Origin of the sequence: Raoultella sp. (assembly GCF_039594335.1) — a bacterium.
Lineage (GTDB): Bacteria > Pseudomonadota > Gammaproteobacteria > Enterobacterales > Enterobacteriaceae > Klebsiella.
Genome location: NZ_JBCNNS010000002.1, coordinates 1 through 86,242, shown reverse-complemented (window position 1 = coordinate 86,242; position 86,242 = coordinate 1). Strand labels below are relative to the sequence as shown.

74 protein-coding genes and 2 pseudogenes are annotated in these 86,242 nt (G+C 55.0%); 41 read left to right on the top strand and 35 right to left on the bottom strand.

What is annotated here, in order from left to right:
- On the top strand, window positions 1-496 hold a 496-nt coding region (locus ACZAHD_RS00920; protein ID WP_462455118.1), incomplete at its 5' end, for an ABC transporter permease subunit.
- A gap of 114 nt (window positions 497-610) precedes the next feature.
- On the opposite strand, the gene rimO is transcribed toward ACZAHD_RS00920, so the two are convergent.
- Window positions 611-1,936: a 30S ribosomal protein S12 methylthiotransferase RimO gene (rimO, locus tag ACZAHD_RS00915; RefSeq protein WP_462455117.1), complete on the bottom strand. Its 1,326-nt coding sequence runs from the start codon at window positions 1,934-1,936 to the stop codon at window positions 611-613.
- Between the two features lie 127 nt (window positions 1,937-2,063).
- Window positions 2,064-2,209, bottom strand: a pseudogene (locus ACZAHD_RS00910) (MFS transporter); the annotation flags it as partial.
- A gap of 270 nt (window positions 2,210-2,479) precedes the next feature.
- Here ACZAHD_RS00910 and bssR point away from each other — a divergent pair.
- Window positions 2,480-2,863 carry a biofilm formation regulator BssR gene (gene bssR, locus ACZAHD_RS00905; RefSeq protein WP_462455120.1) on the top strand — a complete coding sequence of 128 codons (384 nt, stop codon included), beginning with the start codon at window positions 2,480-2,482 and terminating at the stop codon, window positions 2,861-2,863.
- Window positions 2,864-2,979: 116 nt separating this feature from the next.
- Window positions 2,980-4,092 (top strand): PQQ-dependent sugar dehydrogenase, encoded by a 1,113-nt coding sequence (locus ACZAHD_RS00900; RefSeq protein ID WP_462455116.1) that lies wholly within the window; start codon window positions 2,980-2,982, stop codon window positions 4,090-4,092.
- A gap of 2 nt (window positions 4,093-4,094) precedes the next feature.
- Here ACZAHD_RS00900 and ACZAHD_RS00895 read toward each other — a convergent pair whose 3' ends face one another.
- Window positions 4,095-4,721 carry a glutathione S-transferase family protein gene (locus ACZAHD_RS00895; protein ID WP_462455115.1) on the bottom strand — a complete coding sequence of 209 codons (627 nt, stop codon included), beginning with the start codon at window positions 4,719-4,721 and terminating at the stop codon, window positions 4,095-4,097.
- 256 nt (window positions 4,722-4,977) lie between these two features.
- On the opposite strand from ACZAHD_RS00895, the gene dacC reads away from it, so the two are divergent.
- Entirely contained in the window at window positions 4,978-6,180 is a 1,203-nt protein-coding gene (gene dacC / locus ACZAHD_RS00890) for a serine-type D-Ala-D-Ala carboxypeptidase (RefSeq protein WP_462455119.1), read from the top strand.
- A gap of 28 nt (window positions 6,181-6,208) precedes the next feature.
- Here dacC and deoR read toward each other — a convergent pair whose 3' ends face one another.
- Window positions 6,209-6,967, bottom strand: coding sequence for a DNA-binding transcriptional repressor DeoR (gene deoR, locus ACZAHD_RS00885; protein ID WP_462455114.1), 759 nt, complete (start codon window positions 6,965-6,967; stop codon window positions 6,209-6,211).
- 70 nt (window positions 6,968-7,037) lie between these two features.
- Window positions 7,038-7,631: an undecaprenyl-diphosphate phosphatase gene (gene ybjG / locus ACZAHD_RS00880; RefSeq protein ID WP_462455113.1), complete on the bottom strand. Its 594-nt coding sequence runs from the start codon at window positions 7,629-7,631 to the stop codon at window positions 7,038-7,040.
- Window positions 7,632-7,949: 318 nt separating this feature from the next.
- Between ybjG and ACZAHD_RS00875 the strand changes: the two genes are divergently transcribed.
- Window positions 7,950-9,188 (top strand): MdfA family multidrug efflux MFS transporter, encoded by a 1,239-nt coding sequence (locus ACZAHD_RS00875; protein WP_462455112.1) that lies wholly within the window; start codon window positions 7,950-7,952, stop codon window positions 9,186-9,188.
- 46 nt (window positions 9,189-9,234) lie between these two features.
- Here the strand turns inward: ACZAHD_RS00875 and ACZAHD_RS00870 are convergent, their stop codons facing one another.
- Together ACZAHD_RS00870 and ACZAHD_RS00865 are read right to left on the bottom strand one after the other, a co-directional pair.
- Window positions 9,235-10,047 (bottom strand): Cof-type HAD-IIB family hydrolase, encoded by an 813-nt coding sequence (locus ACZAHD_RS00870; protein WP_462455111.1) that lies wholly within the window; start codon window positions 10,045-10,047, stop codon window positions 9,235-9,237.
- A complete protein-coding gene (locus tag ACZAHD_RS00865) occupies window positions 10,047-11,249 on the bottom strand; it encodes an MFS transporter (RefSeq protein ID WP_462455110.1) in 1,203 nt (400 codons plus the stop codon). Before ACZAHD_RS00865 ends, ACZAHD_RS00870 begins: the two co-directional genes overlap by 1 nt.
- A gap of 158 nt (window positions 11,250-11,407) precedes the next feature.
- On the opposite strand from ACZAHD_RS00865, the gene ACZAHD_RS00860 reads away from it, so the two are divergent.
- Window positions 11,408-11,956: a TetR/AcrR family transcriptional regulator gene (locus ACZAHD_RS00860; RefSeq protein ID WP_462455109.1), complete on the top strand. Its 549-nt coding sequence runs from the start codon at window positions 11,408-11,410 to the stop codon at window positions 11,954-11,956.
- Window positions 11,957-11,997: 41 nt separating this feature from the next.
- Here ACZAHD_RS00860 and ACZAHD_RS00855 read toward each other — a convergent pair.
- The 3 genes and pseudogenes from ACZAHD_RS00855 to ACZAHD_RS00845 all read right to left on the bottom strand — a co-directional run bounded on the left by ACZAHD_RS00855 (window position 11,998) and on the right by ACZAHD_RS00845 (window position 15,826).
- A pseudogene (locus ACZAHD_RS00855) lies at window positions 11,998-12,797 on the bottom strand (SDR family NAD(P)-dependent oxidoreductase).
- 79 nt (window positions 12,798-12,876) lie between these two features.
- Window positions 12,877-13,986, bottom strand: coding sequence for a DUF6216 family protein (locus ACZAHD_RS00850; RefSeq protein ID WP_462455108.1), 1,110 nt, complete (start codon window positions 13,984-13,986; stop codon window positions 12,877-12,879).
- Window positions 13,987-14,140: 154 nt separating this feature from the next.
- Window positions 14,141-15,826, bottom strand: coding sequence for an aspartate:alanine antiporter (locus ACZAHD_RS00845; protein ID WP_462455107.1), 1,686 nt, complete (start codon window positions 15,824-15,826; stop codon window positions 14,141-14,143).
- Between the two features lie 268 nt (window positions 15,827-16,094).
- On the opposite strand from ACZAHD_RS00845, the gene ybjM reads away from it, so the two are divergent.
- The gene (gene ybjM / locus ACZAHD_RS00840) at window positions 16,095-16,478 is read left to right on the top strand and encodes an inner membrane protein YbjM (protein WP_462455106.1); all 384 of its coding nucleotides are present in this window, start codon (window positions 16,095-16,097) and stop codon (window positions 16,476-16,478) included.
- Between the two features lie 6 nt (window positions 16,479-16,484).
- Here the strand turns inward: ybjM and ACZAHD_RS00835 are convergent, their stop codons facing one another.
- On the bottom strand, window positions 16,485-16,748 hold the full coding sequence (locus ACZAHD_RS00835) for a GrxA family glutaredoxin (RefSeq protein WP_462455105.1): 264 nt from the start codon (window positions 16,746-16,748) through the stop codon (window positions 16,485-16,487).
- Between the two features lie 204 nt (window positions 16,749-16,952).
- Here ACZAHD_RS00835 and ACZAHD_RS00830 point away from each other — a divergent pair, with 204 nt between their 5' ends.
- From ACZAHD_RS00830 to ACZAHD_RS00775, 12 genes are all read left to right on the top strand, one after another.
- Complete coding sequence (locus ACZAHD_RS00830) at window positions 16,953-17,240, top strand: YbjC family protein (protein WP_462455104.1); 288 nt, start codon at window positions 16,953-16,955, stop codon at window positions 17,238-17,240.
- On the top strand, window positions 17,224-17,946 hold the full coding sequence (gene nfsA, locus ACZAHD_RS00825; protein WP_462455103.1) for an oxygen-insensitive NADPH nitroreductase: 723 nt from the start codon (window positions 17,224-17,226) through the stop codon (window positions 17,944-17,946). The genes ACZAHD_RS00830 and nfsA overlap by 17 nt, the downstream gene beginning before the upstream one ends.
- 106 nt (window positions 17,947-18,052) lie before the next feature.
- Window positions 18,053-18,955 (top strand): 30S ribosomal protein S6--L-glutamate ligase, encoded by a 903-nt coding sequence (rimK, locus tag ACZAHD_RS00820; RefSeq protein ID WP_462455102.1) that lies wholly within the window; start codon window positions 18,053-18,055, stop codon window positions 18,953-18,955.
- A gap of 88 nt (window positions 18,956-19,043) precedes the next feature.
- On the top strand, window positions 19,044-19,523 hold the full coding sequence (locus ACZAHD_RS00815; RefSeq protein WP_462455101.1) for a type III secretion system chaperone family protein: 480 nt from the start codon (window positions 19,044-19,046) through the stop codon (window positions 19,521-19,523).
- 349 nt (window positions 19,524-19,872) lie between these two features.
- The gene (potF, locus tag ACZAHD_RS00810; RefSeq protein ID WP_462455100.1) at window positions 19,873-20,985 is read left to right on the top strand and encodes a spermidine/putrescine ABC transporter substrate-binding protein PotF; all 1,113 of its coding nucleotides are present in this window, start codon (window positions 19,873-19,875) and stop codon (window positions 20,983-20,985) included.
- Window positions 20,986-21,172: 187 nt separating this feature from the next.
- Window positions 21,173-22,306 (top strand): putrescine ABC transporter ATP-binding subunit PotG, encoded by a 1,134-nt coding sequence (potG, locus tag ACZAHD_RS00805; RefSeq protein WP_462455099.1) that lies wholly within the window; start codon window positions 21,173-21,175, stop codon window positions 22,304-22,306.
- 10 nt (window positions 22,307-22,316) lie between these two features.
- Window positions 22,317-23,270, top strand: coding sequence for a putrescine ABC transporter permease PotH (gene potH, locus ACZAHD_RS00800; protein WP_462455098.1), 954 nt, complete (start codon window positions 22,317-22,319; stop codon window positions 23,268-23,270).
- Complete coding sequence (potI, locus tag ACZAHD_RS00795; RefSeq protein WP_462455097.1) at window positions 23,267-24,112, top strand: putrescine ABC transporter permease PotI; 846 nt, start codon at window positions 23,267-23,269, stop codon at window positions 24,110-24,112. The genes potH and potI overlap by 4 nt, the downstream gene beginning before the upstream one ends.
- Before the next feature lie 75 nt (window positions 24,113-24,187).
- A complete protein-coding gene (locus ACZAHD_RS00790; protein ID WP_462455096.1) occupies window positions 24,188-24,661 on the top strand; it encodes a YbjO family protein in 474 nt (157 codons plus the stop codon).
- 42 nt (window positions 24,662-24,703) lie between these two features.
- A complete protein-coding gene (gene rlmC / locus ACZAHD_RS00785) occupies window positions 24,704-25,834 on the top strand; it encodes a 23S rRNA (uracil(747)-C(5))-methyltransferase RlmC (RefSeq protein WP_462455095.1) in 1,131 nt (376 codons plus the stop codon).
- Between the two features lie 78 nt (window positions 25,835-25,912).
- Window positions 25,913-26,629, top strand: a complete 717-nt coding sequence (locus tag ACZAHD_RS00780) for a response regulator transcription factor (protein WP_462455094.1) — start codon at window positions 25,913-25,915, stop codon at window positions 26,627-26,629.
- Window positions 26,626-28,104, top strand: coding sequence for a sensor histidine kinase (locus ACZAHD_RS00775; protein WP_462455093.1), 1,479 nt, complete (start codon window positions 26,626-26,628; stop codon window positions 28,102-28,104). Before ACZAHD_RS00780 ends, ACZAHD_RS00775 begins: the two co-directional genes overlap by 4 nt.
- Before the next feature lie 67 nt (window positions 28,105-28,171).
- Here ACZAHD_RS00775 and artJ read toward each other — a convergent pair whose 3' ends face one another.
- The 6 genes from artJ to ACZAHD_RS00745 form a co-directional block, all read right to left on the bottom strand.
- Complete coding sequence (gene artJ, locus ACZAHD_RS00770; RefSeq protein ID WP_462455092.1) at window positions 28,172-28,903, bottom strand: arginine ABC transporter substrate-binding protein ArtJ; 732 nt, start codon at window positions 28,901-28,903, stop codon at window positions 28,172-28,174.
- A 219-nt stretch (window positions 28,904-29,122) separates the two neighbouring features.
- A complete protein-coding gene (artM, locus tag ACZAHD_RS00765) occupies window positions 29,123-29,791 on the bottom strand; it encodes an arginine ABC transporter permease ArtM (RefSeq protein ID WP_462455091.1) in 669 nt (222 codons plus the stop codon).
- Complete coding sequence (gene artQ, locus ACZAHD_RS00760) at window positions 29,791-30,507, bottom strand: arginine ABC transporter permease ArtQ (RefSeq protein WP_462455090.1); 717 nt, start codon at window positions 30,505-30,507, stop codon at window positions 29,791-29,793. Before artQ ends, artM begins: the two co-directional genes overlap by 1 nt.
- A gap of 6 nt (window positions 30,508-30,513) precedes the next feature.
- A complete protein-coding gene (gene artI, locus ACZAHD_RS00755; RefSeq protein WP_462455089.1) occupies window positions 30,514-31,245 on the bottom strand; it encodes an arginine ABC transporter substrate-binding protein ArtI in 732 nt (243 codons plus the stop codon).
- Window positions 31,246-31,264: 19 nt separating this feature from the next.
- A complete protein-coding gene (gene artP / locus ACZAHD_RS00750) occupies window positions 31,265-31,993 on the bottom strand; it encodes an arginine ABC transporter ATP-binding protein ArtP (RefSeq protein ID WP_462455088.1) in 729 nt (242 codons plus the stop codon).
- Window positions 31,994-32,216: 223 nt separating this feature from the next.
- Window positions 32,217-32,735: a lipoprotein gene (locus tag ACZAHD_RS00745; RefSeq protein ID WP_462455087.1), complete on the bottom strand. Its 519-nt coding sequence runs from the start codon at window positions 32,733-32,735 to the stop codon at window positions 32,217-32,219.
- A gap of 116 nt (window positions 32,736-32,851) precedes the next feature.
- Between ACZAHD_RS00745 and ACZAHD_RS00740 the strand changes: the two genes are divergently transcribed.
- On the top strand, window positions 32,852-33,172 hold the full coding sequence (locus ACZAHD_RS00740) for a heavy metal-binding domain-containing protein (RefSeq protein WP_095098017.1): 321 nt from the start codon (window positions 32,852-32,854) through the stop codon (window positions 33,170-33,172).
- Window positions 33,173-33,174: 2 nt separating this feature from the next.
- A complete protein-coding gene (locus ACZAHD_RS00735; protein WP_462455086.1) occupies window positions 33,175-34,005 on the top strand; it encodes an N-acetylmuramoyl-L-alanine amidase in 831 nt (276 codons plus the stop codon).
- Between the two features lie 7 nt (window positions 34,006-34,012).
- Here the strand turns inward: ACZAHD_RS00735 and ACZAHD_RS00730 are convergent, their stop codons facing one another.
- From ACZAHD_RS00730 to poxB, 4 genes are all read right to left on the bottom strand, one after another.
- Window positions 34,013-35,026: an NAD-dependent epimerase/dehydratase family protein gene (locus ACZAHD_RS00730; RefSeq protein WP_462455085.1), complete on the bottom strand. Its 1,014-nt coding sequence runs from the start codon at window positions 35,024-35,026 to the stop codon at window positions 34,013-34,015.
- A gap of 96 nt (window positions 35,027-35,122) precedes the next feature.
- Window positions 35,123-36,556 (bottom strand): DUF2867 domain-containing protein, encoded by a 1,434-nt coding sequence (locus ACZAHD_RS00725; RefSeq protein WP_462455084.1) that lies wholly within the window; start codon window positions 36,554-36,556, stop codon window positions 35,123-35,125.
- Window positions 36,557-36,566: 10 nt separating this feature from the next.
- Window positions 36,567-37,568: a low-specificity L-threonine aldolase gene (gene ltaE / locus ACZAHD_RS00720; protein ID WP_462455083.1), complete on the bottom strand. Its 1,002-nt coding sequence runs from the start codon at window positions 37,566-37,568 to the stop codon at window positions 36,567-36,569.
- A gap of 154 nt (window positions 37,569-37,722) precedes the next feature.
- Complete coding sequence (poxB, locus tag ACZAHD_RS00715; protein ID WP_462455082.1) at window positions 37,723-39,441, bottom strand: ubiquinone-dependent pyruvate dehydrogenase; 1,719 nt, start codon at window positions 39,439-39,441, stop codon at window positions 37,723-37,725.
- Window positions 39,442-39,593: 152 nt separating this feature from the next.
- Here poxB and ACZAHD_RS00710 point away from each other — a divergent pair, with 152 nt between their 5' ends.
- Entirely contained in the window at window positions 39,594-40,028 is a 435-nt protein-coding gene (locus ACZAHD_RS00710) for a DoxX family protein (protein WP_462455081.1), read from the top strand.
- Window positions 40,029-40,116: 88 nt separating this feature from the next.
- Here the strand turns inward: ACZAHD_RS00710 and hcr are convergent, their stop codons facing one another.
- The 4 genes from hcr to aqpZ all read right to left on the bottom strand — a co-directional run bounded on the left by hcr (window position 40,117) and on the right by aqpZ (window position 44,692).
- Window positions 40,117-41,085: an NADH oxidoreductase gene (hcr, locus tag ACZAHD_RS00705; protein ID WP_462455080.1), complete on the bottom strand. Its 969-nt coding sequence runs from the start codon at window positions 41,083-41,085 to the stop codon at window positions 40,117-40,119.
- A gap of 10 nt (window positions 41,086-41,095) precedes the next feature.
- On the bottom strand, window positions 41,096-42,748 hold the full coding sequence (gene hcp, locus ACZAHD_RS00700; protein ID WP_462455079.1) for a hydroxylamine reductase: 1,653 nt from the start codon (window positions 42,746-42,748) through the stop codon (window positions 41,096-41,098).
- A gap of 221 nt (window positions 42,749-42,969) precedes the next feature.
- On the bottom strand, window positions 42,970-43,869 hold the full coding sequence (locus ACZAHD_RS00695; protein ID WP_462455078.1) for a LysO family transporter: 900 nt from the start codon (window positions 43,867-43,869) through the stop codon (window positions 42,970-42,972).
- A gap of 127 nt (window positions 43,870-43,996) precedes the next feature.
- Window positions 43,997-44,692, bottom strand: a complete 696-nt coding sequence (aqpZ, locus tag ACZAHD_RS00690; RefSeq protein ID WP_462455077.1) for an aquaporin Z — start codon at window positions 44,690-44,692, stop codon at window positions 43,997-43,999.
- Window positions 44,693-45,086: 394 nt separating this feature from the next.
- On the opposite strand from aqpZ, the gene ACZAHD_RS00685 reads away from it, so the two are divergent.
- The 3 genes from ACZAHD_RS00685 (at window position 45,087) to macB (ending at window position 49,904) form a co-directional block, all read left to right on the top strand.
- Window positions 45,087-46,745, top strand: a complete 1,659-nt coding sequence (locus tag ACZAHD_RS00685) for an ATP-dependent endonuclease (protein WP_462455076.1) — start codon at window positions 45,087-45,089, stop codon at window positions 46,743-46,745.
- Between the two features lie 100 nt (window positions 46,746-46,845).
- Window positions 46,846-47,961: a macrolide transporter subunit MacA gene (gene macA, locus ACZAHD_RS00680; RefSeq protein ID WP_462455075.1), complete on the top strand. Its 1,116-nt coding sequence runs from the start codon at window positions 46,846-46,848 to the stop codon at window positions 47,959-47,961.
- Window positions 47,958-49,904, top strand: a complete 1,947-nt coding sequence (gene macB / locus ACZAHD_RS00675; protein ID WP_462455074.1) for a macrolide ABC transporter ATP-binding protein/permease MacB — start codon at window positions 47,958-47,960, stop codon at window positions 49,902-49,904. Before macA ends, macB begins: the two co-directional genes overlap by 4 nt.
- A gap of 68 nt (window positions 49,905-49,972) precedes the next feature.
- On the opposite strand, the gene cspD is transcribed toward macB, so the two are convergent.
- Window positions 49,973-50,194, bottom strand: coding sequence for a cold shock-like protein CspD (gene cspD / locus ACZAHD_RS00670; RefSeq protein ID WP_004860015.1), 222 nt, complete (start codon window positions 50,192-50,194; stop codon window positions 49,973-49,975).
- A gap of 325 nt (window positions 50,195-50,519) precedes the next feature.
- On the opposite strand from cspD, the gene clpS reads away from it, so the two are divergent.
- Together clpS and clpA are read left to right on the top strand one after the other, a co-directional pair.
- Entirely contained in the window at window positions 50,520-50,837 is a 318-nt protein-coding gene (gene clpS / locus ACZAHD_RS00665) for an ATP-dependent Clp protease adapter ClpS (RefSeq protein ID WP_004860017.1), read from the top strand.
- Window positions 50,838-50,867: 30 nt separating this feature from the next.
- The gene (gene clpA, locus ACZAHD_RS00660; protein ID WP_462455073.1) at window positions 50,868-53,147 is read left to right on the top strand and encodes an ATP-dependent Clp protease ATP-binding subunit ClpA; all 2,280 of its coding nucleotides are present in this window, start codon (window positions 50,868-50,870) and stop codon (window positions 53,145-53,147) included.
- Window positions 53,148-53,277: 130 nt separating this feature from the next.
- Here the strand turns inward: clpA and infA are convergent, their stop codons facing one another.
- From infA to trxB, 5 genes are all read right to left on the bottom strand, one after another.
- Window positions 53,278-53,496 (bottom strand): translation initiation factor IF-1, encoded by a 219-nt coding sequence (gene infA / locus ACZAHD_RS00655; RefSeq protein ID WP_002211347.1) that lies wholly within the window; start codon window positions 53,494-53,496, stop codon window positions 53,278-53,280.
- Between the two features lie 384 nt (window positions 53,497-53,880).
- Complete coding sequence (gene aat, locus ACZAHD_RS00650; RefSeq protein ID WP_462455072.1) at window positions 53,881-54,585, bottom strand: leucyl/phenylalanyl-tRNA--protein transferase; 705 nt, start codon at window positions 54,583-54,585, stop codon at window positions 53,881-53,883.
- A gap of 159 nt (window positions 54,586-54,744) precedes the next feature.
- Window positions 54,745-56,466, bottom strand: coding sequence for a heme ABC transporter ATP-binding protein/permease CydC (gene cydC / locus ACZAHD_RS00645; protein ID WP_462455071.1), 1,722 nt, complete (start codon window positions 56,464-56,466; stop codon window positions 54,745-54,747).
- On the bottom strand, window positions 56,467-58,233 hold the full coding sequence (cydD, locus tag ACZAHD_RS00640) for a heme ABC transporter permease/ATP-binding protein CydD (protein ID WP_462455070.1): 1,767 nt from the start codon (window positions 58,231-58,233) through the stop codon (window positions 56,467-56,469).
- A gap of 114 nt (window positions 58,234-58,347) precedes the next feature.
- Window positions 58,348-59,316, bottom strand: a complete 969-nt coding sequence (gene trxB / locus ACZAHD_RS00635) for a thioredoxin-disulfide reductase (RefSeq protein ID WP_462455069.1) — start codon at window positions 59,314-59,316, stop codon at window positions 58,348-58,350.
- Between the two features lie 535 nt (window positions 59,317-59,851).
- Between trxB and lrp the strand changes: the two genes are divergently transcribed.
- The 9 genes from lrp to ACZAHD_RS00590 all read left to right on the top strand — a co-directional run bounded on the left by lrp (window position 59,852) and on the right by ACZAHD_RS00590 (window position 73,569).
- The gene (gene lrp, locus ACZAHD_RS00630) at window positions 59,852-60,346 is read left to right on the top strand and encodes a leucine-responsive transcriptional regulator Lrp (RefSeq protein ID WP_000228469.1); all 495 of its coding nucleotides are present in this window, start codon (window positions 59,852-59,854) and stop codon (window positions 60,344-60,346) included.
- A 135-nt stretch (window positions 60,347-60,481) separates the two neighbouring features.
- Complete coding sequence (gene ftsK / locus ACZAHD_RS00625; RefSeq protein ID WP_462455068.1) at window positions 60,482-64,543, top strand: DNA translocase FtsK; 4,062 nt, start codon at window positions 60,482-60,484, stop codon at window positions 64,541-64,543.
- Between the two features lie 123 nt (window positions 64,544-64,666).
- Complete coding sequence (gene lolA, locus ACZAHD_RS00620; protein ID WP_462455067.1) at window positions 64,667-65,278, top strand: outer membrane lipoprotein periplasmic chaperone LolA; 612 nt, start codon at window positions 64,667-64,669, stop codon at window positions 65,276-65,278.
- A gap of 8 nt (window positions 65,279-65,286) precedes the next feature.
- Window positions 65,287-66,630: a replication-associated recombination protein RarA gene (gene rarA / locus ACZAHD_RS00615; RefSeq protein ID WP_462455066.1), complete on the top strand. Its 1,344-nt coding sequence runs from the start codon at window positions 65,287-65,289 to the stop codon at window positions 66,628-66,630.
- Between the two features lie 91 nt (window positions 66,631-66,721).
- Window positions 66,722-68,014: a serine--tRNA ligase gene (gene serS, locus ACZAHD_RS00610; RefSeq protein WP_462455065.1), complete on the top strand. Its 1,293-nt coding sequence runs from the start codon at window positions 66,722-66,724 to the stop codon at window positions 68,012-68,014.
- A 202-nt stretch (window positions 68,015-68,216) separates the two neighbouring features.
- Window positions 68,217-70,655, top strand: coding sequence for a dimethylsulfoxide reductase subunit A (gene dmsA, locus ACZAHD_RS00605; protein WP_462455064.1), 2,439 nt, complete (start codon window positions 68,217-68,219; stop codon window positions 70,653-70,655).
- A gap of 10 nt (window positions 70,656-70,665) precedes the next feature.
- Window positions 70,666-71,283, top strand: coding sequence for a DMSO/selenate family reductase complex B subunit (locus ACZAHD_RS00600; RefSeq protein WP_462455063.1), 618 nt, complete (start codon window positions 70,666-70,668; stop codon window positions 71,281-71,283).
- Between the two features lies 1 nt (window position 71,284).
- Complete coding sequence (locus tag ACZAHD_RS00595) at window positions 71,285-72,148, top strand: dimethyl sulfoxide reductase anchor subunit family protein (RefSeq protein WP_462455062.1); 864 nt, start codon at window positions 71,285-71,287, stop codon at window positions 72,146-72,148.
- 272 nt (window positions 72,149-72,420) lie between these two features.
- The gene (locus tag ACZAHD_RS00590) at window positions 72,421-73,569 is read left to right on the top strand and encodes an MFS transporter (RefSeq protein WP_462455061.1); all 1,149 of its coding nucleotides are present in this window, start codon (window positions 72,421-72,423) and stop codon (window positions 73,567-73,569) included.
- Window positions 73,570-73,691: 122 nt separating this feature from the next.
- On the opposite strand, the gene pflA is transcribed toward ACZAHD_RS00590, so the two are convergent.
- The 4 genes from pflA to ycaO form a co-directional block, all read right to left on the bottom strand.
- Window positions 73,692-74,432, bottom strand: coding sequence for a pyruvate formate lyase 1-activating protein (pflA, locus tag ACZAHD_RS00585; RefSeq protein ID WP_462455060.1), 741 nt, complete (start codon window positions 74,430-74,432; stop codon window positions 73,692-73,694).
- Window positions 74,433-74,780: 348 nt separating this feature from the next.
- Window positions 74,781-77,063 carry a formate C-acetyltransferase gene (gene pflB, locus ACZAHD_RS00580; RefSeq protein WP_462455059.1) on the bottom strand — a complete coding sequence of 761 codons (2,283 nt, stop codon included), beginning with the start codon at window positions 77,061-77,063 and terminating at the stop codon, window positions 74,781-74,783.
- 51 nt (window positions 77,064-77,114) lie between these two features.
- Window positions 77,115-77,972: a formate transporter FocA gene (gene focA, locus ACZAHD_RS00575; RefSeq protein ID WP_462455058.1), complete on the bottom strand. Its 858-nt coding sequence runs from the start codon at window positions 77,970-77,972 to the stop codon at window positions 77,115-77,117.
- A 384-nt stretch (window positions 77,973-78,356) separates the two neighbouring features.
- Window positions 78,357-80,117 carry a 30S ribosomal protein S12 methylthiotransferase accessory factor YcaO gene (ycaO, locus tag ACZAHD_RS00570; RefSeq protein ID WP_462455057.1) on the bottom strand — a complete coding sequence of 587 codons (1,761 nt, stop codon included), beginning with the start codon at window positions 80,115-80,117 and terminating at the stop codon, window positions 78,357-78,359.
- A 115-nt stretch (window positions 80,118-80,232) separates the two neighbouring features.
- On the opposite strand from ycaO, the gene ACZAHD_RS00565 reads away from it, so the two are divergent.
- From ACZAHD_RS00565 to rpsA, 5 genes are all read left to right on the top strand, one after another.
- A complete protein-coding gene (locus ACZAHD_RS00565) occupies window positions 80,233-80,925 on the top strand; it encodes a DUF421 domain-containing protein (protein WP_462455056.1) in 693 nt (230 codons plus the stop codon).
- A gap of 187 nt (window positions 80,926-81,112) precedes the next feature.
- Window positions 81,113-82,201, top strand: a complete 1,089-nt coding sequence (gene serC, locus ACZAHD_RS00560; protein ID WP_462455055.1) for a 3-phosphoserine/phosphohydroxythreonine transaminase — start codon at window positions 81,113-81,115, stop codon at window positions 82,199-82,201.
- Window positions 82,202-82,273: 72 nt separating this feature from the next.
- Window positions 82,274-83,557, top strand: coding sequence for a 3-phosphoshikimate 1-carboxyvinyltransferase (aroA, locus tag ACZAHD_RS00555; RefSeq protein ID WP_462455054.1), 1,284 nt, complete (start codon window positions 82,274-82,276; stop codon window positions 83,555-83,557).
- Between the two features lie 205 nt (window positions 83,558-83,762).
- Window positions 83,763-84,446 carry a (d)CMP kinase gene (gene cmk / locus ACZAHD_RS00550; RefSeq protein WP_462455053.1) on the top strand — a complete coding sequence of 228 codons (684 nt, stop codon included), beginning with the start codon at window positions 83,763-83,765 and terminating at the stop codon, window positions 84,444-84,446.
- 136 nt (window positions 84,447-84,582) lie between these two features.
- Window positions 84,583-86,242, top strand: a 1,660-nt coding sequence (gene rpsA, locus ACZAHD_RS00545) for a 30S ribosomal protein S1 (protein ID WP_462455052.1), incomplete at its 3' end; no start/stop codon positions are given.

Sequence of the window (86,242 nt, the reverse complement as noted above, 5' to 3'; positions counted from 1 at the left end):
CATCTGCGATGTGCTGTTTGCCTTTCCAGGGATCCTGCTGGCGATTGCCGTGGTGGCGGTGATGGGCAGCGGAATGTCGAATGTGATTATTGCGGTGGCGATCTTTTCGATCCCAGCGTTTGCGCGCCTGGTGCGCGGTAACACTCTGGTGCTCAAGCAGCAGACCTTTATTGAGTCGGCGCGCAGCATCGGCGCCAGCGATATGACGATTCTGTTCAGCCATATTTTGCCCGGTACGGTATCGTCGATTGTGGTCTATTTTACCATGCGTATCGGGGTGTCCATTATTTCCGCCGCCAGTCTCTCTTTCCTGGGGCTCGGGGCCCAGCCGCCGACCCCGGAATGGGGAGCAATGCTCAATGAAGCGCGGGCGGATATGGTGATGGCGCCGCACGTGGCGCTGTTCCCGGCGATTGCGATTTTCCTGACGGTGCTGGCGTTTAACCTGCTAGGGGATGGCCTGCGCGATGCGTTGGATCCGAAGATAAAGGGATAAGGTGCTATTCCCCGGTGACGTTGTCGCTTACCGGGGCTACAGACGGGTACGATTTTGTCGCCCGGATTGTGGCGCGTTAGCGCCGCAATCCGGGGATAAGCTCAGAGAGCGTGATTAAACCCGGCTGCCCCACAGGTCGTATTCGTCGGCGTGTTCGACTTTCACACGGACGACATCCCCTGGTTTGACCTTCGTTTCGCCGTTCAGGTAGACCGCGCCGTCGATTTCCGGAGCATCGGCCATACTGCGGCCAATGGCGCCTTCTTCATCAACTTCATCGATCAGCACGGTGATCTCGCGGCCGATTTTCTCCTGCAGGCGCTCGGCTGAGATCTGCTGCTGCAACTGCATAAAGCGATTCCAGCGCTCTTCTTTCACCTCTTCGGGCACCTGATCCGCCAGTTCGTTAGCGGTCGCACCTTCCACCGGGCTGTATTTAAAGCAGCCTACGCGGTCAAGGCGAGCCTCTTTCAGGAAGTCGAGCAGCATCTGGAAATCGTCTTCCGTTTCACCCGGGAAGCCGACGATGAAGGTTGAACGCAGAGTCAGGTCAGGGCAGATTTCACGCCACTGTTTGATACGCGCCAGCTGACGATCGGCAGAACCCGGGCGTTTCATCAGTTTCAGAATGCGCGGGCTGGCATGCTGCAGCGGAATATCCAGATACGGCAGAATTTTCCCTTCCGCCATCAGTGGAATCACGTCATCGACGTGCGGGTACGGATAGACGTAGTGCAGACGGACCCAGATACCCAGTTTCGCCAGCTCTTCGCACAGGCTGACCATGCTGGTTTTTACCGGAGCGCCGTTGTGGAAACCAGTGCGATGCTTCACATCGACACCGTAGGCGGAGGTGTCCTGAGAAATGACCAGCAGTTCTTTGACGCCGGCATCGGCCAGACGTTTGGCTTCGGACAGCACTTCACCAATCGGACGGCTGACGAGGTCGCCGCGCATCGACGGGATAATGCAGAAGGTGCAACGATGGTTACAACCTTCGGAAATTTTCAGGTAGGCGTAATGACGCGGCGTCAGCTTCACGCCCTGTTCCGGCACCAGGCTCAGAAACGGGTTGTGTTTAGGCTTTGGCGAATAGTGATGGACATGCTCCAGAACCTGTTCATAGCTGTGCGGTCCGGTTATCTCCAGCACTTTCGGATGCACTTCGCGAATCTGGTCTTCTTTCGCGCCCAGGCAGCCGGTCACAATAACTTTGCCATTTTCTTTTAACGCTTCGCCAATGGCTTCCAGAGACTCCTGAACGGCGCTGTCGATAAAGCCGCAGGTGTTGACGATAACCATATCGGCATTGTCGTAGGTGGGTACCACGTCATAACCTTCGGTACGCAGTTCGGTCAGGATGCGTTCTGAGTCCACGAGGTTTTTCGGGCAGCCCAGAGAGACAAAGCCGATCTTCGGCTGATGCGTGACATTGCTCATAGTTTAAAAAGTGTTCGATTATTGGAATGGTCAGGGCAGGAATTTTACAGATCTTTATGAAAAAGAGTATAGCCGCGGTGCGACAGATGATGAAAAAGCCCGGGAGATCCTCCCTGGTGGTGGTACGCGACGATGTCACACCTTGGACGGTGGGGTTGCGCTTATTGCGCAGGATGAAAATCGCGATCAGTGTGAAGAGTCCGGCGATGCTGCCGAGAATAAAATCGTATGTGCGAAGAGAGTGGTGTCAAACAGGTAGCCGGCCAGCCTGGATGGCGTAACCCACGATACGTCCCGACATCATCAATCCGGCAATAATCAGCGCCCACCTGGCGGTGGCGCAGTGAACAAATCACGGCATCAGGCAAAGAAGAGCGTTTCACTGCGGGCCTGAAAGAGAGGGCCCGCCGCTCGCGATTTCGAACATAGGTTTAACATTGTAAATGATGTTAATTAACCAGTAATTGTTGACCTTGCGCATCCTTTTGTACAAAAAATAGCCATATTCTGATAATGGTAATGGATGACAGAGGAGGAAACATGATGAGCGTTGACAGACTGTATCGTAACCTTCTGAATAAGCTGATTAATGCCAATATTGACCTCGACGCTTATTTGCAGTTACGCAAAGCGAAGGGCTATATGTCAGTCAGCGAAAATGAGCATCTGCGTGATAATTTGTTCGAACTGTGTGGTGAAATACGTGCATGCGGGCTGCAGTTGCAGCACGATCTTGCCCCGGAAGAAAAGGACGCTCTCCGTCTTGCAGGTGGAGCCATCGCGTCTGCGGCGGTTTGCCTGATGAGCGGGCATCATGATTGTCCGTCGTATATTGCGGTTAACGTAGAGACGCTAGAACGCTGTCTGGCAGAACTGGCGCTGAATATTCGTAAACTGAATAAACAGGCGTCAGTGACCCACGTCTGAATTCAGGGGGAGTCGAGCTCCCCCTGCTTAAGGTTATGTAAAAATCCCCTCCTGATGTTTCCCGCTGGCTACCCTTAGCGCATTGCCGAAAGTATTGCCGATGAAAGGAGAATACCATGCGCCAGGTCGCCATTTCGCTGATGCTCGCTATCCTGCTGTCTCCCACGGTGACTCTCGCCGGGAAGGTGCGTGTTGACGTATTGCAAAATCAGCTTGACCATCCGTGGGCGCTGGCCTTTCTGCCTGATGATCGCGGAATACTGATAACCCTGCGTTCTGGCGAACTGAAGCGCTGGCGGCAGGGGGAAGGTCTTTCGGCCGCGATAAGCGGTGTTCCGCCGGTATGGGCCAGCGGCCAGGGAGGCTTACTTGACGTGGCGCTGGCGCCGGATTTTGCCCAGTCCCGCCGGGTCTGGCTGAGTTTTGCTGAAGTCGGCGATGACGGTAAGGCCGGTACCGCTGTGGGTTACGGTCGTCTGAGCAACAACCTTCAACATCTGGAACATTTTCAGGTCGTCTTCCGCCAGCAGCCGAAGCTCTCCACCGGCAACCATTTCGGCGGGCGCCTGGTTTTTGATGGTAAAGGATATTTATTCATCGGGCTGGGCGAAAATAACCAACGCCCCACGGCCCAGGAGCTGGATAAACTGCAGGGAAAAGTGGTGCGTCTGACCGAGGACGGTAAAGTGCCTGCCGATAATCCTTTTGTTCATCGTGTGGGGGCGAGGCCGGAGATCTGGTCTTATGGCATCCGCAATCCGCAGGGAATGGCGATGAATCCCTGGAGCGATACGCTGTGGCTCAACGAACACGGGCCGCGCGGCGGCGACGAGATTAATATTCCGCAGAGGGGCAAAAACTACGGCTGGCCGCTGGCGACGCACGGAGTCAACTACAGCGGCCTGGCGATTCCCGAAGCGCAGGGCACGGCGGTCGCCGGAACCGAACCCCCGCTTTTCGTCTGGAAGCGCTCTCCGGCGGTAAGTGGAATGGCTTTTTACGCTGCGCAGACTTTCCCGCAGTGGCAGCATAAGCTGTTTATCGGGGCGCTGAAGGATCAGTCGCTGATTGTTCTGAAGGTGGATGGCGATAAGGTGAGCGAAGAGGAGCGTTTTCTGGGCGATCGCGGAAAGCGGATTCGCGATGTGCGTGTCGGACCCGACGGCTATCTGTATGTGTTAACCGACGAGTCCAACGGCGAACTGCTAAAGGTGAGTCCGGCCGAATAGCATCAGGTTACCGGAATCATCACCACATCGCGCCACGCCTGGCGTTCATTAAGCTGCTGGTACCAACGTTGCAGGTGCGGGCGCGGCTGCCAGTTTTCCACAATCGCCATCAGGTTATAAACGAATGGCGCCACGGCGATGTCGCCGAGGCCAAAGGCCTCTCCGGATAGCCAGGGAGAGTGGGCCAGTTCATCGTCAAGAATAGCGAAAAGCGTTTCACAGGCGGCAACACCGGCGGCGATGGCCGCCGGATCTCGCTTATCCGCCGGCGTTCTGACCAGCCCCATTAACACCGGACGGTGGGCGGGAGAAAGCGAACCGTTTGCCCAGTCCATCCATTTGTCGCTCTGTGCGCGCTTGCGCGGCGAAGTGACCCATAAACGATCCTGACCATATTCGGCGGCCAGATAGCGAATAATGGCGTTCGATTCCCACAGGACGAGGTCATTCGCATCATCTTTCAACAGCGGCACCAGGCCGTTCGGGTTCATCGCCAGATATTCCGGGTCATGATTTAAGCCAAACTCTAGCCCTGCCATAATATGCTGATATGGAAGTCCCAACTCCGCCAGCGCCCAGCGTACTTTTTTCACATTCGTCGAGTTATTTCTGCCCCATAGTGTAATCATTTCGGTTCCTGCCTGTTATTGAGCCGTCGTTGCAGCATGGTGAGCAATCATGTTGGAATAAAGATAATATTTAGGCAATTATGATCAAAAAAATTGCTCTGTTTTCAGCAGGGAGCGAGGTTATTGCGTAAACTTTAAAAACTTTACCAACTCGCTGTTTCTTTAAGGTCATTTGTACGCTTTACTCACCGGTTGCTGTAGCGCCGATAGAGTGTTGCGGCATATTTTGTTTGGAAAGGATACTTGGGTGGCTCTTATGACGCATGACGCTTTTTCCCTTCGCGGCCTCGTGGCAGGCTGCGCTCTTCTCGTTCTTGTTGCACCTGCGGTACAGGCTGCGGAACAACTCCCCGATGCCCCGTCGATCGATGCCCGCGCCTGGATCCTGATGGATTACGCCAGCGGTAAAGTGCTGAGCGAGGGCAACGCCGATGAAAAACTCGACCCGGCGAGTCTGACCAAGATCATGACCAGCTATGTCGTCGGGCAGGCGCTGAAGGCGGGCAAAATTAAGTCCACCGATATGGTCACCGTCGGTCGCGATGCCTGGGCTACCGGTAATCCGGCGCTGCGCGGGTCATCGGTGATGTTCCTTAAACCGGGGATGCAGGTTTCGGTCGAGGATCTGAATAAAGGCGTGATTATCCAGTCCGGCAACGATGCCAGCATCGCGATCGCCGACTACGTGGCAGGGAGCCAGGATGCATTCGTCAGCCTGATGAACGGCTATGCGCAAAAAATGAGGCTGACCAATACCACCTTTATGACCGTGCACGGTCTGGATGCTCCGGGCCAGTTTAGTACCGCGCGCGACATGGCGCTGCTGACCAAAGCGATGATTCATGACGTCCCTGAAGAGTACGCCATTCATAAAGAGAAAGAGTTTACCTTCAATAAGATTCGTCAGCCGAACCGCAACCGTCTGCTGTGGAGCTCAAACCTGAACGTGGATGGCGTCAAAACAGGGACCACCGACGGTGCTGGCTACAACCTGGTTTCCTCGGCAACCCAGGGAGACATGCGTCTGATCGCCGTGGTGCTCGGCACCAAGACCGATCGGATTCGTTTTAATGAATCCGAAAAGCTGCTGACCTGGGGCTTCCGTTTCTATGAAACCGTGACGCCGATTAAACCGGATGCCACCTTTATCACCCAGCGCGTCTGGTTTGGCGACAGCAGCGAAGCCAAACTCGGTGCAGGCGAAGCCGGTTCGATTACCCTGCCGCGCGGGCAGCTGAAAAACCTGAAAGCCAGCTATACCCTGACGGATTCGCAGCTGACGGCGCCTCTGAGCAAAGGACAGGTGGTCGGGACCATCGACTTTAAGCTCAATGATAAAACCATCGAGCAGCGTCCGCTGATTGTCATGGAGGCGGTCAATGAAGGCGGTTTCTTTAGCCGGATGATGGACTTCGTGCTGATGAAACTGCACGGCTGGTTCGGTAGCTGGTTCTCGTAAGCGACAAGCCGCGCCCTGCGGGGCGCGGTCAGTAGAGCAGTGAAATCTGTTTTTCTTTCGCCAGCGCAAGCATCTCCTCATCTGGACAGACATCGCTGGCAATCACATCAAAACGCGATAAATCGCCCATTCGCGCTGGTCTGACTTTGCCAAATTTACTGTGATCAACAACCAGAACGTGATAGCGCGCGCTGCTCATCGCCCAGTGCTTCACTGGCAATTCCTCGAGGTTATAGCAGGTGGCGCCCTGCGCGCAGTCGATTCCGGCCGCCGAGTAGAAGGCGATGTCCGGGCACAGATGGCTGAGCGTATCCTGCAGGCTGAGCGGTTTAAAAATGGCATTGCTGGCATGGAATTCGCCGCCGCAGAGGATGGCCCGACACTGGGGTTTTTCCTGTAGCGCCAGAAAAGTGTTCAGCGAATAGCAGACTCCGGTAAAGGGCAGGGCGTTATCAATTGCGTCAATGATCCAGGGCGTGGTTGTCCCGCAGTCGAAAAAGGCCATCTGATGGGCTTCAAGCAGCGCGGCTGCGTGGCGGGCGGCACGGCGTTTTTCATCCACCAGACGGGTTTTCTGGTCGCTGAGCAGGTAATGGGTTGCGCTGCGCGGTTCCAGAACGATATAACCGCCTAACAACACCACCGGGCCATTATGGCCGTTCAGGTCGCGACGAATGGTCATTTCTGATACGCCAAGCAGCGCGGCAGCCTCTTTTAAATGAAGCTTATCGCTGCGCTTGAGCGCCTGAATGAGCTGGCTGATGCGTTCATCACGACGTGTTTCCATATTCCCTCTACGCTGAAATCGCCCGGCATCGGCAGGGCGTCAGTGGGCGATTTTACCTGCCGGAAGAGGGTTAGTCACGCACCCAACCTTTACGAATTGGCAGGGAGAAGCAAACCCGGTACAGCTGCTGCAGGTAGTGATACAGGGCTTGACCGCCGGCCTGCCACAGTAATCCTGCGGCCAGGCAACCGCACATCCCGGTCAGCAGGCCGCCCAGCATATCCAGCGGCCAGTGAACGCCAAGATAGACGCGGGACCAGGCGATTGCCACGGCAGCCGCCAGCAGTGCAATGCCGGACCACAGGCGATGCCAGAACAAGAAAGCCAGCGCAAAGGTAAAGCTGATGGTGCCGTGATTGCTGGGGAAGGAGTTATTCGGTGCGTGATGCAGGAACTGATAGCCGACGCCTGCGGCAAACGGACGCTCATGCGGAAAGAGCAGGCCAAAAATCCATGACAGACTCAGGCTAATCGCCAGCGCCAGGAGCACTTTAAACACCAGCTGCCGCTGGTTTGGCCCCCAAAACCACAGCGCAGAGGTCAACAGAGGCACAATCAGAATGACGTCTTTGGCAATGAAGGTCGCCAGTGCGATGATCCACGAAGGCGAGGTGGGGGTGGCGTTGATTAAGGCAAACAGCGTGTCGTTGATATTTTCCAACATAGGTTCAGGCTCTTGGTATCCGATAGCAATCAGCCGGCCACCTTAAAAAATGGTGGCGATCAATTAAAGCAGCATTGTCTTAATTATCAGGTTATTAGGAAGCTGTTAGTGCAGCATGTCGTGGTGAATATACCGCGGAGTATGAGTATATCGTCTGTAACCTAATTGAAATATAAACGAAATATAGACAGAGTTATTAAAATGGCGGCGATATCGGAAGGTGCATTGCGCTATTTTTAATTGTCACTCACAATTCACTATCTCCTCCGCAAGACTTTCATTAAACTTTGCACGATTTTTGTTCAACTAAGAGATTGCATGCAGAATTATTCACTTTCAGGCAAACGCCTCGGACGGCAGGCGCTTCTGTTCCCGCTCTGTCTGGTGCTATACGAATTTTCCACTTATATCGCTAACGATATGATCCAGCCGGGAATGCTCTCGGTGGTGGAAGAGTTTCAGGTAGGTAATGAATGGGTGCCGACCTCGATGACCGCTTATCTCGCCGGCGGCATGTTTTTGCAGTGGCTGCTGGGACCGCTGTCGGATCGGATCGGTCGTCGCCCGGTGATGCTCACCGGAGTGGTGTGGTTTATTGTCACCTGTCTGGCCACCCTGCTGGCGCAGACGATTGAGCAGTTTACGCTGCTGCGCTTTTTGCAGGGGATTAGTCTGTGTTTCATCGGCGCGGTGGGGTATGCCGCCATTCAGGAGTCATTTGAAGAGGCGATGTGCATCAAAATCACCGCGCTGATGGCGAATGTTGCGCTGATTGCCCCGCTGCTGGGTCCGCTGGTGGGGGCGGCGTGGGTGCACATCCTGCCGTGGGAAATGATGTTCGTGCTGTTTGCCTTGCTGGCTGCCGTCGCCTTTTTTGGCCTGCAGCGCGCGATGCCGGAAACCGCGACGCGCATGGGTGAGAAGCTGTCGATGAAAGAGCTGGGCCGCGATTATGGCCTGGTGCTGAAGAATCTGCGTTTCGTCGCCGGCGCGTTGGCTACCGGTTTTGTCAGCCTGCCGCTGCTGACGTGGATTGCCCAGTCGCCGGTGATTATTATCAGTGGGGAAAACGCCACCAGCTATGAGTATGGCCTGCTGCAGGTGCCGATTTTCGGCGCGCTGATTGCCGGTAACCTGGTACTGGCGCGACTGACCTCGCAGCGGACGGTGCGTTCGCTGATTATTCTCGGCGGCTGGCCTATTATGTTCGGTCTGTTGCTCTCCGCGGTGGCGACGGTGGTATCGACCCATGCTTATTTGTGGATGACCGCCGGGCTGAGCATCTACTCCTTCGGGATTGGTCTGGCGAACGCCGGGTTAGTCCGCCTGACGCTGTTTGCCAGCGACATGAGTAAAGGCACGGTTTCAGCCGCAATGGGGATGCTGCAGATGCTGATTTTTACCGTCGGCATAGAGGTGAGTAAGCATGCATATGAGCTGGGTGGTAGTGGGGTATTCAGTCTGTTTAACTTGCTCAGTGGCGTGGTGTGGCTGGCGCTGATTGTCTATTTTCTCAAAGACAAGAGTGTCGGAAACACCAACGACCCGCAGGCATAACGTCGAGCGTTCCGGGTGGGGCACTGTCGCCGCACCCGGACGAAGATCAGGCGAACGGCGCTTCGCGATTCAGCACTTTGTCGATGATGTGCAGCACACCTTCTTCATTGTTATGCGGCGCATCGTAGCTGGCGACGGCTTTCACCGGCGCTGCCGCGTTGGCCATTGCAAAGCCAAACCCGGCATGTTGCAGCATTTCAATATCGTTTCCGCTGTCGCCAAAGGCGACGACTTCATGATTATCAATGCCCCAGCGCTCTTGCAAAATACGCAGGCCGTTGGCTTTGTGAACGCCGGGAATAATCAGGTCGATACTGCCGTAGCCGGTGGCCACGGCGGTCACCATATCGCCCAATGCCGCGTGTAGCTGCGGCTGGATTTGTGCAATCAGAGGGTCAGGCACGTTGAGGCCGAATTTCAGTATCACGTCATCGATATGGTTGAAATCATCCACCAACTGCAGGCGATGATAATATTTCGCGGCGACCGTCTTTAACTCATCGTTGTAGCGATTCAGGGTATACGCACTGCGTTTGCCGCAAGCGATAATTTCAATGTTGGTGTGCGTTTGCAGATAGTCGATGACAGTGTGGAAATGATCTTTCGGTAGCTGACAGTTAAAAACGTCATCGCCGGCGCTGACCACCCAGCCGCCGTTTTCGGCGACAAAGGCTATCTCGTGGGCGATGTCCGGGAAAAATGAAATCAGCTGGTAATACTGGTTGCCACTGGCGACGACAAAGCGAATATTCTGCTCGCGCATACGCTGATACTGGCGCAGGAAACGCGGGCGATTGTAGGTTTTGGCATCGTTTAAGAAGGTGCCATCCATGTCTACCGCAATCAGTTTGATGCTCATTAACTGTTCTCCATGGCAGGTTCATTTTGTGGTTTTGCTACCGCTCTGGCGACCAATGCCGCGACCATGACCAGACCCAGCACTACCATCATGGCGCTGCGCAGGCCAAAGTGTTCGCCAAGGAAGCCCAGCAGCGGCGGCCCGACCAGGAAGGCAAGGTAGCCGGTTATCGCCACCACGCTGACGCGCTTCGGGGCATCGGGGCCGGTGTCGCTGGCCGCGGAAATGGTTAGCGGAAAACCGAGCGATGCGCCAAGTCCCCACAGTAGCACCGAGACGCCGGCCACCCACGGGTTATCGACGAAGATAATCAGGCCGATGCCCAGCGCGCCCATGACGGCGCTGGCACGCACTACCGTGACCCGGCTATAGCGATCGATAAACCAGCCGCCGGTAAAGCGACCTATTGTCATCCCGAGGGTGAAGCCGGCGTAAATCAAGGAGCCAGAGGTGGGACTGAAGCCGTGGCCGTCCACCATCAATAGCGGCAGCCAGTCGTTGGCAGATCCTTCAGCAAAGGCCATCGCCAGCACCACGACGCCAATCAGCAACAGCTGAACATCACGCCATACCGGCAGACCTTTTTCCTCATGATGCGCGCTTTCAGCCGCATTTTGTCCGGTCCCATCAGGGATGGCGCGAATCGCAATGGCAATCGGAGCAATCGCCATCAGTGCAGCCAGCAGAATATGCGGCGCGGCGGGCAGACCAAAACCGGTCACCGCCATCCCCACACCAGCGCCGAACAGCGTACCGAAGCTGTAAAACCCGTGCATCATCGGCAGGACGGTCTTATTCATTTCTCGCTCGACGGCGGCGCCTTCGACGTTAATGGCCACCTCCGCCGAACCGAAGCTGGCGCCGAAAATGGCCAGCCCGAGGGCAAACAACACCGCCGAGGTGAGCCACAACGCTACGCTGAGCACTATCATGCCGACCACGGCGCACGACATGGTGGTGCGAATCACCTTACGCGTACCAAAGCGTTTGACCAGCCACGCCGAGCAGAGAATCCCGCTCATCGAACCAATCGACAGGCCAAATAAAACGATGCCCATTTCCGCCGTTGACAGCGTCAGCAGGTCGCGGATCGCCGGAGTACGGGTAGCCCATGAGGCCATCAGCAATCCAGGGATAAAGAAGAACATGAAGAGGGCCCAGAGTCGGAGCTGTAAGGCCCGGCGGGAGGTTTGCGCAGTCATCCGTAAACGCCTGTGAATGAGAAGATGAAGACAACAGTAGCAAGGTTGTGTACATTTGTACATATTCTTCAGCATGCGTATTCGAACATGGACCGGGCGCCAGGGAGAGCGACATTGCTGCCGACAGCAAGCGCATGACAGCGACTAAGAGGAAAGATATGGTCCGTCGACCGAACGATCCACAGCGCCGAGAGCGCATTTTGCAGGCGACGCTGGATACCATTGCCGCCCACGGGATTCACGCGGTAACCCATCGTAAAATTGCCAGCTGTGCGGAGGTCCCGCTAGGCTCGTTGACATATTATTTCAGCGGCATTGAAGCGCTGATAGAAGAGGCGTTTCGCATTTTTACCCGCGATATGTCCGTGCAGTACCAGCAGTTTTTTACTACGGTCAGCAGCCGTGAAGAGGCCTGCGATGCGATTGCCGAGCTGATTTTCAGCGCTCAGGTGACGACCGCGCGAAATATGGAGTTGATGTATCAGCTGTATGCGTTTTGCAGCAGCCAGCCAGCGCTGAAGACGGTGATGCAGCACTGGATGCGGAGCAGTCAGCAAACGCTGGAGCAGTGGTTTGAACCTGCTACGGCTCGCGGGCTGGATGCGTTCATAGAGGGAATGACCCTGCATTTTGTCACCGATAGCGCGCCGCTCTCAAAGCAGGAAATTCGTCTGATGGTCGCACGGCTGGCCGGAGAGGGGGAATAGCCGGATAAAGCGCTGTGCGGAGGTATTGTCAGAGCCGGGCGTTATCCGCCAGTAGTCGCACCGGTCGTCATATTAACCACCGTTGCCGTCATCGCGTCGGCACGATCGGATGCCAGAAAGGTGATGACATCGGCCACCTGCGTCAGCGCCGGCAAGCGGTTGAGCATGGCGCTGCGCGCTGCGCCACCAACCCACTGTTCGACCGTTAATCCCGTCGCCTGTGCTTTTGCAGCAAAGACTTCCGCGGTGTAAGATCCAGCCTCAACCGCGTCACTAAAGGCGTGCGAGCGCACGCCGAGGACGCGGATATTCTTCGTCCCCAGCTCGCTGGCGAGCGCTGTGATGAAGGCTTCGCTGCCCGCACAGCCGACAATATGGCCCAGGTGGCCCGGCATGGCCATTGTTGCCGCCGGAGCCACGACGGTGATAAGGGCAGCCGGGCGAGCGCCGCCCATATGGGGGATAACGGCTTTCGCCAGGCTGAACTGGGCCGCCAGGAACGGGGTGATACCCTGCATGAACTCGGCGAGGGAGAGCATTGTGATCTCCTTGCCCTGATTATGGACGAAGCCGGTAGCATTGATGACGATGTCGAGCCCGCCGCTGCGCTGCGTCAACTGCGCTATCCGCTCGCCGATCGATCGCTCATCGAGGACATCAACGATAAAGGTCTCGCCCCTGCCGCCCGCCGCATGAATTTCCCCCGCCACTCGATCCAGCTTCTTGCGATCACGCGCGCCGAGGTAAACTCGTCCCCCTCGCGGGCCATCGCATGCGCCACGGCGGAGCCTATCGCACCGCTGCCGCCGAAGATGGCGATGACTTTATCTTTCACCAGCATCGCCTTTACCTCTCACCGGACTGAACTCGTCAAAGTATGTGCAATAACCGGGAGGATGCCAATGCGAGGGAGAATGCAGTTACCGCTGGGGTCGGCGAGTGTCTTTCTCCTCTAGCTCCTGATAGATAGCGTAAATACCCGTCGTTTCGAAATTGCCCTGGACGCAATGAATCGCTTTTTGTTGTTCAAGCAAAATAAAGTGCCTGACTTTATTGGTGTAGTGAATCATTAATATCAATCCCGACAACAGCCATAGCAGCATAAATTCAATAATAAAAATGGATGAGTAAGTGACAATTTTTTCTTTTTTGAAGTTTTTAATTGCTTCTTCTAAATACTCCTTGCCTTCGGCTGTTGTTAGCAAACGGCAAACATCGTTATGGTATTCGCGGTCCGGCACGCTGGCGGTGTTTTTCGTCGGGGCCTTGTTGGCCTCACAGTCATTTATTGAGACGGTCCATCGAGGTGCCGCCAGCACCGTGGCTTCCGTTGCGGTTGTTTTAGAGACATAAAAGCGATCGCCTGACTTTTTCCAAATCAACAGTGCCGTGTCTGGCGGGGCAGTATAGGTTTGCACAAGCGGGGGGACAAAATACCACAAAGACCATGCAAAAATAGCGGAGAACAAGAGGGTGATTAATTTCTCGGGCCAGCCTGTTGAGGGCAATTTTTTTAAGGGGATGGAGAGGGCAAAGAAGTTCAAAATGAAGGGGGGTACCCCCGCATTCTTTAACACGCTGCCGTGGCCTTTTTTATATTTGAAAATCCCATTGACTGCTTTTCGCAATGGCTGGAACAGAAAAGCGAGAACGGTCAGGGCAGCGACCGTCGTGCTCAGCGGGGCGCCGGAGAACTCCGAAATAAACATCGTAAAGTCAGGGGGAAAAGCGGACATCAACATCTCCTGTGGTAAACATTCCTTATGGGGAGGATTTGATCTTCCGGGCAAGCGGGAGGCGTCGCGAACGGAGCGCCCGGTTCTTTGCTGATGACGTGTGCAACTCGGCGCTTCACCCGGCGTATCAGTGTACATCACCAGCGGGTTCAGGGGAGGGTAACGCATCCATGAGGCCTGGCACAATATGAGGAGCATGGTCCCGGGAAGATGCCCGACCGATGCGGCGCTGGTCGCTGTGTCATCGCCAATGGTACCGCCAGAGGGTGGTAACTGAATAATTTTAAAGGTCATAAAATTCAGGCAACAAAAAACCCATCAACCTTGAACCAAAATGGCGGGGTTGATGGGCTCCACAAAATGGGGACATCAAAGAAAAGCAGTGGCACTACTTATGACTGATGGCCAAGAGAAAAGTTCTGCCTCTGTCTCATTTTTTCTCAAATATTTACTGTAGCCCTGGCCAGATGATGACAATCAGCGTCCCCGCCAGGGTCAGCAGCACGTTGGCAATCGCATACGTGCCCGCGTAGCCAAGCGCCGGAATGTTGCTGCGCGCGGTGTCGCTGATAATTTCCATCGCCGGGGCACAGGTACGCGCCCCCATCATGGCGCCAAACAACATCGCGCGGTTCATGCGTAGCACATAGGCGCCAAATAAGAAGCAAATCACCACCGGCACCAGGCTGACGATAAGACCCGCCGCCAGCATCTGGCCGCCGATGGTGCCCAGGCCGTGACCAATTCCGGCGCCGGCGCTCAGACCGACCCCGGCCATGAAGACCATCAGGCCGAACTCTTTCACCATATTCAGCGCGCCCTGTGGAATGTAGCCGAAGGTCGGGTGGTTGGCTCGCAGGAAGCCGAGCATAATCCCGGCAAACAGCAGCCCCGCCGCGTTACCGATGCCAAAGCTGAAAGAGCTGAACTGGAAGGTGATCATGCCGATCATCAGGCCGACGATAAAGAAGGCGCAGAAGGCGAGCAGGTCGGTCACCTGGCTGTGAATGGAGATAAAGCCGATGCGGTCGGCAACGGTTTTGACGCGTCGCGCGTCGCCGCTGACCTGTAACACGTCGCCTTTGTTGAGCACCACGTTATCGTCGATAGGCATTTCAATCTGGCTGCGAATGACGCGGTTTAAGAAGCAGCCGTGATCGGTCAGCTTCAACTGCGCCAGACGGCGTCCGACAGCGTTATGGTTTTTCACCACGATCTCTTCGGTGACGATGCGCATATCCAGCAGGTCGCGGTCGAAGACCTCTTTGCCGTTACGGAAGCTGGGGTCAAGGCGGGCGTGGGCGTCCGGGTAGCCTACCAGCGCGATATCATCCCCCATCTGCAGGACAGCATCGCCATCCGGGTTAGCCAGAATACCGTTACGACGAATACGCTCAATGTAGCAACCGGTTTGCCGGTAAATACCCAGTTCGCGCAGATTTTTCCCGTCAGCCCAGGCGACCAGTTCCGGGCCGACGCGATAGGCACGGATCACCGGCAGGTAGACTTTACGTTTGGAGTCGGTATCGAGTCCGCGTTCACGCGCAATTTGTTGGGCGCTGGTTTGCAGATCCTGATGCTGTAGCTTCGGCATATAGCGCGCGCCAACGATCAGACTGACGAGACCAATCAGATAGGTCAGGGCGTAGCCCAGACTCAGGTGGTCGAGGGAGAGCGCCAGCCGATCGTTGGGCAGGCCAAAGTGGCGAAGCGTATCTCCCGCACCGACCAGAACCGGCGTTGAGGTCATGGCACCTGCGAGCATCCCGGCGGTCAGGCCGATGTCCCAGCCGAACAGTTTTCCCAGCCCCATCGCCAGCAGCATCGCACTGCCGACCATCACCAGGGCTAGCATCAGATAGTTTTTTCCGTCGCGAAAAAAAATAGAAAAAAAGTTGGGGCCCGCTTCCACGCCAACGCAAAAAATAAACAGCATAAAGCCCAGATTTAGCGCATCAGTGTTAATACTGAAATGCTGCTGACCTAATAATAATGAAACCACTAAAACGCCAATAGAATTACCAAGTTGTACTGACCCGAGGCGAAGTTTCCCGAGACAAAGCCCCAAGGCAAGTACAACGAATAATAACAGGATGTAATTCCCGTTTAACAAATCTGCGACGTTTATATTCACGAAAGCCAACTTCTCATTTACTAGTAAGTTGTTGAAGGAAATGGTTATTTGGTCTAAGGTTGGTCCAGTGTTCGCGTTGTCCCGAACCCTGTTCTGGCATCCCGTTATAACCAGTAAAAACAAAGCCGGTAGTTTAATCCTTCCTGGATGCTGCGGCTAGTCACAATCGTTTTTACGCCGATGGGGGCTAAATTGGCATGGATTGCCGGAATGCTTTATCTGACTGGACGAAAGTTAAGTGGGTTAGAAGCAGTATCAGGAGGATGTTGTGAAATATGAGCGTGCCTGGGTGGGTATTACCTGTGGGTTCTTTCTGTTTATCCTGGTGTGTTTACTGCTGTTGCTGCATATGAAAGACGCCTTTCGGGTTACCGGTAATCCTGAGGTGGGGCTGCTCTACTTTTTGCTGCCCGGTGCGGCCGCCAGCTGCCTCTCTGCAGAGCGACGCGTCATCCAACCGCTGGTGGGGGCGATTCTGGCAACCCCGGTCTGTCTGCTGATCATGCGGCTTTTTTTTGCGGCTCAGCGCACCTTCTGGCAACAGCTGGCGTGGTTGTTTAGTGCGGTGTTCTGGTATGCGCTGGGCTCGCTGTGCTTTCTGTTTATCTGCGCCTGGCTGAATACCAGACGCAATCATTCTTCAGAGGAATGAGCCGGCTCAGGCAAACAGACCGAGATGCTCTTTCGCCCATGCTTCAAAATCGGTGCAGCCGCCGATATGTTTTTGATCGACAAAAATCTGCGGAACGGTCTCAACCGGTTTGCCTACAGTCTTTTCCAGGTCGCTCTTGCTGATGCCTTCGGCGTGAATATCAACGTAGCGGTAGTTGAAGTCATCACGTTCATTGGTCAGTTTCTCTGCCAGCTCTTTGGCACGAACGCAATATGGGCAACCAGGACGACCAAAAATAACGGTAAACATACTTTCTCTCCTTACATCTCAGCCGGATGGCGAAGGACCGCTATGATGACGCGTTGTGCCGGCGAGGAAAAGAAGGTTCTGCCTTTTTCTTCGATGGTTTAAGGCTATGTTTGATAAATATCTTCGTGGTTAAATCATTATACTGTGTCTGCCGTGCGCGATGGGCCACGAGACCGCGCGGAAAACATTGACTGGAGGAGAGCTATGCGATCGCCTGCCGTTTTACCCAAAAGCGTCCTGGTGGTAGAGATTATCGGGATTGCGCTGTTGACTCTCGCCTGGCTCTCGCTCAATCAGAACCTGCAGCTGCCGGCGCCATTTTCCAGCCCAACGGCGGCGATGCTGATGATCTTTTTCGGGATCTTGCTGATACTCCCGGCCGCGATAGCACTAATATGGCGAATGGCCAGGATCGTCGCGCCGCAGCTGACTCACACGCCAAAACCAACTTCTTCATCAGACAGAGAAAAACAAGATGACCCCGACCATTGATCTGCTGCGCAGCCACCGTTCTATCCGCCACTTTACCGATGCGCCAATCGGCGACGAACAGCGCGAAGCTATCATCGCCAGCGCGCAGGGGGCCTCAAGCTCGAGCTTTTTACAATGCAGCTCCATTATTCGTGTCACCGATCCTCAGCTTCGTGAGCAATTGGTCACGATGAGCGGCGGCCAGCAGCACGTTGCGTGCGCGGCGGAGTTCTGGGTATTTTGTGCCGACTTTAATCGTCTTCTGCAAATCTGTCCGGATGCCCGACTCGGGCTGGCCGAACAGTTGCTGCTGGGAGCGGTGGATACCGCAATAATGGCGCAAAATGCGCTGGTCGCCGCCGAATCCCTGGGCCTCGGCGGCGTCTATATCGGTGGGATCCGCAATAGCATTGAAGGGGTGACCGAACTGCTGAAGCTGCCGCAGCATGTCCTGCCGCTGTTTGGCCTGTGCCTGGGATGGCCTGCCGATAACCCGGAGGTGAAGCCGCGCATGCCCGCAGCGCTGCTGGTGCATGAAAATGCGTACCAGCCGGTGGATGAGGCGGTGCTGGCGCAATATGATGAGCAGATGGCGCAATACTACCTGTCGCGTGGCAGCAACACGCGTCGTGATACCTGGAGCGACCATATTCGCCGCACTATCATTAAAGAAAGTCGCCCGTTTATTCTCGAATATCTGCATAAGCAGGGGTGGGCAACGCGCTGATTGCGTGTACACTGCTTCCCGCCCTGCCATATGATGGACCGGGCGGTTGTGGCGCAATTAACATATTGCAGGCCTGCCGGAGCGGGCCTTGTTGCAGAGGTGCAGGGTGAAAATTGCTATATTATCCCGGGATGGAACGCTTTATTCCTGTCGTCGCCTGCGCGAAGCCGCGCAAAAACGCGGTCACCAGGTGGAAATCCTCGATCCGCTTTCCTGCTATATGAGCGTGAGTCCGGTGGCTTCATCGATTCACTATAAAGGACGTCAGCTCCCGCATTTCGATGCCGTGATCCCACGCATTGGTTCCGCGATTACCTATTACGGGACCGCCGCCCTTCGTCAGTTTGAACTGCTTGGCAGCTTTCCGCTCAATGAATCAGTGGCGATAACCCGCGCCCGCGACAAGCTGCGCTCGTTGCAATTGCTGGCGCGCCAGGGGATCGATCTGCCGCTGACCGGTATTGCGCACTCCCCGGACGACACCAGCGACCTGATTGCCATGGTCGGCGGCGCGCCGCTGGTGGTCAAACTTGTGGAGGGGACGCAGGGCATCGGCGTCGTGCTGGCGGAGACGCGTCAGGCAGCAGAGAGCGTGATTGATGCTTTCCGCGGCCTGAACGCCCATATTCTGGTTCAGGAGTATATCGCCGAGGCGAAAGGGCGGGATCTACGCTGTCTGGTCGTCGGTAATGATGTGGTGGCGGCGATTGAGCGGCGGGCGAAAGAGGGGGATTTCCGCTCTAACCTGCATCGTGGCGGTGTGGCGACGGTGGCGACGATCAGCGATCAGGAACGTGAAATGGCCATCAGGGCAGCGCAAACCCTGGGGCTGGATGTCGCCGGGGTGGATATCCTTCGCGCAACCCGCGGTCCGCTGGTGATGGAAGTGAACGCTTCTCCGGGTCTGGAAGGCATTGAAACTACCACCGGAATTGATATTGCCGGGCGCATGATCGCCTGGATTGAACGTCAGGCCACGCCAGAATTTTGTCTGAAAATGGGCGGATAATCAGCGCGGGCGACACTTTCATGGTATGCGCTGCATTTTTTGCGTAAGCTATGGCGTCGTTTTTCTACAGTAAGAGGTCACAGGTCATATGGATTCACTGGTCGTTCCGGGTCTGGATACGCTACGTCACTGGCTCGATGAGTTAGGTATCAACTTCTTTGAGTGTGATTCCTGCCAGGCCTTGCATCTGCCACATATGCAGAATTTCGACGGCATTTTTGATGCGAAGCTCGATCTGGTGGATAACGTCGTGCTCTTTTCTGCTCTCGCAGAAGTGAAGCCTTCTGCGTTGCTCGGGCTCTCGGCGGATCTATCGGCAATAAACGCCAGCTCGTTGACCGTCAAAGCCTTCCTCGATATTCAGGATGACAATCTACCCAAACTGGTGGTGTGTCAGGCACTATCCGTCGGCGTCGGAATTACCGTTGAACAGTTTGGCTGGTTTTTCCGCCAGAGCGAAGAGCAGATCTCGATGGTTATCCTCGAAGCGGCGGCTAACCAGGTGCTCTATAAAGCCGAAGAAGAAGAGTATGCCGCTGAAGATATTCAGCACCATTTTCTTCACTAAACCTGTCGATGAATAGCGCAGCCACTGCCATAGCGGCTGCGTATTACGTGCTTTTATTCTGCATTTAACCTTCCTTTAAAGAATTTTTCACCGCCATTCAGCCGCTTTTGGCTTATCACGTAGACCGTTATTGCATAAAAAATTGATAAAAGGCGTTATTTTACCTGGGCTATAGCCTCTTATTCTGGCTACAGTTATTCTGACGATGCTTCCAGTTGCGGGCAACCATTCCGGGAGAGATCCTCTCTCCTTTTCTTAGGTAATGAGAAAATATGCATGATTATTGCATGCAGACAAGTGCGTACATTAAGCCCGCTTGTTAACGGGCATTGAGAAGGAAAAAAGAGATATGAACGCCTTTGGTAAAAAATGGTTAACAGGTCTGGTTACGGGTGCGTTGATGGCCGTCTCTGCCGGTTCATTCGCCGCTGAACAAAAAACCCTGCATGTTTATAACTGGTCTGATTATATTGCGCCGGATACGGTGGCAAATTTTGAAAAAGAGACCGGTATTAAAGTGGTGTACGACGTTTTTGATTCCAACGAAGTGCTGGAAGGAAAATTAATGGCGGGCAGCACCGGTTTTGACCTGGTGGTCCCGTCCGCCAGCTTCCTTGAACGTCAGCTGGCGGCAGGTGTCTTCCAGCCGCTGGACAAGAGCAAGCTGCCAAACTGGAAGAATCTTGACCCGGAAGTCCTGAAGCTGGTCGCCAAACACGACCCGGATAACAAGTATGCGATGCCGTACCTGTGGGCGACCACCGGCATTGGCTATAACGTTGATAAAGTGAAAGCGGCGCTGGGTAAAGATGCGCCGCTTAATAGCTGGGATCTGGTGCTCAAGCCGGAGAATCTGGAAAAACTGAAAAGCTGCGGCGTCTCCTTCCTCGACGCGCCGGAAGAGATCTTTGCCACCGTCCTGAACTATCTGGGCAAGGATCCGAACAGCTCTAAAGCCGATGACTACACCGGCCCGGCGACCGATCTACTGCTGAAGCTGCGACCGAATATTCGCTACTTCCACTCCTCACAGTACATTAACGATCTTGCCAACGGCGATATCTGCGTCGCCATCGGCTGGGCGGGTGATGTCTGGCAGGCGGCCAATCGCGCCAAAGAGGCGAAAAATGGCGTCAACGTCACCTACTTTATTCCTAAAGAGGGGGCGCTGGCGTTCTTTGACGTCTTCGCGATGCCAGCGGATGCGAAAAATAAAGACGAGGCTTATCAATTCCTTAACTATCTGATGCGCCCGGATGTTATCGCTAAAATCAGCGATAAGGTGTACTACGCCAACGGTAACAAGGCCTCCACGCCGCTGGTCAGCGAAGCCATCCGTAATAATCCGGCTATCTACCCGCCAGCCGATGTGTTCGCCAAACTGTTCACCCTGAAGGTGCAGGATCCGAAAATCGACCGCGTACGTACGCGTGCGTGGACGAAAGTCAAAAGTGGGAAATAAAACCTGATGGCCCGGTTCACCGGGTCTGAAAAGGTCTGACCCGGTCGGATGGTTTCGCCATGCGACCGGGCAACAAACGGATAAAAGTGCAGCGAATATATGCACCAGGATGGTGCACCTGCACTGTAAGGTTCAATGTATGGCAACCGGGCCATACGGTGGAAGTTTTTTGCCGGAGAGCACCTGAGTGAATGACGCAATTCCCCGCCCACAAGCGAAAACCCCCAAAGCGCTGACCCCGCTGCTGGAAATCCGTAATCTGACGAAGTCTTTCGACGGACAGCATGCCGTCGATGACGTCAACCTCACGATTTATAAAGGTGAAATCTTCGCACTGCTGGGCGCATCCGGCTGTGGTAAATCGACGCTGTTGCGCATGCTGGCCGGCTTTGAGGAGCCAACGGCCGGGCAAATTATGCTCGATGGTGTGGACCTGTCTCGCGTGCCGCCCTATCAGCGGCCAATCAATATGATGTTTCAGTCCTATGCGCTGTTCCCCCATATGACGGTGGAGCAGAACATTGCCTTTGGTCTGAAGCAGGACAAGTTGCCAAAAGCTGAAATCGTCAGCCGGGTGCAGGAGATGCTGGCGCTGGTGCATATGCAGGAGTTCGCCAAACGCAAACCGCATCAGCTTTCCGGCGGTCAGCGTCAGCGCGTGGCGCTGGCCCGTAGCCTGGCAAAACGGCCAAAACTGCTGCTGCTCGATGAGCCGATGGGTGCGCTGGATAAAAAGCTCCGTGATCGCATGCAGCTGGAAGTGGTGGATATCCTTGAGCGCGTGGGGGCCACCTGCGTCATGGTGACCCACGATCAGGAAGAGGCGATGACCATGGCGGGACGTATTGCCATTATGAACCGCGGGAAGTTCGTGCAAATCGGTGAGCCCGAGGAGATCTATGAGCATCCGACAACCCGCTATAGTGCGGAATTTATCGGCTCGGTCAACGTGTTTGAAGGGTTGGTAAAAGATCGCCTGGAAGATGGTTTGGTACTGAGCTCACCGGGACTGACGCATCCGCTGAAAGTCGATCCTGATGCTTCCATCATCGACAATGTACCGGTGTGGGTCGCTCTGCGCCCGGAAAAAATTATGCTCTGCGATGAGCCGCCGGCGGATGGCTACAACTTTGCGGTAGGAGAGGTGATACATATCGCCTACCTCGGCGACCTGTCTATCTACCACGTACGGCTGCAAAGTGGACAGATGATCAGCGCTCAGTTGCAGAACGAACATCGCCACCGCAAGGGGGCGCCAACCTGGGGCGATGAAGTGCGTTTGTGCTGGGATGCCGACAGCTGCGTTGTTCTGACGGTGTAAGGAGAGGGCGATGAGTATATTAGAACCACCGGCCGGGGGGCAAAAAACGGGCGGTTTTGCCCGATGGCTCACGCGTTTGCAGATGGCGCATGGTCGCAAACTGGTGATCGCGCTGCCCTATCTGTGGCTGATTCTGCTGTTTCTGCTGCCGTTCCTGATCGTATTTAAAATCAGCCTGGCGGAGATGGCGAGAGCGATCCCTCCCTACACCGATCTGTGGGAGTGGGCGGACGGTCAGCTCACGTTGACACTGAACCTCGGCAACTTCCTGCAGTTGACCGGCGATCCGCTCTATTTTGAAGCCTATCTGCAGTCGTTGCAGGTGGCGGGAATTTCGACATTTTGCTGCCTGCTGCTGGGCTATCCGCTGGCATGGGCGGTGGCGCACAGTAAACCGTCAACACGAAATATTCTGCTGCTGCTGGTGATCCTGCCATCGTGGACCTCATTCCTGATCCGCGTTTATGCGTGGATGGGGTTGCTGAAAAGCAACGGCGTGCTGAATAATTTCCTGCTGTGGTTAGGGGTTATCGATCAGCCGCTGGAGATCCTGCATACCAATCTGGCCGTTTATATCGGTATTGTTTACGCCTACCTGCCGTTTATGGTGCTGCCTATCTATACCGCGCTGACGCGGATTGACTACTCTCTGGTGGAGGCGTCGCTGGATCTGGGCGCCCGGCCGTTGAAGACCTTCTTCCAGGTGATCGTCCCGTTGACCAAAGGCGGAATTATCGCTGGTTCGATGCTGGTCTTTATCCCGGCGGTAGGGGAGTTCGTGATCCCGGAACTGCTGGGGGGGCCGGACAGCATTATGATCGGGCGGGTCCTGTGGCAGGAGTTCTTTAATAACCGCGACTGGCCGGTTGCCTCGGCAGTCGCCATTGTGATGCTGCTCCTGCTGATCGTGCCGATTATGTGGTTCCACAAACATCAGCAAAAACAGATGGGGGATCATGGATGAATGATTTGCCGGTAGTCCGTTCGCCGTGGCGAATTTTAATCCTTGTGCTCGGCTTTACCTTTTTATATGCGCCGATGCTAATGCTGGTGATTTACTCATTCAACAGCTCGAAGCTGGTGACGGTGTGGGCAGGTTGGTCGACACGTTGGTACGGCGAGTTGTTCCATGATGATGCGATGATGAGCGCTGTCGGGCTGAGTCTGACCATCGCAACCTGTGCGGCGACGGCGGCGGCGATTCTGGGCACCATTGCCGCGGTGGTGATGGTGCGCTTTGGTCGCTTTCGGGGATCAAACGGCTTTGCCTTTATGATTACGGCGCCGTTGGTGATGCCGGATGTCATTACCGGGCTGTCGCTGCTGCTGCTTTTTGTTGCGCTCGGGCACGCCATCGGCTGGCCGTCGGATCGCGGCATGTTGACCATCTGGCTGGCGCACGTGACTTTCTGTACCGCCTACGTGGCGGTGGTCATTTCGTCGCGCCTGCGTGAATTGGACCACTCTATTGAGGAGGCGGCGATGGATTTAGGCGCGCCGCCGCTGAAGGTCTTTTTCATCATTACGCTGCCGATGATCATGCCGGCGGTGATCTCCGGCTGGCTGCTGGCGTTTACCTTATCACTGGACGATCTGGTCATCGCCAGCTTTGTTTCCGGGCCTGGAGCCACCACCTTGCCGATGCTGGTCTTCTCCAGCGTGCGCATGGGGGTGAACCCGGAAATCAACGCCCTGGCAACCTTAATCCTCGGCGTGGTCGGCATTGTTGGTTTTATCGCCTGGTATTTGATGGCGCGCGCAGAAAAGCAGCGGGTTCGCGATATCCAGCGTGCAAGACGCAACTGAAGCCCCTAAAATCTACGGTAAAACTGGTATCGGCGTCGCGAAGGTGTGACGCCGTTTTCATGGAAGACGTTTCCGTTGGGACTGTTTACAAAAACTCGTTCATCTCATGCGCGTCTTAACGTTCCTGCGCTGGTGCAGGTGGCGGCATTCGCCATTATTTTGATTCGTGGCGTGGATCTGCTGATGATCCTCAATCAACTGGGTATCGCTGGGATAGAGGCGTTCATTCAACGTAGCGTGCAGACATGGACCTTGACGCTGGTGTTTCTCTCCAGCCTGCTGCTGGTCTTTATTGAGATCTGGTGCGCATTTTCACTGGTGAAAGGGCGGAATCTGGCGCGCTGGATCTTTCTCCTGACGCAAATTATTGTCACCGGTTATCTCTGGGCGGCCTCGCTGGGGTATGGCTACCCGGAGCTGTTCAGCATTGCCGGCGAGTCAAAGCGTGAAATTCTGCATTCACTGGTGATGCAAAAATTGCCCGATTTCCTGGTGCTGGTGCTGCTGTTTGTTCCGGCGTCGTGTCGACGGTTTTTCCGGCTGCAATAACGGTGATACAATCCCCGCCCCTGATTTCTGGAAGGTCTTTTTATGCACTGCGCACTCTATGACGCGGGACGCTGTCGCTCCTGTCAGTGGCTGGAACGGCCGTTAACACAACAGCTCGCCAGTAAAATGGCCGACCTCAGAGCGCTGTTGGCAGACAGCCCGGTGAAGACATGGTTTGAGCCGGTTTCCGGCCCGGAGGCCGGTTTTCGCAACAAAGCCAAAATGGTGGTCAGCGGCAGCGTTGAACGCCCGCTGCTGGGGATGTTGCACCGCGATGGCAGCCCGGAAGACCTGACCGAATGTCCGCTCTATCCGGCTAGTTTTGTGCCGGTTTTTGCCGTGCTTAAACCATTTATCGCCCGCGCCGGGTTAACGCCCTATAACGTTGCCCGCAAGCGCGGCGAGTTGAAGTATCTGCTGCTGACGGAAAGCCAGTTGGACGGCGGCATGATGCTGCGTTTTGTGCTGCGCTCTCCGGCAAAACTGGAGCAGCTCCGCGCCGCGCTGCCGTGGCTGCAGGCGCAGCTCCCGCAGTTGAAGGTGATTACCGCCAATATTCAGCCGATACATATGGCTATTATGGAAGGTGAGCAGGAGATTCTCTTAAGCGATCGGCCTGCGCTGGCGGAGAACTTTAACGGCGTCCCCTTGTGGATCCGCCCGCAGAGCTTCTTTCAAACCAATCCAACCGTTGCCAGCCAGCTGTATGCGACCGCCCGCGATTGGGTACGCCAGCTGCCGGTCAATCATATGTGGGACCTGTTCTGCGGAGTGGGGGGCTTTGGCCTGCACTGCGCCAGCGCGCAAATGCGCCTGACCGGGATTGAGATTGCGCAGGAGGCTATCGCCAGCGCGAAGCAGTCTGCTGCAGAACTGGGTCTGACCAATCTTCATTTCCAGGCGCTGGACTCGACGCAGTTTGCCACCGCAGAGGGAGAGATCCCTGACCTGGTGCTGGTCAACCCGCCGCGCCGCGGTATCGGCCATGAGCTGTGCGACTATTTATGCCGTATGGCGCCGTCCTTTATTATCTACTCCAGCTGTAACGCGCAGACGATGGCGAAAGATATCGCGCGACTGTCGGGCTATCGGGTTGAGCGGGTACAGCTGTTTGATATGTTCCCTCATACCGCCCACTACGAAGTGCTGATGCTGCTGGTTCGCCAGGTTTAAACAAAATGTGAACTCTTTTGCCGGCGTAAATCGGGTAAGCTTGGCTAATAATAAAGTGAAATTAGCGGAGCAATACCCATGGCAAAGAAAATTCTGTTGGTCGAAGATGACGACGATATTGCCGCGTTGCTGCGTTTAAATCTGCAGGATGAGGGATATCAGATTGTGCATGAAGCGGACGGCGCGCAGGCGCTGGTCCAGCTGGAAAAGGGCGACTGGGATGCGGCGATTCTTGATCTGATGCTGCCCAATGTCGATGGGCTGGAGATTTGCCGGCGCATTCGCCAGATGACCCGCTACCTGCCGGTGATTATTATCAGCGCCCGCTCCAGCGAGACGCATCGCGTGCTGGGGCTGGAAATGGGGGCGGACGACTACCTGGCCAAACCGTTTTCGGTTATCGAACTGGTTGCGCGAGTCAAAGCGCTCTTTCGCCGCCAGGAGGCGATGGGGCTAAATTTGCTGATGGACGCCGGGCGTATTGATTGCCACGGTCTGAGCATCGACCCGCTTTCGCGCGAAATCAGACTGCGTGACGAACTGGTGGATCTGACGCCGCGCGAATTTGACCTGCTGTACTACTTTGCCCGCCATCCCGGCGAGGTTTTTTCTCGTCTGGCTCTGCTTGACCGCGTCTGGGGCTACCAGCATGAGGGCTATGAGCATACGGTTAATACGCATATCAACCGCCTGCGTAGTAAAATCGAACGCGACCCGGCGGAGCCGGAAATCATTCTGACGGTCTGGGGCAAGGGCTATAAATTCGCGCCCGCGCGTAAAGGTGCGGGGAAATGATGCGCCGATTAAGCCTGAGCCAGCGCCTGGCGCTGGTGTTCACCTCTCTGCTGCTGCTTTGTGCGGCGGCGGTCTGTGCGGTTCAACTGTATAGTAGCGCGCAATACGGTAATGCGATGGTCCAGCGTCTTTCGGTCGGGCTGGCGCAGCAGATTGTTGCCCGTGAACCGCTGCTCGATGCGCGGGGCCAGGTCAATCGCGAGGCGCTGAAACCGCTTTTCGACCGGCTGATGGTCTTCAACCCCAGCGTCGAGCTCTATCTCGTCTCTCCTGACGGCGAGCTGCTGGCCGATGCTGCGCCGCCGGGTCATATCAAACGCCAGCGCATTAACATCGCGCCGATACAGACGTTTCTCTCCGGTGGCACCTGGCCCGTGTACGGTGACGATCCGCGTAGCCAGGATCAGCGCAAGGTCTTCAGCGTGGCGCCGCTGAATGTTGACGGCCAACTGCGCGGCTATCTCTATATTATTCTGCAAGGGGAAACCTTTAATGAGCTGGCGGCCAGCGCCTGGCAGAAGACGCTGGGGAGCTTGCTTATCTGGACACTGCTGCTGGTGGTCCTGTTTGGTCTGCTGGCCGGCGGCCTTGCCTGGTATTGGGTAACGCGCCCGGTACGTCAGCTGACCGCGCAGGTGGGTATCCCCGGAGAAGATAGCATCGGGGCGATTAAACTGCTGGCGGCGCAGGCGCCGGATCCGCATCCCGGCAATGAAGTGGCGATCCTGCATAACCGGTTTATTGACCTGGCCCGGCAGATCGCCGGACAGTGGGATCGACTGGCCGACAGCGATCGGCAAAGGCGTGAGTTTATCGCCAATATTTCTCACGATCTGCGTACTCCGCTGACGTCGCTGCTGGGCTATCTGGAGACGCTGACGCTGAAAGCCGATCGGCTGAGTGCCGAAGAGAGCAAACGTTACCTCAATATTGCGCTGCGCCAGGGGAATAAAGTTCGCTCTCTTTCCCAGCAGTTGTTTGAGCTGGCGCGCCTGGAGCATGGTGGCATTAAGCTGCAGCCGGAGAAATTTGTGCTGGCGGAGTTGGTGCAGGACGTGGCGCAGAAGTTCGACCTGGCGATTGCCACCCGCCAGATTCGATTACATCTCTCGCTGGCTGGGGGATTGCCGCCGGTGGTGGCGGATTTATCGATGATGGAACGGGTGTTGACCAATTTACTGGATAATGCGATTCGCCACACGCCGGATGGCGGCAATATCAGTCTGACGGCTCGCCAGCAGGGGACGGAGATGGTGGTTGAGGTCGCCGATAGCGGTCCCGGGGTTGCCGGTGAACTGCGGGCCACATTGTTTGAGCGTCCGTCGGTGCTTGAACCCGGTCAGAGCCCGCAATCGCGAGGGGGGTTAGGGCTGATGATTGTGCGGCGGATGCTGCAGCTGCACGGCGGTGATATTCACCTGGTGGATGTACCGACAGGGGCCAGCTTCCGCTTTACCCTACCGTTGCACTCATAGCGATGTTTCTCAGGTCAGGCCGTGCTGGCCGGAGAGTCGCCCCGGCGTGAGCCGGGGCAGCAGGGGATTATTCTGGGAACCACTGGTTGCTGATTTTCTGATATGTACCATCCGCTTTAATTGCCTTCAGCGCGCCGTTGAGTTTTTCCAGCAGCGCCTTGTTGTCCGGACGTACCGCAATGCCGAGGCCGGTGCCGAAGTACTGCGGATCGGTCACTTTCGGGGTCGCTGCACCCAGTTGCGGGTTGGTCTTCAGCCACTCATTCACCACGGCGGTATCGCCAAACACTCCGTCAATACGGCCATTTTTCAGGTCGATAATCGCGTTCTGATAGCTGTCATAGGCGACGGTTTTGACTTCCGGATGCTTGTCCTGCAGATATTTCTGGTGGGTGGTGCCGTTTTCCATGCCAATACGTTTGCCTTTCAGATCGGCAAAGGAGTGGAAGGCGTCTTTTTTAGCAATGACCAGCGCCGAGTTAGCGTAGTACGGATCGGTAAATGCGACCTGCTTACTGCGCTCCGGAGTAATATCCATACCGGAAATCACCGCGTCATATTTTTTAAATTTCAGCGCCGGGATCAGGCTATCGAAAGCGTGGTTGGTAAAGGTACAGTCAGCCTGCATCTGTTTGCACAGTGCTTTCGCCAGATCCAGATCGAAACCCACGATCTGATTGTTAGCATCCATGGATTCAAAAGGAGGGTAGGTTGCTGAAACGCCGAAGCTGATTTTTTCTGCGGCAGCGGCGCCAAAGGCGAAAGAGGAAAGCAGTGCAGCCAGAACTAACTTTTTCATCGTGGAACTCCCGTCGGTCAATCTTATGATGTTATGCCGTGTCTACGGCTGATTTTCACAATGCCATCAAATGAATTTATATTCAATAATTACGTATAATTATTTTCATGAAAATAAAAAAGACGGGAATTATATAGACATACCCGTCTTTGTTTTTGCTATTTATGCATTTATTTCATGCGGCCTACTCGCGACGTGCGCTGCGGGCGCCGGCCAACGCTAATTCCGTCGTTCAAACGCCAGCGCTTTACGCTCCACTAACCGCATTAGCAGCGTCAGAAGACCATTCACGATGAGATAGACAATACCGGCCGCCCCAAATACCGTGACGTCGTAGGTGCGTCCGTACAGGAGCTGACCGTACCCCATGACTTCCATCAACGTAATGGTGTAAGCCAGAGAGGTACTTTTGAACACCAGTACAACCTCGTTGGAATAAGAAGAGAGGGCGCGTTTAAAGGCATACGGCAGCAGAATCGCCAGCGTGTCTTTCTTGTTCATGCCCAGCGCGCTACAGGATTGCCACTGGCCGTCGGGGATGGCGCGGATCGCACCATAAAACAGCTGTGTGGTGTAGGCTGCGCTGTTCAGGGACAGGGCTATCATGGCACACAGCCAGGGTTCAGAAATCAGATGCCACAGTACCGGGTAGTTCTGTAAAGAGGGGAACTGACCTGGGCCATAGTAAATCAGAAAGATCTGCACTAGCAGCGGCGTACCGGTAAATAAGGTGATGTAAGCGCGAACAATCCACACCAGCACCGGCGTTTTCAGCGTCAGGACGATGGTGAAAACCAGCGACAGGATCAGCGCCACGACGATCGAAGCCGCCGTCAGCGTCAGGCTGGTATGCAGCCCTTTTAGCAGTTCGGGTAAGTAATCGAGCATCAGCCTGGTCTCCGTTCAAAGCGCGTCGCACGTTGGTCAATACGTTTGAGGATGTACTGACTGAGCAGGGTGATGACCAGATAGATCGCCGCCGCGATGATATACCAGTTAAACGGTTCCTGAGTGCGGGTGGCGATACTCTTGGTTTGCAGCATCAGATCGTTGACGCTGATTAAACTGACCAGCGCGGTATCTTTCAACAGAACCAGCCATTGGTTGCCGAGGCCCGGCAGCGCATGACGCCACATTTGCGGCATCACCAGACGAAAGAAGATTGCCCCTTTCGATAGCCCCAGCGCCTGGCCGGACTCCCATTGCCCCTGAGGTACCGCCTTGAGCGCCCCGCGCAGAGTTTGCGAGGCGTAAGCGGCGTAGAGCAGGGACAGCGCGATGGCGCCGCACAGGAATGGACTGACGTCGAAGTTTTCAATCTGCATCTGTACCGGAATCTGCACAAAACCCAGATTGATCGTAAAACCGTCAGAAAGCGTAAGCAGCAGCTGTGAGGAGCCGAAATAGATAAACAGGACGACCAGAATCTCCGGTAACCCACGCAGAATCGTGACCACGCCGGTTGCGAACCAGGCCAGTGGGCGCCATTTAACTGACTCCAGCACGGCAAACAACATCGCCAGTACAAGGCCGATGATGAGTGCGCAAACGGCAAGGCCGACGGTCATCCCGGCGGCACTTGCTAATGGAAAAATTTCATTCATTTAGCGTTACTTCTGAAACCATTTGCTGTAGATGGTCTGGTAAGTCCCATCTTTTTTCACTTTTTCCAGCGCAGCATTAAATTTCTGCTGCAGCTCGGTATTGCCCTGGCGAACCGCAATGCCCAGACCGGTGCCGAAGTAGTCTTTATCCGTGACTTTATCGCCCACCGCGGCCAGCTTCGGATTGCTCTTCAGCCACTCGGTAACGACGGCAGTATCGCCAAACACGGCATCAATACGGCCATTTTGCAGATCCAGCTTCGCATTCTGGTAGCTGTCATACGGCACGGTGGTGATTTCAGGGTGTTTGTCGTTAATAAATTTCTGGTGCGTGGTCCCGTTCTGGACACCGACTTTTTTGCCTTTCAGCTGTTCAAGGCTGGTGAATTTCCCCTGCTGACCGACAAACAGCGCCGAATTTTCATAGTAAGGGGTGGTGAACAGCACCTGTTTTTCACGCTCAGGGGTGATATCCATCCCGGCCATCACCGCATCGACGCGGCGGAATTTGAGGCTGGGGATCAGGCTATCGAACGCCTGGTTGGTAAAGGTGCAGGTAGCATCTATTTCTTTACACAGCGCGTTGGCCAGATCGACATCAAAACCGACAATTTTATTGTTGGCATCGATCGATTCAAACGGAGGGTAGGAGGCCTCAGTGGCGAAACGAATGGTCTGGGCCGCAGTAGCTGACAGGCTCATGCTGGCCAGGATCGCGGCAATCAGTACTTTTTTCATCGTCATTTCCCCGAAAACATCAATGTGAAAGATAGTTTTTAAACGCGTCGGTCTGCGGATGCGTAAAGCAGCTGGCATCCCCTTGTTCAATGATGTGACCATTTTCCATATACACCACGCGGCTTGCCGTTTTACGCGCCACTTCCACTTCATGGGTGACAATAACCTGCGTAATGCCGGTACCGGCCAGTTCGCGGATAATGCTGACGATCTGAGCGGTGATTTCCGGGTCGAGCGCTGCGGTAGGTTCATCAAACAGCAGGACCTGGGGTTCCATCATCAGCGCGCGTGCAATGGCGACGCGCTGCTGCTGGCCACCGGAAAGATGCAGCGGATAGCGATCGCTGTAAGGCTTGAGACGAAGACGCTCCAGCAGTTTTTCGGCGCGAGCGAGCGCCATGTCTTTACTTAAGCCCAGCACGCGGCAGGGGGCTTCAATCAGGTTTTGCTGCACCGTCAGGTGTGGCCACAGATTATACTGTTGGAAAACCATACCCACGTTCTGGCGCAGCTCACGAATGGCTTTGTCAGAAGGTGCTTTGGTAAAGTCGAAGTGGTTACCGGAGATATGTAATGTCCCGGAACGCGGCATTTCCAGCAGGTTGAGTACGCGAAGCAGCGAGCTTTTCCCGGCGCCACTGGGGCCGAGCAGCACCAGCGTTTCCCCCTGCGGGCAATCCAGCGTGATGTCGAACAGCGCCTGATGCGCGCCGTAGAAGCAGTTAATGCCGTTTAGTTTAATACTCATCTGGGCTGTCTGATACGAATAGCTATTGAGGCCGCAAATACTACCTTTGACAGAATAGTTATGCAATATTTATGCGTTAAAAGTTAAATGTAAACCACATTTACCTCTAAACTTAGCACAAAATATGGGTTCGTGGGGTAGGGGGGCTCGAATGTCGGCATAACCTGGAGAAATACCGACATTTTACCGGAGTTATCGTTTCAGCGGCGTAGGTTCCACGTCCTTATCCGCGTTTTTCAAGACTCTGTTGCAGTGAACCGGCCGGGGCATGGGAGTTGATGCCAAGATAACGCACGTCGTCGACTGCCCAGCACTGGCCTTCCTGAATCATCAGCACTTCATCCTGCCAGCTTTGGCTGCCCTGTTTTAAATCGACGCGCAGAGGGATATTGCGGGCATCGCGGTTTGGAATGGTTGAGGCGCTGGCAACGCTGGCGCTATCGGCCGGGGTTGTTGAGCTGGAGAAGAGGTTCGATTGCAGCTGCGAGCTGCGGGACGGATCCTGGCGGGCATCGTTTAATAATCTGGCCAGATCGTCGCTGAGATAAGGACGCATGGCCGTCAGGTCGTTATTCCGGTGCTGGATCTGATAATCGTAGAATTTCTGCGCCACCTCATCCGGCCCACCTTCGACGCAGGCCCCGCTGCGGGTGCCATTATCTTTATAGGCCGGAGTGACGCTGGTACAGGCACTCAGCGCGAGCGCGCACGGGATAATAAAAGCAACGAGTTTGTCGCGCATAATGATTTCCTTATAAGCTCACTACGTTAAAATATCTCTTCAAGCATAGCGTATCGATACAACAATGTGCTTGACTCTCAGAGCTAACACCTTGAACGCAAAAGAAGGACTTTATGATGCAATTTTCAACGACTCCTACCCTCGAAGGGCAACCTATTGTGAAATATTGCGGTGTCGTGACGGGAGAGGCGATCCTTGGCGCGAACGTTTTTCGCGACTTCTTCGCCAGTATCCGCGATATCGTCGGTGGTCGCGCGGGGTCCTATGAAAAAGAGCTGCGCAAGGCGCGGGAGATAGCATTTGGCGAGATGGGCGAGCAGGCAAAAGCGCTGGGCGCCAACGCGGTCGTTGGTATCGATATCGATTATGAGACGGTGGGCAAGGATGGCAGCATGCTGATGGTCACTGTTAGCGGCACGGCGGTACAGACTCGGTGAGGATGCGCCATGGCCTGAGTGTCGCGCTGCTAACGCTGCTGCTGGTGGGATGCGCGGCAGAAAAGGGGATTATTGACCGCGATGGTTACCAACTCGATACTCGCCATCCGGCGCAGGCCGCCTATCCGAGAGTGAAAATATTAGTCATCCACTACACCGCCGATGACTTTGATGTTTCCCTGGCGACCCTGACGGACAATCAGGTCAGCTCTCACTACCTGATCCCTCAGCAACCGCCGCTGTATCAGGGCAAACCGCGGATCTGGCAACTGGTGCCGGAACAAGATTTGGCCTGGCATGCGGGGATTAGCTTCTGGCGCGGCAGTACGCGCATTAACGATACTTCGATCGGCATTGAACTGGAGAACCGCGGCTGGCAGAAAAACGCGGGAGTGAAAAGCTTTACACCGTTCAATCCGGCACAGATTAATGCACTGATTCCACTGGCAAAAGATATTATTTCCCGCTACCACATTGCGCCGCAAAACGTGGTTGCCCACGCCGATATTGCCCCACAGCGTAAGGACGATCCCGGGCCGTTGTTCCCATGGCGGCAACTGGCGGAGCAGGGTATTGGCGCATGGCCGGATGCCGGTCGGGTGGCGTTTTATCTGCACGGTCGGCCGTCGTATCAAGCGGTTGATAGCGCAGATCTGCTGGATACGCTCTCTCGCTATGGCTATCAGGTCACGCCGGAGATGACCCCGGCGCAACAGAAACGGGTCATTATGGCCTTTCAGATGCACTTTCGCCCGGCGCGCTGGGATGGCGTCGCCGATGCTGAAACCCAGGCCATCGCCGATGCGCTGCTGGAAAAGTATGGTCAGGGATAACCTGAGGCTAGCGGTGTAATTTCCCGTGGTCCTTTAGCCAGGCGGCGGTGCGAATAATACCGTCATCCAGCGTAATCACGGGTTGATAACCCAGCTCTTGCTGAGCGCGGGAGATATCAAGGGTAAAATCAAAGTTCAGCTTGGAGACGCCGTAGTGGGTAAAGGCGGGTTCCTTGGCGGACTTATTGCCAAAATGCTCCATACTGCGGGCGATAATATCCAGCATCGGGTAGGGTACTGAGCGGATCCGACATTTAATGCCCAGTTCATCAATCAGCTTCTGCACGATGCTGTTCAGCGTACGCGGTTCGCCGTTGGTGATATTCCAGGCGCGGCCGGAGGGCAAATGATCGCACTGCGGCTGGCTGGCGAGCCACATCGCGTGTACCGCATTCTCATAATAGGTCATATCCACCAGCGCGCCGCCGCCGCGTGGCAGCAGGACGCTACCGTAGTGCTGCATCATTTGCGCCAGGCGAGGAATAAACACTTTATCATGGGGGCCGAACAGGCTCTGCGGACGCAGAATGGTAAAGCGGGTGTTGGGGTTTGCCTGGGCCAGCAGATGAATGACCTCTTCACTGGCCGCCTTGCTGCGGGCAAATTCATTGGCGAAACGCTGCGGACGGAAATCTTCCTGCACATCGCGGTGATGGTGATAATCAAAATAGAGCGACGGGGAGGAGATATGAACGAAATTACGTACCCCCCAGGCAACGGCCCACTCTCCAAGACGGCGGGTAGCCCGCACGTTAGCGAGATCAAAAGCCTGCTGTGTACCCCAGGGAGAGGTAAAGCTTGAACAGTGCCACAGGGTATCGATACCGGCGAGCATCACTTTGGCCTGTGAAGAAACCAGCTCGGTTAAATCAGCAGGCACAAACTCGGCGCCCATTTTGCTCAGAAGCTTGCCCATTGCTTCATTACGCCCGGTGGCTCTGACGCTGATGCCTTGATGACGCAGATATTCCACCGCGTTGCGGCCTAATCCGCTGGTCGCGCCGGTAACCAGTACCTTCATATCAACCTACTGTCCCAGAAAAGAATTTCGTGCGCATTTTTCCGTGATTCTCCTCATGATGCAATGAGAATGATGAAAGAATGCCACACATACTGCCTATTTGCCTGTGATTTGTTCGGCCATCCGGGCAATGCGTCGCGCCATGCCGCGAAAGATAAACAGGTGCGCCGGGATCATCAGCAGCCAATAGAACAGCCCGGGCATGCCGTGAGGATGCCACCAGGCGCGGACATCCAGCTCGCGGCGATCGCCTTTATCTCTTAGCGTAAAACTCAGGCGTCCCAGACCGGGCGCTTTCATACCGAATAATAAGGCTAGCTGCTTTTCCGGCTCGACGATAATGACCTTCCAGCTGTCCACCGTATCTCCGGTTTGCAGGTTGGCGCGTTCGGGACGACCTTTCGCCAGCCGGTGGCCGACCAGCAGATCCATCGCCCCGCGGATCTGCCACAGAATGTTGCCAAAGAAGTAACCCTCTTTGCCGCCGATTTGATTGACCACCTGCCACAGCGCCGCCGTGCTGGCATGGGTGCTGACCGTACAACCGGCCTGTTTAGGGTAGTAGCCATACTCCGGTCGCCAGCGGGCAAACGCCTGTGCGTCATAGCCCCAGTCGCTGGAGTTCGCCAGCTGTTCTTCGTCTTTTAACGTGCAGCGCACCGCCTCATCAAAGGAGATAAGCGTCTGGGGGATCAGCGCTCGCAGGGCGCGATCGTCGGCGATCAGATCGTGCTTTAGCCCCTGAATCAATGCCCGAGCGATGGTGGGAGGAACGGAGGTAATCACATTGAGAAACCACACCGAAATCCAGCGGGTGGGAAACGGAATCGGGATTAACAGGCGATGTTTGCCGCTCACCCCCATAAAGCGAGTGAACTGCTGTTGGTAACTTAATACTTCTGGTCCGGCGGCTTCCAGTACACGATGAGCGCTGGCTGGATGGTGCAGTAACTGCACCAGATAATAGAGCAGGTTTTCCAGCGCCACAGGCGTCGTCCGTGAGCGAACCCAGCGCGGTGGTGTCAGGACCGGCAGGTTGTAGACCATATCTCGCATCACTTCGAAAGCGGCGGAACCGGCGCCGATGATAATTCCCGCCCGCAGTTCGGTGACCGGTACGGCGGACTGCCGCAGAATGTCGGCGGTGATTTGCCTGGCGCGCAGATGATCCGATTGTTCCGCTTCCGGCGCCTGCAGGGAACTGAGAAAAATCAGCTGCCGGACCGACGTGACGCGCAGAGCATCGCGAACGTTGACCGCGACCCGGCGTTCGTGCGCAATAAAGTCACCGCCTTCGCCCATTCCGTGCACCAGATAGTACACGGTATCTACCTGCGCCAACAGGGCGGACAGACCCTGCGGTTGGTTAAGATCGAGCGGATGGTAGCTTACGCCCGGGAGATTGAGTTTCTGCAGCCTGTCGACATGGCGTGCCGCTGCTAGCACCGGGTAACCCTGTTCGCTTAATGCCTGCACCAGATGCTGGCCGATATAGCCGCTGGCGCCGAGCACCAGAATTCGTTGCGACACGCCGGGCTCCTTAGCGCTGCAAAAATGCCTGCCAGTGACCGACGACGTCCGCAAGCTGCTGGCGGCTGACATCCAGATGAGTCACCAGGCGCACGATTGGCGAAGCATTAATCAGTACGCCGCGCTGCTGCATAAATGCGCCCAGTGCTTCGGCGTGTTCTTCCCCCACGCGGACAAACAACATGTTGGTATCATGCCGGGTCACATCGGCGCCGATTGCGCTGAGCTGCCCGGCCATCCACGCCGCATTGTCGTGGTCCTCTTTTAACCGTTGGACGTTGTTTTGCAGGGCGTAGAGCCCTGCCGCCGCCAGAATACCGGCCTGGCGCATGCCGCCGCCGACCATTTTCCGCCAGCGGGTGGCGCGGCGAATGTACTCGTGGCTACCGACCAGCAGCGAGCCGACCGGCGTACCCAGCCCTTTAGAAAGACAAATAGTAAAAGAATCGCAATATTGAGCGATATCCCGCAGTTCACAATCGTATTCCATGACCGCATTAAAGATCCGCGCGCCGTCAACGTGCAGCGCCAGATTGTGCTGGCGGGTGAATTGCCAGGCGTCTTTGAGATAGTCGCGCGGCAGAACCTTACCGTTGTGAGTGTTTTCAAGGCTCAGCAGGCGAGTCGGAGCAAAGTGGATATCGTCAGGTTTAATCTTCGCGGCGACTTTCTCCAGCGGCAGAGTGCCATCAGCGGCGGCGTCGATTGGCTGCGGCTGGATGCTACCCAGCACTGCCGCTCCCCCCGCTTCATACAGATAGTTATGCGCGCCCTGGCCAACAATATACTCTTCGCCGCGCTGGCAGTGGCTCAGCAGGCCGACCAGGTTAGCCTGGGTGCCTGTGGGCAGGAACAGCGCGGCTTCTTTAGCGGCCAGCTGTGCGGCGTAACGCTGAAGTTCATTTACCGTCGGGTCGTCACCATACACGTCGTCTCCGACCGGCGCAGCCATCATCGCCTCCAGCATGGCGGGTCCTGGGCGGGTTACGGTATCACTGCGTAAATCTATCACGGCATTTCCTTCTGGGTAGATCATCCCTCAGGCGGCTGCTGTGGCGCACCTTTTCTGACCCCGGCGACAGGCGTGCTGCTGTCGTCGGGGGGATTCCCGGGCGCGCCGCATCACGGCATCAGGCATGATTTCAGGGATTAACTAAAAGAATGTTTTACCTGAGCCAGTTGGTTTTCGCCAGTTCGATTACCTCATCGCCGCGTCCGCTGATAATGGCGCGCAGCATGTACAAACTAAATCCTTTGGCCTGCTCCAGTTTGATCTGGGGGGGAATGGCCAGTTCCTCTTTGGCGACGACAACATCCACCAGGACCGGGCCATCGGTACTAAACGCGGTCTGTAACGCGCTATCAACTTCGTCGGCTTTTTCGACGCGGATCCCTGTGATCCCGCAGGCTTCAGCAATGCGGGCGAAATTGGTGTCGTGCAATTCGGTGCCGTCGGTCAGATAGCCCCCGGCTTTCATTTCCATTGCCACGAAGCCAAGGACGCTATTATTAAAAATGATAATTTTCACCGGCAACTTCATCTGCGCCAGCGAGAGGAAGTCGCCCATCAACATGCTGAAACCGCCGTCGCCGCACATCGCCACCACCTGGCGATCCGGCGCTGTCGCCTTGGCGCCAATCGCCTGCGGCATGGCGTTAGCCATCGAACCGTGGTTAAACGACCCAAGCAGGCGGCGCCTGCCGTTCATTTTCAGATAGCGGGCGGCCCAGACGGTTGGCGTTCCGACGTCACAGGTGAAAATCGCGTCGTCGGCGGCAAAGTGGCTGATCTGCTGCGCCAGATACTGCGGATGAATCGCTTTGTCGCTTGGTTTCGCCAGATCATCGAGCCCTTTACGCGCTTCGCGATAGTGTTCGAGGGCTTTATCCAGAAACGTGCGGTCGGTTTTCTCTTCCAGATGCGGCAGCAACGCGCCGAGCGTGGATTGAATATCGCCGACCAGCGCCATATCGACTTTGCTGTGGGCGCCGATGCTGCCGGGGTTGATATCAATCTGGATGATTTTAGCGTCGGTGGGGTAGAAGGCCCGGTAGGGGAACTGGGTACCCAGCAGCACCAGGGTATCGGCATTCATCATGGTATGGAAACCCGAGGAGAAGCCAATCAGTCCGGTCATCCCGACATCATAGGGGTTGTCATACTCAACGTGCTCTTTACCACGCAGGGCATGGACGACAGGGGCTTTTAATTTCGCGGCAAATTCGACCAGCTCTGCGTGCGCGCCAGCACAGCCGCTGCCGCACAGCAGGGCGATATTGCTGGAATAGCGCAGTACCTGCGCCAGCTTTTTGATCTCTTCCTCCGGCGGCGTGACCGTTGGCAGCGGCGCGGCGTACCAGTGCGTGCTGGCGTTCTCCGGCGCGGCTTTCAGCGCCACGTCGCCAGGCAGCACCACCACCGATACGCCACGGTTAATCACCGCTTTACGCATCGCGATGGCCAGCACCTGCGGAATTTGCTCTGGCGTGGAGACCAGCTCGCAATAGTGGCTGCATTCACGGAACAACTCCTGCGGATGAGTTTCCTGGAAATAGCCGCTGCCGATTTCACTGGAGGGGATATGGGCGGCGATGGCTACCACGGGAACATGGTTGCGATGGCAGTCAAAAAGGCCGTTAATGAGATGGAGGTTACCCGGGCCGCACGAACCGGCGCACACTGCCAGTTTTCCGGTTAACTGCGCTTCGGCGCCTGCCGCAAAGGCGGCGACTTCTTCATGTCGGGTGGGCATCCAGGCAATGGTGCCCATTCGGTTCAGGCTATCGCTCAGTCCGTTGAGTGAATCGCCGGTGACACCCCAGATGCGTTTTACGCCGGCCTGTTCAAGTGTTTTTGCTATGTATGCCGCCACGGTTTGCTTCATGGTTCTCCATCTCCTTTTTGTGATAACGCCTACAAGCTTAGATGAAACTGACCGTTCCGCCCGCTAATCCCCCTCATTTTTTGCTGGTTTTATTGTTGGTAAATCCTGCATATTGTGTCAACACACCAGATGTTAAACAGGAATCATTTCAAATGGTTAAAAATCTGTTAAATGATGTTAATAAAATGCTTTCACATGATGATGTCGGCAAACTCTTGTTACGACTTGCGGTGGGCGGGCTGATGCTGTTTCACGGGCTGCATAAGCTTTTTGCTGGCGTGGACGGCATTAGCGGCATGCTGGTGGCTAAAGGATTGCCCGGTTTTATCGCGTACGGCGTACTGGTGGGGGAGGTCGTTGCGCCTTGTCTGCTGATTCTGGGGATCCTTACCCGCCCGGCGGCGCTGGTGCTGGCGTTTACGATGATCGTGGCGTGGCTGATGGTGGGCATGGGCGAAACCGGGTCGTTGGATAAAACCGGGGCCTGGGCAATTGAGAGCCTGGTCTATTTCTTTATGGGGGCGCTGGCGATTGCCTGTCTTGGGGCGGGACGTTTCTCTGTGGCGGCAAATTCGGTCTGGCGGTGAATATTGCCGGAGCGTAGCGTAAACGCTTTTCCGGCCTACAGCTCCTTGCGTAGGTCGGAAAAACGCCACGTCATCCGGCAATAGGGGGTTAAGCCAGTACCAGATCTCCCTGCGGGTAGCAGGAGCATGCCAGTACGTAGCCGTCAGCGATTTCTGCATCGCTCAGCGTCATAGTGCTGCTGACCGTGTAATCGCCGGAAACCACTTTGGTTTTGCAGCCGCCGCATACGCCTGCGCGACAGGCGATGGCCACCGGCACCTGGTTGCTTTCCAGCGCCTCCAGCAGCGTGGTGCCGACCGGCGCATAAAACGCCTTCGCCGGCTGCAGTTTGCTGAACTTCAGTCCATCGGTGGCCGCTTGTGCAACCGGCGTAAAGAATTTCTCTTTAAAGAAGCGGGTCACGCCAAGCGCGGTTATTTCCTGTCCGACCCAATCCATATAAGGTGCAGGTCCGCAGGCCATTACCGTACGGGCTGCGAGGTCCGGCACGCTGTTCAGTAATTCCGTGGTCAGACGCCCGGCGACAAAACCATGGGTGGCGTTGTTTTCCGCCACCAGCGTCACCGGATACTGCCGCCACTCATCGGCGAAAATCACATCCTGAGGCGAACGAACATTGTAAATCACCTGCACATCGGCCTGTGGACGATATTTTGCCAGCCAGCGGCGCATTGACATAATCGGCGTAACGCCGCAGCCGGCAGCCAACATCAGGAACTTGTCTTCCGCTTTATTTTCACAGGTGAACTCACCCATCGCGTCGGACAGCCAGAGATAATCACCGCGTTTGAGGTCACGGGTCAGCCACTGTGAGCCTGCACCCTCGTCAATCTGGCGAACGGTCAGCGTAATGTATTCGCTGACCCCTGGTGTTGAGGAGAGGGTATAGGCGCGCAGCGTTTCCGCTGAATGACGTACGCTCACTAGCGCGTACTGCCCGGCGCGGTACGAATAATAATCGTGACACAGCAGTGAAATTGTCCAGACATCCGGCGTTTCCTGATGGATGTGATGAACCTGCATCCGCCACGGGCACTGATGGGTTGGCATGGTCATTCTCTTATCCTTATGCGCTCAACAGCTGCTGCATGTCTTGTTCGACGGTGGTCACTGAACGCAGGCCGAACTTCTCATTGAGAATTGCCAGCAGGTCCGGCGTAAAGAAGCCCGGGGCGGTTGGGCCGGTCACGATGTTCTTTACCCCCAGAGAAAGCAGAGTCAGCAGAATAACAATCGCTTTTTGCTCAAACCAGGAGAGTACCAGTGAGAGCGGGAGATCGTTCACGCCGCAGCCCAGTTTCTCTGCAAGGGTGACCGCCAGAATAATCGCCGAGTAGGCATCGTTGCACTGACCTGCATCCACCAGGCGCGGCAAACCTTCGATATCGCCGAACTCCAGCTTGTTGAAACGGTATTTACCGCAGGCCAGGGTCAGGATCAGGCAGTCGTCCGGTACACTGGTGGCGAAATCAGTGAAGTAGTTACGTTCACCGCGCGCGCCGTCGCAGCCGCCAACCAGGAAGATATGGCGCAGTTTTTCACGGCTTACCAGGTCGATCAGGGTATCCGCGGCGCCCAGCAGCGTCTGGCGACCGAAGCCGACGGTGATCGGGTGGGGAATTTCGCTGTACGGGAAGCCTGCCATCTGCTGTGCCTGAGTAATAACCGCAGCAAAATTATCTCCTTCAATGTGCTTGACACCCGGCCAGCCGACAATGCTGCGCGTCCAGATACGGTCATCATAGGCGCCAACGGTCGGGTCGATAATGCAGTTCGAAGTCATCACGATAGGCCCCGGGAAGCGGGCAAATTCTACCTGCTGATTTTGCCAGCCGCTGCCGTAGTTACCGATCAGATGTTTGAATTTACGCAGCTCCGGATAGCCGTGCGCCGGCAGCATTTCACCGTGGGTATAGACGTTGACGCCGGTGCCTTCGGTTTGTTGCAGCAGACTGTAGAGATCTTTCAGGTCGTGACCGGAGATCAGGATGCACTTGCCTTCGCTCGCTTTGACATTGACCTGAGTCGGGGTCGGGTGGCCATATTTAGTGGTTTCACCGGCATCCAGAATGCTCATCACTTTGAAGTTCATCTGGCCGATTTCCATTGAGCACTCCAGCAGAGCGTTCAGATCGGCAGGCCAGGTACCCAGCCATGCCATGATTTTGTGGTACTGCGCATAGATGTCATTGTCGTACTGACCGAGAACGTGCGCGTGCTCCATATAGGCCGCTGCGCCTTTCAGTCCGTACAGGCAGAGCAAACGCAGGCCAAGAATGTTCTCGCCAATAGCCGCTTTGTCTTTGTTGGGGGGAAATTCCGCCGCCTGACGCTGCAGGTCGCCGGGATCGTCGCTTACCAGCTGTAGGTCGGCCATCGGATTATCGACGCCGACGGTCGCATCCACGCTCAGGCACTGTGCTTTCAGCGCGTCGCGCATGGCAATAGCCTCACGCGTGTAGCCAGCAATACGCGGAGAGTCGAAGTTAACGTTGGTCAGCGTGGAGAAAAATGCGCGTGGGGCAAAATTATCAACATCATGATTGATGATGCCATATTCACGGGCCTTGACTGCCCATGCAGACAGACCTTGTAGGGAAGCAATCAGCAGATCCTGGAGATCGGACGTTTCTGCCGTTTTACCGCACATACCCTGCGCGTAAGAGCAGCCGTTGCCTGCCGGGGTACGGATGGTTTGTTCACATTGCACACAAAACATGATCACACCTTTTAAAGTTATATTTAAAATGCATGTTTAAGGTTATGCCTGCAAAGAGTGGGAGAAAAGGTATTTCTGATACAATTTAAAGGGAGATTGATTTAGCGCAAATTTGGCAGCGACAGATCGCTGCCACGAGAGACAATTCAACAGCAGGGTGATGCTCCTCCGGGACCGTAGCGAATACTGTCTCCGGGGGCAGAGTAAGTGCGCTGAGTGCTTCAGGCCGAGAAGAGGGCGATCAGCACCGGTACCAGCAGGCTCAGAACAAAACCGTGGACAATGGCGGCAGGGACAATCTCGACGCCGCCGGAACGCTGTAAAACCGGTAGGGTAAAGTCCATTGAGGTGGCACCGCACAACCCTAACGCCGTGGAGCGGCTGCGGCGAACCAGTCCGGGGATCAGCATGATGGCCAGCAGCTCACGGGAAAGGTCGTTGAAGAATGCGGCGCTGCCGATGACCGGCCCGAAGGATTCAGTCATCAGGATCCCGGAGAGCGAATACCAGCCGAACCCGGAGGCCATTGCCAGGCCGGTCTTCAGCGGCAGGTCGAGAATAAAGGCGTTAATCACGCCGCCGGCTAATGAACTCAAGGTGACGACCACCGCCACAATCATGCCGCGACGATTAAGCACAATTTGACGCAAGGTCATTCCGTTATTACGCAGCTGAATTCCAATCAGCAACAGCAGGAAGATCAGCGTATATTCGCTCGCCTCGGTGGCATGCTGTAAAAATGACAAACCGCTCAGGCCAATCAGGAAACCAATAAGCACCACGCCGCACAGCTGCAGGGATTCCATTGCCATTGCGACACGGGAAGGTAATTTCTCCTGCCGGTGCTGGTGGCGCCACGGTATTTTCTGCTCGAGCCACATTAATGCGGCAATATTACACAGCAGAATAACAATGACGCTGACCACAGCATAATGAAGAATGGACAGCAGGTTGCTGGATAAATTGTCGAGGAAGGCGAGACTAATCCCCATAAAAAAGAGGATAACGTAGACAATCCAGCTCAACAGGCGCGCGATAAGTTTTAGTGCTGAAGAGTGACGCAGAGGAATAAGGTAGCCGACAATCAATGGCAGCAGAATGATTAATAATCCCGAAAACATGAACGATCTGGTCCTTGCTGAATGAGGTGAGCGCCACTGACACTACCCAAATAAGAGAACCGAGTAAAGCTGTGCCTGAAAAGAAAGGCCCGGCTTCGCCGGGCCTTGCGTGAAACCCGATAAATGGTTAATCGCGTTTTTCCAGCAGCGTGCGATACAGAACGCCGCCCAGAATACCGCCGATAACGGGCATCACCCAGAATAACCACAGCTGTTGCAGCGCCCAGCCGCCCTGGAAGATCGCCACCGCGGTGCTTCGCGCCGGGTTAACAGAGGTATTGGTGACCGGAATGCTGATCAGGTGGATTAAGGTCAGCGCCAGACCAATCGCAATGGGGGCAAAGCCGGTCGGCGCGTTTTTATCTGTTGCACCATGAATCACCAGCAGGAAGCCACAGGTCAGGACAATTTCAATAACAATGGCGGACAACATGGAATAGCCGCCTGGCGAGTGTTCCCCGAAGCCGTTGGAAGCAAAGCCGCTGGCTGCGACATCAAAACCGGCTTTACCACTGGCAACCACATACAAAACCGCAGCAGCAATAATACCGCCAACAACCTGAGCGATAATATAGCCAATCACGTCTTTCGCCGGGAAACGACCACCGGCCCACAGGCCTAAAGTGACCGCCGGGTTTAAGTGTCCACCGGAAATATGACCGACGGCAAATGCCATGGTTAATACAGTTAAACCGAAGGCCAAAGCGACCCCGGCAAATCCAATCCCCAGCGCCGGGAAGGCTGCGGCGAGCACTGCGCTACCGCACCCACCAAACACAAGCCAGAATGTACCAAAACATTCCGCTGCTAATTTTCTGAACATAACCACCTCAAAAGAATAATGTAAATGGGCACCTGTTTTTGTGCCGTTCTTTATTTATCGATGTAAACGATGACGATAAAAATAAAACGCCGCTATTTTATGGACGATCGTCATCCTGCGGCTAGCTAAATAACTAGATATAATTTGATTTAGGGCAATGTGATCTTAATCCTTGCATCATTGTCGATTGCAGAAAAACGGAGAGCAAAAATAATAAAGCTAACCATTTTAGCGGATGAATTATTTTCAAAATAAATAGTATGATTAATAATCATAACCTGCACATTATCATTCATCGGCCGCAGCAGCGTTTGGACCGGCAGTGTCATGTTGACGCATGTATCGCTATACTGCTGATTATTGAAGGAGAAAGTTGGTACTGAGCGGAGGAGATATGCATCTTGAGCGGGTAGAAATCGTCGGTTTTCGCGGTATCAATCGTTTATCGTTGATGCTGGAGCAAAATAACGTTCTGATCGGCGAGAATGCATGGGGTAAATCCAGCTTGCTGGATGCGCTGACGCTACTGCTTTCGCCGGAGTTCGAGCTCTATCACTTCGTTCGCGATGATTTCTGGTTTCCGCCGGGCGATGTTCAGGGGCGTGAACATCATCTGCATATCATTTTGACCTTCCGCGAGAATGAGCCAGGCCATCATCGGGTGCGCCGTTTTCGTCCTCTGAGTGATTGCTGGGTGCCCTGCGAGGACGGCTATCAGCGCATTTTTTATCGCCTTGAAGGCGAGCTGACTGATGACGATAGCGTTATGACGCTGCGTAGCTTTATCGACAGTAGCGGCGAGGCGCTGGCGCTGGACGATATTGACGAAATGGTGTGCCATCTGGTGCGGCTAATGCCGGTTTTGCGCCTGCGTGATGCGCGCTTTATGCGGCGGATTCATAATGATGCCGTCCCGCACTCCCCGCAGATTGAGATAACCGCTCGCCAGCTGGATTTTCTCTCCCGCGAGCTGGTGAGTCACCCGCAAAATTTAACCGATAGTCAGATACGCCAGGGACTGTCGGCGATGGTGCAACTCCTGGAACACTATTTTGCCGAGCAGAGTAGCGCGCAATCCCGTCATCGCCTGATGCGGCGTCACTCGCATGATGAACAGCGCAGCTGGCGTTACCTGGATATTATCAACCGGATGATTGATAAGCCCGGCGGCCGTAGCCATCGGGTGATCCTGCTGGGTCTGTTTTCAACCCTGCTCCAGGCAAAAGGCACGGTGAGGCTCGACCGCGACGCGCGGCCTCTGCTGTTGATTGAAGACCCGGAAACACGTCTGCATCCGATTATGCTGTCGGTCGCCTGGCATTTACTGAATTTGCTGCCGTTGCAGCGTGTCACCACCACCAATTCCAGCGAACTCCTGTCGTTGACGCCGGTGGAACACGTGTGCCGACTGGTGCGCGAATCCTCGCGCGTATCGGCCTGGCGGCTTGGGCCGGGGGGCATGAATGCGGAAGACAGCCGACGCATTGCTTTTCACATTCGCTTTAACCGCTCATCCTCACTGTTTGCCCGCTGCTGGCTGCTGGTTGAAGGGGAGACCGAGACCTGGGTGATTAACGAACTGGCCCGGCAGTGCGGACACCATTTTGATGCTGAAGGGATCAAGGTTATTGAGTTTGCTCAGTCGGGCCTGAAGCCGCTGATCAAATTTGCCCGTCGGATGGGGATTCAATGGCACGTGCTGGTCGATGGCGATGAGGCGGGGAAAAAGTATGCGGCGACGGTTCGTAGCCTGCTCAACGATGACCGCGATCTTGAGCGCGATCACCTGACCACGCTTCCGGCTCTGGACATGGAACACTTTATGTATCGCCAGGGCTTTAACGATGTTTATCATCGGGTGGCGCAGCTACCGGCAAATGTGCCGATGAATATACGACGGGTGATTACCAAGGCGATTCACCGCTCGTCAAAACCGGATCTGGCCATTGAGGTGGCGATGGAGGCCGGTCGTCGCGGTGTGGAGTCGGTGCCGATGCTGCTGAAAAAAATGTTCTCCCGCGTGCTGTGGTTGGCGCGTGGCCGCGCAGATTAAACGTGGCGACAATAAAATGATTCAAATTTAGCGTTATGTTTTTCCCCTCTGCGGATAGAATCAGTACCTGGCTCTGCGAGTTAAAACATCAGGAATTTTTATGAAACTCAATGGAAAACGCAGGAAAGTCTGGTGGCTGCTGCTTGTTGTTGTTCTGGCGCTGGCCTTCTGGGGATGGCAGATACTGAATGCGCCGCTGCCGCAGTATCAGACATTAGTGGTGCGTAAAGGCGATTTACAGCAGAGCGTGCTGGCTACTGGCAAACTGGACGCCCTGCGTAAAGTCGATGTCGGGGCGCAGGTGAGCGGACAGTTAAAAACGCTGCGCGTCAATATCGGCGACAAGGTCCAGAAGGATCAACTGCTGGGGGTGATTGACCCCGAGCAGGCGCAAAACCAGATTAAAGAAGTCGATGCGACGCTGATGGAACTGCGCGCCCAGCTGAATCAGGCTCGCGCCGAACGCCAGCTTGCAGCGGTCACTCTCGCCCGCCAGCAGCAACTGGCCCAACGTCAGCTGGTTTCCCGCCAGGAGCTGGATACCGCAGCGACGGATTTGGCGGTGAAAGAGGCGCAGATCGGTACCATTGAAGCGCAGATAAAGCGTAACCAGGCGACGTTGGATACCGCTAAAACCAACCTCGACTATACGCGGATTCTGGCGCCGATGTCCGGTGAAGTGACGCAAATCACCACCCTGCAGGGGCAAACGGTGATTGCCGCCCAGCAGGCGCCCAACATTCTGACCCTCGCCGATCTCAGTACGATGCTGGTCAAAGCTCAGGTATCTGAGGCGGATGTGATTCACCTTCGTCCGGGGCAAAAAGCCTGGTTTACCGTACTTGGCGACCCGCTGACCCGCTACGAGGGGCGGCTGAAAGATATTTTACCCACGCCGGAAAAAGTCAACGACGCCATTTTCTATTATGCCCGCTTTGAAGTGCCGAATCCGCAGGGGATCCTGCGTCTGGAAATGACGGCCCAGGTGCATATTCAGATGGCGGAAGTAAAAAATGTTATCACCATCCCGCTCAGCGCGCTGGGCGATGCTGTCGGCGATAACCGTTACCATGTCCGTCTGCTGCGCAATGGCGAAGTGAAAGAGCGCGAAGTGGCTATCGGCGCGCGCAACGACACCGATGTAGTGGTGGTGAAAGGGCTGGATGAAGGCGATGAGGTGATCGTCGGCGAAAGTCGTACCGGGACGGCAAAATGACGGCGTTGCTGGAACTGCGTGATATCCGCCGTAGCTACCTCTCCGGCGGCGGCAGTGTTGAGGTGCTTAAAGGCGTGACGCTGAGCATTGCCGCCGGTGAAATGGTGGCGATTGTCGGTGCATCGGGTTCAGGAAAATCGACGCTGATGAACATTCTCGGCTGCCTCGATAAACCGACTAGTGGTAGCTACCACGTTGCCGGAACCGATGTGTCCTTACTCAGTGGTGATGCGCTGGCCCGGCTGCGACGGGAACATTTTGGCTTTATTTTCCAGCGTTACCATCTGCTCTCGCACCTGACGGCAGCGCAGAACGTCGAAGTCCCGGCGGTGTATGCCGGGACCGAGCGACGAGAACGGCTGGCCCGGGCGCACGATTTGCTGGTACGGCTTGGTCTGGGAGATAGAGCGGAATATCAACCGTCGCAGCTCTCTGGCGGCCAGCAGCAGCGGGTCAGTATCGCCCGCGCTCTGATGAATGGCGGAGAGGTGATTCTGGCCGATGAGCCGACTGGCGCACTGGACAGCCGCTCGGGTGAAGAGGTCATGGCTATTCTGCACCAGTTGAAAGCGCAGGGGCATACGGTGATTATCGTCACTCATGATCCGCAGGTGGCGGCACAGGCCGAGCGGATCATTGAGATCCACGATGGGGAAATTGTACGTAACCCGCCGGCGAAAAAACCGGCAGGCGGCGGGCTGGCCCGATTGTCAGGCGGGGAAGAGCCTTCCGCGTGGCGCCAGTTTACCAGCGGTTTTCGTGAAGCGTTGGTCATGGCATGGCGGGCGATGGCGGCGAACAAAATGCGCACGCTGTTGACCATGCTCGGCATCATTATTGGCATCGCGTCGGTGGTGTCGATCGTGGTGGTGGGCGATGCGGCGAAACAGCTGGTGCTGGCGGATATTCGCGCGATTGGCACCAATACCATTGATGTTTATCCCGGTAAAGATTTTGGCGATGACGATCCCCGCTATCAGCAGGCGCTGAAATATGACGATCTGCTGGCCATTCAGAAGCAGCCCTGGGTGAGTTCGGCGACGCCCGCGGTGTCAAAAAGCCTGCGTCTGCGTGCCGACAACATTGATGTTGCCGCCAGTGCGGAAGGGGTCGGGCCACAATATTTTAATGTCTACGGCATGACCTTTAGCGAAGGCAATACGTTTAACGCGTTGCAGCTCAACAGTCGGGCGCAGGTGGTGGTGTTGGATAGCAACACGCGTCGCCAGCTGTTTCCGCATAAAGCGCGGGTTGTTGGGGAGATAATCCTCGTCGGTAATATGCCGGCGACAATCGTCGGCGTAGCGGATGAGAAGCAGTCGATGTTCGGCAGCAGCAAAATCCTGCGCGTCTGGCTGCCGTACACCACCATGGCCGGAAGAGTGATGGGGCAATCGTGGCTCAATTCCATTACCGTTCGCGTACGGGAAGGGTATGACAGTGCTGCCGCCGAACAACAACTGCTGCGTTTGCTTGAGCTGCGCCATGGCAAAAAAGATGTTTTTACCTGGAATATGGACAGCATCTTGAAAACGGCGGAACGGACCACACATACATTACAGCTGTTTCTGACTTTGGTGGCGGTGATTGCGCTGGTGGTGGGCGGGATCGGCGTCATGAATATCATGCTGGTGTCGGTGACCGAACGAACGCGTGAAATCGGGATTCGGATGGCGGTCGGGGCGCGGGCCAGTGACGTACTTCAGCAGTTTCTGATTGAGGCTGTTTTGGTCTGTCTGGTCGGCGGCGCGCTGGGTGTGACGTTATCGCTGATGATCGCGGTTGTTCTGCAGCTGTTTTTACCCGGGTGGGAGATCGGTTTTTCTCCGCTGGCGCTGCTGACGGCGTTTTTGTGTTCGACGCTAACCGGCGTGCTGTTTGGTTGGTTGCCGGCGAGAAACGCCGCACGACTCGATCCGGTGGATGCGCTGGCCCGCGAGTAGAAACAAAAAAATGCCAGTCAGAAGGACTGGCATTTTACTGGCAGGATGTACACAATGAAGCAAAAGAGTTATGCAGCCGCTTCCGCTTCCACAGGAACAATCACACTGGCGTGATTGCCTTTCGGTCCCTGGTGAACATCAAACCGAACGGCTTGCCCGGCTTTTAGCGTTCTGTAACCATCCATCTGGATGGTGGAGTAATGGGCGAAAATGTCTTCGCCGCCGCCCTCAGGGCAAATAAAACCGAACCCTTTGGCATTGTTGAACCACTTAACAGTACCCATTTCCATACTTCGACATCCTTCGTAAATCTTTATAGGTAAGATGGAATGAACCGGTGGTGGAGTGACGAGTTGTGCAAATGCTCGCCAAATCTCGCCAGTACAATTTAGAGAAATACGGAAATGCGTCAAGCAATTGACGGTAGTAGGAGGCGAAAAATGCGTCAAAATTTGAAGCAGTTAACGCTATTGCCAGGGAATGTGACAGACATCGCGGATGGAAGTAATAGATGATAGTTATCTATGTTCTATTGTAGATTTGCGATATGCATAGCCTCTGGTCATCGACAGGCCGCCGCCTGTTGGCAACAGCAACCGATGATGAATACTGACGATGAGTAAGAGAGATTGGCTGGATTTCGATCAGCTTGTAGAAGACGAAGTTCGTAATGAGCTTAAACCACCATCTATGTATAAAGTGATATTGCTCAATGATGACTACACTCCAATGGAGTTTGTTATTGACGTGTTACAAAAATTCTTTTCTTATGATGTAGAACGTGCAACGCAACTGATGCTGACGGTTCACTATCAAGGTAAAGCGATTTGTGGTGTATTTACCGCAGAAGTGGCGGAGACCAAAGTCGCGATGGTGAATGAATACGCGAAGGAGAACGAGCATCCATTGCTGTGTACGCTAGAGAAAGCCTGAAGACAGGCGTGAAAATTGGGGGAGGTGCCTATGCTCAATCAAGAACTGGAACTCAGTTTAAACATGGCTTTCGCCAGAGCGCGCGAGCACCGTCATGAGTTCATGACCGTCGAGCACTTGCTGCTGGCGCTGCTCAGTAACCCCTCGGCCCGCGAGGCGCTTGAAGCGTGTTCCGTGGACCTGGTGGCACTGCGTCAGGAACTGGAAGCCTTCATCGAGCAGACCACACCCGTTCTGCCCGCCACGGAAGAAGAGCGTGACACCCAGCCAACGCTGAGTTTTCAGCGCGTGCTGCAGCGTGCCGTCTTCCATGTACAATCCTCTGGTCGCAGCGAAGTGACCGGCGCTAACGTTTTGGTCGCTATTTTCAGCGAGCAGGAATCGCAGGCGGCCTATCTGCTGCGTAAACACGAAGTGAGTCGTCTTGACGTCGTCAACTTCATCTCTCACGGAACACGCAAAGACGAGCCGAGCCAGTCTTCCGATAACAGCGGAAGCCAGCCCAGCAACGAAGAGCAAGCAGGCGGGGAGGAACGTATGGAAAACTTCACCACCAATCTTAATCAGCTTGCTCGTGTCGGCGGGATAGATCCGCTGATCGGCCGCGATAAAGAGCTGGAGCGAGCGATTCAGGTGCTATGCCGCCGCCGTAAAAATAACCCGCTGCTGGTGGGGGAGTCCGGTGTGGGTAAAACCGCGATTGCCGAAGGTCTGGCCTGGCGGATCGTGCAGGGTGATGTGCCAGAAATTATGGCCGATTGCACCATCTACTCACTGGATATTGGCTCCCTGCTGGCGGGCACAAAATATCGCGGCGATTTTGAAAAACGCTTCAAAGCGCTGCTTAAGCAGCTTGAGCAGGATACCAACAGCATCCTGTTTATTGATGAAATCCACACCATTATCGGTGCAGGAGCGGCGTCAGGTGGCCAGGTGGATGCCGCCAATCTGATTAAACCGCTGCTCTCCAGCGGTAAGATCCGGGTGATGGGTTCCACAACCTATCAGGAATTCAGCAACATCTTCGAGAAAGACCGGGCGCTGGCTCGTCGCTTCCAGAAGATAGACATTACCGAACCTTCCGTGGAAGAGACGGTGCAGATCATCAATGGCCTGAAGCCGAAGTACGAAGCGCACCACGATGTGCGTTATACGGCGAAAGCAGTGCGTGCGGCGGTGGAGCTGGCGGTGAAATACATTAACGATCGTCATCTGCCGGATAAGGCAATTGACGTCATTGATGAAGCCGGTGCGCGGGCGCGGTTAATGCCGGCCAGCAAACGCAAGAAAACTGTCAATGTTGCGGATATCGAGTCCGTGGTGGCGCGTATCGCCCGGATTCCTGAGAAGAGCGTCTCGCAGAGCGATCGCGATACGCTGAAAAATCTCGGCGATCGCCTGAAAATGCTCGTCTTTGGTCAGGGCAAAGCGATCGAAGCGTTAACCGAAGCGATCAAGATGGCGCGTGCGGGGCTGGGTCATGAACACAAGCCCGTAGGTTCTTTCCTTTTTGCCGGGCCGACCGGGGTCGGGAAAACCGAGGTTACCGTGCAACTGGCGAAAGCGCTGGGCATTGAGCTGCTGCGTTTTGATATGTCCGAATATATGGAACGTCATACCGTCAGCCGTTTAATTGGTGCGCCTCCAGGATACGTTGGTTTCGATCAGGGCGGGCTGCTGACCGACGCGGTGATTAAACATCCGCATGCGGTACTGCTGCTTGATGAGATCGAAAAAGCGCACCCGGACGTCTTTAACCTGCTGTTGCAGGTGATGGATAACGGTACGCTGACCGACAATAACGGTCGCAAGGCGGATTTCCGCAACGTGGTGCTGGTGATGACGACCAACGCCGGCGTGCGTGAGACCGAGCGTAAATCGATTGGTCTTATCCACCAGGACAACAGCCCTGATGCGATGGATGAGATCAAGAAGATCTTTACCCCGGAATTCCGCAACCGTCTCGACAACATTATCTGGTTCGATCATCTGTCCACAACGGTGATCCATCAGGTGGTGGATAAGTTTATCGTTGAGCTGCAGGTTCAGCTGGATCAGAAAGGCGTCTCGCTGGAAGTGAGCCAGGAAGCGCGTGACTGGCTGGCAGAAAAAGGCTACGACCGGGCAATGGGCGCACGTCCGATGGCGCGTGTGATTCAGGATAACCTGAAGAAACCGCTGGCTAACGAACTGCTGTTCGGCTCATTGGTGGACGGTGGACAGGTCACCGTCGCGCTGGATAAAGAGAAGGGCGCGTTGACTTATGACTTCCAGAGCGCGCAGAAGCACAAACCGGAAACGGCACACTAATCCCACTCTGTAATAGCAAAAACCGGCCAGTAGGCCGGTTTTTTTATACCGCTTCTCACTGGCTGCAGATATGAAAAGACCGGGAATCATCCCGGCCTTCAGTATCTGACGCCATGAGGGCGGAAAACTATCAGCGACTACGGAAGACAATGCGGCCTTTGCTCAGGTCGTACGGGGTCAGCTCAACAGTCACTTTGTCGCCCGTCAGAATGCGGATGTAGTTTTTACGCATTTTACCGGAAATATGCGCAGTTACCACGTGACCGTTTTCCAGTTCTACGCGGAACATTGTGTTAGGCAACGTGTCAAGTACGGTGCCCTGCATTTCAATATTGTCTTCTTTGGCCATCTAGTCCTCTGGGGTATCACTACCGTAGTTTTGAACCGGCAAGATAATGCCGAAGTTCAGCCAGTAAGTAAAGGTTTACGTTTTGCACTTTATCTTTCAGGCTGCCTTCGCTCACTCGGTTACATAGTTATTGACGCAGCCAGGCGCTTTGCGGTGCCATCCTGACGCATCCAAAATTATTAAGGGTAAAATCATTGAAGTAGTTTTGGCGCATTGCCCGGAATTCACACGGATAAGCCGCATGACAGGCGCAAACGTAAAGGGGAGTGACAGAACGATGGGCGTTATCTGACTCTTATTATTCCCAAACGGCGGCGGGGCAACAGGCAGAAGCTACTCTACTGCGCAATTATACCATCACGGTAAAAAATGTGCTGAAAACATTTACACATTGCCGGTAAATAGCACCCTGGGCACCCAGAATCTTTCCGGCAGGCGACGGGCGCGTAATACCGACAGTGCATCGAGATAATCGCGGCGGGGGATTTCGATGGCGCCCAGTGAAGCCGTGTGCTTATTCAGGACCTGGCAATCTATTAATTTCCCGCCGTCGCGGATAAATGCCTGGCAGAATATCAGTAACGCCGTTTTCGAAGCATTTTCCGCGCGGCTGAACATCGACTCACCGCAAAACAGCGCGCCTTGCGCTACCCCGTACATGCCTCCTACCAGCGTCTTGCCTTGCCACACTTCAATCGAATGCGCGTGGCCAAGCTCATGTAACTGGTGATAGGCCTTGACGATGCTGGAGGTGATCCATGTCCCTTCATCACGATTGTCGGCACAACCTTCAATCACCTGACCAAAGGCGTGATTCAGCGTTACGCGATAGGGCGAGCGCTGGTGAAAACGCTTCATGCTGCGGCTGAGATGGAACTGCTCGGGCCACAACACCGCACGCGGATCCGGGGACCACCATAAAATCGGATCGCCCGGAGAAAACCAGGGGAAAATCCCGTGCTGATAGGCCATAAGCAGACGTGACGGACTGAGATCGCCGCCGAGCGCCAGCAGGCCATTGGGTTCGCGTAATGCTCCCTCCGGGGAAGGGAAGGCAATGGACTGACGGGAGAGCTGAACCAGACGCATTTTAACCTCAATACGCACCAGGCAATTGTTCAATATATTCGCTGTTTTTCAAGCGGACGGTCCGTCGCCATGCCAGCTAAGCCTGACGCAGCGGACCGCTCTTTTCAGCACGCCTGAAACTCATAGAGTATATACGCAAACCGGCGTAAAACAGCCGGACTACAGACGCTGCTTAAACTGGTAGTAACGCCCCTGTTCAGCCAGCAGTTCCGCGTGACTACCTTGCTCAATAATCTTACCGTTGTCCATGACTATTATCCGATTAAAACGTGCCAGTCCGCGCAGGCGATGGGTCACCATCAGCACGGTTTTTTCTCGCATCGCTTGAGCCAGTAAATCCAGGATCTGGCTCTCCGTCGTCGCATCAAGACCTTCGGTCGGCTCATCGAGCAACATCAGTGGCGCATCGTGCAGCAGCGCACGGGCAATGGCCAGTCTGCGCAGTTCGCCGCCGGAAAGCTGGCGGCCGCCTTCGCCCAGCCAGGCGTTGAGACCGCTATCTTGCAGTAATTTTTCCAGTCCAACGCGTTCCAGCACTTTCATCAGTTGGGCATCGTTGGCACCGGGGGCAGCCAGCAACAGGTTATCGCGCAGCGTGGCGCTAAACAGATGCACGCGCTGCGGAACCACGCTCATCGCCCGACGTAAGGTTGCTTCATTGAGCCGGGCTAACGGTTGGCCGTTGAGTAAAATCTTGCCATGAGCTGGATCCCAGGCGCGGGTAAGAAGCTGCAGCAACGTGGATTTACCGCAGCCAGTGCGTCCCAGAATGGCAATATGCTCCCCTGCGCTGACCTGCAACGAGATATTTTCCAGCGCCGGAGAAGGCTGCTGCGGATAGCCGAAAGTGACCTGGTTCAACGTCAATGAAACCTGCGCGAAAGTTTGCTCGTCACCGGCGGTGAAGGAGACTTCCGGCTGTTGCCCGGTAATCTGCGTAATTCGGCGGGCGGAAGCAATAACCTGTCCGAGATGCTGGAAGGAGCCGGTTACCGGCGCCAGCGCTTCAAATGCCGCCAGCGCACAGAAGACAAAAAGGGCGATCAGCGCGCCCGGCTGCTTGTTGCCGCCTACGCCAGCGGAGGTGAGCCACAGCATAGCAACCACGGCAACGCCACTAATCAGCAGTATCAGTGCCTGCGACAGCGCCGTCAGCTCTGCCTGGCGACGCTGGGCCTCCTGCCAGCGCTGCTCGGTTTTCTCCAACTGCTCGCGGTAGCGGTCGCTGGCGCTGAACAGCATCAGTTCAGCCTGTCCTTGCAGCCAGGCGGTGAGCTGTTGACGGTACTGCCCGCGCATTTGCGTGATGCTCTCCCCGGCGGGTTTCCCGGCGCGGTAAAACAACGGCGGCAGGATCAGCAGGGTTACCAGCATAATACCGCCTAGCGTCAGCGCCAGCGTGACATCGAGAAGGCTTAAGCCTGCGGTGACCACCACAATGACAACCAGTGCGCCAATCAACGGCGAGATGACCCGCAGATAGAGATGGTCCAGGGTATCGACGTCGGCGACCACCCGGTTGAGGAGTTCACCCTGGCGAAAACGCGCCAGCCCGGCAGGGGAGAGGGGGAGCAGCTTGCTGAAGGTAAACACACGTAGATGCTGCAACACGCGGAAAGTGGCGTCGTGGCTGACCAGACGTTCGAAATAGCGACCGGCGGTGCGGATAATCGCCGCGCCGCGAACGCCGGCCGCTGGCAGCATATAGTTGAAACTGTAAAGACCGGCGACGCCAACGACGGCAGAAGCAGATAAGAACCAGCCTGACAGTGTCAGCAGACCGATACTGGCCAGCAGGGTGACGATAGCCAGTACCACGCCGAGGGTCAGCAGCCAGATATGTCGTTTGTACAACGCCAGATAAGGTAATAATGCGCGCATTTAAATCTCCTCCTGACGGTGGGCTAACAGGGCGGAAAAAGGCCCGTTTGCCATAGCTAACTGGCTATAGGCCCCTTGTTCAACAAGCTGTCCGTCCTGCATCACCCAGATGGCATCCCAGTCGGCGATACCTTCCAACTGGTGGGTCACCATGAGCGTCGTTTGCTGCGAAGACGCGTTAAACAGCGCCTGCATGACCCGCTGTTCGCTATGTGCATCAAGGCTGGCAGCTGGCTCATCCAACAATAACAGCCGGCACGGTACCAGCAGGGCCCGCGCCACGGCAATGCGCTGCGCCTGCCCGACGGACAGGCCAGCAGCCTGATCGCCGACCGGCGTATTAATCCCTTGCGGCAGTTGGCAGAGGAATTCGCTGACCCAGGCCTTATCCAGCGCGAGCTGAAGCTGTTCTTCGCTGGCTTCCGGGCAGGCCAGCAGAACGTTCTCACGCAGCGTGGCGGCGGGTAGCTGCGGGTTCTGCCCAACCCAGCTGAGCAGACGATGCCAGCGGCTGGCGTCAAGATCGCGCAGTTCAACGCCGTTGACCATCAGCGAGCCGTCGTAAGGGAGAAAACCGGTCAATGCATTTAAAAGCGAACTTTTGCCGGAGCCGCTCTGCCCGACCAGCACGACGCGTTTACCAGCAGGGAGCGTGAAGTTCAGCGGTCCCGCCAGGGCTTTGCCTTCCGGCGATTTGACCACTACCTCGCGCGCCTGGAGACTAATCAGTTCGTTGTCGCTGAGGATCTTCTCACCGCGAGTTTCCTGCGCCAGCGGCTTTTCCATAAACGTTTTCAGACTATCCGCGGCACCGATGGCCTGTGCTTTGGCATGGTAAAAGGTACCTAAATCACGCAGCGGCTGGAAAAACTCCGGCGCCAGGATCAGGGCCAGGAAACCGGACATCAGGGTGACGCCCACGCCGTAGTGGCCAAAGTTGAGCTCTCCGAGATAGGAGAAACCGAAGTAAACCGCGACCAGCGCAATGGAGAGCGAGGTAAAAAACTCCAGCACGCCGGAGGAAAGAAAGGCGAGGCGTAACACTTCCATCGTCCGCTGGCGGAAATCCTGGGAAGCATGGCGGATATTGTCCGTTTCCGCTGCGCCACGGTGAAAGAGGCGTAGCGTTTCCATTCCGCGCAGGCGGTCAAGAAAGTGGCCGCTCAGGCGAGCCAGCGCCAGAAAGTTGCGACGATTAGCCTCCGCCGCGCCCATGCCCACCAGCGCCATAAACAACGGGATCAGCGGGGCGGTAGCGAGAAGAATCAGCGCTGCCGCCCAGTTTATCGGGAAAAGGGTGATGACAATCAGCAGCGGCACACAGGCGGCGAGGGTCATCTGCGGGAGATAACGCGCGTAGTAGTCGTGCATATCGTCAATTTGCTCAAGCACGAGCGTCGCCCAGCTTCCGGCAGGTTTCCCCTGAATCCATGCGGGACCTGCTTGCTGCAAGCGGTCGAGCACCTGGCGGCGTATTTCATAGCGAATATGTTGCCCGGCATAAAAACCTACCCGCTCGCGCAGCCATACTACCCAGGCCCGAAGCACAAAAATCAGCACCAGGATGATAAACGGCAATACCAGCGCCGTCGCTGGAATGTTCTCCATAATCATGCGATGAAGGAGCCGCGCCAGCAGCCAGGCCTGACCGACGATCAGCAGACCGCTAATGACGCCCAGCGCGCGGGAAATCATCAACCAGCGACGTGAGAGAATGCTTTGCTCTTTTAACCAGCGTGTTAACTCTTGTTGACGGGTTTTATTCATTGCGCACTTAGCAGGTGTAGTTATGAGGTTTTTAGGCCACGCAATGTTACAACGAGGAAAAAATAAAGGCGACTTTTCGTCGCCTTCTTTACCTTTGTTACTGACTTGTAAAGATTATTTGCACGCGTCAGCTAAACCATCAAGATAACGTTCAGCATCCAGCGCCGCCATACAGCCGGTACCGGCAGAGGTAATGGCCTGGCGATAGATATGGTCCATCACATCGCCCGCAGCGAATACGCCCGGAATGCTGGTCTGGGTGGCATTGCCGTGGATCCCGGACTGCACTTTGATATAGCCGTTTTCCAGCGCCAGCTGACCTTCGAAAATGGCCGTGTTTGGACTGTGACCAATCGCGACAAACAGACCCGCGACCTCCAGAGACTCGATATTGTCGGCATTCTGCGTATCGCGCAGACGCAGGCCGCTGACGCCCATCTGATCGCCAGTCACTTCTTCCAGCGTGCGATGGGTATGCAGCACGATATTACCGTTGGCCACTTTATCCATCAGACGATTAATCAGGATTTTTTCGGCGCGGAAGGTATCACGACGGTGAATCAGATGGACTTCGGACGCGATGTTAGAGAGGTACAGGGCTTCTTCCACCGCGGTATTGCCGCCGCCGATGACTGCCACTTTCTGGTTGCGATAGAAGAACCCGTCACAGGTTGCACAGGCGGAAACGCCGCGTCCTTTGAAAGACTCTTCTGACGGGAGTCCCAGATAGCGTGCTGAAGCACCGGTGGCGATAATCAGCGCATCGCAGGTGTATTCGCCGCTGTCGCCGACCAGGCGGAAAGGTCGGTTTTGCAGATCGACGCTATTGATATGGTCGAAAATAATTTCGGTATCGAATTTCGTCGCATGTTCGTGCATCCGCTCCATCAGCAGCGGTCCGGTCAGATCGTTGGGATCGCCCGGCCAGTTTTCCACTTCCGTGGTGGTGGTCAGCTGACCGCCTTTTTCCATACCGGTAATCAGTACCGGCTGCAGGTTTGCGCGCGCGGCATAGACTGCAGCGGTATATCCCGCAGGTCCAGAACCAAGAATAAGCAGTTTACTGTGTTTGGTCGTGCCCATGAGATCCCCATAATTTATTGGCATACATTGGGCTGGATTGTAGGGAATTTGTTGTCGTAAAAAAAGAGGACAGCAGTTTTGTTAACGATATGTGCAATAGAGGCCGCCAATTAACTGATGATTTTACGTGCGAAGAATATAACTAATTCTACTGTTGGCAGGACAATTATAAGAGGAAAACATGAGAATCACCGGGGGCGAATAATGAATATCTGGCATCTTGTACTAAAAATCGATGTTTTGCTTTGACAATCCCCTGTGCTTTTGCGAAAACATTCATGGAAGACAAAAAGCAGTGTTTCGCGTGCGGCGAATTTTCATGCACGCAAATGCCATTTTTATCCGGGTTAGCGAAATCTACGCATGGTGTGGACAGACGCCATGCGTGATGTCGGTGGCTGCCGTCAGGCAACGGGCTTCTCACGTACCCCTGGAGTTACTCGATGTCGTATTCGGGTAAGAACAGGATGGACTCGGGCAGTGAAGGCTCTGGGTCGGAACAGGAGTAGGGAAGGAATACAGAGAGACAATAATAATGGTAGATAGCAAGAAGCGCCCTGGCAAAGATCTCGACCGCATCGATCGTAATATTTTGAATGAGCTGCAAAAAGACGGGCGTATTTCAAACGTCGAACTTTCTAAACGGGTGGGACTTTCCCCGACGCCTTGCCTTGAGCGCGTGCGTCGACTGGAAAGACAGGGTTTTATTCAGGGCTATACGGCGCTGCTCAACCCGCATTATCTGGATGCATCACTTCTGGTATTTGTTGAGATTACTCTGAATCGTGGCGCGCCGGATGTGTTTGAGCAATTTAACGCCGCAGTGCAAAAACTTGAAGAAATTCAAGAGTGTCATCTGGTATCCGGTGATTTCGATTATCTGTTGAAAACCCGCGTGCCGGATATGTCAGCGTATCGCAAATTACTGGGCGAGACCTTGCTACGTCTGCCGGGCGTGAACGATACCCGTACTTACGTGGTAATGGAAGAAGTCAAGCAAAGTAATCGTCTGGTAATTAAGACGCGCTAACACGGAACAGGTGCAAAATCGACGTAGTTTGATTACACTCCTGTTAATCCATACAGCAGCAGTGCCGGGGTGACCCGGCACTGCTGTCCGTTTTAGCAGCAGGCAGGAAACAGCCTGATACCTGGAGAGCCTTTTTTGAGCCAGGAATACACCGAAGACAAAGAAGTCAAACTGACCAAGTTAAGCAGCGGGCGCCGACTCCTTGAGGCGTTGCTCATCCTTTGCTCCCTGTTTGCCATCTGGCTGATGGCGGCCTTACTCAGCTTTAATCCCTCGGATCCTAGCTGGTCGCAAACGGCCTGGCACGAGCCCATTCATAACATTGGTGGCATCCCGGGAGCCTGGCTTGCCGATACGCTATTTTTCATTTTTGGCGTAATGGCTTACACCATTCCCGTGATCATTATCGGCGGGTGCTGGTTCGCCTGGCGTAATCAGTCCAGCGACGAGTACATCGACTACTTCGCCGTTTCGCTACGCTTAATTGGCGCGCTGGCGCTGATTCTGACCTCCTGTGGCCTGGCCGCGATTAACGCCGATGATATCTGGTATTTTGCCTCCGGCGGCGTAATCGGCAGTTTGCTGAGTACCACTTTGCAACCGTTGCTGCACAGCAGTGGCGGCACCATTGCGCTGCTCTGCATCTGGGCGGCGGGTTTAACGCTGTTTACCGGCTGGTCGTGGGTTAGCATTGCCGAAAAACTCGGCGGTGCGATTCTGTCTGTTCTGACATTTGCCAGCAACCGTACCCGTCGGGATGATACCTGGGTGGATGAAGACGAATACGAAGACGATGAAGACGACTACGACGACGCAGTGAAGCCACAGGAATCGCGTCGTGCGCGCATTTTACGCAGCGCTCTCGCGCGTCGTCAGCGTCTGGCCGAGAAATTCGCCAATCCGATGGGGCGTAAAACCGATGCTGCGCTGTTCTCCGGCAAACGCATGGATGATGCCGAAGAGGATATGCAGTTCAGCGCCAACGGGGCACCGGTAGCGGCGGACGATGTACTCTTTTCGGGTGCCAGTGCGGCACGCCCGGTCGATGCTGACGATGTGCTGTTTTCTGGTGCCAGCGCGGCGCGGCCGGGGGATTTTGACCCTTACGATCCGCTATTAAATGGCCATAGCATTGCCGATCCGTTGGCTGCAGCCGCCGCTGCTACCGCAGCGCCACAGGTATGGGCTGAACCGGTAGCTGAGCAGGCGCCGGTACAGCAGCCGGTGTATCAGTCACAGTCAGAGCCGTCCTATCCGCCGTATCAGGCGTACCAGCCTGAGCAGGCGCCGGTACAACAGCCGGTGTATCAGCCAGAACCGTCCTATCCGCCGCATCAGGCATACCAGCCTGAGCAGGCGTCGGTACAACAGCCGGTGTATCAGCCAGAGCCGTCCTATCCGCCGCATCAGGCATACCAGCCTGAGCAGGCGCCGGTACAACAGCCGGTGTATCAGCCAGAACCGTCCTATCCGCCGCATCAGGCATACCAGCCTGAGCAGGCGCCGGTACAGCAACCGGTGTATCAGACAGAGCCGTCCTATCCGCCACATCAGGCGTACCAGCCTGAGCAGGCGCCGGTACAGCAACCGGTGTATCAGCCAGAGCCGTCCTATCCGCCACATCAGGCGTACCAGCCTGAGCCGGTGCCGGTACAGCAGCCGGTTTACCCCCCTGAGCCAGCGGCCGTGGCGCCCGGGGTGCTGCCGGAGGAGGTGAAGCCACCGCGTCCACCGATGTATTATTTTGAAGAGGTCGAAGAGAAGCGAGCGCGTGAGCGCGAGCAGCTGGCCGCCTGGTATCAACCGATCCCTGAACCGGCAAGCCCGGTTGCCACGCGGCCTGTTACACCGCCACCGGCTTCTCCGGTCGAAGCCGCAGCAGTGTCCACCCTTGCCGCCGGTGTACAGCAGGCGACAAGCGCTGGAGCAACGGCTGCGACGGTCGCTTCCGCCACGTCAACCGCTGCACCGCTGTTCAGCCCGGCATCCGGCGGACCGCGCGCGCAGGTGAAAGAGGGGATTGGTCCAAAACTGCCGCGTCCTAATCATGTCCGCGTCCCCACGCGCCGTGAGCTGGCATCGTATGGCATTAAACTGCCATCACAACGTATGGCTGAAGAGCGTGCGCGTAAAGCTGAACTCAATCAGGCTTATGACGACGAGCCGTTAACGGATGAAGAAGTGGACGCGCTGGAACAGGACGAGCTGGCGCGCCAGTTTGCCGCCACCCAGCAACAGCGTTATGGCGAAGTCTACGCGCAGGAAGAAGATGACTCCGCAGCTGAAGCTGAACTGGCCCGTCAGTTTGCCGCGTCGCAGCAGCAGCGATACAGCAGCGAACAGCCGCAGGGCGCAACACCGTTCTCTCCTGCGGATTATGATTTCTCGCCGATGAAAGCGCTGGTCGATGACGGTCCGAGTGAACCGCTGTTCACACCGATGCCGGAGACACCGTCGCCGGTGCAGCAGCCGGTCCAACATTATCAACAACCGGTACAACAGCCGCCGGTACAACAGCCGTATCAACACCCCGTGCAGCCGCTTCAATCTCCGCAGATGGCACAGCGGCCTCAGCCTGCCGCACAGAGCTATCAGCCGCAGCAGGCCCCTCAGGGCCATATGCCGCAGCAGACAGCCGCAGTGCAGCCGCCGCAGGATAGCCTGATTCACCCGCTGTTGATGCGTAACGGCAACAGCCAGCCGATGCAGCGGCCGACGACGCCGCTACCATCGTTGGATTTGTTGACGCCGCCACCGAGTGAGGTCGAGCCGGTGGATACCTTCGCGCTGGAGCAAATGGCGCGGCTGGTTGAGGCCCGCCTGGCTGACTTCCGCATTAAAGCGGATGTGGTGAACTACTCGCCAGGCCCGGTTATCACCCGTTTTGAACTGAATCTGGCGCCGGGCGTGAAGGCCGCACGTATTTCAAACCTTTCGCGTGACCTGGCCCGCTCCTTGTCCACCATTGCGGTGCGTGTTGTGGAAGTGATTCCGGGTAAGCCGTACGTGGGCCTGGAACTGCCGAATAAAAAACGCCAGACCGTTTACCTGCGTGAAGTGCTGGATAACACGAAATTCCGCGATAATCCATCGCCGCTCACCGTGGTGCTGGGGAAAGACATCGCCGGCGATCCGGTCGTTGCCGATCTGGCAAAAATGCCGCACTTGCTGGTTGCCGGTACCACGGGTTCCGGTAAATCGGTCGGCGTGAATGCCATGATCCTCAGCATGCTTTATAAAGCGCAGCCGGAAGATGTGCGCTTCATTATGATCGACCCGAAAATGCTCGAACTGTCGGTCTATGAAGGGATCCCGCATCTGCTGACCGAAGTCGTCACCGATATGAAAGACGCCGCTAACGCACTGCGCTGGAGCGTGAACGAAATGGAGCGTCGCTACAAGCTGATGTCGGCGCTGGGCGTGCGTAATCTCGCAGGCTACAACGAGAAAATCGCCGAAGCGGCGCGTATGGGCCGCCCGATTCCGGATCCGTACTGGAAACCGGGTGACAGTATGGACGCCGTTCATCCGGTGCTGGAAAAACTGCCGTATATTGTCGTTCTGGTGGATGAATTCGCCGACCTGATGATGACCGTCGGTAAGAAGGTCGAAGAGCTGATTGCGCGTCTGGCGCAGAAAGCGCGTGCGGCGGGCATTCACCTTGTGCTGGCAACGCAGCGTCCGTCCGTCGATGTAATTACCGGTCTCATTAAAGCGAATATCCCGACGCGTATCGCATTCACCGTTTCGAGTAAAATTGACTCACGTACCATCCTCGATCAGGGCGGTGCGGAATCGCTGCTGGGAATGGGGGATATGCTCTACTCCGGGCCAAACTCGACCATGCCAGTTCGTGTCCATGGTGCGTTTGTTCGCGACCAGGAAGTCCACGCAGTGGTTCAGGACTGGAAAGCGCGCGGGCGTCCGCAGTATGTTGACGGCATTACTTCAGATAGTGAAAGTGAAGGTGGCAGTGGCGGCTTTGACGGTGGTGAAGAGCTGGATCCGTTGTTCGATCAGGCCGTGAATTTCGTCACTGAAAAACGTAAAGCCTCTATTTCCGGCGTTCAGCGTCAATTCCGCATCGGGTACAACCGTGCGGCACGTATTATCGAACAGATGGAAGCGCAGGGTATTGTCAGCGAACAGGGCCATAATGGTAACCGTGAAGTGCTGGCGCCGCCGCCCTTCGAGTAAGTGCAAAGTTGGGTAAATAAGCGCAAAATCAGCCTGTTCTGCTGTTCCGCCGTGCCTGGCGGTCCTACATTAGGGGGCAGAAGAGGCTCCCGCGTCGGGAGTGACGCAGATTAAGGAATAACAATGAAAAAACTCGCAATCACCTGTGCATTACTGTCTGGATTTGTCGTGAGCCAGGTTTGGGCGGATGCCGCCAGTGATTTGAAAAGCCGTCTCGATAAAGTGAGCAGCTTCCATGCCAGCTTCACCCAAAAAGTGACCGATGGTAGCGGTAACGCCGTACAGGACGGGCAGGGCGACCTGTGGGTTAAACGTCCGAATTTGTTTAACTGGCATATGACCCAGCCGGATGAAAGTATTCTGGTATCGGACGGGAAGACTCTGTGGTTCTACAACCCGTTTGTTGAGCAGGCAACTGTCACCTGGCTGAAAGACGCCACCAGCAACACGCCGTTTATGCTGATTGCTCGCAACCAGTCCAACGACTGGCAGCAGTACAACATCAAGCAAAACGGCGATGATTTTGTCCTGACGCCAAAAAACGGCGGCGGCAACCTGAAGCAGTTTACGATCAACGTTGGCCGCGACGGGACCATCCATCAGTTCAGCGCGGTAGAGCAGGATGACCAGCGCAGCAGCTACCAGCTGAAGTCTCAGCAAAACGGTGCGGTCGATGCATCTAAGTTCACCTTTACACCGCCGAAAGGGGTGACGGTGGACGATCAACGTAAGTAGAGGCGAATGTGAGCAATCTGTCGCTCGACTTTTCCGACAACGCGTTTCAACCTCTGGCCGCCCGTATGCGGCCAGAAAATTTAGCGCAGTACATTGGCCAGCAGCATCTGCTGGCGCCGGGGAAACCTTTGCCGCGGGCGATTGAGGCCGGGCATCTGCATTCGATGATCTTGTGGGGGCCGCCTGGCACCGGTAAAACCACGCTGGCTGAAGTGATTGCTCGCTATGCCAGCGCCGATGTTGAACGGATCTCAGCGGTGACCTCCGGTGTAAAAGAGATCCGTGAAGCGATCGAGCGCGCGAGACAGAACCGTAATGCCGGTCGCCGCACCATTCTGTTCGTTGACGAAGTCCACCGTTTCAATAAAAGCCAGCAGGATGCGTTTTTACCGCATATTGAAGACGGCACCATCACTTTCATCGGCGCGACGACGGAAAACCCCTCTTTTGAACTCAATTCCGCCTTGTTATCCCGGGCGCGCGTGTATTTGCTGAAATCGTTATCCAGTGAGGATATTGAGCAGGTGCTCACGCAGGCGATGAACGATAACAATCGTGGCTACGGCGGGCAAAATATCGTGCTGCCGGATGATACTCGCCAGGCTATCGCCGGGCTGGTTAACGGCGATGCGCGCCGGGCGCTTAATACGCTGGAAATGATGGCCGATATGGCAGAGACGGATGCCTCCGGCAACCGGGTGCTGAAAGCGGAGCTGCTAACCGAAATTGCCGGTGAGCGCAGCGCGCGGTTTGATAATAAAGGCGACCGTTTCTACGATTTGATTTCCGCGCTGCACAAGTCCGTTCGCGGCAGCGCGCCGGATGCGGCGCTGTACTGGTACGCACGTATCATTACCGCCGGCGGCGATCCGTTATATGTGGCCCGACGCTGCCTTGCGATCGCTTCGGAAGATGTTGGCAATGCCGACCCGCGAGCCATGCAGGTCGCGCTCTCTGCCTGGGACTGTTTTACCCGGGTGGGGCCAGCAGAGGGCGAGCGTGCAATTGCGCAGGCCATCGTTTATCTCGCCTGCGCGCCGAAGAGCAACGCGGTTTACACGGCATTTAAAGCCGCAATGGCCGATGCCCGCGAGCGTCCGGATTACGATGTGCCGGTTCATCTGCGCAACGCGCCAACCCGGTTGATGAAAGAGATGGGTTATGGTCAGGAGTATCGCTATGCCCATGATGAGCCAAATGCCTATGCTGCCGGGGAAGCCTATTTCCCGCAGGAAATGGCCCAAACTCGTTATTATCGGCCAACAAATCGGGGTCTGGAGGGGAAAATTGGCGAAAAGCTCGCCTGGCTTAGCGAACAGGATCAAAATAGCCCCATAAAACGCTACCGCTAACAGAGGCGTTGCGGTAAGGTTATCAAGATATTCCGGTGGTCGTAGTCTGCGGCCACTTTTCTTTTATTTATTCGATAAGCACAGGATAAGCATGCTCGATCCCAATCTGCTGCGTACCGAGCCAGACGCAGTCGCTGAAAAACTGGCACGCCGGGGCTTTAAGCTGGATGTAGATAAACTGCGCGCTCTGGAAGAGCGTCGTAAAGTTCTGCAGGTTGAAACGGAAAATCTGCAGGCGGAGCGTAACTCCCGATCGAAATCCATTGGCCAGGCGAAAGCGCGCGGGGAAGATATCGAGCCATTACGCCAGGAAGTCAACAAACTTGGCGAACAGCTGGATGCGGCGAAAGCCGAGCTGGACGTGTTACTGGCAGAGATCCGCGATATCGCGCTGACTATTCCTAACATTCCGCACGACGACGTTCCGGTCGGTCGCGACGAAAACGACAACGTTGAAGTCAGCCGCTGGGGTACGCCGCGCGAGTTCGATTTTGACGTCCGCGATCACGTGACGCTGGGCGAAATGCACGGCGGACTCGACTTTGCTGCAGCCGTTAAGCTGACCGGCTCCCGTTTTGTGGTAATGAAAGGGCAACTGGCCCGTCTGCATCGTGCGCTGGCACAGTTCATGTTGGATCTGCATACTGAACAGCACGGCTACAGTGAAAACTATGTGCCGTATCTGGTGAACCAGGAGACGCTGTACGGTACCGGTCAGTTGCCGAAATTTGCCGGCGATCTGTTCCATACGCGCCCGCTGGAAGAAGAAGCGGACAGCAGCAACTATGCTCTGATTCCAACGGCGGAAGTCCCGCTGACCAACCTCGTTCGCGATGAGATCATCGACGAAGACGATCTGCCGATTAAAATGACCGCTCACACACCGTGTTTCCGTTCTGAAGCGGGATCTTATGGTCGTGATACCCGTGGTCTGATTCGTATGCACCAGTTCGATAAAGTGGAAATGGTGCAGATCGTGCGTCCGGAAGATTCGATGGCGGCGCTGGAAGAGATGACCGGCCATGCGGAAAAAGTTCTGCAGTTGTTGGGTCTACCATACCGTAAAGTGGCGCTCTGCACTGGCGATATGGGCTTCAGCGCATGCAAAACGTATGATCTGGAAGTCTGGGTTCCGGCACAGAACACCTACCGTGAAATCTCCTCATGCTCGAACGTAGGGGACTTCCAGGCGCGTCGTATGCAGGCTCGTTGCCGCAGCAAGTCCGACAAGAAAACCCGTCTGGTACACACGCTGAACGGCTCCGGGCTGGCGGTGGGGCGTACCCTGGTCGCGCTGATGGAAAACTATCAGCAGGCGGATGGCCGGATTGAGATCCCGGAAATTCTGCGCCCCTATATGCGTGGCCTCGAATTTATCGGCTGATTTTTCTACCTGGTTCTCAAAAGCGCCCACGGGCGCTTTTTTTTTTATCCCCTTATTGATACCGGGCAATAATCCCCCTGACGATCCCCCCCATACTCCCTCGGTGTTAACACAGCAAAAAAAACTATAAAAAATTTAATTCGTTATATATATGCCTATATAACGAATGTCAGCAAATTGTGAGCAACCAAAGCGAGTATCCATGAAAATTAAAGCCCCCGATGCTTTACTGGCTGCCGAAGTAAGCCGGCGCGGTTTAATGAAAACCACGGCAATTGGCGGTCTGGCGATGGCCAGTAGTGCATTTACCCTACCATTTACACGTATTGCCCATGCTGCCGACGCTGTAGCGCCGGTGAATGAAACTGTCACCTGGAGTGCTTGTACCGTGAACTGCGGCAGCCGTTGTCCGCTGCGTATGCATGTAGTTGATGGCGAAATTAAATACGTTGAAACGGATAATACCGGTGACGACAACTATGACGCTCTGCATCAGGTACGTGCCTGTCTGCGCGGGCGTTCCATGCGTCGTCGCGTCTACAACCCCGATCGCCTGAAGTATCCCATGAAGCGCGTTGGCAAGCGCGGTGAAGGAAAGTTTGAGCGCATCAGCTGGGAAGAAGCATTTGATACTATCGCCAGCAATATGCAGCGCCTGATTAAAGATTACGGTAACGAATCGATCTACCTGAATTACGGTACCGGTACGCTTGGCGGCACCATGACCCGCTCCTGGCCGCCGGGAAAAACGCTCATCGCACGTCTGATGAACTGCTGCGGCGGTTACCTTAACCATTATGGCGATTATTCCTCGGCACAAATTGCCGCGGGCCTGAATTACACCTACGGCGGCTGGGCCGACGGTAACAGCCCATCGGATATCGAAAACAGCCAGCTGGTGGTGCTGTTCGGCAACAACCCTGGCGAAACGCGAATGAGCGGCGGTGGGGTGACGTACTACCTGGAACAAGCGCGGCAAAAATCCAACGCCCGGATGATCATCGTCGATCCGCGTTATACTGATACCGGCGCTGGCCGTGAAGATGAGTGGATACCGATTCGACCAGGCACCGACGCCGCGCTGGTTTCCGGACTCGCCTGGGTAATGATCACCGAAAACCTGGTCGATCGCCCGTTCCTTGATAAATACTGCGTCGGCTATGACGAGAAAACGTTGCCTGCCGATGCGCCGGCTAACGGCCACTACAAGGCTTATATCCTCGGCCAGGGGAACGACGGGATTGCCAAAACGCCGCAGTGGGCATCGACTATCACCGGGATTCCGGTCGAACGTATTGTGCAACTGGCACGTGAAATTGCGACAGCCAAACCTGCATTTATCAGTCAGGGTTGGGGGCCGCAGCGCCACGCGAATGGTGAAATCACCACCCGCGCTATCTCGATGCTGTCGATTCTGACCGGTAACGTTGGCATCAACGGAGGTAATACCGGCGCGCGTGAAGGCTCGTACGACCTGCCTTTTGAGCGTATGCCAACGCTGGAGAACCCCGTTGAGACCAGCATCTCGATGTTTATGTGGACCGATGCGATTGAACGTGGCCCGGAGATGACGGCGCTGCGTGATGGCGTGCGCGGTAAAGATAAACTGGACATCCCGATCAAAATGATCTGGAACTATGCCGGTAACTGCCTGATTAACCAGCACTCTGAGATCAACCGCACCCATGAAATCCTGCAGGATGATAAGAAGTGCGAAATGATCGTAGTGATCGACTGTCACATGACCTCATCGGCAAAATACGCCGATATTCTGCTGCCAGACTGCACTGCTTCCGAGCAGATGGATTTCGCGCTGGATGCCTCATGCGGCAACATGTCCTACGTCATCTTCACCGACCAGGTGATTAAACCGCGTTTTGAATGCAAAACGATTTATGACATGACGACGGAACTGGCAAAACGCATGGGCGTGGAGCAGAAGTTTACCGAAGGCCGCAGCCAGGAAGGCTGGATGCGTTATCTGCACGAACTTTCCCGTAAGGCTATCCCGGATTTGCCGGATTTCGATACCTTCCGCCAACAGGGTATTTACAAGCAGCGCGATCCGGCAGGGCATCATGTTGCCTATCAGGCATTCCGTGATAATCCGCAGGCTAATCCGCTGGAGACTCCGTCGGGTAAAATTGAGATCTATTCCCAGGCGCTGGCGAAAATTGCCGCCACCTGGGAACTGCCCGAAGGCGATGTGATCGATCCGCTGCCAATTTATACGCCGGGTTTTGAAAACTATAATGATCCGCTGACCGCGAAATTCCCACTGCAACTGACCGGTTTTCACTACAAGTCCCGCGTTCACTCTACCTACGGCAACGTCGATGTGCTGAAGGCTGCCTGTCGTCAGGAGATGTGGATTAACCCGCTCGACGCGAAGCAACGCGGCATCACCAACGGCGATCGTATCCGTATTTACAACAATCGCGGTGAAGTGCATATCGAAGCCAAAGTCACGCCGCGAATGATGCCTGGCGTTGTCGCGCTGGGTGAGGGCGCCTGGTATAACCCGGATGCAGGACGTGTGGATCAGGCGGGGAGCATCAACGTGCTTACCACCCAGCGACCTTCGCCTTTGGCGAAAGGTAACCCATCGCACACGAACCTGGTCCAGGTTGAAAAGCTGTAAGGAATAACCGATGACAACTCAATATGGATTTTTTATCGATTCTGCTCGTTGCACCGGTTGTAAAACCTGCGAGCTGGCTTGTAAAGACTTCAAAAACTTAACACCGGACGTCAGCTTCCGTCGCATTTATGAATATGCGGGCGGCGACTGGCAGGAGGACAACGGCGTCTGGCACCAGAACGTCTTTGCCTATTACTTATCCATCGCCTGTAACCACTGCGAAGACCCGGCCTGTACCAAAGTGTGCCCGAGCGGTGCTATGCATAAACGCGATGACGGTTTTGTCGTGGTTGATGAAGATGTGTGCATCGGCTGTCGCTATTGCCATATGGCCTGTCCGTACGGCGCGCCACAGTACAATGCCGAGAAAGGGCATATGACCAAGTGCGATGGCTGCTATGAGCGTGTCGACGAGGGTAAAAAACCGATTTGTGTCGAATCCTGCCCGCTGCGTGCGCTGGATTTTGGCCCTGTGGAAGAGTTGCGCAAGAAACACGGCATACTGGCTGCGGTTGCGCCGCTGCCCTCTGCGCACTTTACCAAACCCAGTATTGTCATCAAACCGAACGCCAACAGTCGTCCGTGCGGTGATACAACCGGCTATCTGGCCAACCCGAAGGAGGTGTGAGATGGGAAGTGGATGGCATGAATGGCCGCTGATGATCTTCACGGTCTTTGGACAGTGCGTGGCGGGCGGTTTTATCGTCCTGGCACTGGCGCTGATCAAAGGCGGTTTGTCGAATGAGCAGCAGCAGCGCGTGGTGCTGAGCATGTTTGGCCTGTGGATGCTGATGGGGATTGGATTTGTCGCTTCAACCATGCACCTGGGATCGCCGATGCGGGCTTTTAACTCGCTTAACCGGGTTGGTGCGTCGTCGTTGAGTAACGAAATTGCCAGCGGTGCCCTCTTTTTCGCCGTCGGTGGCATTGGCTGGCTGCTGGCGGTGGTGAAGAAACTGCCGACCGGGCTGCGCAGTCTCTGGCTGGTCGCGACGATGGTGCTGGGTATTATCTTTGTCTGGATGATGGCTCGTGTGTATAACACCATTGATACCATACCGACCTGGTATACCCTCTGGACGCCACTGAGTTTCTTCCTGACGCTGTTTATCGGCGGTCCGCTGCTCGGCTATCTGTTGCTGCGCGTTGCCGGGGTTGAGGGTTGGGCGATGCGTCTGCTGCCGGTGGTCACGCTGCTGGCGCTGGTGGCCAGCATTCTTGTGGCCCTGATGCAAGGCAGCGAGTTGCCGACGATTCACAGCTCTATTCAGCAGGCTTCTGCGCTGGTGCCGGATTATGGCTCACTGATGGCCTGGCGTATGGTTGCGCTGGTGCTGGCTCTGGCATGCTGGGTTGTTCCGCTGCTCAAAGGTTATCAGCCCGCCGTGCCGCTGTTAAGTCTGGCATTCGTGCTGGTACTGGTGGGTGAGATGGTTGGGCGTGGCATATTCTACGGTCTGCATATGACGGTCGGCATGGCTATCGCCAGCTGATAATCGGTTGCGCCAGGACGCCTGGTTCTGGCGCAACAAAAAAGTGCTGTTTTTTCATGAAATTTTTCTACTGATATCCCCGCCGTTTTTTTTCAATAAATTAATAAAAACAATGGAATAATATAAAGAATAATTGTGTTGTCAGCTCCACTGGATGAAAAACTTCTATCGTTGCCTGTGAAACCGCGTCCCGCCAGCTTTCCGGTGGATTGACAATGTTTTTAGCGATGGCATGATGCGCACGAAATCTAAACTTCCTCACGGTTATATCCATGTCCATCTACACCCGGCCGGTGCAAATGTTGCTCTGCGGCCTGCTTTTGTTGACGCTGGCGATTGCGGTTTTAAATACCCTCGTCCCGCTTTGGCTCGCCCATGAAAATATGCCAACCTGGCAGGTTGGAATGGTGGGGTCGTCCTATTTTACCGGTAATCTGGTCGGGACGCTGCTGGCCGGATGGGTGATTAAGCGTCTGGGATTTAACCGTAGTTATTATCTTGCGTCGCTGATCTTTGCGGTGGGCTGTGTCGGGCTTGGTATTACCCTCGGTTTCTGGACCTGGTTCAGTTGGCGTTTTCTCGCCGGCGTTGGCTGCGCGATGATTTGGGTCGTGGTCGAAAGCGCGCTGGTTTGCAGCGGAACGTCGCGCAGTCGCGGTCGTCTGCTGGCCGCCTACATGATGGTTTATTATGTGGGAAGCGTGTTGGGCCAACTGATGGTCAGCAAGCTGCCGACGGATCTGATGAGCGTGCTGCCATGGGTCACCGCGTTGGCACTGGCGGCGATCCTGCCTATGCTGTTTACCCGCGTAGTAAATCAAAGTGATGAACAGCATGAGCCGGCGCGGATCTGGCCAATGTTCAAGCTGCGTCAGGCCCGCCATGGCGTGAACGGCTGTATTATCTCCGGGATTGTTCTCGGGTCGCTGTATGGATTGATGCCGCTGTGGTTGAACCATCAGGGCGTAAGTGACTCCGGCATTGGTTTCTGGATGGCGGTTATGGTCAGCGCAGGCATTCTGGGCCAGTGGCCGATCGGCCGTATGGCCGACCGCTATGGTCGCCTGCTGGTGCTGCGTGTTCAGGTTTTTATTGTGATTTTGGGATGCCTGGCGATGCTTAGCGGTGCGGCAATGGCGCCGGCGCTGTTTATCCTTGGCGCATCGGGCTTCACATTGTACCCGGTGGCCATGGCCTGGGCCTGTGAGAAAGTCGATCGCCATCAGCTGGTCGCCATGAATCAGGCATTGCTGATGAGCTATACCATCGGCAGCCTGCTCGGGCCAACCTTCACTGCCATGCTGATGCAGAACTTTTCCGACAACCTGCTATTTATCATGATTGCCAGCGTGTCGTTTATTTATCTGCTGACGCTGCTGCGAAAAGCCGGCCATCATCCGACGCCGGTGGCTCACGCCTGATGTTGTCAGGCTATCCATGGTAAAAAGGGTGCGCGCTATCGCTTCCTGTCCTCTGTTTTCCGCGACAGAAAGCAAAACGGCTGCCTGAAATGGCAGCCGTTTTGTTGGGAAGGGGACCAGATTCAGTACATCACTTTATGGCCATACTGCTCCAGAATGCCTTTAACCCGCTCCATCGTCTCTTTCTTCGGCGGGTGTACGCCATCCAGCTTGTATTCTTCACCCATCGCGACCCATTTGTGTTTGCCTAATTCGTGATAGGGGAGCAGTTCGATTTTTTCGACATTGCCCATATCGCGGGTAAACTCGCCGAGGCGGTGCGCGGAATCATCATCGTCAGACCAGCCGGGAACTACCACGTAACGAATCCAGACTTTGATGTTTTTATTCGATAAATAGCGGGCAAACTCCAGCGTACGATGGTTAGACACGCCAACCAGGTTCTGATGGATCTCATCATTCATCTGTTTGAGGTCAAGCATGACCAGATCGGTCACTTCAAGCAGCTCGTCAATAACCGGATCGTAGCGACGGACAAAGCCGTTAGTATCGAGGCAGGTATGAATGCCTTCTTCGTGGCAGGCGCGGAACCAGTCGCGCACAAACTCGGCTTGCAAAATTGCCTCGCCGCCCGATGCCGTAACGCCGCCGCCGGAAGCGTTCATAAAGTGGCGATATGTCACGACCTCTTTCATCAGGCTTTCGACGGTGACTTCGCTGCCGCCGTGGGTATCCCAGGTGTCACGGTTGTGGCAATACAGGCAGCGCATCAGGCAGCCCTGGAAGAAGGTGATAAAGCGGATCCCAGGGCCATCGACAGTGCCGCAGGATTCAAAGGAGTGAATACGACCAATAGTTGACATTGCGGTGATATCTCCAGATTCGGCCCTTCCAGGGCCTGTGTATGCACAGCTCAAACCGGCTGTGTTTAAGAGCTAATCCCATCAGGTTATTTTACTTGCCATTTTGGACCTGGATAGAGCTCACAATCCTCTCGTACTATGTGTACGCTCCGCTTGCTGCGCGCTGTCCGTGTTCAAACTGGTGGCGGTAATGACACCCAAGGGATAACTCTAAGTCTGTTTTGGCTGTTATCCATACAGTATAGATAGCGGGCAAAAGAGACTGTCGTTACGCGAGGTGTTAAAAAGGCCCCACTTGCGTGGAGCCTTTATTGTACGCTTTTTAAATCGCGATTTCAGTCACAACCATTACATGGTCTGAGTGAAGGTACGAGTGATAACGTCCTGCTGCTGTTCTTTCGTCAGGGAGTTAAAACGCACTGCATAGCCAGATACACGGATGGTCAGCTGCGGATATTTTTCCGGGTTTTCCATCGCGTCGAGCAGCATTTCGCGGTTCATGACGTTGACGTTCAGGTGCTGACCGCCTTCGATAGACGCTTCGTGGTGGAAGTAACCATCCATCAGGCCTGCAAGGTTGGTTTTACGTACTTCGTCGTCTTTACCCAGCGCATTTGGCACGATAGAGAAGGTGTAGGAAATACCATCTTTAGCGTAAGCAAACGGCAGTTTAGCCACGGAGGTCAGAGAGGCAACAGCACCTTTCTGGTCACGACCGTGCATCGGGTTAGCACCTGGTCCGAACGGCGCACCAGCACGACGACCGTCAGGGGTGTTACCTGTTTTCTTACCATAAACCACGTTAGAGGTGATGGTCAGCACGGACTGAGTCGGGATAGCGTTACGATAGGTAGTGAGTTTCTGAATTTTCTTCATGAAACGTTCTACCAGGTCAACTGCCATGTCATCAACGCGAGAATCGTTGTTACCGAACTGCGGGTATTCACCTTCAATTGCGAAGTCAACGGCCAGGCCGTCTTCGTCACGAATCGGTTTAACTTTCGCATATTTGATGGCAGACAGGGAGTCAGCCGCAACGGACAGGCCAGCGATACCGCATGCCATGGTGCGAATGACGTCACGGTCGTGCAGAGCCATCAGAGAAGCTTCGTAGCTGTATTTGTCGTGCATGTAATGGATAATGTTCAGGGCGGTGACATACTGCTTAGCCAGCCAGTCCATGAAGTGATCCATACGATCCATCACTTCGTCGAAGTTCAGAACGTCGCCTTTGATCGGTTCAGATTTCGGACCAACCTGCATTTTCAGTTTTTCATCAACGCCACCGTTGATAGCGTACAGCATGGTTTTCGCGAGGTTAGCGCGAGCACCGAAGAACTGCATTTGCTTACCAACCACCATCGGGCTTACGCAGCATGCGATAGCGTAGTCGTCGTTGTTGAAGTCCGGACGCATCAGGTCATCATTCTCGTACTGCAGAGAAGAGGTATCGATAGACACTTTAGCGGCGAATTTCTTGAAGTTCAGCGGCAGTTTTTCAGACCACAGAACGGTGATGTTCGGCTCCGGAGAAGGCCCCATGGTGTACAGAGTATTCAGGAAGCGGAAGCTGTTTTTGGTCACCAGAGTACGGCCGTCAACGCCCATACCACCGATGGATTCCGTTGCCCAGATCGGGTCGCCGGAGAACAGTTCATCATATTCCGGAGTACGCAGGAAACGAACCATACGCAGTTTCATGACCAGGTGGTCAATCATTTCCTGAGCGTCTTGTTCAGTGATTTTGCCTGCTTTGATATCACGTTCGATGTAGGCATCCAGGAAGGTGGATACGCGACCGAAGGACATTGCTGCACCGTTCTGAGACTTAACCGCGGCCAGGTAGCCGAAGTAGGTCCACTGGATAGCTTCCTGTGCGTTGGTTGCCGGACCAGAGATATCGCAGCCGTATTTTGCTGCCATTTCTTTGATTTGACCCAGAGCACGATACTGTTCAGAGATCTCTTCACGCAGACGGATAGTCGCTTCCAGGTTTACGCCGTTTTCCAGGTCAGACTGCAGAGACAGGAACTGTGCGTATTTGTCTTTCATCAGGAAGTCGATACCGTACAGCGCAACGCGACGGTAGTCACCGATAATACGGCCACGGCCATACGCATCCGGCAGACCAGTCAGAACGCCAGACTTACGGCAGTTCAGAATGTCTTTGGTGTACACATCGAATACACCCTGGTTATGGGTTTTGCGGTATTCGGTGAAGATTTTTTTCAGCATCGGGTCCAGTTCGCGATCGTACGCTTTGCAGGAACCTTCAACCATTTTGATACCGCCGAACGGGATAATTGCACGTTTCAGAGGCTTTTCAGTCTGCAGACCAACGATTTTCTCAAGAGCTTTGTTGATGTAGCCTGCGTCATGAGAAGTGATGGTGGACGCAAGGGCAGTGTCGAAGTCAACAGGCGCATGCGTGCGGTTTTCCTGTTTAACACCTTCCATAACGTTGTCCCACAGCTTGGTTGTCGCTTCAGTTGCGCCAGCCAGGAAGGATTCGTCGCCTTCGTACGGGGTATAGTTTTTCTGGATAAAGTCACGTACGTTGACTTCTTTCTGCCAGTCACCTTTCGCGAAACCTTCCCAGGCTATGGCTAACTTTTCATTAAGCTCGGACATGTAACACCTACCTTCTTAAGTGGATTTTTTATTTACTGCCTGAAACGGCCCTTAGTGATGGTCGTCGCCACGCAGGTAAATGACCCAGTATGTCAACCCAACCAGCAAACCACCGCCGATAATGTTCCCGATAGTTACCGGAATCAGGTTATCAGTAATGAAGTTCATCACGGTCAGGTGAGAGAAATTTTCCGGAGCAGAACCGATAGCGGTCCAGAATTCCGGGCTTGCAAAGTCGCGGATTACGATACCCAGCGGGATCATAAACATGTTAGCGATACTGTGCTCAAAGCCGCTGGCAACAAACATAGCCACGGGTAAAATCATAATCATGGCTTTATCCATCAGGCTGCGGCCGGAGTAGCTCATCCACACCGCCAGACAGACCATCAGGTTAGCCAGGATACCCAGACACACGGCTTCAATAAATGTATGGTGCATTTTGTGGTCGGCGGTTTGCAGGACGTTAAGGCCCCATGCACCGTTGGCGGTCATATACTCGCCAGATAGCCACATCAGCAATACAAACAGCAGTGCGCCTATCAGGTTACCAACATAGACGTTGAGCCAGTTTCTTGCCAGTTGACCCCAGGTAATTCGTCCGCTGGCTTTCGCCACGACGATAAGTACGGTGGAAGTAAACAGGTCGGCACCGCAAATGACGCAAAGAATCAGGCCGAGTGAAAAGCAGATTCCCCCAATCAGTTTAGCAATCCCAAAAGGCATCGCGGCAGTGCCGGTTGTCGCCGTAATATAGAAGACAAAAGCAATGGAAATGAAAACACCAGCGGTAATCGCCAGATAAAACGTCTTCATCGGGTGCTTTGTCGCTTTGTAGACACCTGCTTCTTCGGCGACTTTCGCCATGGCTGCAGGGAGTAAAAGATCAAAAGGGTTGTCAGCTTTCACACTAACTCTCTCTTTATAAAAGTTGGCGGTGAGATACTAACAAAGCATTATAGAAGGGAAATTGATGTAGATCATATACCACCGGAACTATAAGCCCTGTATATGTGTGGTTTTTGCCTGTTATGATGATAACTGTTTGTTTTAAATTAAAAAAATAAATTTTAAAATTTACAAATTATGTTGATTTTTTTCATTTTGGGCCACTGCGGACGGTTAATTAAAATGGGGTATTTTTTATTAAAATTAACAATCCCAAAAAGATGTGTAAAAAAAATTACTGTAAATTAACGTTGCAACTACAAATTAGCCATGGGTCTACTTAGCGATGAAAAACGGGGTCCTTATCGACCCCGTAAATAATGTGGCATTCAATAAAATGAAGCGTTATTTATCCCAGAATGCCGCTTTTGCCCGTTGCAATTTTTCATAGGCTTTCAGTAAGGATTGATGGGCCGGGAAAGCCTGCAGATCGCTATCTACAGCCTGCAGACCATAGAATGGTGCTTCACCACTCATCGCTGCGCTGGCGGCTTCTACCGCATCAGCACCGTACATGCGGATAAAGGCATTCAGGTACTGCAGAGGCTGACGTTCTTCTTCCTGGCTGAGCAGCAGCAGCGTCTGCAGGCAGCGGTAGTAATTTGCGCGTTCCGCACTGAAGATAGAAGCATTGAATTCAATGGTCCATTCCGTCCAGATCAACGCCTGCTCTAGATCGCCGCCGGCCAGCGCTAGCATGGCTTTCAGTTCGCCAATACGCAGTGTATACCAGCCGTTGTCTTTGCCCGTCGCCAGGCCCAGCAGCTCGCGTACGCGGGTGAAGTCGTCATTGCCTTCATCGTCCAGTTGCTCGATCAGCGCTAGATAATCTTCTTTTTCCCACTCACTGCCCGGCAGGGAGAGAAGTGTTTCGCGCAGATGGCTACCCATGCTGTTATTGGCCAGCCATAGATCTTCTGCCGGGTAAATGTCTGACATTCCCGGAACGATGATGCGGCAGGCGTAGACGCTCAGGTGCTCATAATCGGCGATGTAAACTTCTTTTTCTTCCTCTTTAAAGATAGCCATCAGGGTAGCGAACTCTTCTTCCGTTGTGCCGGAGAAGCTCCAGTCGACGAACGGGTAGTCGGCATCCTGTTTGAACATATCCCAGGAGATCAGACCGCTGGAATCAATAAAGTGGGTTTCAAGATTGGCATGTTCGGCCACTTCTTCGTCATCGAAAGTGGGCGGCGTAAAGACATCGAGATCTTTCAGGCTACGACCCTGCAACAGCTCGGTGACGGTACGTTCGAGGGCGACGCCGAAGTCCGGATGCGCGCCGAAAGAGGCGAAGCAGGTTCCGTTTGTCGGGTTAAACAACACCACGCAGATAACCGGGTATTTGCCGCCCAGCGAGCCATCGTAAGCAAAAATCGGGAAACCTTCGGCTTCCAGCTTATTGATGGACTCCACCACACCAGGATAACGCGCCATGACCTCTGCCGGAATTTCTGGCAGGCTGATGCTTTCAGCGATGATGCGGTTTTTAATGTGGCGCTCGAAGACTTCAGACAGCGCCTGAACACGCGCTTCGTTCGCCGTGTTGCCCGCTGACATACCGTTAGACACATACAGGTTGCCGACGATATTCATCGGGATATAGACGGTTTCGCCATCGGACTGACGGGTGAACGGCAGGCCGCAAACGCCGCGCTCGTCATTACCAGACTGCAGATCGACCAGCATGCTGGCAGTCAACTGATCGTCAGGATCGTAAAATGCGCGCAGACGAGTATCCAACAGACCTTCCGGCACCTCATCGTCTTCAGTCAGCGGGAACCATTTCTCATTTGGATAGTGGACGAACGGCCCGTTAGCGATGGTTTTGCCCAACCAAAAGTCAGCAAAAAAGTAGTTGGTGGACAGACGTTCGAAATATTCGCCAAGCGCCGAGGCCAGCGCCGCTTTTTTGGTCGCCCCTTTGCCGTTGGTGAAGCACAATGAGCACTCTTTATCACGGATATGTACTGACCACACGTGTGGTACGGGATTCAGCCATGAGGCCTCTTCAATATCAAATCCGAGGTCGAGCAATTTCTGCTGGAAGCGAGCGATGGAATCTTCCAGGGCGGCATCTTTGCCGGGAATAAACGTTTGAGTCATGGCGATCACTTTTATCGTACGTAAAGCGCGCAATGATACGGCTTTTAGATGACCGGCGCTATCTCCATCGTCTGGCTATCCTTACTGACACTCTATAACTGTGCAGGCGTTAACCATGAAGGCATTTGATTGGCATCGTATGGCGCTGGATAAAGTCCCCGTGGACTTTTTGGCGGAGGTGGCTCTGCGGAGCGTGTATACCTTCGTTCTGGTATTTATCTTTCTCAAAATCACCGGACGACGCGGTGTGCGGCAGATGTCGCTGTTTGAGGTCCTCATTATCCTGACCCTCGGTTCTGCGGCGGGCGATGTCGCTTTCTATGATGATGTTCCGATGCTGCCGGTGCTGGTGGTCTTTGTCACCCTGGCGCTGCTGTACCGGCTGATTATGTGGCTGATGGGCAAAAGCGAGAAGCTGGAGAACTTACTGGAGGGCAAACCGATCCCGGTCATCGAACAGGGTGAACTGGCCTGGGAAAAATTACAGGCGGAAAACATGACCGAATTCGAGTTTTTTATGGAACTGCGGATCAACGGCGTCGAACAGTTAGGGCAGGTCCGGTTGGCAATTCTGGAAACCAACGGTCAAATTAGTCTCTTCTACTATCCGGAGCGGGACGTCAAAGCCGGTCTGTCCATTTTACCTCCGCCCCACAACGCGAGCTATGCCACCATTCCGCGCGACGATGAATATGCCTGCGTACGCTGTAGCGCGGTTCTTACGCTCCGCGCCGGGGATAAACAATTATGTCCGCGCTGCGCAAATGCAGAATGGTCGCGGGCCAGCAGGGCGAAAAGAGTTACCTGACAGCAATTATGTCGGTTTTATGACGTCAAGCTGGCAGATTCTTTTGTGTGATGACAACCACATTTCGTGGCTGCTTAGTTTTACTCGTTGCGGTGTGTGTCACTGAATGATAAAACCGATAGCCACAGGAATAACTTATGCCCGCGATGGTTCGCGTGCAGACAACATAGCAACGTGGTGAGGGGAAATGGCTCAGGTCTATAACTTTAGTTCGGGCCCGGCAATGCTGCCGGCGGAAGTTCTCAAACTGGCACAGCAGGAGCTGTGTGACTGGCATGGCCTGGGTACGTCGGTCATGGAAATCAGTCACCGTGGTAAAGAGTTTATTCAGGTGGCCGAGGCGGCAGAACAGGATTTTCGCGATCTGCTCAATATCCCTTCCAACTACAAAGTTTTATTCTGCCATGGCGGCGGTCGCGCTCAGTTCGCGGGCGTTCCGTTGAACCTGCTGGGTGATCAAACCACTGCTGACTATGTCGATGCAGGTTACTGGGCGGCAAGCGCGATTAAAGAAGCGAAAAAATATTGTTCGCCAAATGCCATTGACGCGAAAATCACGGTTGATGGCCTTCGCGGGGTTAAACCGATGAGCGAATGGCAGCTGACGCCAGGCGCGGCCTATCTGCACTACTGTCCGAATGAAACCATCGACGGCATTGCGATTGATGAAACGCCGAATTTTGCTGACGACGTTGTGGTTGCGGCGGATTTCTCCTCCACGATTCTCTCTGCCCCGATTGATGTCAGCCGATACGGTGTTATCTATGCGGGCGCGCAGAAAAATATCGGTCCGGCGGGCCTGACGCTGGTGATTGTTCGTGAAGATCTGCTGGGTAAAGCCAGTGTCGCCTGTCCGTCCATCCTTGACTACACCGTTCTGGATGCCAACGACTCCATGTTTAACACCCCGCCGACTTTCGCATGGTACCTGGCCGGTCTGGTGTTTAAATGGCTGAAAGAGCAAGGCGGCGTGGCGGCAATGGACACAATCAATCAGCAAAAAGCCGATTTGCTCTATGGTGTGATCGACCGCAGCAGCTTCTATCGTAACGATGTGGCAGCGGCCAACCGTTCCCGTATGAACGTCCCGTTCCAGCTGGCTGACAGTGCCCTGGATAAACTGTTCCTTGAAGAGTCCTTTGCCGCAGGTCTGCATGCCCTGAAGGGCCACCGTGTAGTAGGCGGCATGCGTGCCTCTATCTATAACGCGATGCCGTTGGCGGGCGTGAAGGCGCTGACCGACTTTATGCAGGATTTTGAGCGCCGTCACGGCTAATCACCATCCTGCTTTTCCTCCCCGCAGCGGGTCTGCGGGGTTTTTTATTCTGTTTTTTGAGAGTTAAGTTTGATGGAATCCCTGACGTTACAACCCATTGCGCGAGTCGATGGCACTGTGAACCTGCCTGGGTCAAAAAGTGTCTCTAACCGCGCTTTGCTGCTGGCGGCTTTAGCCCGTGGCACCACGGTGCTGACCAACCTGCTGGACAGCGACGATGTACGCCATATGCTGAATGCCCTGAGCGCCCTGGGAGTTCATTACGTTCTGTCTGCTGACCGTACCCGCTGCGAAGTGACCGGCAACGCTGGGCCGCTGCTGGCTGACAATGCGCTGGAGCTGTTCCTCGGTAACGCAGGGACCGCCATGCGTCCGCTGGCGGCCGCGCTGTGTCTGGGCAGCAATGATATCGTGCTGACCGGCGAACCGCGAATGAAAGAGCGTCCCATTGGCCATCTGGTCGATGCCCTGCGCCAGGGCGGCGCGCAGATTGACTATCTGGAGCAGGAAAACTATCCACCTCTGCGCTTGCGTGGTGGTTTTACCGGCGGCGAAGTTGAAGTGGACGGCAGCGTCTCCAGCCAGTTCCTGACCGCGCTGCTGATGGCTGCGCCGCTGGCGCCGCAGGATACCGTCATCGCGATTAAAGGCGATCTGGTTTCCAGACCGTATATCGACATCACGTTGCATCTGATGAAAACATTCGGCGTTGAGGTCGAAAATCAGGCCTATCAGCGCTTTATTGTCAGCGGCAATCAGCAGTATCAGTCGCCGGGTGATTACCTGGTGGAAGGGGATGCCTCGTCGGCGTCTTATTTTCTCGCTGCCGGCGCCATCAAAGGCGGGACGGTAAAAGTTACCGGTATCGGTCGCAACAGCGTACAGGGCGATATCCGTTTTGCCGACGTACTGGAAAAAATGGGCGCAACCGTCACCTGGGGTGAGGACTTCATTGCCTGCACGCAGGGTGAACTGAACGCTATCGATATGGACATGAACCATATTCCGGATGCGGCGATGACGATCGCCACCACGGCGCTGTTTGCAAAAGGTACCACCACTCTGCGCAACATCTATAACTGGCGCGTCAAAGAGACCGACCGTCTGTTTGCCATGGCGACAGAGCTGCGTAAAGTGGGAGCAGAGGTGGAAGAGGGGGAGGATTACATCCGCATCACTCCGCCTGCAAAGCTCCAGTTTGCGGACATCGGCACCTATAACGACCACCGTATGGCAATGTGCTTCTCGCTGGTGGCGCTTTCCGATACGCCGGTAACCATTCTCGACCCGAAATGTACGGCGAAAACGTTCCCTGATTACTTTGAGCAACTGGCGCGGATCAGCACGCTGGCTTAACGTTCGCCTTCGTATAAAGTAAAACGAAAAAGTAAAATATTGTCATCTTCCGGGCTGACGTTCCGTCGGCCCGCTATAATTGCGCAGTTCTTCTGCGTTTCATTTCTGGTAGTCCGTAATTTGCAAGCAATGCTCACTTTCCGGCGTAGAGATGCGTATAATGCGCGGCGTTTACATTCTATGCGCCTTGCTGAAGGAGGAAAAGATGACGGCAAATATTCCGGTAATCACCATTGATGGGCCTGGCGGTGCAGGTAAAGGCACATTGTGCAAGGCAATGGCGGAAGCGCTGGGCTGGCATTTGCTGGATTCCGGGGCCATTTATCGTGTTCTGGCCCTCGCGGCGCTGCATCACCATGTCGATGTTGAATCTGAAGAGGCGCTGGTGCCGTTAGCGGCTCACCTGGACGTGCGTTTTATCTCCACCGACGGCAGTCTGGAAGTGATACTTGAAGGCGAGGACGTCAGCGCTGCCATTCGTACACAGGAAGTGGCCAATGCCGCATCGAAAGTTGCCGCGTTCCCCCGCGTGCGCGAAGCGTTGCTTCGTCGTCAGCGCGCATTTCGTGAACTGCCTGGCCTGATTGCCGACGGACGCGATATGGGAACCGTGGTGTTTCCCGATGCGCCAGTGAAAATTTTCCTTGATGCATCCGCGCAGGAGCGCGCCCATCGGCGTATGCTGCAGTTGCAGGAAAAGGGCTTTAGTGTTAACTTTGAACGTCTTTTGTCCGAGATAAAAGAGCGTGACGATCGTGACCGTAATCGCAGCGTGGCACCGCTTGTCCCGGCCGCTGATGCTTTAGTTCTCGATTCTACTGAACTAAACATTGAGCAAGTTATTGAAAAAGCGCTACACTATGCGCGCGAAAAACTGGCAGTCGCCTGACCGCCCGGCGGTGAAGCGAAATGGCCTCTGAATTATAGCAGTACCCCCGCAGCAATGGAGTGTTAGCGGGTATGTTAAACAACCCCATCCGGCACGGAGCCAGGTGGACGTTAAATATGAAACCTGAAGATTAAACATGACTGAATCTTTTGCTCAACTATTTGAAGAATCCTTAAAAACAATCGAAACCCGTCCGGGTTCCATCGTTCGTGGTGTTGTTGTTGCTATCGACAAAGATATCGTACTGGTTGACGCCGGTCTGAAATCTGAGTCTGCCATTCCGGCAGAGCAGTTCAAAAACGCCCAGGGCGAGCTGGAAATCCAGGTCGGTGACGAAGTTGACGTTGCTCTGGATGCAGTAGAAGACGGCTTCGGTGAAACCTTGCTGTCCCGTGAAAAAGCTAAACGTCACGAAGCTTGGATCACGCTGGAAAAAGCTTACGAAGAAGCTGAAACTGTAGTCGGTGTTATCAACGGCAAAGTTAAAGGTGGCTTCACTGTTGAGCTGAATGGTATTCGTGCGTTCCTGCCAGGTTCCCTGGTTGACGTTCGTCCGGTTCGCGACACGCTGCACCTCGAAGGCAAAGAGCTTGAGTTCAAAGTCATCAAGCTGGACCAGAAGCGTAACAACGTTGTTGTATCCCGTCGTGCCGTTATCGAATCCGAAAACAGCGCAGAACGCGATCAGCTGCTGGAAAACCTGCAGGAAGGCATGGAAGTCAAAGGTATCGTTAAGAACCTCACTGACTACGGCGCATTCGTTGATCTGGGCGGCGTTGACGGCCTGCTGCACATCACTGACATGGCGTGGAAACGCGTTAAGCACCCGAGCGAAATCGTAAACGTTGGCGACGAAATCACTGTTAAAGTGCTGAAGTTCGACCGCGAGCGTACTCGTGTATCTCTGGGCCTGAAACAGCTGGGCGAAGATCCGTGGGTAGCTATCGCTAAGCGTTATCCGGAAGGTACCAAACTGACCGGTCGCGTGACCAACCTGACCGACTACGGCTGCTTCGTTGAAATCGAAGAAGGCGTTGAAGGCCTGGTTCACGTTTCCGAGATGGACTGGACCAACAAAAACATCCACCCGTCCAAAGTTGTTAACGTTGGCGACGTAGTGGAAGTTATGGTTCTGGATATCGACGAAGAACGTCGTCGTATCTCTCTGGGTCTGAAGCAGTGCAAAAACAACCCGTGGCAGCAGTTTGCGGAAACCCACAACAAGGGCGACCGTGTTGAAGGTAAAATCAAGTCTATCACTGACTTCGGTATCTTCATCGGCCTGGACGGCGGCATCGACGGCCTGGTTCACCTGTCTGACATCTCCTGGAACGTTGCAGGCGAAGAAGCAGTTCGTGAATACAAAAAAGGCGACGAAATCGCAGCCGTTGTTCTGCAGGTTGACGCAGAACGTGAGCGTATCTCTCTGGGCGTTAAACAGCTCGCAGAAGATCCGTTCAACAACTGGGTTGCACTGAACAAGAAAGGCGCAATCGTAAACGGTAAAGTCACTGCAGTTGACGCTAAAGGCGCAACAGTAGAACTGGCTGACGGCGTTGAAGGTTACCTGCGCGCTTCTGAAGCTTCCCGTGACCGCGTTGAAGATGCAACTCTGGTTCTGAGTGTTGGCGACGACGTTGAAGCTAAATTCACCGGCGTTGATCGTAAAAACCGTGCAATCAGCCTGTCTGTTCGTGCTAAAGACGAAGCTGATGAGAAAGATGCAATCGCAACTGTTAACAAACAGGAAGATGCAAACTTCTCTAACAACGCAATGGCTGAAGCTTTCAAAGCAG

Bases quoted from the DNA above. Each gene is read 5' to 3' on its own strand.
- rimO (WP_462455117.1), bottom strand. From the start codon at position 1,936: ATGAGCAATGTCACGCATCAGCCGAAGATCGGCTTTGTCTCTCTGGGC.
- bssR (WP_462455120.1), top strand. From the start codon at position 2,480: ATGAGCGTTGACAGACTGTATCGTAACCTTCTGAATAAGCTGATTAAT.
- ACZAHD_RS00900 (WP_462455116.1), top strand. From the start codon at position 2,980: ATGCGCCAGGTCGCCATTTCGCTGATGCTCGCTATCCTGCTGTCTCCC.
- ACZAHD_RS00895 (WP_462455115.1), bottom strand. From the start codon at position 4,721: ATGATTACACTATGGGGCAGAAATAACTCGACGAATGTGAAAAAAGTA.
- dacC (WP_462455119.1), top strand. From the start codon at position 4,978: ATGACGCATGACGCTTTTTCCCTTCGCGGCCTCGTGGCAGGCTGCGCT.
- deoR (WP_462455114.1), bottom strand. From the start codon at position 6,967: ATGGAAACACGTCGTGATGAACGCATCAGCCAGCTCATTCAGGCGCTC.
- ybjG (WP_462455113.1), bottom strand. From the start codon at position 7,631: ATGTTGGAAAATATCAACGACACGCTGTTTGCCTTAATCAACGCCACC.
- ACZAHD_RS00875 (WP_462455112.1), top strand. From the start codon at position 7,950: ATGCAGAATTATTCACTTTCAGGCAAACGCCTCGGACGGCAGGCGCTT.
- ACZAHD_RS00870 (WP_462455111.1), bottom strand. From the start codon at position 10,047: ATGAGCATCAAACTGATTGCGGTAGACATGGATGGCACCTTCTTAAAC.
- ACZAHD_RS00865 (WP_462455110.1), bottom strand. From the start codon at position 11,249: ATGACTGCGCAAACCTCCCGCCGGGCCTTACAGCTCCGACTCTGGGCC.
- ACZAHD_RS00860 (WP_462455109.1), top strand. From the start codon at position 11,408: ATGGTCCGTCGACCGAACGATCCACAGCGCCGAGAGCGCATTTTGCAG.
- ACZAHD_RS00850 (WP_462455108.1), bottom strand. From the start codon at position 13,986: ATGACCTTTAAAATTATTCAGTTACCACCCTCTGGCGGTACCATTGGC.
- ACZAHD_RS00835 (WP_462455105.1), bottom strand. From the start codon at position 16,748: ATGTTTACCGTTATTTTTGGTCGTCCTGGTTGCCCATATTGCGTTCGT.
- ACZAHD_RS00830 (WP_462455104.1), top strand. From the start codon at position 16,953: ATGCGATCGCCTGCCGTTTTACCCAAAAGCGTCCTGGTGGTAGAGATT.
- nfsA (WP_462455103.1), top strand. From the start codon at position 17,224: ATGACCCCGACCATTGATCTGCTGCGCAGCCACCGTTCTATCCGCCAC.
- ACZAHD_RS00815 (WP_462455101.1), top strand. From the start codon at position 19,044: ATGGATTCACTGGTCGTTCCGGGTCTGGATACGCTACGTCACTGGCTC.
- potF (WP_462455100.1), top strand. From the start codon at position 19,873: ATGAACGCCTTTGGTAAAAAATGGTTAACAGGTCTGGTTACGGGTGCG.
- potH (WP_462455098.1), top strand. From the start codon at position 22,317: ATGAGTATATTAGAACCACCGGCCGGGGGGCAAAAAACGGGCGGTTTT.
- potI (WP_462455097.1), top strand. From the start codon at position 23,267: ATGAATGATTTGCCGGTAGTCCGTTCGCCGTGGCGAATTTTAATCCTT.
- rlmC (WP_462455095.1), top strand. From the start codon at position 24,704: ATGCACTGCGCACTCTATGACGCGGGACGCTGTCGCTCCTGTCAGTGG.
- ACZAHD_RS00780 (WP_462455094.1), top strand. From the start codon at position 25,913: ATGGCAAAGAAAATTCTGTTGGTCGAAGATGACGACGATATTGCCGCG.
- ACZAHD_RS00775 (WP_462455093.1), top strand. From the start codon at position 26,626: ATGATGCGCCGATTAAGCCTGAGCCAGCGCCTGGCGCTGGTGTTCACC.
- artJ (WP_462455092.1), bottom strand. From the start codon at position 28,903: ATGAAAAAGTTAGTTCTGGCTGCACTGCTTTCCTCTTTCGCCTTTGGC.
- artM (WP_462455091.1), bottom strand. From the start codon at position 29,791: ATGCTCGATTACTTACCCGAACTGCTAAAAGGGCTGCATACCAGCCTG.
- artQ (WP_462455090.1), bottom strand. From the start codon at position 30,507: ATGAATGAAATTTTTCCATTAGCAAGTGCCGCCGGGATGACCGTCGGC.
- artI (WP_462455089.1), bottom strand. From the start codon at position 31,245: ATGAAAAAAGTACTGATTGCCGCGATCCTGGCCAGCATGAGCCTGTCA.
- artP (WP_462455088.1), bottom strand. From the start codon at position 31,993: ATGAGTATTAAACTAAACGGCATTAACTGCTTCTACGGCGCGCATCAG.
- ACZAHD_RS00745 (WP_462455087.1), bottom strand. From the start codon at position 32,735: ATGCGCGACAAACTCGTTGCTTTTATTATCCCGTGCGCGCTCGCGCTG.
- ACZAHD_RS00740 (WP_095098017.1), top strand. From the start codon at position 32,852: ATGCAATTTTCAACGACTCCTACCCTCGAAGGGCAACCTATTGTGAAA.
- ACZAHD_RS00735 (WP_462455086.1), top strand. From the start codon at position 33,175: ATGCGCCATGGCCTGAGTGTCGCGCTGCTAACGCTGCTGCTGGTGGGA.
- ACZAHD_RS00730 (WP_462455085.1), bottom strand. From the start codon at position 35,026: ATGAAGGTACTGGTTACCGGCGCGACCAGCGGATTAGGCCGCAACGCG.
- poxB (WP_462455082.1), bottom strand. From the start codon at position 39,441: ATGAAGCAAACCGTGGCGGCATACATAGCAAAAACACTTGAACAGGCC.
- ACZAHD_RS00710 (WP_462455081.1), top strand. From the start codon at position 39,594: ATGGTTAAAAATCTGTTAAATGATGTTAATAAAATGCTTTCACATGAT.
- hcr (WP_462455080.1), bottom strand. From the start codon at position 41,085: ATGACCATGCCAACCCATCAGTGCCCGTGGCGGATGCAGGTTCATCAC.
- hcp (WP_462455079.1), bottom strand. From the start codon at position 42,748: ATGTTTTGTGTGCAATGTGAACAAACCATCCGTACCCCGGCAGGCAAC.
- ACZAHD_RS00695 (WP_462455078.1), bottom strand. From the start codon at position 43,869: ATGTTTTCGGGATTATTAATCATTCTGCTGCCATTGATTGTCGGCTAC.
- aqpZ (WP_462455077.1), bottom strand. From the start codon at position 44,692: ATGTTCAGAAAATTAGCAGCGGAATGTTTTGGTACATTCTGGCTTGTG.
- ACZAHD_RS00685 (WP_462455076.1), top strand. From the start codon at position 45,087: ATGCATCTTGAGCGGGTAGAAATCGTCGGTTTTCGCGGTATCAATCGT.
- macA (WP_462455075.1), top strand. From the start codon at position 46,846: ATGAAACTCAATGGAAAACGCAGGAAAGTCTGGTGGCTGCTGCTTGTT.
- macB (WP_462455074.1), top strand. From the start codon at position 47,958: ATGACGGCGTTGCTGGAACTGCGTGATATCCGCCGTAGCTACCTCTCC.
- cspD (WP_004860015.1), bottom strand. From the start codon at position 50,194: ATGGAAATGGGTACTGTTAAGTGGTTCAACAATGCCAAAGGGTTCGGT.
- clpS (WP_004860017.1), top strand. From the start codon at position 50,520: ATGAGTAAGAGAGATTGGCTGGATTTCGATCAGCTTGTAGAAGACGAA.
- clpA (WP_462455073.1), top strand. From the start codon at position 50,868: ATGCTCAATCAAGAACTGGAACTCAGTTTAAACATGGCTTTCGCCAGA.
- infA (WP_002211347.1), bottom strand. From the start codon at position 53,496: ATGGCCAAAGAAGACAATATTGAAATGCAGGGCACCGTACTTGACACG.
- aat (WP_462455072.1), bottom strand. From the start codon at position 54,585: ATGCGTCTGGTTCAGCTCTCCCGTCAGTCCATTGCCTTCCCTTCCCCG.
- cydC (WP_462455071.1), bottom strand. From the start codon at position 56,466: ATGCGCGCATTATTACCTTATCTGGCGTTGTACAAACGACATATCTGG.
- cydD (WP_462455070.1), bottom strand. From the start codon at position 58,233: ATGAATAAAACCCGTCAACAAGAGTTAACACGCTGGTTAAAAGAGCAA.
- trxB (WP_462455069.1), bottom strand. From the start codon at position 59,316: ATGGGCACGACCAAACACAGTAAACTGCTTATTCTTGGTTCTGGACCT.
- lrp (WP_000228469.1), top strand. From the start codon at position 59,852: ATGGTAGATAGCAAGAAGCGCCCTGGCAAAGATCTCGACCGCATCGAT.
- lolA (WP_462455067.1), top strand. From the start codon at position 64,667: ATGAAAAAACTCGCAATCACCTGTGCATTACTGTCTGGATTTGTCGTG.
- serS (WP_462455065.1), top strand. From the start codon at position 66,722: ATGCTCGATCCCAATCTGCTGCGTACCGAGCCAGACGCAGTCGCTGAA.
- dmsA (WP_462455064.1), top strand. From the start codon at position 68,217: ATGAAAATTAAAGCCCCCGATGCTTTACTGGCTGCCGAAGTAAGCCGG.
- ACZAHD_RS00600 (WP_462455063.1), top strand. From the start codon at position 70,666: ATGACAACTCAATATGGATTTTTTATCGATTCTGCTCGTTGCACCGGT.
- ACZAHD_RS00595 (WP_462455062.1), top strand. From the start codon at position 71,285: ATGGGAAGTGGATGGCATGAATGGCCGCTGATGATCTTCACGGTCTTT.
- ACZAHD_RS00590 (WP_462455061.1), top strand. From the start codon at position 72,421: ATGTCCATCTACACCCGGCCGGTGCAAATGTTGCTCTGCGGCCTGCTT.
- pflA (WP_462455060.1), bottom strand. From the start codon at position 74,432: ATGTCAACTATTGGTCGTATTCACTCCTTTGAATCCTGCGGCACTGTC.
- pflB (WP_462455059.1), bottom strand. From the start codon at position 77,063: ATGTCCGAGCTTAATGAAAAGTTAGCCATAGCCTGGGAAGGTTTCGCG.
- ycaO (WP_462455057.1), bottom strand. From the start codon at position 80,117: ATGACTCAAACGTTTATTCCCGGCAAAGATGCCGCCCTGGAAGATTCC.
- ACZAHD_RS00565 (WP_462455056.1), top strand. From the start codon at position 80,233: ATGAAGGCATTTGATTGGCATCGTATGGCGCTGGATAAAGTCCCCGTG.
- serC (WP_462455055.1), top strand. From the start codon at position 81,113: ATGGCTCAGGTCTATAACTTTAGTTCGGGCCCGGCAATGCTGCCGGCG.
- aroA (WP_462455054.1), top strand. From the start codon at position 82,274: ATGGAATCCCTGACGTTACAACCCATTGCGCGAGTCGATGGCACTGTG.
- cmk (WP_462455053.1), top strand. From the start codon at position 83,763: ATGACGGCAAATATTCCGGTAATCACCATTGATGGGCCTGGCGGTGCA.